This window comes from Nocardia sp. NBC_01499 (assembly GCF_045040275.1).
Taxonomy (GTDB): domain Bacteria; phylum Actinomycetota; class Actinomycetes; order Mycobacteriales; family Mycobacteriaceae; genus Nocardia.
The window spans coordinates 8,732,926-8,847,108 of the sequence record NZ_CP109426.1 but is presented as its reverse complement, the minus strand read 5'-3'; the positions used below and the strand labels follow the sequence as shown (position 1 = coordinate 8,847,108).

Annotated in this window: 110 protein-coding genes, 1 tRNA gene and 1 riboswitch (2 of these 112 cut by a window edge); of the genes, 34 read left to right on the top strand and 77 right to left on the bottom strand. The window is 66.7% G+C overall.

The window, feature by feature from the left end:
* Together OG203_RS40305 and OG203_RS40300 are read right to left on the bottom strand one after the other, a co-directional pair.
* Positions 1-1,567: the 5' portion of a glycogen debranching N-terminal domain-containing protein gene (locus OG203_RS40305; RefSeq protein WP_405162441.1), read on the bottom strand. 539 nt of this gene lie to the left of the window's left edge; 1,567 of the gene's 2,106 nt are visible here — the first part of the coding sequence; it begins with the start codon at positions 1,565-1,567; its stop codon lies off the left edge, out of view.
* Positions 1,568-1,586: 19 nt separating this feature from the next.
* On the bottom strand, positions 1,587-2,636 hold the full coding sequence (locus OG203_RS40300; RefSeq protein WP_405162440.1) for a glycosyltransferase: 1,050 nt from the start codon (positions 2,634-2,636) through the stop codon (positions 1,587-1,589).
* A 329-nt stretch (positions 2,637-2,965) separates the two neighbouring features.
* Between OG203_RS40300 and OG203_RS40295 the strand changes: the two genes are divergently transcribed.
* Both OG203_RS40295 and OG203_RS40290 read left to right on the top strand, forming a co-directional pair.
* The gene (locus OG203_RS40295) at positions 2,966-3,601 is read left to right on the top strand and encodes a response regulator (protein ID WP_405162439.1); all 636 of its coding nucleotides are present in this window, start codon (positions 2,966-2,968) and stop codon (positions 3,599-3,601) included.
* A gap of 8 nt (positions 3,602-3,609) precedes the next feature.
* Entirely contained in the window at positions 3,610-4,809 is a 1,200-nt protein-coding gene (locus OG203_RS40290; protein WP_405162438.1) for a sensor histidine kinase, read from the top strand.
* A gap of 5 nt (positions 4,810-4,814) precedes the next feature.
* Here the strand turns inward: OG203_RS40290 and OG203_RS40285 are convergent, their stop codons facing one another.
* Entirely contained in the window at positions 4,815-5,588 is a 774-nt protein-coding gene (locus OG203_RS40285; RefSeq protein WP_405162437.1) for a sigma 54 modulation/S30EA ribosomal C-terminal domain-containing protein, read from the bottom strand.
* Between the two features lie 144 nt (positions 5,589-5,732).
* Here OG203_RS40285 and OG203_RS40280 point away from each other — a divergent pair, with 144 nt between their 5' ends.
* Complete coding sequence (locus OG203_RS40280; RefSeq protein WP_405168155.1) at positions 5,733-7,469, top strand: GAF domain-containing protein; 1,737 nt, start codon at positions 5,733-5,735, stop codon at positions 7,467-7,469.
* Between the two features lie 41 nt (positions 7,470-7,510).
* Here the strand turns inward: OG203_RS40280 and OG203_RS40275 are convergent, their stop codons facing one another.
* The gene (locus tag OG203_RS40275) at positions 7,511-8,656 is read right to left on the bottom strand and encodes a beta-ketoacyl synthase N-terminal-like domain-containing protein (protein WP_405162436.1); all 1,146 of its coding nucleotides are present in this window, start codon (positions 8,654-8,656) and stop codon (positions 7,511-7,513) included.
* A gap of 256 nt (positions 8,657-8,912) precedes the next feature.
* On the opposite strand from OG203_RS40275, the gene OG203_RS40270 reads away from it, so the two are divergent.
* Positions 8,913-10,259, top strand: a complete 1,347-nt coding sequence (locus tag OG203_RS40270) for a diguanylate cyclase domain-containing protein (protein ID WP_405162435.1) — start codon at positions 8,913-8,915, stop codon at positions 10,257-10,259.
* A gap of 288 nt (positions 10,260-10,547) precedes the next feature.
* Positions 10,548-12,836: a HelD family protein gene (locus OG203_RS40265; protein ID WP_405162434.1), complete on the top strand. Its 2,289-nt coding sequence runs from the start codon at positions 10,548-10,550 to the stop codon at positions 12,834-12,836.
* A 133-nt stretch (positions 12,837-12,969) separates the two neighbouring features.
* Here the strand turns inward: OG203_RS40265 and OG203_RS40260 are convergent, their stop codons facing one another.
* The 3 genes from OG203_RS40260 to OG203_RS40250 form a co-directional block, all read right to left on the bottom strand.
* On the bottom strand, positions 12,970-13,422 hold the full coding sequence (locus tag OG203_RS40260; protein ID WP_405162433.1) for a universal stress protein: 453 nt from the start codon (positions 13,420-13,422) through the stop codon (positions 12,970-12,972).
* A 481-nt stretch (positions 13,423-13,903) separates the two neighbouring features.
* A complete protein-coding gene (locus OG203_RS40255; RefSeq protein ID WP_405162432.1) occupies positions 13,904-14,317 on the bottom strand; it encodes a DoxX family membrane protein in 414 nt (137 codons plus the stop codon).
* Between the two features lie 109 nt (positions 14,318-14,426).
* Positions 14,427-15,317: a DUF6597 domain-containing transcriptional factor gene (locus tag OG203_RS40250; RefSeq protein WP_405162431.1), complete on the bottom strand. Its 891-nt coding sequence runs from the start codon at positions 15,315-15,317 to the stop codon at positions 14,427-14,429.
* Positions 15,318-15,390: 73 nt separating this feature from the next.
* Between OG203_RS40250 and OG203_RS40245 the strand changes: the two genes are divergently transcribed.
* Entirely contained in the window at positions 15,391-15,861 is a 471-nt protein-coding gene (locus OG203_RS40245; RefSeq protein ID WP_405162430.1) for a VOC family protein, read from the top strand.
* Between the two features lie 17 nt (positions 15,862-15,878).
* Here the strand turns inward: OG203_RS40245 and uvrB are convergent, their stop codons facing one another.
* A complete protein-coding gene (uvrB, locus tag OG203_RS40240) occupies positions 15,879-18,071 on the bottom strand; it encodes an excinuclease ABC subunit UvrB (RefSeq protein WP_405162429.1) in 2,193 nt (730 codons plus the stop codon).
* A 370-nt stretch (positions 18,072-18,441) separates the two neighbouring features.
* Between uvrB and OG203_RS40235 the strand changes: the two genes are divergently transcribed.
* Together OG203_RS40235 and OG203_RS40230 are read left to right on the top strand one after the other, a co-directional pair.
* Positions 18,442-19,092, top strand: coding sequence for a DUF402 domain-containing protein (locus OG203_RS40235; protein ID WP_405162428.1), 651 nt, complete (start codon positions 18,442-18,444; stop codon positions 19,090-19,092).
* A 47-nt stretch (positions 19,093-19,139) separates the two neighbouring features.
* Positions 19,140-19,664 (top strand): DUF402 domain-containing protein, encoded by a 525-nt coding sequence (locus OG203_RS40230; protein WP_405162427.1) that lies wholly within the window; start codon positions 19,140-19,142, stop codon positions 19,662-19,664.
* Between the two features lie 17 nt (positions 19,665-19,681).
* On the opposite strand, the gene coaE is transcribed toward OG203_RS40230, so the two are convergent.
* On the bottom strand, positions 19,682-20,887 hold the full coding sequence (gene coaE / locus OG203_RS40225; RefSeq protein ID WP_405162426.1) for a dephospho-CoA kinase: 1,206 nt from the start codon (positions 20,885-20,887) through the stop codon (positions 19,682-19,684).
* A 287-nt stretch (positions 20,888-21,174) separates the two neighbouring features.
* On the opposite strand from coaE, the gene OG203_RS40220 reads away from it, so the two are divergent.
* Entirely contained in the window at positions 21,175-21,387 is a 213-nt protein-coding gene (locus tag OG203_RS40220; RefSeq protein ID WP_405168209.1) for a hypothetical protein, read from the top strand.
* A 47-nt stretch (positions 21,388-21,434) separates the two neighbouring features.
* On the opposite strand, the gene OG203_RS40215 is transcribed toward OG203_RS40220, so the two are convergent.
* Both OG203_RS40215 and OG203_RS40210 read right to left on the bottom strand, forming a co-directional pair.
* Entirely contained in the window at positions 21,435-23,003 is a 1,569-nt protein-coding gene (locus tag OG203_RS40215) for a phospholipase C (RefSeq protein ID WP_405162425.1), read from the bottom strand.
* 239 nt (positions 23,004-23,242) lie between these two features.
* Positions 23,243-24,193: an AEC family transporter gene (locus tag OG203_RS40210; RefSeq protein WP_405162424.1), complete on the bottom strand. Its 951-nt coding sequence runs from the start codon at positions 24,191-24,193 to the stop codon at positions 23,243-23,245.
* 272 nt (positions 24,194-24,465) lie between these two features.
* Here OG203_RS40210 and OG203_RS40205 point away from each other — a divergent pair, with 272 nt between their 5' ends.
* The gene (locus tag OG203_RS40205; protein WP_405162423.1) at positions 24,466-25,035 is read left to right on the top strand and encodes a hypothetical protein; all 570 of its coding nucleotides are present in this window, start codon (positions 24,466-24,468) and stop codon (positions 25,033-25,035) included.
* An 87-nt stretch (positions 25,036-25,122) separates the two neighbouring features.
* Positions 25,123-27,348 carry an MMPL family transporter gene (locus OG203_RS40200; RefSeq protein WP_405162422.1) on the top strand — a complete coding sequence of 742 codons (2,226 nt, stop codon included), beginning with the start codon at positions 25,123-25,125 and terminating at the stop codon, positions 27,346-27,348.
* Here OG203_RS40200 and OG203_RS40195 read toward each other — a convergent pair.
* Positions 27,335-27,967, bottom strand: coding sequence for a TetR/AcrR family transcriptional regulator (locus OG203_RS40195; RefSeq protein ID WP_405162421.1), 633 nt, complete (start codon positions 27,965-27,967; stop codon positions 27,335-27,337). The genes OG203_RS40200 and OG203_RS40195 overlap by 14 nt on opposite strands.
* A 103-nt stretch (positions 27,968-28,070) precedes the next feature.
* On the bottom strand, positions 28,071-29,555 hold the full coding sequence (gene rpsA / locus OG203_RS40190; RefSeq protein ID WP_405162420.1) for a 30S ribosomal protein S1: 1,485 nt from the start codon (positions 29,553-29,555) through the stop codon (positions 28,071-28,073).
* Positions 29,556-29,799: 244 nt separating this feature from the next.
* Between rpsA and OG203_RS40185 the strand changes: the two genes are divergently transcribed.
* Complete coding sequence (locus tag OG203_RS40185) at positions 29,800-30,648, top strand: class I SAM-dependent methyltransferase (protein WP_405162419.1); 849 nt, start codon at positions 29,800-29,802, stop codon at positions 30,646-30,648.
* Positions 30,649-30,748: 100 nt separating this feature from the next.
* Here the strand turns inward: OG203_RS40185 and OG203_RS40180 are convergent, their stop codons facing one another.
* The 4 genes from OG203_RS40180 to OG203_RS40165 form a co-directional block, all read right to left on the bottom strand.
* On the bottom strand, positions 30,749-31,348 hold the full coding sequence (locus OG203_RS40180) for a hypothetical protein (RefSeq protein WP_405162418.1): 600 nt from the start codon (positions 31,346-31,348) through the stop codon (positions 30,749-30,751).
* A gap of 217 nt (positions 31,349-31,565) precedes the next feature.
* Complete coding sequence (locus tag OG203_RS40175; RefSeq protein WP_405162417.1) at positions 31,566-31,718, bottom strand: toxin-antitoxin system HicB family antitoxin; 153 nt, start codon at positions 31,716-31,718, stop codon at positions 31,566-31,568.
* Between the two features lie 3 nt (positions 31,719-31,721).
* The gene (locus OG203_RS40170; protein ID WP_405162416.1) at positions 31,722-32,606 is read right to left on the bottom strand and encodes an SPFH domain-containing protein; all 885 of its coding nucleotides are present in this window, start codon (positions 32,604-32,606) and stop codon (positions 31,722-31,724) included.
* A gap of 143 nt (positions 32,607-32,749) precedes the next feature.
* Positions 32,750-34,111, bottom strand: a complete 1,362-nt coding sequence (locus OG203_RS40165; RefSeq protein WP_405162415.1) for an FAD-binding oxidoreductase — start codon at positions 34,109-34,111, stop codon at positions 32,750-32,752.
* Between the two features lie 71 nt (positions 34,112-34,182).
* Between OG203_RS40165 and OG203_RS40160 the strand changes: the two genes are divergently transcribed.
* Positions 34,183-35,124, top strand: a complete 942-nt coding sequence (locus OG203_RS40160) for a LysR family transcriptional regulator (protein WP_405162414.1) — start codon at positions 34,183-34,185, stop codon at positions 35,122-35,124.
* 231 nt (positions 35,125-35,355) lie between these two features.
* On the opposite strand, the gene OG203_RS40155 is transcribed toward OG203_RS40160, so the two are convergent.
* The 4 genes from OG203_RS40155 to OG203_RS40140 all read right to left on the bottom strand — a co-directional run bounded on the left by OG203_RS40155 (position 35,356) and on the right by OG203_RS40140 (position 39,229).
* A complete protein-coding gene (locus tag OG203_RS40155) occupies positions 35,356-36,108 on the bottom strand; it encodes an amino acid ABC transporter ATP-binding protein (RefSeq protein ID WP_405168154.1) in 753 nt (250 codons plus the stop codon).
* Between the two features lie 29 nt (positions 36,109-36,137).
* Positions 36,138-37,097 (bottom strand): amino acid ABC transporter permease, encoded by a 960-nt coding sequence (locus tag OG203_RS40150; RefSeq protein WP_405162413.1) that lies wholly within the window; start codon positions 37,095-37,097, stop codon positions 36,138-36,140.
* A gap of 3 nt (positions 37,098-37,100) precedes the next feature.
* Complete coding sequence (locus OG203_RS40145) at positions 37,101-37,964, bottom strand: ABC transporter substrate-binding protein (protein WP_405168153.1); 864 nt, start codon at positions 37,962-37,964, stop codon at positions 37,101-37,103.
* Positions 37,965-38,146: 182 nt separating this feature from the next.
* Positions 38,147-39,229, bottom strand: coding sequence for an isocitrate/isopropylmalate dehydrogenase family protein (locus tag OG203_RS40140; protein ID WP_405162412.1), 1,083 nt, complete (start codon positions 39,227-39,229; stop codon positions 38,147-38,149).
* 284 nt (positions 39,230-39,513) lie between these two features.
* Between OG203_RS40140 and trxA the strand changes: the two genes are divergently transcribed.
* The gene (trxA, locus tag OG203_RS40135; protein ID WP_357391371.1) at positions 39,514-39,888 is read left to right on the top strand and encodes a thioredoxin; all 375 of its coding nucleotides are present in this window, start codon (positions 39,514-39,516) and stop codon (positions 39,886-39,888) included.
* Between the two features lie 61 nt (positions 39,889-39,949).
* On the opposite strand, the gene OG203_RS40130 is transcribed toward trxA, so the two are convergent.
* The 3 genes from OG203_RS40130 to OG203_RS40120 form a co-directional block, all read right to left on the bottom strand.
* The gene (locus OG203_RS40130) at positions 39,950-40,384 is read right to left on the bottom strand and encodes a 2-keto-3-deoxygluconate kinase (protein ID WP_405162411.1); all 435 of its coding nucleotides are present in this window, start codon (positions 40,382-40,384) and stop codon (positions 39,950-39,952) included.
* 489 nt (positions 40,385-40,873) lie between these two features.
* Positions 40,874-41,368, bottom strand: coding sequence for a beta-class carbonic anhydrase (locus tag OG203_RS40125; RefSeq protein ID WP_405162410.1), 495 nt, complete (start codon positions 41,366-41,368; stop codon positions 40,874-40,876).
* Between the two features lie 337 nt (positions 41,369-41,705).
* The gene (locus tag OG203_RS40120) at positions 41,706-42,422 is read right to left on the bottom strand and encodes a PP2C family protein-serine/threonine phosphatase (protein WP_405162409.1); all 717 of its coding nucleotides are present in this window, start codon (positions 42,420-42,422) and stop codon (positions 41,706-41,708) included.
* 223 nt (positions 42,423-42,645) lie between these two features.
* Between OG203_RS40120 and OG203_RS40115 the strand changes: the two genes are divergently transcribed.
* Positions 42,646-43,053, top strand: coding sequence for a hypothetical protein (locus OG203_RS40115; protein WP_405162408.1), 408 nt, complete (start codon positions 42,646-42,648; stop codon positions 43,051-43,053).
* A 47-nt stretch (positions 43,054-43,100) separates the two neighbouring features.
* On the opposite strand, the gene OG203_RS40110 is transcribed toward OG203_RS40115, so the two are convergent.
* The 9 genes from OG203_RS40110 to OG203_RS40070 form a co-directional block, all read right to left on the bottom strand.
* On the bottom strand, positions 43,101-43,520 hold the full coding sequence (locus OG203_RS40110; RefSeq protein ID WP_405162407.1) for a VOC family protein: 420 nt from the start codon (positions 43,518-43,520) through the stop codon (positions 43,101-43,103).
* 778 nt (positions 43,521-44,298) lie between these two features.
* A complete protein-coding gene (polA, locus tag OG203_RS40105; protein ID WP_405162406.1) occupies positions 44,299-47,043 on the bottom strand; it encodes a DNA polymerase I in 2,745 nt (914 codons plus the stop codon).
* A gap of 128 nt (positions 47,044-47,171) precedes the next feature.
* Entirely contained in the window at positions 47,172-48,851 is a 1,680-nt protein-coding gene (locus OG203_RS40100; protein ID WP_405162405.1) for a DUF885 domain-containing protein, read from the bottom strand.
* A 55-nt stretch (positions 48,852-48,906) separates the two neighbouring features.
* Positions 48,907-49,683 carry an ABC transporter ATP-binding protein gene (locus OG203_RS40095; RefSeq protein WP_405162404.1) on the bottom strand — a complete coding sequence of 259 codons (777 nt, stop codon included), beginning with the start codon at positions 49,681-49,683 and terminating at the stop codon, positions 48,907-48,909.
* Positions 49,684-49,691: 8 nt separating this feature from the next.
* A complete protein-coding gene (locus OG203_RS40090) occupies positions 49,692-50,687 on the bottom strand; it encodes an ABC transporter ATP-binding protein (protein WP_405162403.1) in 996 nt (331 codons plus the stop codon).
* Positions 50,684-52,108, bottom strand: a complete 1,425-nt coding sequence (locus OG203_RS40085; protein WP_405162402.1) for a branched-chain amino acid ABC transporter permease — start codon at positions 52,106-52,108, stop codon at positions 50,684-50,686. The genes OG203_RS40090 and OG203_RS40085 overlap by 4 nt, the downstream gene beginning before the upstream one ends.
* The gene (locus OG203_RS40080) at positions 52,105-53,142 is read right to left on the bottom strand and encodes a branched-chain amino acid ABC transporter permease (protein ID WP_405162401.1); all 1,038 of its coding nucleotides are present in this window, start codon (positions 53,140-53,142) and stop codon (positions 52,105-52,107) included. The genes OG203_RS40085 and OG203_RS40080 overlap by 4 nt, the downstream gene beginning before the upstream one ends.
* A 99-nt stretch (positions 53,143-53,241) precedes the next feature.
* Positions 53,242-54,441 (bottom strand): branched-chain amino acid ABC transporter substrate-binding protein, encoded by a 1,200-nt coding sequence (locus OG203_RS40075; RefSeq protein WP_405162400.1) that lies wholly within the window; start codon positions 54,439-54,441, stop codon positions 53,242-53,244.
* Positions 54,442-54,738: 297 nt separating this feature from the next.
* On the bottom strand, positions 54,739-55,356 hold the full coding sequence (locus OG203_RS40070; protein WP_150406672.1) for an ANTAR domain-containing response regulator: 618 nt from the start codon (positions 55,354-55,356) through the stop codon (positions 54,739-54,741).
* Positions 55,357-55,580: 224 nt separating this feature from the next.
* Between OG203_RS40070 and OG203_RS40065 the strand changes: the two genes are divergently transcribed.
* The 4 genes from OG203_RS40065 (at position 55,581) to OG203_RS40050 (ending at position 59,209) form a co-directional block, all read left to right on the top strand.
* Positions 55,581-55,664 (top strand) — tRNA-Leu (locus OG203_RS40065).
* Positions 55,665-56,042: 378 nt separating this feature from the next.
* Complete coding sequence (locus OG203_RS40060) at positions 56,043-56,246, top strand: hypothetical protein (RefSeq protein WP_405162399.1); 204 nt, start codon at positions 56,043-56,045, stop codon at positions 56,244-56,246.
* A 281-nt stretch (positions 56,247-56,527) separates the two neighbouring features.
* Positions 56,528-57,160 carry a hypothetical protein gene (locus OG203_RS40055; RefSeq protein ID WP_405162398.1) on the top strand — a complete coding sequence of 211 codons (633 nt, stop codon included), beginning with the start codon at positions 56,528-56,530 and terminating at the stop codon, positions 57,158-57,160.
* A gap of 783 nt (positions 57,161-57,943) precedes the next feature.
* Complete coding sequence (locus tag OG203_RS40050; protein ID WP_405162397.1) at positions 57,944-59,209, top strand: IS256 family transposase; 1,266 nt, start codon at positions 57,944-57,946, stop codon at positions 59,207-59,209.
* Positions 59,210-59,303: 94 nt separating this feature from the next.
* On the opposite strand, the gene OG203_RS40045 is transcribed toward OG203_RS40050, so the two are convergent.
* Positions 59,304-60,011, bottom strand: coding sequence for a Clp protease N-terminal domain-containing protein (locus OG203_RS40045; RefSeq protein ID WP_405162396.1), 708 nt, complete (start codon positions 60,009-60,011; stop codon positions 59,304-59,306).
* Between the two features lie 908 nt (positions 60,012-60,919).
* Here OG203_RS40045 and OG203_RS40040 point away from each other — a divergent pair.
* From OG203_RS40040 to OG203_RS40030, 3 genes are all read left to right on the top strand, one after another.
* A complete protein-coding gene (locus OG203_RS40040) occupies positions 60,920-61,432 on the top strand; it encodes a monooxygenase family protein (RefSeq protein WP_405162395.1) in 513 nt (170 codons plus the stop codon).
* Between the two features lie 251 nt (positions 61,433-61,683).
* Positions 61,684-62,304, top strand: a complete 621-nt coding sequence (locus tag OG203_RS40035) for a low molecular weight phosphatase family protein (RefSeq protein WP_405162394.1) — start codon at positions 61,684-61,686, stop codon at positions 62,302-62,304.
* A gap of 135 nt (positions 62,305-62,439) precedes the next feature.
* Positions 62,440-62,859 carry a hypothetical protein gene (locus tag OG203_RS40030; protein WP_405162393.1) on the top strand — a complete coding sequence of 140 codons (420 nt, stop codon included), beginning with the start codon at positions 62,440-62,442 and terminating at the stop codon, positions 62,857-62,859.
* A gap of 78 nt (positions 62,860-62,937) precedes the next feature.
* Here OG203_RS40030 and OG203_RS40025 read toward each other — a convergent pair whose 3' ends face one another.
* The 12 genes from OG203_RS40025 to OG203_RS39970 all read right to left on the bottom strand — a co-directional run bounded on the left by OG203_RS40025 (position 62,938) and on the right by OG203_RS39970 (position 75,267).
* Positions 62,938-63,759 carry an acyl-CoA thioesterase gene (locus tag OG203_RS40025; protein ID WP_405168152.1) on the bottom strand — a complete coding sequence of 274 codons (822 nt, stop codon included), beginning with the start codon at positions 63,757-63,759 and terminating at the stop codon, positions 62,938-62,940.
* A gap of 95 nt (positions 63,760-63,854) precedes the next feature.
* Positions 63,855-65,273 (bottom strand): pyruvate kinase, encoded by a 1,419-nt coding sequence (pyk, locus tag OG203_RS40020; protein WP_186818892.1) that lies wholly within the window; start codon positions 65,271-65,273, stop codon positions 63,855-63,857.
* Between the two features lie 330 nt (positions 65,274-65,603).
* Entirely contained in the window at positions 65,604-66,272 is a 669-nt protein-coding gene (locus OG203_RS40015) for an amino acid ABC transporter permease (protein WP_405162392.1), read from the bottom strand.
* A 12-nt stretch (positions 66,273-66,284) separates the two neighbouring features.
* Positions 66,285-67,013, bottom strand: a complete 729-nt coding sequence (locus OG203_RS40010) for a transporter substrate-binding domain-containing protein (RefSeq protein WP_405168151.1) — start codon at positions 67,011-67,013, stop codon at positions 66,285-66,287.
* 152 nt (positions 67,014-67,165) lie between these two features.
* Positions 67,166-67,675 carry a hypothetical protein gene (locus OG203_RS40005; RefSeq protein ID WP_405162391.1) on the bottom strand — a complete coding sequence of 170 codons (510 nt, stop codon included), beginning with the start codon at positions 67,673-67,675 and terminating at the stop codon, positions 67,166-67,168.
* 198 nt (positions 67,676-67,873) lie between these two features.
* A complete protein-coding gene (locus OG203_RS40000; protein ID WP_405162390.1) occupies positions 67,874-68,383 on the bottom strand; it encodes a TM2 domain-containing protein in 510 nt (169 codons plus the stop codon).
* Between the two features lie 248 nt (positions 68,384-68,631).
* Positions 68,632-69,768: a prolipoprotein diacylglyceryl transferase gene (lgt, locus tag OG203_RS39995; RefSeq protein ID WP_405162389.1), complete on the bottom strand. Its 1,137-nt coding sequence runs from the start codon at positions 69,766-69,768 to the stop codon at positions 68,632-68,634.
* A 75-nt stretch (positions 69,769-69,843) separates the two neighbouring features.
* Complete coding sequence (gene trpA / locus OG203_RS39990; protein WP_405162388.1) at positions 69,844-70,644, bottom strand: tryptophan synthase subunit alpha; 801 nt, start codon at positions 70,642-70,644, stop codon at positions 69,844-69,846.
* Entirely contained in the window at positions 70,641-71,903 is a 1,263-nt protein-coding gene (trpB, locus tag OG203_RS39985; RefSeq protein ID WP_405162387.1) for a tryptophan synthase subunit beta, read from the bottom strand. Before trpB ends, trpA begins: the two co-directional genes overlap by 4 nt.
* Positions 71,900-72,718: an indole-3-glycerol phosphate synthase TrpC gene (trpC, locus tag OG203_RS39980; RefSeq protein WP_405162386.1), complete on the bottom strand. Its 819-nt coding sequence runs from the start codon at positions 72,716-72,718 to the stop codon at positions 71,900-71,902. Before trpC ends, trpB begins: the two co-directional genes overlap by 4 nt.
* A 183-nt stretch (positions 72,719-72,901) precedes the next feature.
* Positions 72,902-73,723, bottom strand: coding sequence for a TIGR02234 family membrane protein (locus OG203_RS39975; protein ID WP_405162385.1), 822 nt, complete (start codon positions 73,721-73,723; stop codon positions 72,902-72,904).
* Positions 73,720-75,267 (bottom strand): anthranilate synthase component I, encoded by a 1,548-nt coding sequence (locus OG203_RS39970; RefSeq protein WP_405162384.1) that lies wholly within the window; start codon positions 75,265-75,267, stop codon positions 73,720-73,722. Before OG203_RS39970 ends, OG203_RS39975 begins: the two co-directional genes overlap by 4 nt.
* 184 nt (positions 75,268-75,451) lie before the next feature.
* Between OG203_RS39970 and OG203_RS39965 the strand changes: the two genes are divergently transcribed.
* The 4 genes from OG203_RS39965 to OG203_RS39950 all read left to right on the top strand — a co-directional run bounded on the left by OG203_RS39965 (position 75,452) and on the right by OG203_RS39950 (position 77,656).
* Entirely contained in the window at positions 75,452-75,745 is a 294-nt protein-coding gene (locus OG203_RS39965) for a hypothetical protein (RefSeq protein ID WP_405162383.1), read from the top strand.
* 117 nt (positions 75,746-75,862) lie between these two features.
* Positions 75,863-76,324, top strand: coding sequence for a peroxiredoxin (locus tag OG203_RS39960; protein ID WP_405162382.1), 462 nt, complete (start codon positions 75,863-75,865; stop codon positions 76,322-76,324).
* A 108-nt stretch (positions 76,325-76,432) separates the two neighbouring features.
* Positions 76,433-77,014: a permease gene (locus OG203_RS39955; RefSeq protein ID WP_405162381.1), complete on the top strand. Its 582-nt coding sequence runs from the start codon at positions 76,433-76,435 to the stop codon at positions 77,012-77,014.
* 222 nt (positions 77,015-77,236) lie between these two features.
* The gene (locus OG203_RS39950; protein WP_405162380.1) at positions 77,237-77,656 is read left to right on the top strand and encodes a MarR family winged helix-turn-helix transcriptional regulator; all 420 of its coding nucleotides are present in this window, start codon (positions 77,237-77,239) and stop codon (positions 77,654-77,656) included.
* Here the strand turns inward: OG203_RS39950 and hisI are convergent.
* The 7 genes from hisI to OG203_RS39915 all read right to left on the bottom strand — a co-directional run bounded on the left by hisI (position 77,653) and on the right by OG203_RS39915 (position 82,726).
* Positions 77,653-78,009 carry a phosphoribosyl-AMP cyclohydrolase gene (gene hisI, locus OG203_RS39945; RefSeq protein WP_405162379.1) on the bottom strand — a complete coding sequence of 119 codons (357 nt, stop codon included), beginning with the start codon at positions 78,007-78,009 and terminating at the stop codon, positions 77,653-77,655. The two genes, OG203_RS39950 and hisI, sit on opposite strands and share 4 nt — an antisense overlap.
* A 7-nt stretch (positions 78,010-78,016) precedes the next feature.
* Entirely contained in the window at positions 78,017-78,442 is a 426-nt protein-coding gene (locus OG203_RS39940; protein ID WP_405162378.1) for a MarR family winged helix-turn-helix transcriptional regulator, read from the bottom strand.
* Between the two features lie 209 nt (positions 78,443-78,651).
* Positions 78,652-79,590 carry a TIGR03564 family F420-dependent LLM class oxidoreductase gene (locus OG203_RS39935; protein WP_405162377.1) on the bottom strand — a complete coding sequence of 313 codons (939 nt, stop codon included), beginning with the start codon at positions 79,588-79,590 and terminating at the stop codon, positions 78,652-78,654.
* Positions 79,591-79,900: 310 nt separating this feature from the next.
* On the bottom strand, positions 79,901-80,674 hold the full coding sequence (hisF, locus tag OG203_RS39930) for an imidazole glycerol phosphate synthase subunit HisF (protein WP_405162376.1): 774 nt from the start codon (positions 80,672-80,674) through the stop codon (positions 79,901-79,903).
* Positions 80,675-80,678: 4 nt separating this feature from the next.
* Positions 80,679-81,494 (bottom strand): inositol monophosphatase family protein, encoded by an 816-nt coding sequence (locus OG203_RS39925; protein WP_405162375.1) that lies wholly within the window; start codon positions 81,492-81,494, stop codon positions 80,679-80,681.
* The gene (gene priA / locus OG203_RS39920; protein ID WP_405162374.1) at positions 81,491-82,222 is read right to left on the bottom strand and encodes a bifunctional 1-(5-phosphoribosyl)-5-((5-phosphoribosylamino)methylideneamino)imidazole-4-carboxamide isomerase/phosphoribosylanthranilate isomerase PriA; all 732 of its coding nucleotides are present in this window, start codon (positions 82,220-82,222) and stop codon (positions 81,491-81,493) included. Before priA ends, OG203_RS39925 begins: the two co-directional genes overlap by 4 nt.
* A gap of 63 nt (positions 82,223-82,285) precedes the next feature.
* Entirely contained in the window at positions 82,286-82,726 is a 441-nt protein-coding gene (locus OG203_RS39915) for a MarR family winged helix-turn-helix transcriptional regulator (RefSeq protein WP_405162373.1), read from the bottom strand.
* Positions 82,727-82,912: 186 nt separating this feature from the next.
* On the opposite strand from OG203_RS39915, the gene OG203_RS39910 reads away from it, so the two are divergent.
* Positions 82,913-83,374, top strand: a complete 462-nt coding sequence (locus OG203_RS39910; protein ID WP_405162372.1) for a hypothetical protein — start codon at positions 82,913-82,915, stop codon at positions 83,372-83,374.
* A gap of 11 nt (positions 83,375-83,385) precedes the next feature.
* On the opposite strand, the gene hisH is transcribed toward OG203_RS39910, so the two are convergent.
* The 8 genes from hisH to OG203_RS39870 all read right to left on the bottom strand — a co-directional run bounded on the left by hisH (position 83,386) and on the right by OG203_RS39870 (position 93,797).
* A complete protein-coding gene (gene hisH / locus OG203_RS39905; protein WP_405162371.1) occupies positions 83,386-84,021 on the bottom strand; it encodes an imidazole glycerol phosphate synthase subunit HisH in 636 nt (211 codons plus the stop codon).
* A 76-nt stretch (positions 84,022-84,097) separates the two neighbouring features.
* Positions 84,098-84,715, bottom strand: a complete 618-nt coding sequence (hisB, locus tag OG203_RS39900) for an imidazoleglycerol-phosphate dehydratase HisB (RefSeq protein ID WP_405168150.1) — start codon at positions 84,713-84,715, stop codon at positions 84,098-84,100.
* A 20-nt stretch (positions 84,716-84,735) separates the two neighbouring features.
* The gene (locus tag OG203_RS39895; protein WP_405162370.1) at positions 84,736-85,869 is read right to left on the bottom strand and encodes a histidinol-phosphate transaminase; all 1,134 of its coding nucleotides are present in this window, start codon (positions 85,867-85,869) and stop codon (positions 84,736-84,738) included.
* A complete protein-coding gene (hisD, locus tag OG203_RS39890; protein WP_405162369.1) occupies positions 85,866-87,203 on the bottom strand; it encodes a histidinol dehydrogenase in 1,338 nt (445 codons plus the stop codon). Before hisD ends, OG203_RS39895 begins: the two co-directional genes overlap by 4 nt.
* Before the next feature lie 150 nt (positions 87,204-87,353).
* Entirely contained in the window at positions 87,354-88,931 is a 1,578-nt protein-coding gene (locus tag OG203_RS39885; protein WP_405162368.1) for a protein kinase domain-containing protein, read from the bottom strand.
* A gap of 156 nt (positions 88,932-89,087) precedes the next feature.
* Complete coding sequence (locus OG203_RS39880) at positions 89,088-90,839, bottom strand: penicillin-binding transpeptidase domain-containing protein (RefSeq protein ID WP_405162367.1); 1,752 nt, start codon at positions 90,837-90,839, stop codon at positions 89,088-89,090.
* A 73-nt stretch (positions 90,840-90,912) separates the two neighbouring features.
* Positions 90,913-91,767, bottom strand: a complete 855-nt coding sequence (locus tag OG203_RS39875; protein ID WP_405162366.1) for an arylamine N-acetyltransferase — start codon at positions 91,765-91,767, stop codon at positions 90,913-90,915.
* Positions 91,768-92,582: 815 nt separating this feature from the next.
* Positions 92,583-93,797, bottom strand: a complete 1,215-nt coding sequence (locus OG203_RS39870) for an MFS transporter (RefSeq protein WP_405162365.1) — start codon at positions 93,795-93,797, stop codon at positions 92,583-92,585.
* Between the two features lie 107 nt (positions 93,798-93,904).
* Here OG203_RS39870 and OG203_RS39865 point away from each other — a divergent pair, with 107 nt between their 5' ends.
* The 3 genes from OG203_RS39865 to OG203_RS39855 are packed head-to-tail and all read left to right on the top strand — an operon-like array spanning position 93,905 to position 95,720.
* Positions 93,905-94,246, top strand: a complete 342-nt coding sequence (locus OG203_RS39865; RefSeq protein WP_405162364.1) for an ArsR/SmtB family transcription factor — start codon at positions 93,905-93,907, stop codon at positions 94,244-94,246.
* Positions 94,247-94,258: 12 nt separating this feature from the next.
* Positions 94,259-94,513 carry a TerB family tellurite resistance protein gene (locus tag OG203_RS39860; protein WP_405162363.1) on the top strand — a complete coding sequence of 85 codons (255 nt, stop codon included), beginning with the start codon at positions 94,259-94,261 and terminating at the stop codon, positions 94,511-94,513.
* Between the two features lie 28 nt (positions 94,514-94,541).
* Entirely contained in the window at positions 94,542-95,720 is a 1,179-nt protein-coding gene (locus OG203_RS39855) for a winged helix DNA-binding domain-containing protein (RefSeq protein WP_405162362.1), read from the top strand.
* Here the strand turns inward: OG203_RS39855 and OG203_RS39850 are convergent, their stop codons facing one another.
* From OG203_RS39850 to nadA, 4 genes are all read right to left on the bottom strand, one after another.
* Entirely contained in the window at positions 95,721-96,722 is a 1,002-nt protein-coding gene (locus OG203_RS39850; protein ID WP_405162361.1) for an alpha/beta hydrolase family protein, read from the bottom strand. It lies immediately after the preceding gene.
* A gap of 212 nt (positions 96,723-96,934) precedes the next feature.
* The gene (gene nadC / locus OG203_RS39845; RefSeq protein ID WP_405162360.1) at positions 96,935-97,795 is read right to left on the bottom strand and encodes a carboxylating nicotinate-nucleotide diphosphorylase; all 861 of its coding nucleotides are present in this window, start codon (positions 97,793-97,795) and stop codon (positions 96,935-96,937) included.
* Positions 97,796-97,893: 98 nt separating this feature from the next.
* Positions 97,894-99,528 carry an L-aspartate oxidase gene (locus OG203_RS39840; RefSeq protein WP_405162359.1) on the bottom strand — a complete coding sequence of 545 codons (1,635 nt, stop codon included), beginning with the start codon at positions 99,526-99,528 and terminating at the stop codon, positions 97,894-97,896.
* Positions 99,529-99,667: 139 nt separating this feature from the next.
* Positions 99,668-100,726 (bottom strand): quinolinate synthase NadA, encoded by a 1,059-nt coding sequence (gene nadA / locus OG203_RS39835; RefSeq protein ID WP_405162358.1) that lies wholly within the window; start codon positions 100,724-100,726, stop codon positions 99,668-99,670.
* A 76-nt stretch (positions 100,727-100,802) separates the two neighbouring features.
* On the opposite strand from nadA, the gene OG203_RS39830 reads away from it, so the two are divergent.
* Positions 100,803-101,561, top strand: coding sequence for an NUDIX domain-containing protein (locus tag OG203_RS39830; RefSeq protein ID WP_405162357.1), 759 nt, complete (start codon positions 100,803-100,805; stop codon positions 101,559-101,561).
* 20 nt (positions 101,562-101,581) lie between these two features.
* Here OG203_RS39830 and OG203_RS39825 read toward each other — a convergent pair whose 3' ends face one another.
* The 7 genes from OG203_RS39825 to bioB form a co-directional block, all read right to left on the bottom strand.
* Positions 101,582-101,764: a hypothetical protein gene (locus OG203_RS39825; RefSeq protein WP_405162356.1), complete on the bottom strand. Its 183-nt coding sequence runs from the start codon at positions 101,762-101,764 to the stop codon at positions 101,582-101,584.
* A gap of 87 nt (positions 101,765-101,851) precedes the next feature.
* On the bottom strand, positions 101,852-102,994 hold the full coding sequence (locus tag OG203_RS39820; RefSeq protein ID WP_405162355.1) for an MAB_1171c family putative transporter: 1,143 nt from the start codon (positions 102,992-102,994) through the stop codon (positions 101,852-101,854).
* A 10-nt stretch (positions 102,995-103,004) separates the two neighbouring features.
* The gene (locus OG203_RS39815; RefSeq protein ID WP_405162354.1) at positions 103,005-103,505 is read right to left on the bottom strand and encodes a hypothetical protein; all 501 of its coding nucleotides are present in this window, start codon (positions 103,503-103,505) and stop codon (positions 103,005-103,007) included.
* A gap of 100 nt (positions 103,506-103,605) precedes the next feature.
* Positions 103,606-104,139, bottom strand: coding sequence for a DUF1353 domain-containing protein (locus OG203_RS39810; RefSeq protein WP_405162353.1), 534 nt, complete (start codon positions 104,137-104,139; stop codon positions 103,606-103,608).
* 94 nt (positions 104,140-104,233) lie between these two features.
* Positions 104,234-104,902 carry a DUF2567 domain-containing protein gene (locus OG203_RS39805; RefSeq protein ID WP_405162352.1) on the bottom strand — a complete coding sequence of 223 codons (669 nt, stop codon included), beginning with the start codon at positions 104,900-104,902 and terminating at the stop codon, positions 104,234-104,236.
* The gene (locus OG203_RS39800; RefSeq protein WP_357391300.1) at positions 104,902-105,129 is read right to left on the bottom strand and encodes a hypothetical protein; all 228 of its coding nucleotides are present in this window, start codon (positions 105,127-105,129) and stop codon (positions 104,902-104,904) included. Before OG203_RS39800 ends, OG203_RS39805 begins: the two co-directional genes overlap by 1 nt.
* Before the next feature lie 8 nt (positions 105,130-105,137).
* A complete protein-coding gene (gene bioB, locus OG203_RS39795; RefSeq protein WP_405162351.1) occupies positions 105,138-106,190 on the bottom strand; it encodes a biotin synthase BioB in 1,053 nt (350 codons plus the stop codon).
* A 194-nt stretch (positions 106,191-106,384) separates the two neighbouring features.
* On the opposite strand from bioB, the gene OG203_RS39790 reads away from it, so the two are divergent.
* Positions 106,385-106,969, top strand: coding sequence for a TetR/AcrR family transcriptional regulator C-terminal domain-containing protein (locus tag OG203_RS39790; protein WP_405162350.1), 585 nt, complete (start codon positions 106,385-106,387; stop codon positions 106,967-106,969).
* Positions 106,970-107,578: 609 nt separating this feature from the next.
* Here OG203_RS39790 and OG203_RS39785 read toward each other — a convergent pair.
* From OG203_RS39785 to OG203_RS39765, 5 genes are all read right to left on the bottom strand, one after another.
* On the bottom strand, positions 107,579-108,898 hold the full coding sequence (locus OG203_RS39785; RefSeq protein WP_405162349.1) for an LLM class flavin-dependent oxidoreductase: 1,320 nt from the start codon (positions 108,896-108,898) through the stop codon (positions 107,579-107,581).
* Positions 108,895-109,656: an ABC transporter ATP-binding protein gene (locus OG203_RS39780; protein WP_405162348.1), complete on the bottom strand. Its 762-nt coding sequence runs from the start codon at positions 109,654-109,656 to the stop codon at positions 108,895-108,897. The genes OG203_RS39785 and OG203_RS39780 overlap by 4 nt, the downstream gene beginning before the upstream one ends.
* The gene (locus OG203_RS39775) at positions 109,632-110,492 is read right to left on the bottom strand and encodes an ABC transporter permease (RefSeq protein ID WP_405162347.1); all 861 of its coding nucleotides are present in this window, start codon (positions 110,490-110,492) and stop codon (positions 109,632-109,634) included. Before OG203_RS39775 ends, OG203_RS39780 begins: the two co-directional genes overlap by 25 nt.
* The gene (locus tag OG203_RS39770; protein WP_405162346.1) at positions 110,492-111,586 is read right to left on the bottom strand and encodes an ABC transporter substrate-binding protein; all 1,095 of its coding nucleotides are present in this window, start codon (positions 111,584-111,586) and stop codon (positions 110,492-110,494) included. Before OG203_RS39770 ends, OG203_RS39775 begins: the two co-directional genes overlap by 1 nt.
* A gap of 109 nt (positions 111,587-111,695) precedes the next feature.
* Positions 111,696-112,865 carry an alpha/beta fold hydrolase gene (locus OG203_RS39765; RefSeq protein ID WP_405162345.1) on the bottom strand — a complete coding sequence of 390 codons (1,170 nt, stop codon included), beginning with the start codon at positions 112,863-112,865 and terminating at the stop codon, positions 111,696-111,698.
* A 114-nt stretch (positions 112,866-112,979) separates the two neighbouring features.
* Positions 112,980-113,038: riboswitch (cobalamin riboswitch) on the top strand.
* A gap of 55 nt (positions 113,039-113,093) precedes the next feature.
* Here OG203_RS39765 and OG203_RS39760 point away from each other — a divergent pair.
* Positions 113,094-114,125 carry a FecCD family ABC transporter permease gene (locus OG203_RS39760; RefSeq protein ID WP_405162344.1) on the top strand — a complete coding sequence of 344 codons (1,032 nt, stop codon included), beginning with the start codon at positions 113,094-113,096 and terminating at the stop codon, positions 114,123-114,125.
* Positions 114,122-114,183, top strand: the 5' end (the start) of a protein-coding gene (locus tag OG203_RS39755) for an ABC transporter ATP-binding protein (RefSeq protein ID WP_405162343.1). 790 nt of this gene lie beyond the right edge of the window; only the first 62 of its 852 coding nucleotides appear in the window; the start codon lies at positions 114,122-114,124; its stop codon lies beyond the right edge, outside the window. Before OG203_RS39760 ends, OG203_RS39755 begins: the two co-directional genes overlap by 4 nt.

The window sequence follows — 114,183 nt, the reverse complement described above, 5'->3', positions numbered from 1 at the left end:
CGATGATCCCGGTCCACAGGCAGTGCCCGATATTGGAGGTGAGCGCGTCGATCGGCTGCTTGTCCCGGTCGAGCCCGATCGCGTACCAGCCGCGGTCAGGCAGCCAGAATGCCTCGTTGAAGGCGGTTTTCAACTGTGCGGCCTTGGTCCGCCAGCGTTCGGCGGCCGGGTGGTCGCCGGTGCCTGCGGCGAGCGTGGCGCGGGCGAGATACGCGGCGTACACGTAGCCCTGCACCTCGGCCAAGGCGATCGGTGCCTCGGGCAGCGTGCCGTCGGCGAAGTTGACGCCGTCCCAGGAGTCTTTCCAACCCTGGTTCGCGAGGCCGTGTTCGGCGGCGCATTGGTATTCGACGAAACCGTCGCCGTCCGCGTCGCCGTAGCGCTCGATCCATTCCAGTGCGCGATCCGCGTGTGGCAGCAGCTCGTCGCGGATCCGCGCGTCCAGTCCCCACCGGTACAGCTCGCCGAGCAGCATCACGAAAAGCGGGGTGGCATCGGCGGTGCCGTAATACGCGGTGCCACCGCCGAGAAGTTTCGTCGCCGCCCGGCCGAACCGCACCTCGTGCGGTATCCGGCCCGGCTGCTCCTCGGTCGCCGCGTGCACTCGCGCCCCTTGCAGGTCGGCCAGGCTCTGCAGCGTGCCGACGGCGAGCCTGCGGTCGAGCGGCAACACCATCCAGGAGGTGAGCAGCGAGTCACGGCCGAACAGCGCCATGAACCAGGGCGCGCCCGCGGCGACCACCGCGCGTTCCGGGTGGTTGGGGTCGAAGATGCGCAGCGCGCCGAGATCGGTGAGGGTGCGTTGCAGCACCGAGGCGAGGGTTTCGTCTTCGGTCTGCACGGTCGGCGAGTTCGCGTACCACTCGCGCAGTCGTTGCGCGGGGGCGCTGCGGTTCACCGGGGTGCCGCATGGGTAGCGCGGCGGCGCGGGGTCGGTGCCGAGAGCGGGCAGGTACTCGATGCAGGCCGACCATTCGCCGCGCCCGGGAAGGGTTGTCTCCCAGCATAATTCGCGATCCGTCGCGGTGGCTCCGCGGCCGCTGACGGTCACCGCGACGCCCAGCTCGGCACGGCTGATCTGGATCGCACCGTCCATCGCGCGCGCCGCGGTGACCACCTCGTGGTCGTGGCCGATGCGGCCCTCCTTGACCTCGAAGAGGTCGGCGAAATCGGCGTCGAGTTCCAGCCGGATCGTGCACTCGAGAGGTGCGCCGGAGAGGTTGCGCACCACGAGATCTTCGCGCATACCGTCGCCGACATGCCTGCCGATGATCACCAGCGCGGTGCTGTCGGCGGTACCCGCCCGTGGCGCGGTGCGGGCGAGCAGCGTCGCGCTGTACGGCTCGTCGTAGCGAACCGTGAGCGGTTGTGGTTCCATCCCGTCGACGGTCAGTCGCCAGTGCGACAGCACCCTGGTGTCGCGAACGAACAAGCCCGCCGGGCGATTCGGACTGATCGCCCCGCTGACGTCACTGATGCAGAAGGTCGAGCCTTCTACGAGGGTGACCCCGGCATTGATCGCCGTCGGCGCCTCCGTATCCGAGCCGTCGCCCCATGGATGGGTCACGACATTGCCCAGGGCAAACTCACGCCACCGTGGTGGGCGCCATGACCCGGGTCGACCGTTGCGCCAAGATACGGCGATACAGCCGCTCGTGATCGCGTGCCATCCGCAACCTGCCGAACCGCCGCTCGGCGACCGCGCGGCAAGCCCTGCGATCGATGGTGTGCACCTGATCGAGGGCGTCCACCATCTCATCGACGTCGCGGCACAGGAATCCGGTCGTGCCGTGGTCAACGATTTCCGGGGCCGCGCCGTTGGGGAACGCGAGAACCGGTGTACCGCAGGCCAATGCCTCGGCCATCACGAGGCCGAAGGGTTCTGGCCATTCGATCGGATTGATCAACGCGTCGGCGTGGCGCACCAATTCGACCCGGCGCGCGGTCGGTTCCTCGCGCGGTTCGGGGTCGTCGGGGCCCATCAGTGGACGCACCCGCTCAGTGTAGTAGCGGCGCTCCTCGGGTTCGCGCATCTTGGTGATCATGAGCAGCTTGCGTCGGGCGAGCCTGGCGATCTGCACCGCGCGGTGCACGCCCTTCGTTTCGTTCATCCGGCCGACGAAAACCACGTAACCGCCACCGCCAGGGCCGTATCGGTGCGCGTTCAGGTCGATGCCGTGATGGATCACCTCGGCGATCGGCACGCTGCCCGCCAGCCGGCGTTGCGCCTCCGAGATCGCGACGATGCTGGCGTGGCGCGCCATCGAACGGAACAGTTCCTGGCGCATCTCCGAGAAGGGACCGTGGTTGGTGGCAACCACCGGCGGACCGTTCTGGATGGCGCCGACGAACGGGCCGAGCGAGGTGTGGTCGTGGATGATGTCGACGTCGGCCAGCGTCTCGTAGGCCGCGAGCACGTGCATCAGCTCGGCCTCACCGACGCCGATCTGCGCGGTCGGATGGTCGTAGAGGGAGTATCGGCGCACCGGGCAGGTGGATTCGCCCACCGTGAACAGGTGCACGTCGTGGCCTAGCGTGGCGAGACCGACCGAGAGATTGCCGACCACCGCTTCGGTGCCGCCGTAGGCGGGCGGTGGTACCGGGACCCATGGCGGGACTATCTGCCCGATCCTCATGGGAGCCTGCGTTCTTCGACGCCGGGCCCTTCCTCGGTCGGGCCCCAGTGCGCGCCGCAGCCGCCGCAGCGCATCAGGACATCGGGTAGTTCGTCGAAGCTGTCCGCTCCGCAGGCCGGACAGGCACGCGGCGATCCGAAAACCGCGCTGAAATCTAGTGTCGCTGAATATGTCATCGCTCGAGTTCCCACGTACATATGAGCCTTATGGCTCCGCTGCCCAGGGCCCCTCTGGTTGACTTCATTGCAAGCTTACCCGGAACCTCGTTATCTACCCGTGGTATTCGTGGGGCTGCTTTCGTCCGGTTAGACGGCGACAGGGAGGCCGACGTGCTCGAGGTGTTTCTGGTCGATGATCATGAAATCGTCCGGCGCGGTCTGATCGATCTGCTGGAGGGCGACCCCGAGCTGACGGTGATCGGCGAGGCGGGTGATGTCGCGCAGGCGATGGCCCGAATTCCCGTGCTACGCCCCGATGTCGCGGTGCTCGACGTCCGGCTGCCCGACGGCAACGGCATCGAGCTGTGCCGCGACCTGCTCGCCGAGGTCGAGGGGCTGCGCTGCCTGATTCTCACCTCGTATACCGACGAGCAGGCGATGCTCGACGCGATCCTGGCCGGGGCCAGCGGGTACGTCGTGAAGAACATCAAGGGCATGGAGCTGGCCGCCGCGATCAAGACGGTCGGCGCCGGCCGTTCGCTGCTGGACAACCGGGCCGCCGCCGCGCTGCGGGCCCGGCTGCGCGACGGCGCACCGGACGACGACGGACCGCTGGCCGGGCTCACCGAGCAGGAACGCAGGCTGCTCGCGCTGCTCGGCGAGGGACTCACCAACCGGCAGATCGCGGCACGAATGTTCTTGGCGGAGAAGACGGTGAAGAACTACGTGTCGAGGCTGCTTGCCAAGCTCGGCATGGAGCGGCGTACGCAGGCGGCGGTGCTGGCCAGCAAACTCGGCGAGCGCTGACCAGCGACATGGCCGACGCCGTGCCGCACCCCGTGTTCGACACGCTGCGCACCGTCGTCGACACCGCGACCCGCATCGCGATCGACAACGCCAGGCTCTACGAGTGGGCCCGCACCAGACAGGCGTGGATCGAGGCGACCAGGGACATCGCCACCGAGTTCCTGGCCGGCACCGAACCGGATCGGGTGCTCGCGCAGGTGGTCGAGCACGCGCGCACGCTGACCAGGTCCGAGCAGGCGATCCTCGCGGTGGTCGAATCCGGCATCCCACCCGAGGAGGCCACGGAACTCGTTGTGGCGCAATGGTCGCGGGCGAGCGCGCCGGACGAGGGGCAGACCGTGCGGCTCACCGACACCGCCGCGGGCAAGGCCTTCGCCGAGCGCGCGGCCGTGCAGCTGACCGACGCGCGCGGCATGGATCTCGGGGCGCCGGTCGACGCGGCCGGGCCTGCGCTGATCCTGCCGTTGCAGACCGCGGGGGTGGTGCTCGGCGTGCTGATCGTCGTGCGCGCGCCCGACTCCGCGCCGTACTCCGACGAACTCGTCGCGCTCGCCGCTGCCTTCACCGATCAGGCCGCGCTGGCCATGCAGCTCGCCGAGGCGCAGCGCAGGGCGCGCGAACTCGATGTGCTCGCCGACCGCGACCGGATCGCGCGCGATCTGCACGACCACGTCATCCAGCGGGTCTTCGCGGTCGGCCTCGGCCTGCAGGGCATGGCGGCGCGGGTCGACGATCCGCAAGTCCGGCAACGACTTTCGGACGAGATCGACCGGCTGCAGGAGGTCGTGCACGAGATACGGACGACGATCTTCGACCTGCACGGCGGCGCGGGGGCCTCGCTGCGACTGCGGCTGGAGGACGCGATCCGGCAGCAGACCGAGGCGACCCCGATCCGGGCGCGGCTGCGCGTCGACGGGCCGCTGTCGGTGGTCGGTCCCGCACTGGCCGATCACGCGGAAGCCGTTGTGCGCGAATCGGTCAGCAATGCGGTGCGGCACTCCGGCGGTGACACGGTGACGATCGAGATCACCGTCGCCGACGAGTTGACCATCCTGGTACAGGACAACGGCTCCGGCGTGCCGGACGACGTAATCTCCAGCGGCCTGGCCAATCTCGCGCAGCGAGCGACCGAATCGGAGGGCCGGTGCAGCATCGAGCGCGCCACGTCCGGCGGGACGCGGGTGCACTGGTCGGCACCGCTGACCTGAGCCGATTACGCCGGTTCGACGAGGCTCAGATCACCGTCGTAGCGGCGGTATAGCAGGCGGCCGCGGCCGCTCGCCTGGTCGGTGAAGAACAGGAACGGCAGGCCGTGATGGCACAGGACGTGCGCGGCCCGTTCTTCGTCGAGGATGGGCGCCGGTTCCGAATCCACGGTGAGCGGTAGCAAATTCACCGCCGGCGGGCCGACAACCGTCGCGTCCTGACGGAAGAGCCGGACGCCGAGCGGGTCCTGCCAGGCCACCGCGGCCTCGGTGCCCGACGCGCTGTCGATGAACAGGTACGCGTCGTAGTCCATCGCGTCCATCACCGCCGTTGCCTCGGCGGGGGTGCCGGTGAGCAGCTCGCACTGCTTGCGGCGCACGATCGGGCGCGGCTCGGTGACCTTGGCCAGCGGCGGACGGGCTGGATCGGGCCAATCACGCGACTGGGTGGTCGCGAGGCGGGCCAGCTGCCGGTCCAGCCGTTCGGCGGCGAAGGTGACCGCGAACCCACCCGGCCCGGTCACCTGTACGCGGGTGGCGACGGTGCGGCAGCGAATGTTGGCCTGCACCACGGTCGCCTCGCCCGCCGTCGCCGGCGCGGTGACGCGCACCCTGGTCGCCGCGTCGAGGTGGTGTCGTCGCAGCACCCGGCCGATCGCCCGGACGGCCCGCGTCACGTCCACGTCCGGCACCGCGCCGAAAGTGGTCACGGCTAGATCGAGATCGCTTGCGGTGAACCAGTGTTGTGGTGACGACATATGCAACAGCCCCGACGACTTCATCCGACACGCCCTGCCTTCGATATTCGATCCCGTCGCCCCATGTCATCATCGCAATGCGGTGGCGAACAGGGCCGAAAGTCCCCGAACGGCGAACTAGACTGGGACAAGGCGCAGTTCGCGCGCTCGCTACCAGGGGAAGCCGATATGACCGACGATCGCGGCAACGATCCCTATTCGTTGCGCGACACCCTGTCGCAACTGCGGCTGCGCGAATTGCTCAGCGAGGTCAAGGAACGCGTCGAGCTCATCATCGATTCGCGCGACCGAATGGACGGTTTGGTCGAGGCGATGCTGGCCGTCACCTCGGGCCTCGACCTGGACGAGACGCTGCGCACCATCGTGCGCACCGCGATCAGCCTGGTCGACGCCCGCTACGGCGCGCTCGCGGTGCGCGGCCACGACCAGCAGGTGGTGCAGTTCATCGATGAGGGCTTCGACGACGAAACCCGCAGGGCCATCGGACGATTGCCGGAAGGGCACGGTGTGCTCGGCGTCGTGTTCAACCAGTCGAAACCGCTCCGGCTCGACGAGCTCGCGAATCATCCTGCCTCCGTTGGCCTTCCGAAACACCACCCGCCGATGCACACCTTTCTCGGTGTGCCGGTGCGGATTCGCGGCGAGGTGTTCGGCAGCCTGTACCTGACCGAGAAGGCGGGCGGGCAGCCGTTCACCGACGATGACGACGTGCTGGTGCAGGCGCTCGCGGCCGCAGCGGGTATCGCGGTGGACAACGCGCGGCTCTATGAATCGGCGCGCACCAGGCAGGCGTGGATCGCGGCGACCCGCGATATCGCCACCGAGTTCCTGGCTGGTACCGAGTCCGATCGCGTGCTCGCGCACGTGGTCGAGCACGCGCGCACGCTGACCGGTTCGCATCAGTCCTTCCTCGCGGGACCGGTCGACGAGCCCACCGAGCTCTGCGTCACCCAATGGTGCGGTCCCGGTGCGGGATTCGAGGGCACGACCGTGCCCACCGAGGGGACCGCGCTCGGCAAGGCGTTCACTCGCCGCACCCCGCTGCGCTTCGACGACGCGGACGCGGTCAGCCTCGGCCTGGCGCTGCCCGACGCGGGACCGCTGCTGATCCTGCCGCTGTGCACCCCCGACACCACGCTCGGCGTCTTGACCACGGTGCGTCCGGTCGGCGCGGCACCGTACTCCGACGAGCTGGTCGAGCTGACCGCCGCGTTCACCGACCAGGCGGCGCTGGCCATGCAGCTGGCCGACGCGCAGCAGCGGATGCGCGATATCGACATCCTGGCCGATCGCGATCGGATCGCGCGCGATCTGCACGACCACGTCATCCAGCGACTGTTCGCGGTCGGCATAACGCTGCAGGGCGCGGTCGCACGGGCTACTGTTCCCGAAGTGCGCCAACGCCTTTCGACCGTGGTCAACGACCTGCAAGAGGTGGTGCAGGAGATCAGGACCTCGATCTTCGACCTGCACGGCGGCAACGGCAACCCGCTGCAGCAGCGGCTGGAGCACGCGATCCGCCAGCAAACCGCCGAAACCCCGTTGCGGTCCACCTTTTCGGTATCGGGCCCGCTGTCGGTTTTAGAGGCCGAGCTGGCCGATCACGCCGAAGCGGTGGTGCGCGAGGCGGTCAGCAATGCGGTCCGGCACTCGGGGGCGGATACTGTCGCGGTGGAGATCAGCGTCGACGACGATCTGACGATTGTGGTGACCGATAACGGCTGGGGCATTCCGAATCACGTGGTGCGCAGCGGACTACGGAACTTGGAGCAGCGGGCGGAGAAGTCCGATGGGCAGTTCGTCATCGGTGCCGCCGGTAGCGCGGTCGGTGCCGCCGAGAACGCGACGGACGACGGCGCGGCGATGCCGGGTACCCGGCTGTGCTGGTCGGTGCCGCTGCCGTGAACGAGCGCAAGCGGGTGAACCGAAGCGATGTGACCGCTGAGTCAGTCGACCGGCCCGAGTACGACGACGGAATTGTTGCCGCCCATGCCCAACGACAGTTTCGCGGTGATGCCGCCCTCGAATGGCTGCGGCCCGTCGAGCAGGCGCGGATGCGCGGGCGCGACGATGGGCGCGGCGGGCACGATGCCGCGGTCGTAACCGAGCGCGGCGGCGGCCACCTCGACCCCGGCTGCCGCGCCCTGGCAGTGGCCTGCCAGCGGTTTGAGCGCGTAGACGTGCGGCTGGTCGCCGAACATATTGGTCAGCAGGTCCCGTTCCGCCTCGTCGCATTGGCGGGTGCCGGTGCCGTGCGCGTTGAAATAGCGCACGTCGTCGGCGGTCACACCGGCGTTGTCGAGGGCGCGCCTGGTGCATTCGAAGATCTGCTCGTGGGTGGGATCGATCGACACCACGTGATAGGCGTCATTGGTCATGCCGCCGCCGAGCACCGCCGCGTATGGCCGTTGCACCGAGCGGCTCAGCACGAACGCCACCGACGCCTCGCCGATGCAGAAACCGCGGCTGCCCTGCTGGAACGGACGACAGGCATCGAGCGGTTCGGTGTCGGCCACCGAGGCGCCGAGGCGGACGAAGTGGTCGACCATGTCGGGCGTGCCGGACATGTCGGTGGCGATGCAGACCACGTCGTCGGCGATGCCGGCGTCCAACCACAGCTGCGCGGTGATCAGCGCGACATTGGCCGAACTGCACGCCGCGGACACGTTCATGGCGGGGCCGTGGAAGCCGAACTCCTGCATGAGCACCGAGATCGGGGTGGACGGGATCAACCGCATGTAGTCGCGGGGTCTGCGGTGGCCGTGATCGACGAGGTAGAAATCGCGCCAGTTGACCACGTCGCCGAGCACGATCGCGTGCAACAAACCGACCGTCCTGCCCGGTTGCCAGCCGCGCGCCAGCGCATCCGTGATCGCCTCTCTGGCCGACTCGTGCATGGCCCGCCCGTACCGGCTCGTGCTGACCGCGTTATCGCCACCATCGGGCACCAGCGACACCCAGGCATCCTCGTCGCGACCCGGCCCGTACCCCGATTGCACGGAGGCGGCCGACTTCCCGCTGAGCAGTCCCTGCCACAGCGCGTCCCGTCCCCAGCCATACGCGGTGACGGCACCGATCCCGGCGAACGTCATATGATCTTGATGCTGTTGTCGGTTGTTCGGGTTGGCGCCCGGCATAGCATCGCTCCTTCACCGATTCCTTGGTCGAACTGCGATCGACCAGTTAATCCTTAGAAAACCGGTTCTGTAATGATCACCAGACAGTGCCCGATTAAGTGCCCGAACTGTGATCGAAGCAATAGCGTCGACGCTGTGATGTTCTGCACGTCGATACCAGAATAATCCCATGTCCCAATGGCCATAATCGGGTCGACGATCGGGGGTTCGAGTGGGTGAGGACAAGGTAGCCGCAGCGGTCGACGCCGCCGAGCAGCTAGCTGAGCGCTACCGTTCTCTGGTCGAGCACACGCCCGACGGCATCTGTGTGCACGAGCGCGGCATCGTGGTCTACGTCAATCCCGCAACTGTGCGTTTGCTGGCTGCCGAGAGCGCCGACGAATTGATCGGCAGACCGCTTACCCAGTTCGTCCATCCCAGCTCCGTTCCCGGGATGCTGGAGCGAATCAGCCACCTCACCACCAAGGGCGCCGCCTCCGACCCGACCGAAATGGTGCTGATCCGGATGGACGGCGTCCCGATACCCGTGGCGACCGTGTCGGTGCTCACCGCCTGGCACGACCACCTCGCCTACCAGGTGGTCATCCACGACCTCACCGCCCAGCGCCACGCCGAGGCCGCCCAGCACCTGGCCGAACAGCACTTCACCACGGTCGTCTCGCAATTGGAGGAGGGCGTGGTGGTGATCGATCCGGAGGGCCGCATCGAGTCGGCCAACCCGGCGGCCATGCGCATCTTCGGCAACGAGGGCTCCGACGACGAACTCATCGGCAAGACGATCCAGTCGCTGCCACTGACGCTGCTCGACGCGAACGCGCAGCCGCTGTCGCCGACCCGCCATCCGATCGCGCGCACGCTGGCCACCGGCGAGACCATCACCGGCTACGTGTTCGGCGTCGACCGTGCCGACGGGCAGCGGCGCTGGCTATCGGGCAGTAGCCGCCTGCTCAATCCCGGCGACCGTCGCTCGTCCGCGGTCTCCTCGTTCGCCGACATCACCGAATTCCGGGCCAGCAGGCGGCAATTGGAGTATCAGGCGACGCACGACTCGCTGACCGGACTGGCGAACCGCTCACTGATCCTTTCCCAGCTGGCAGGCGCGCTGGCCACCAGCGAGGACCTGCCGGTGTCCACCGTGCTGTTCATCGACCTCGACGGGTTCAAGGCGATCAACGACACGCTCGGGCACGCCATCGGCGACACGGTGCTGCAGATCGTCGCGCAGCGGCTGCAGCGCGCGCTGCGCAGCGACGATATCGTCGGCAGGCTCGGCGGCGACGAGTTCCTTGTGCTGCTCTCCGGTGGCACCCGGCGGGTGGATATCGACGCGCTGGTTGCCCGGCTGCGTTCGACGATGGCCGAGCCGATCATCGCGCGCGGACATCGGATCGAGGTGAACGCCTCGATCGGCGTCACCCCGCTCGCCGTCGGCGACCGCCGCACCCCGGAGGCCGTGCTGCACGATGCGGACCTGGCGATGTATCGGGCCAAGCCGTCCGGGCATCGCGAGGGCTCGGCCAGCTTGAGCCGCAGACCGAACAGCACCCACGCTTCCTGACGGTTCGATCCATGATTGTTCAAGTTTTTCGCGCAGCGCCGGAATACCCGCGGTGCACGCGACTGTTGCACCACTTCTATGACCAGTTCCCGGTGGTCGAGCACAGCACACCAGTAACCGTTGCGCACAACGGTGCCTGGCGGGCGGCACGACACCGGGTACACCTGCGGATACGGCGACCCCGCCGCAATCGCAGTAGACTCGACAACCTTGTTTTCCGAACGTTCGCGCGCGTATTGCCCTGCGTGTGTACCGTTCGCTCGGCTCATCGCGGTGAAGGAGTTCAGTTTGCCCGACCTCACTCAGGACCGTGCCACCCGTGACGGCGCGCCCGAGCTGACCCGCGAGACCGAACAGGAACAGGCGTACCTGTCGGTGCTGTACGACCGGCTCGACGAGATGCGCGACTACGCGCGCAACCGGTTGCGCACCGTGCTGCTGGAATCCGGCGGCACCCCGCAGGCTCGCAGCGAACGCGAGTCGTTCAGCCAGCTCTATAACGAGGATCTCGCGAAATACGATGCGGCAGAACACGGTCTGTGTTTCGGCCGGATCGATCTCGACGACGAATACCGCTACATCGGCAGGCTCGGCATCCTCGACGAGAAGGACGACTACGAGACGCTGCTGCTCGACTGGCGCGCCCCGCTTGCCCGCCCGTTCTACCTGGCCACCACCGCGGCACCGGACGGCGTGACCAGGCGCAGGCATATCCGCTCGCGCAACCGCACCGTCACCGCGATCAACGACGAATACCTCGATCTGGATGCGGCCAGGCAGGCGGGCGCGGCCGACGGCGACGCGGGAGTCGGTGCCGAGAGCGCGCTGCTCGCCGCGTTGAACGCCGCGCGCACCGGGCACATGAACGACATCGTCGAGACCATCCAGCACGAGCAGGACGCGATCATCCGCTCGGAGCACAAGAGCGTGCTTGTGGTGCAGGGTGGGCCGGGCACCGGCAAGACGGCCGTCGCGCTGCACCGCGCCGCCTACCTGCTCTACACCTACCGTCAGCAGCTGGCCAAGAGCGGCGTGCTGATCATCGGACCGAACGCCACCTTCCTCGACTACATCGGCCAGGTACTCCCCTCGCTCGGCGAGACCGGTGTGTTGTTATCAACCATCGGCGACCTGTACCCGGGCGTGAAGGCCACCCGTGAGGATTCGTTGCGGGCGGGCGAGATAAAGGGCTCCCTAAACATTCTGGAGGTGCTCAAGCAGGCCGTGCGCGACCGGCAGGAGGTGCCGACCGCACCGGTCCGGCTCAGCTTCGACGGCTACCAGGTCACCCTCGATCGCAAGATCGCCACCCGGGCGCGTGGCCGGGCCCGTTCCTCGCGGCGTCCGCACAACCTGGCCAAGCCGATCTTCACCAGCGCCGTGATCGACGCGCTCACCGAACAGCTGGCCGAGACCATGGGCTCGGATCTGTCCGGTGGGCCGAGCTTGCTGAGCCGTACCGATATCGCTGAGATCCGCGATGAGATGCGGGCCGACCAGGAGATCCAGCAGGCCATCGGCAAGCTGTGGCCGCTGCTGTCCCCGCAGGACGTACTCGCCGATCTGCTGGCCGACCCCAAACGCCTCGACCGCGTCGCGAGCAGTCTCCCGGCCGAGGATCGGGCCGAGCTGGCGCGACCGGACAACGGCGAATTCAGCGCCGCCGACGCACCGCTGCTCGACGAGCTGGCCGAGCTGCTCGGCGTGGACGACACCGAGGAACGCGAACGCTCCCGGCGCCGCTGGCGCGCTCAGCTGGCCGAGGCGCAGGACGCGCTCGACATCCTGACCGGTTCGGCGCCACAGGATCTCGAAGACGAACTCGATCCGGAAATCCTGATGGCCTACGACCTGATCGACGCGAGCCAGCTCGCCGAACGCCAGAACGTGCGCACCAGCCAGACCACCGCCGAGCGCGCCGCGGGCGACCGCACCTGGACCTACGGGCACGTCATCGTGGACGAGGCGCAGGAGCTGTCGGAGATGGCCTGGCGAATGGTGATGCGGCGCATCCCGAATCGCTGGATCACCGTGGTCGGCGATGTCGCGCAGACCGGCGACCCGGCGGGCGCCTCGTCCTGGCAGCGGGTGCTGGAACCGTATGTGGCCAAACGGTGGAAGCTCACCGAGCTGACCGTGAACTACCGGACGCCCGCCGAGATCATGGACGTGGCCGCAGACGTGCTCGCCGCGATCGATCCGTCCGCGTCCGCGCCGCGCTCGGTCCGCGACAGCGGCAACCCGCCGCGCGGATACCTGGTCACCGCGAACGAGGTGCGCGACCAAGTCGCGAAGCTGGTCGCCGAGGAAACCGGGCCCGGCACCACCGCGGTGATCGCGCCGCACCCGCTGATCGAGGAGCTGTCCGAGCTTGCCGATGAATCGGTGCGGGTGCTGACCGTGCACGACGTGAAGGGCCTGGAGTTCGACGCGGTGTATCTTGTTGAGCCGCAAGCGATCCTGGATGAATCACCACGCGGCCTCAATGACCTGTACGTCGCGCTGACCCGCGCGACACAGCGACTCGGCGTAGTACACAGCGCGGACCTGCCCGAGGTGCTGAGCGCGCTGACCTAACCACCCACCCGTCCGAGGGCCCCTTTAGGCGGCCACACCGACAAAAGGCGCCCTTCAGTCGAGTGAACGGTCTCGACTGAAGGGCGCCTTTGTGGTCGGTCTGCTGTGTCGAAGGGGGCCTTCGGGAGGACAGCTAGCGCGTTGTGTGCACGATCAGGACGTCCGAGCGGGACTTGCGGGCGACGTCGGACGGGACGGAGCCGAGCAGGCGGCCGGTGAGGGTGTTCAGGCCGCGGTTACCGACGACGAGCAGGTCGGCGTCCACGTCCTTGAGCAGGGTGAGCAGGGACTCGACCGGCTCGCCGACCACGGCGCGCTCGACGATGTCCTTCGCGCCGGCTGCGACGGCCTTGTCCCGCGCGGTGCGCAGGATCTCGCTGGTGGGGGCGGACCCGCGCACCTGGTAGGCCTCGTCCTTGAGCACGTCCGCGGCGGCGGCCACGTCGCGATCGTCGGTCGGGTAGTAAGCACACGCGATGACCAGGGTCGCGGCGGACACTCCAGCCAGCGCGGCGGCCTTCTCGACGGCGACGTACGACGAGTCCGAGCCATCAGTACCGACAACAATGGTCCGGTAGGCGGTCATTCTCTCCTCCAACTGTGCGTGGTCAGATGCCTGACGCCCGGTACACATCAGAACGTGCCCCGGCGCAGCGACTTGGGTCGACCCTAGCGGCAAACAGACCGGAAATATCAGAAATCGCAGCAGATCACATCGGGGGTGTCCTTGCATTGGCGCCACATGTTCGCCAGGAAATGCGGTAGGGCATGAGCAACCAGGGCCGACACAATTGTCAGGTGCCGAAACTGTGATCAAGCACAACGCCGATGAACGGTCTTGTCTCCCTGGGATATTCGTCACATACCAGCGGGGATCGAACAGACATCGGCCCGCCTCGGCGCGGAAATCGCGCACCGGGACGGGCCGAGGCGAGCCTGGGACTAGCGTGCCATTACGGCCACTGCTGGTAGTTCGCCCAGAATAAGCCCAGAATCGCTCCGATGATGTCCATGCCTTCCTCTCCCTGCAGTAAAAAGGACGCGCAATATTAGCGCGGGAAGCACGCTCAGAGGTTGAAAAGCGGTCCGGTGATGGTCAATCCGAGGCAGCTGTCATGGGCGAAGAACGCGAACAGCATCAACGAGGCACCGGCGAGCGCCAGATTCTTGTTGAAGTTGATCATGTCCGCCTGTTTGGCCTGCGGATCCGACACCTTCCAGAACTGATGCATCATCACCGCGGTCAGCAGGAGCAGCACCAACAGCACCAGCGAGCCGAGATCGGCCCATACGCCGAGCAGCACGCTCAGCCCGCCGAGACCGAAGAGCGCGCCCGAACCGAGCACCGACAGCTTCGCCATCGGCACGCCCTTGCTCGCCGTGTAGCCCGCCATCTGTTCGGTCTGCGTGAAGTGCCCGAGCGCGGAGCTCAGGAACAACACCGAGAACAACACCCGTCCGATCAACACCACAACATCCATGTCCAGCTCCTCATTTGGCTGACGGTAGGTAGTGCAACATTCAACTAGGGAGCTGGGAGTTACCCTTGTGCCCCGCAGTCGAATGGTCGAATACGGTCGGCCCCAGCAACTATGTCCCGGTCGGAATGACCTTTGCAGTGACCTCGTTGCGCGAGCGTAGCGAATTCTTGGCGTATTCCAGTGGAGCCATTCCGACTTCCGCGGTGAACTCCCGCGAGAAGTGCGCCTGATCGAAGTATCCCAGTTCCGCGGCCAATGTGGCGAGATCTTCGGTACGACCGCGCGCGAGTAGTTCGGCGCCGTCCTGCAGGCGATACCGGCGCAGCACCCATTTGGGGCCGGCGCCGACGTAGCGCCGGAACATGCGCTGCAACGTACGCGTCGGTATGTCGAACCGATCGGTGATCTGATCGACCCTGGTCAGGTCCTGGTCCTGTGCCATTGAGTCGATGATGCGCAGCACCAGGTGGTAGGTCGGATCGTCGGCGGCGGGGCGGGCGGCGAAGAAGTCCTCGAGGATGGCGCGGCGCTGCTCGTCGGTGGGTGCGTCGAGGACGCGTTCGGTCAGGCCGTGCGCGTCGGGCATGACCTCGGTGAGTTCGACGACGGTGTCGCGGAACGAGCCGACGTCGAGCCCGGTGCAGGCGCCGAAGCCGCCCGCGCGGAAGCGCACGCCGAACGTCTCCCCCGCGCCGCTGAGCTCCCTGACGAATTTGGTGGTGCACACGCCGTTGACGAAACCGCCTGTGCGGGTTGCGGATCGCTCGAAGGTGACGTTCACGCTCGGGTAGGACAGCACCTCGGCCTGGTACGGCGGCCTGCCGCGCAGGCCCCAGCGCACCGACCAGTACCACTCGACGAATCGGTCGACGGCGGGCCCGGCGGGTAGTCGAGCGAGCGAGCGGAACTTGGCCTGTTCGTCCGGGTGCAGGATGCCGGTGGTGTCCGCGGGAGCCACCGGATTCCGGGGTGGCGGCGCGAAATCAGTGCCGCCGGACATGATTTCGCTCCCGCTCGGCGCCGTGTCGCGTTCTTACAAGACCAGAAGCACCCACCCGACCAGGATTGATGTCATGACAGACACCGTGAATCCCATTGCCGAGGGCTACCACTCCATCACCTGTTTCCTCGCGGTCGGCGACGGCAACAAGGCCATCGATTTCTACTCCGCCGTCTTCGGCGCGGAGGTGATCAGCCGCAACGACATGCCCGACGGTCAGCCCGCACACGCCGAACTCAAGATCGGCGACTCCACCCTGCAACTGGGCATGCCCATCCCCGATAACAACGTGCTCGCCCCGAACGGCGAGTGGGTACACACCTCGATCGTGCACTACTGCCCCGACGTCGACGCCGTCATCAAGCGCGCCATCGAGAATGGTGCCCGCAGTGCCGAAGAACCCCAAACCTTCGTCACCGGAGACCGTTTCGGCGTGGTACTCGACCCCTTCGGTCACCGCTGGGCTGTGCTGACCAAGGTCGAGAACGTCTCCCGCGAGGAAGCCGAGCGCCGTGTCAACGAGTGGATGGCCACCCAGAGCTGACGCCGCACCTCCGGTACTCAACTCAATCCGGCGGCGTCCATGCCGCGCAGTTCCTTCTTGAGATCGGCGATCTCGTCGCGCAGTCGGCCTGCGAGCTCGAACTGGAGCTCGCGGGCCGCGTTCATCATCTGCGCGGTGAGTTCCTTGACCAGGTCCGCGAGTTCGGCGCGCGGCATCGACTTGATGTCGCGGTCCTCGTAGACTCCGGCGCTGACCGCACGGCCCGGCTCGCCCTGGGCGCGGCGGCCGCGGCTGGAGTTGCGGCCGGAGCCGCCGACCGCGACCTCGGTGTCGTCGGCCTCCAGATACACCTGGTCGAGGATGTCGGCGATCTTCTTGCGCAACGGTTGTGGGTCGATGCCCTTCTCCGTGTTGTAGGCGACCTGCTTGGCCCGGCGGCGATCGGTCTCGTCGATGGCGTGCCGCATCGAGTCGGTGATCTTGTCGGCATACATGTGCACCTCGCCGGACACGTTGCGCGCCGCGCGGCCGATGGTCTGGATCAGGCTGGTGCTGCTGCGCAGGAAGCCTTCCTTGTCCGCGTCGAGGATCGCGACCAGCGACACCTCGGGCAGGTCGAGGCCCTCGCGCAGCAGGTTGATGCCGACCAGCACGTCGTACTCGCCGAGCCGCAACTGACGTAGCAGTTCGACGCGGCGCAGGGTATCGATCTCCGAGTGCAGGTAGCGCACTCGCACACCGAGTCCGAGTAGATAGTCGGTGAGATCCTCGGACATCTTCTTGGTCAGCGTGGTGACAAGCACCCGCTCGTCCTTCTCGGTGCGCTGCCTGATCTCGTGCACCAGGTCGTCGATCTGCCCCTTGGTCGGCTTGACCACGACCTGCGGATCGACCAGGCCGGTCGGGCGGATGACCTGCTCGACCACCTCGCCACCGACCTGGCCGAGTTCGTACGGACCGGGGGTGGCGGACAGGTACACCGCCTGACCGATCCGTTCGGCGAACTCCTCCCAGGTGAGTGGGCGGTTGTCCACCGCGGACGGCAGCCGGAACCCGAATTCGACCAGGTTGCGCTTGCGCGACATATCGCCCTCGTACATGCCGCCGATCTGCGGCACCGTCACGTGCGACTCGTCGATGACGAGCAGGAAGTCGTCGGGGAAGTAGTCGAGCAGCGTCGCGGGCGCCGACCCGGCCGGGCGGCCGTCGATATGCCGCGAGTAGTTCTCGATACCGGAGCAGAACCCGACCTGCCGGATCATCTCCAGGTCGTATTGAGTCCGCATGCGCAGCCGCTGAGCCTCGAGCAGTTTGCCCTGCCGTTCCAACTCGGCCAGCCGCACCTCCAGCTCGGCCTCGATGTCACGCACCGCGCGCTCCATCCGCTCCGGACCCGCCACGTAGTGGGTGGCCGGGAAGATGCGCAGCATGTCGACCTGGCGGACCACGTCGCCGGTGAGCGGGTGCAGGTAATACAGCGCCTCGATCTCGTCACCGAAGAACTCGATGCGGACCGCGAGTTCCTCGTAGGACGGGATGATCTCGACGGTGTCGCCGCGCACCCGGAACGAGCCGCGGGTGAACGCCATGTCGTTGCGGGTGTACTGCACGTCGACAAGCAGCCGGAGCAGCGCGTCGCGATCGACCTCGCCGCCGACCTCGAGCTCCACCGACCGATCGAGATAGGACTGCGGGGTGCCGAGGCCGTAGATGCACGACACCGACGCGACGACCACCACGTCGCGGCGCGACAGCAGGCTCGACGTCGCCGAGTGCCGTAGCCGCTCGACATCGTCGTTGATCGAGCTGTCCTTCTCGATGTAGGTGTCGGTCTGCGCGATGTACGCCTCGGGTTGGTAGTAGTCGTAGTACGAGACGAAGTACTCGACGGCGTTGTTCGGCAGCATCTCGCGCAGCTCGTTGGCCAGCTGCGCGGCGAGGGTCTTGTTCGGGGCCATCACCAGCGTCGGGCGCTGCAGCCGCTCGATGAGCCAGGCGGTGGTCGCTGACTTGCCGGTGCCGGTGGCGCCGAGCAGCACGACGTCGCGCTCCCCCGCCTTGATCCGGCGTTCGAGCTCCTCGATGGCGGCGGGCTGGTCACCGGCGGGCACGTGCTCACTGACCACCTGGAAGCGCGCGTCGCTGCGCTCGATATCCCCGACCGGACGGTGCTCGGAGTGGGCGAGCGGTGTCTCGCCCGCGACCCTCTCCTCGTAGCCTTCCGTCGGAATCTCGGTTGCGAATGCCATGCTCACCAGCCTAAGCCCAGCCACCGACAAGTTTGGATGGTCGCCGGGGCGGTGGCCATCGCCGACCCGGGCGAGCGGGTTTCGGCCCGCATAGTACGCCCAATCCCCGATGATTAAACCTCGGTCGGCCCTCCCCCATTCCCGAGGCCGATAAACCTACTGCGGCAAGTTTTACCGGACCAATACCATGCTTTACCGGGACAATACCGTTTCACTCTCAGGCGCCGTTATGTGTCCGAAATGTCCCTTGCCGCAACACATTTCGTGGCCAAAAACATATCGCGTCAATCCGCCCGATCACCATTTCCCGGGTGTACTCTGGCTTGGTTGTTCGGACAACAAAGTTCGGATGTGGCGAAGGACTAGAGCCATGAGAGGTCTGATTCCATTGCTCAATACCGTGCCGACCACCGGCTTCGCAGGAAGTATCGCTCGACACATCCGTGCCGCGGTACCTGGCCTCAATCACAACGTCAACGCCGCCGCCCCGCCGAACACCGCGTTACCGCCCGGCCATCCGCCGCACCGGCCGCACGTCGAGTTCTTCAACCTCGCCGAACACACCAGCACCGACAGCAAGGGCTTCGTCCGCCAGGTCGAGCGCTACCACCACGAACCGTGGGGCGTATATATGGCGCGCATCGTCCCGGTGCCGCACCACCACTACCTGGAGTCCTGGCTGCTGCCCGCGCTCTCGCTGCGCGTGACGGTCACCCGACGGAATCCGGCGCACCACGTCGACCATGACTTCCATCTCGATATCGGCGAGTTCACCCAGGTCGCGCCGAAGCGTTGGAAGGCCGTCGACCACTACCTCGACATCGAGGTACATCGCGGCCGCCACGTCGAACTGCTCGGCGTCGACGACCTACTCGCCGCCCACGCGGCCGGATTGGTGGACACAGCGCAGGCGCACCGTGCCTTCGAGTGCGCGACCGCCGCGCTGGACGGACTCGCCGCCAACGACCACTGCGTCGAGGACTGGCTCGCCACCCAGGGCATCACGCTCACCTGGATGTAACCGCCACGCCACTCGACTACGCCCGCGCGGCGGTAGATTCTGAATGCATGACGCAGGCACCTTCCGTTGACGTACATCGGCCCAAGGTCGAGTACTTCGACCTCGCGGACCTGACGAACACGGATCCGAAGGGATTCGTGCGGCCGGTCGAGCAGTACCACGTGGAGCCGTGGGGCCTGTACATGGCGCGTACCTCCGACCATGAACAGTTCCACTACATCGAATCGTGGCTACTGCCCGACCTGGCGCTGCGTGCCACCGTCTTCCACTACCATCCCGAGCACAAACGGGACCAGGACTTCTACCTCGACCTCGGTCAGTTCAGTCAGGTAGCGCCCGAACGGTGGAAGTCGGTGGACCACTACCTCGACATCATCGTGCGCTCCGGCCGCGACACCGAGCTGCTCGACGTCGACGAGCTGCTCGCCGCGCACGCGGCCGGACTGCTCACCGCCGCCGAGGCCCAGGCCGCCATCGAGACCGCGACCAGCGCCATCGACGGCATCGCCGCCAACGGCTACCGACTGGACCGCTGGCTAGAGCCGCAAGGCGTCACGCTCACCTGGAAGTAGCGGAAGCTGTTGCGCTGCTAGCTATCCCGCCAGGCGAGCATGCGGGGATAGACAGCGGTGAACCACGGTTCCTTGACATCGAGGTACGCGATCGTCGCCGCCGCGCCGGTCAGCCCGGCCGCCTTCGCCTCCGCCGCGCGCTTCACCTCGACGTACTCGGCGCGGGCGTCGGCGTCCGCGCGCAGCCAGTCACGGAACAGCAGCGCGAACTCCTGCCCCGGCGAACCGTCCACGCGCACATGCACATTGGCGAGGCGGCCGGGGTCGGCGTTGTTATGGAAACGCTTGGTCCACAGCGACACATCGATGCCTGCCGGATCCTGCGGCGTCGGCCTCGGGTTGTCCTGGGTGATCTCCGGCCGAACCGGAAAACCCGCCGCCCCCAACGCATCTCGCAGTCCGTCCGCGGCAGCCAGATCGGCGACGGTGATCTGCAGATCGATCACATCCTTGGCGGGCAGGTCCGGCACCGAGGTCGACCCGATGTGGTCGATCCGCGACGCGCCCGCACCGCACGCCACCCACAGCCTGGCGATGAGCCGCTGCGCCTGCGCGGCCCAATCCGGGTTCGCGGGCTCTACCCGTATCTCCGTCGTGCGCCGCGCGGGCGTCCTAGTGCGTAGGTTGTGCTCGAACGGCACCAGCCGCTCCCGCCACAGCTGCCGCACCGTGCCCTCGATCGCCGCCGGCGCCCCGCTGTTGTCGAGCAACACATCGGCGACCGCGCGCCGCTGCTCATCGGTGGCCTGCGCGGCAATACGCGCCCGCGCATCGGATTCGGCGACGCCGCGGAATTCGACAAGTCGGCGCAGCCGAGTTTCCGCATCGACATCGACGACAATTACCAAATTCATCAATGGCGCGAGACCATTTTCGACCAGCAATGGAATATCTTGCACGACAATGGCGTCGCTCGGCGCCGCCGAAATGAGTTCGGTCGTTCGCTTGCCGACAAGCGGGTGCGTAATCGAATTCAAGGTCGCGCGCGATTCGTCGTCCGCGAATGCCTTGGCCGCCAACGCCGGCCGATCCAGGCTCCCGTCGGCGGCGAGGATCTCGGCGCCGAACGCGTCGACGAGTGCGGCGAGGCCCTCGGTACCTGGCGCGACGACCTCCCTGGCGATCAGGTCGGAATCGACGATCACCGCACCGAGGTCGGCGAGAATCCGCGCCACCGTCGACTTGCCCGCTCCCATGCCTCCGGTGAGGCCGATCCGCAACATTCGACCAGTCTCGCATCCCGCGCCGACGGCGAGTTCGCCACCCGACGACACAATCGGCTCGATTACCCATCAGGGCCGCGCTTTCCACCTGCCGCCGCCGTAATTGCCCGATCCGTGACGAGGCCGAGACCGATTCGCAACAATTCCGGCGGGACCGGGTAGTCCGGCGACAACTTTCCGACACGCCGAGGCAATTACTTGCGCAAAATACTCTGCGCGGCACTTTCGTTCGGCTAATCTTCGCCCTGGCGATCGGAGCGCCAGCACCAGCAAGCAAAGGAACACCATTGGGCACCAGAATCAACCAGACGGCTCGCCACCGCCTGGGTATGGCGGGCGGCGTGCACTGCATCCACATCCCCGCCGTCGCGGCCGCGTTGGCCGAACACCGTCGCACCTGGTTCACCGCGTTGCTCAGCCCCGCCAGGCACAGCTTCGCGGCCATGCGAAAACGCTCCGTCGTCCCGTCCGTCCGGTGGGTGCCCGCCACCGCAAGCTGACCCATCCGTCGAGAAGTGGCCCAGCCCCCGCCAGGGCTGGGCCACTCTCATGCCCGAATCAACCCGCTCGGCTTGCGCCGGGTCCCGGGTTGCTGTGTCGGCATCGAATTCGGCGGCACCGGATAGGGAATCCCGGTCGTCGCCGTACCCAACGCGATATTCGGGCCGCATTGGGCGACCGCGGCATCCATTTTCGGTTTCGGATCGGGCAGCACCGGTTTCGCGATATTCGGTGCAGAGCCGAAATCGAACGTGGAGGTCATATCGCCGGTGACGCCGCGTCGCCACGCGGTCACATTCGGCACCTCCACTCCGAACCTGGTTTCCAGCAGTCGCAGCTGTGAGGTGTGGTCGAAGGTCTCCGAGGCGACGAGCCCGCCCCTGGTGTACGGCGAAATCACCAGCGCGGGAACGCGATAGCCCAAACCTATCGGACCGGCGATACCCTTCGCGGCGGACACGCGGTCCAGCGGCACGGTGAGGAACTCGCCCGGTGTGCCCGGCGGCGGGGTCGGCGGGGTGACGTGGTCGAAGAAGCCGCCGTTCTCGTCGTAGCTGATGATCAGCGCGGTCTTCTCCCACACCTTCGGGTTCGAGGTGAGGATATCGAGCAGCTGTACGATGCCGAACGCGCCGAAAGCCGCTGGCAGCGCGGGATGTTCGCAGTTCAGCAGCGATGGGATCACCCAGGAGACGGCGGGCAGGGTGTCATTGGCGACATCGGCTTGAAAGTCGTTGGGGTACACCGGCGCCATGCCGCGACGCGCCAATTCCGAATTGGGGTCGGCGGATTGGGTGAAGCAGCCGAGCATGCCGTCGAGGATCACCGAGGACAGCGGGCCGACATCGCGGTTGTTGTAGACCTTCCAGCTGACCCCGGCGTCGGACAGGTTCTCCGGGTAGGTGCGCCAGCTGTAGACGTGCTGCGGGATCAGCTTGGGCGTTTCCACCAGCGGGCCGCCCGCGAGGCCGTCCGGGTCGATGGTTCCGCTGATCCAGTACAGCCGGTTCGGGTCCGTAGGGCCGAGCACCGAGCAGTGGTAGTTGTCGCACAGCGTGAAGGCGTCGGCGAGCGCGGTGTGGATCGGAATGTCTTCGGGCAGGTAGTAACCCATCGCCGCGGGCGCGTTGGCCGCGCCGACGCTGGCCACCGACATCGGCATCCACTGGTCGTTGCGGCCGCCGTTCCACGCCCGGTGCATGCCCTCCCAGGAATGGTCTGGGTCGTTGATGCATTCGCCGTCGAGCGAGGCGCCGCGGGTGGTGTCGAGGCGGAACGGATTCACGAAGCCGTCGGGGCCGGGGCCGGCACCCGGCGTCCAGCCGTACTGCTGCCACGTCGTCGACGGTTCGTTGAACCCGCGGACGCCGGACAGGGTGCCGAAGTAATGGTCGAACGAGCGGTTCTCCTGCATCAGCAGCACGAAGTGCTCGATATCGCCGAGTCCACCCATACCAGCGGGGTCGGCGGCGTAGGCCCGCTCGATGATCGGGTTGGCCCACGAGGCCAACGCGCCCACCGCACCGGCCGCAGCCGCCTTCGCTAGGAATTGTCTGCGATTGAGCCCACTGAACGGCCCCGCTGCGCACATGTCTTCGGCCGACCTTTCCGCCATGGCTGTAAAGCAGAGTTTCGCGATCCGCGCCGACCATACCCGACGTGCTGCGACACCGCAGACAAAGATCGTTTAGCCGCGTCAGGAAGTGACCGGAACCACGGTGCGAGACGGCGATTCCTGCATGTTTGCCCAGCAGCTGGCTGAAATGTCGTACCGTTCTGAGTGTTTCACCCGTTTTGCCCGCTTTCGTCCTTGCCGAAAGCACGGATTCCCGCGTGGGCGTGGCGATGTCGGCGTCACCGCGCGACCAGCAACCACGCAGGCAACAGCAGCAGCGCTACCAGCGAGGTCTTGGCGACGACCGACGCGGCGAGGTCGACGTCGGTGTCGTAGCGCTGGGCGAAGATGAACAGGTTCTGCGGCGCGGGCATGGCGGCGATCAGCACCAGGTAGGTCAGCCAGACACCGTGAATACCGAAGAGGTACTTGCAGATCAGCAGTGCCAGTAGCGGGAAGGCCAGGCATTTGAACGCGATCAGCGCGTATTCGTCGCGCGCGGCACCGCGCAACCGCAGACCCGTTCCGCCGAGGTGCAGGCCGAGCGCGAACAGGGCCACCGGCGCGGCCGCGTTACCGGCGAACGACAACGCGTCGAGCAGCCAGCGCGGCACCGGCACCTTGGCTACGTTCGCGGCGATCCCGAGGTAGCAGGCAACGACGATCGGCGTCGCCAACGCCGCGAGCACGCCGCGCAGCACGGCAACCCGCACGGGCTTATCCGGATCATCTTGTCCGGCACCGAATTCCATCACGGCGATGACGACAACGGTGAGCACACAGACCTGCAGCAGAATGATCGGGAAGATCGGTGAGACATCGCCGAACAGCAGCACGAACACCGGAATCGCGAAGTAGGTCGTATTGACCTGCACGCCGGCCATGATCCGCAGCGCGACGCCCCTGGCATCGGCCCCGGTCACCCGCCGCGACCAGACCCCGACGGCCACCATGCCGAGCAGCGCGGTAACAAGGTACGCGGCGATGGCCCGCAGATCGAACAGCCGCCCCAGGTCACTCGAGTAGAGCGAGCCGACCAGATAGCACGGGATCGCGAACAGGAAAGCGAACTCGGAGAACGCCTTCGACACCTCGGCCCCGATGATCTTGCGCCGCGCGAAAACCACCCCGGCACCGAACACCAGCGCCACCGGGGCCAGTTTCCCCGCGGTAGTGACCAGATCACTCACCGGCTACCACCCGCGTGAATGGACCAGGGCGAACATCTCGGTATGAAAGAACTCTGCGGAGTCTCTGTATTGCGGCACCAGCTGACCGTAGACCGCGAGCGCGATCGGGCCGTGTGTGCTGCCGCACACGCGCGGCGCGAGCGGTGCCGCGGGCGGTGGCTCGGAAAAGTCCCCGACGAAACCTGTCGTACCCCCCTGCCACAATAGAAACCAGGTCGGACGTCGATCGAGTTGTTGCCCAACGTAACTGGCAACTCGACCGAGGAGGCGCAATGCCTGACGTTCCAGCATCGATGCCCGACCCGCGTGACCCGATGTTCCTCGACGTCGACCAGCTGGTTGAGCTGGCGGCTGAGATCGAACGGCATCGGCATCTGCTGCGCTCCGCCGCCGAGGGATATCGGTGGCGGATCGCGCGGCGGGTGGAATACCTGGACCCGCCGGATCGGGACATGCGGATCGCGCATGCGGAGCGCTTGATCGAAACGTTGATGATCGACCCGATTCGGCACAACGCTCTGGATCTCGACGCCTACCGGGCGGTGCGCGACGGTGCGCCGATCGAGTTCGACGCCGAACGCAGGACCTATGTGTTGCGCAGGCCAGGACGAGAGCCGCTGCCGATTCGGCCTGGCATGCCGGAACATCGCCTCGGCGTGATCGCCCGGCTCGCCGGACTCGGCCTGCGGTTGGAGCAAATCCAGGTGGTCGCCCTCACCTCGGCGCAGGGCGCCGCTCGGGCGGTGCCACCGAAGACCACGCCGCAGGTGAAGCGTGGGACGACCAAGCCCTCGCGGCGCATCTATCAGGCCGACCGGGAGAAACAGGAGCTGGATATCTGACAGTCCCTTGCTAACTTTCCCTCGATGTTCGTATGCTTGCCGACAGCACCTGATAGTGACTGTCAGATAGCAACCCTGGGAGGGGCGATGGCACAATCCACCATCCTCGATCGGCCGGAACCGCCCCACCCGCAACCGCGGTGGGGTGCGGCCGGGCGGTGGGGCGTCGCGGTGGCCAGGCATCGCAAGATCGTGCTCGGGGTGTGGCTGCTGCTCGTGGTGGTGTGCGGCGCGGCCTACCCCGCGCTGCACGGACGGCTCGGGTCACCCGACTACTCCGTGCCGGGCTCCGACTCGGCGGCCGTCGATCGCCTTGTCGCGCAACACTTCTCCCAGTTCGGCACCGAACAGGACGTGATCGTCTTCCATTCGGCGCAGAGCACCGTCGACACACCGGAGTATCGCGCGACGATCGATCGGGCCGTCGGTATCGCCCGGCGGACGAACGGCGTGGCCGGGGCGGTCGGACCGTTCGAGGGCAATGCCACGGCCCAGATATCCGCCGACCGGTACACCGCCTTCGGCATCGTCGGCGTCAACGGCGATATCTCCGAACGCGTCCGGGTCGTGCGGGAATTGCGGACCGCCCTCGCCGCCGCGCCGAGCGACGGCACCCAGGTCGCCCTCACCGGCTATGCGCCGATCCAGGCCGACCTGATGGACAACGAGACGGCCGATCTGCAACGCGCCGAGGCCTTCGGCCTGCCGGTGGCGACGGTGCTGCTGGTGCTGGCGTTGGGCGCGCTGACCGCCGCGCTGCTGCCCATCACGGTCACCGCGGCGGGGATCGCGATCGCCGTCGGCGCGTTGTTCGGCCTGACGACCTTCCTCGCGTTCGACTCACTGGTGCTTTCGGTGGCGACCATGATCGCCACGGGTACCGCGATCGACTACGCGATGTTCATCGTGAGCCGCTTCAACGAGGAACTGACCCGCCGCGGCGTGCGAAACCGCCGGGACCACAACGCCATTCAGCAGGCGGTCGGCGCGGCGATGGACACCACCGGCCGGACCGTGCTCGCGTCCGGACTCATCGTGATGATCTCGCTGTGCTCACTGGCCGTGGTGGGGCTGCCGATGTTGAACGGTATCGCCGTCGGGGTGGTCACCGCGGTGCTCTCGACGATGGCCGGAGCATTCACCCTGCTGCCCGCGCTGCTCGCGACGCTGGGCCCGGCGATCAATCGCGGCGCCCTGCCCGCGCGCATGCGCCCTGCGGAGGTGCGCTCGGCGCAGGCGTCCAGCGCCTGGGCCCGCTGGGCGCACGCCGTGATGGCGCGGCCCGTGCTGTTCGGCACGGTCGGCGTCGCGCTCCTGGTGCTGGCCGCGGCCCCGCTCACCGGCCTGCGCTATGGCGTCGATGTCGGGACCGAGTCGCTCGCGAACCATCCGTCCGGGCGGGCCATCGCCCTGGTCGAACAGAACTTCCCGCCTGGCCTGCTCGCCCCGATCGAGGTGGTCGCGACCGGCGCGGACGATTCGCCGTTGACCGGCGACGCACGCGACGACACCGATCGGTTCATCAACGGCCTCTCGCACGATCCCCGGATCGCGACCGTGCTACCGCAGTACGCGCAAGGCCGGGTCTTCGCGGCCGTGATCCCCAAGGCAGCGTTCGGGTCCACCGCGGCCACCGACCTGGTTTCCGATATCCGTTCCCGCGCATCGACTCTCGGCGACGCCGAGGTTCGCGTCGGTGGTACGACGGCGTTGTTCGTCGATGTGTCCCAACGGATTACCGGTCGATTCCCCTGGGTGATCGCCCTCGTGCTGGCCGTCTCGTTCGGCTTCCTCGTCGCCACGTTCCGCAGCATCGTGCTCGCGGCCAAGGCGATCCTGTTGAATCTGCTGGCCACCGGTGCGGCACTTGGCATTACGGTCGCGGTCTTCCAGCACGGCATCGGCGAATCCGCGCTCGGATTCCATAGCACCGGGTTCCTGCAGATCTATCTGCCGATGCTGGTGTTCGCGGTACTGTTCGGCCTGTCAATGGATTACGAGGTATTCCTCATCCGCCGGATGAAGGAACACTGGGACGCCCATCACGACAACGCGGCGGCCGTCGCCGATGGTCTGCAACGCACGGCAAGGCCGATCACCGCCGCCGCCGCGATCATGGTCGCCGTCTTCGCCGCGTTCGTCACCGCGGATGTGTTGGAGCTCGAGCAGATCGGCTTCGCGCTCGCTGTCGCCATCGCGATCGACGCGGTGCTGGTGCGGCTGGTGTTGGTGCCCGCGTTCATGCGGCTGTTCGGCCGCTGGAACTGGTGGCTACCGAGGTTGCGGACGGATAAGGCGACTATCGGAACATGATCTCGATCTGCTCGATGATCGATCCGATGGCCTCGGTGTAGACGTCCTTCAATCGTCCGGCGAAACCCGTTCCTGCCCAATGGTCGAGGGCGGCCACGCAACCCCAGACCGCGGTGGCCGCGGCCATCCGCACCCGTAAATCGTTGGGGTCGAAGCCGGTTCGTTCGGCGAACAAGGTCCGGAACTGATCCTCCAGGTCGCGCATCTGCTTGGACTGGCCGACCTTGATCTCGGGGATCGCCGCCGTGTATTGCAGCCGCTGACGGATCCGGCGCTCGGATTCCTCGGTCAGCAGCGATTCGGTCAGCAGCGGCAGCAGCATCCGGGCGACGGCGATCAGGTCCGCGGGTTCGACGGTGGTGTCCCCGCCCGCGGTGCGCACCGCTTCGAGGACCTTCGGGTCCGCCTCGTCGTACAGGACGAGCATTTCCTTGGTACCGAAGTATCGGTAGACCGAGCTCGGCGAAACTCCCGCCTCGGTCGCGACCCGTTCGATCGTCACGTTCCGGTATCCGTGCGCGTCGAAGAGATCCAGCGCGACCCGCTGAATCCGGCTCATCGCCTCGATCTTCCTGCGCTCCCAGGAAGTGGACGGAAGCTCAACTGCGGCATCGGACATCACTGTTCAGAATACCGGGAGCCCACTCCGGAAATAGCCAACCCGGCCCCGAAACGGGCGAAGGCCCCGGTCCAGTGGACCGGGGCCTTCGTCACAGGTGCTATCAGGCGTTGCCGGAGAGCTTCTCCCGCAGAGCCGCCAGCTGCGCGTCGCTGGCCAGCGAACCGCCGGCCGACTCGGACGAGCTGGAGGAGGAGGAAGACGACGACGATGCCTGCGAACCGCTCTCGGAAGAGTAGTTCGACGAGCCGCCACCGTTCGCGGCCTCGGCCGCGGCGTCGGCCGCCATCTTCTCCATCTGAGCGGTGTGCATCTTGTGGCGACGCTCCGCCTCGGCGTAACGGCCTTCCCACTCTTCGCGCTGCTTGTCGAAGCCCTCGAGCCACTCGTTGGTGTCGGGATCGAAGCCCTCGGGGAAGATGTAGTTGCCCTGGTCGTCGTAGCTGTCGGCCATGCCGTACTTCGACGGGTCGAACTCGGCGTGGTAGTCCTCGTTCGCCTGCTTCAGCGACAGCGAGATCCGGCGACGCTCGAGGTCGATGTCGATGACCTTGACCATCGCGTCGTCGCCGACGGCGACAACCTGGTCCGGGACCTCCACGTGGCGCTCGGCCAGCTCGGAGATGTGCACCAGGCCCTCGATGCCCTCTTCGACGCGCACGAACGCACCGAACGGAACCAGCTTGGTGACCTTTCCTGGCACGATCTGGCCGATCGCGTGGGTCCGGGCGAACTGACGCCACGGGTCTTCCTGAGTTGCCTTGAGCGACAGCGAAACCCGCTCGCGGTCCAGGTCGACGTCGAGGACCTCGACGGTGACCTCGGTGCCGACCTCGACGACCTCGGAGGGGTGGTCGATGTGCTTCCAGGACAGCTCGGAGACGTGCACCAGGCCGTCGACGCCGCCAAGGTCCACGAAGGCACCGAAGTTGACGATCGAGGAGACCACACCCTTGCGGACCTGGCCCTTCTGCAGCTGGTGCAGGAACTCGCTGCGGACCTCGGACTGGGTCTGCTCGAGCCATGCGCGGCGGGAAAGAACCACGTTGTTGCGGTTCTTGTCCAGCTCGATGATCTTGGCCTCGATCTCCTTGCCGACGTACGGCTGGAGGTCGCGGACACGACGCATCTCGACGAGCGAGGCAGGCAGGAAGCCACGGAGGCCGATGTCGAGGATCAGGCCGCCCTTGACGACCTCGATGACGGTGCCCTTGACGGCCTCGTCCTTCTCCTTGAGCTCCTCGATCGTGCCCCACGCGCGCTCGTACTGAGCCCGCTTCTTCGACAGGATCAGGCGGCCTTCCTTGTCCTCCTTGGTGAGAACAAGAGCCTCGACCTCATCACCCACGGAAACGACCTCATTCGGGTCGACATCGTGCTTGATGGAGAGTTCGCGGGAAGGGATGACGCCTTCGGTTTTGTAACCGATGTCGAGCAGAACCTCGTCGCGGTCGACCTTGACGATGGTTCCTTCGACGATGTCGCCGTCATTGAAGTACTTGATCGTGGCGTCGATGGCGGCGAGGAAATCCTCGGCGGAGCCGATGTCATTGACGGCTACCTGCGGCGAGGTGACGGTGGTGGGCATATGTCGGTTTGCTCCGGACGGATTGTGGTCGGTTGCGGACATTGGAACTTTCGGTACGCTGGCGAATTCACCGCGCTGGGTGTGAAGACGGACACTAGGAACGTACCGCACGTAACGCACATGAAACTCAGCGGGTGATTGACTCCGGTACGGCTGTACAGAAGGCACTCGCGCGTTCAGCGTACGCGACCTTGGTCCGGCCGGGCAAACCGGTCCGGCCGCCACGCCGGGATACCCTGACGGCGTGTCGGAAGATCGCCATGCAGAGGCAAACTCACTGCTCGGAACCGCCGGGACCGCGCGCACCCGGATCGGCTCGGCAGCCAGTCAGCGGGCCAGTCGCCGCTGGTGGGACGCGGACGCCGGTCAGTATCACGAGACGCACGCGGATTTCCTCGGCGTGGATTCCCCAGACGGCGAATTCGTGTGGTGCCCGGAGGGGCTGCACGAGGGCGATATGCGATTCCTCGGCGACGTCGCGGGCAAGCGGATCCTGGAGATCGGCTGCGGCTCGGCGCCGTGCGCACGCTGGCTGGCCGGGCAGGGTGCGCATCCGGTCGGACTTGATCTGTCGATGGGCATGCTGGAGCGGGGCCGGGCCGCGATGGAACGCGGCGGGCCGCAGGTGCCGCTGATCCAGGCGGGCGCCGAGATCCTCCCCTTCGCCGACGCGTCCTTCGACCTGGCCTGTTCGGCGTTCGGCGCGATCCCGTTCGTCGCCGATTCCGCCGAGGTGATGTGCGAGGTCGCCCGCGTGCTCAAGCCCGGTGGGCGCTGGGTGTTCTCGGTGAACCACCCGATGCGCTGGATCTTCCCCGACGATCCCGGCCCGGCCGGCCTCACCGCGGCCATCCCCTACTTCGACCGCACCCCGTATGTCGAGGTCGACAGCGATGGCGAGCCGACCTACGTCGAACACCACCGCACCATCGGCGACCGCGTCCGCGAAATCGTCTCCGCCGGGCTACTGCTGGTGGACATCGTCGAACCGGACTGGCCCGAATGGCTCGACCGCGAATGGGGTCAGTGGAGCCCGTTGCGCGGCGAAATCTTCCCCGGCACAGCCATTTTCATCACCGAGAAGCCCGCCTAGCTGGGCAGACGCACGCCTCTCGATTTCCGGCACCGAGATTCGCATGCGATTCGCCGTGCGGGAAATCAGCAGGCGTGCGGCGGTCTGCAACGGGCGTGAGTCAGGCCCGCAGTGGGCCGGTGAACGGGGGTAGGGCGGCGAAGCCGGGGGCCAGGCGGGCGGTGGGGACGGTGCGGGCGACCCAGTTGCGGGCTCGGGTGAGCGGGTGGTCGGGGAATTGGGGGTCCCAGCGGATGTCGTCGGCGGCGTTGTAGGGCAGGCGGCCGCCGAGACCGGGAGCGTAAGGGTGTGGGGGGAACATGTTTTCGTGGCCGATTTGGGTCATCAGGACGGCCTCGCGAATACCGGTGGTGCCGGTTTCCGGGCAGAGGATCTGGAATGCCGCGCTGCACCGGTCTTTCGGCACAACGATCGAGGCGACGAACGCCAGCCCGCTCGGCTGATTCGGCAGTGGAAACTTCTCCATGCGCAGCAGGGCGGGAACTCGGTCGACCCAGATGATGAAAGCTTCGATCAGACAACCTGTTTCGGCCCGACCCTCGGCGAGCGCGCGGCGAAGCAGGTCCACCTCTTCGAGAGGTGCGGGCAGGTCGGGAACCAGGTCGAAGTAGGACTGCGTGACGACATCCCCAGTACCCGGATCCCCCCACGAGTTGCTGTCGAGCTGTTGAAGCCCGCCGGTATCGAACGAGATTGGCACCCACCCACGCTAACCGCCCTCCCCTGCCCCCAACCGAGGCACCTCTCGCTGAATCCGCACTCTGACTCGGGATCCGCACTCGGAATTGGGGCCCTGAAGCCGGTGCGGCTCCCGAGTCAGGGTGCGGATTTCGCTGTCGTGGGCCGTGGGGCTGCGCACAAGATGATGGGGAACTGGTGTCGATGGCGACATCAGTTCCCCCGTGATCTTGGCAGGGTTACTTGGGTTTGCGGCCTGCGTGTTCGAGGGCCAGGCGTAGGGCGTATTCGATTTGGGCGTTGATGCTGCGTAGGTCGTCGGCGGCCCATTTGGCGATGGCCTCGTGGATGGCCGGGTCGAGGCGTAGGAGGAGCTTTTTGCGCTCAGCCATGGCTCAGTTGTAGAGGGAGCCGGTGTTGACGACGGGCTGGATTGCTCGGTCACCGCAGAGGACCACCAGGAGGTTGGAGACCATGGTGGCGCGGCGTTCCTCGTCCAGTTCCACCACGCCCTGCTCGGTGAGCCGGTCCAGGGCGAGGCTGACCATTCCGACGGCGCCCTCGACGATCTGGGTGCGGGCGGCGACCACCTGGGAGGCCTGCTGACGGACCAGCATGGCCTGGGCGATCTCCGGGGCGTAGGCGAGGTGGGTGATGCGGGCCTCGAGCACCTCGATGCCGGCGAGCAGGGTGCGGTCGCGCAGCTCGACGGTCAGTTCCTCGGCCACCTCGGCGCCGTCACGCAGGCTGGTGCGGGTGGCGTCGTGCGAGTCGTAGGGGTGTGTGGTGGCCAGGTGCCGGACCGCGGCCTCGGACTGGGTCTGCACGTACTCCTCGTAGTCGTCGACGGCGAAGGCGGCCTTGAAGCTGTCGATCACGCGGTAGACCACGACGGCGGCGATCTCGACGGGGTTGCCGTCGGCGTCGTTGACCTTCAGCTTCTGCGTCTCGAAGTTACGCACGCGCAACGAGATTCGCTTGCGGTCGGTCAGCGGCAGCACGGAGAAGAAGCCGGGCTCACTCACCGATCCGATGTAGCGGCCGAAGAACTGAACGACCTGGGCCTCGTTCGGGTTGACCACGATGAGGCCGGTCGCCGCGAGCAGCAGCACGAACACGAGCAAGCTCGCGACGATCGCCCCGACCAGCGCGGGCACATTGTGGTGCTGGGCCATCGCGATGTAGCCGAGCGCGGCGGCGCCGCCGAACAAGAGCGTGAGCACCAGCCACGACAGCAGCACCAAGAAGCCGTTGACGTGTAATGCGGGCCGAAGCTTCATGACATCCTCCAGGTATCAAAGTGATATCACGAAGATAGCAGACGATGGCCGGGGATGGCACTACCGAAAAGCCCCGGGAATCTCTGGGCCAGAGGTTCCCGGGGCAGCGGATCAGTTCGCGGCGGGATCAGTTCGCGGCGGGATCAGTTCGTGGCGGGGCGGATGTTGCGGTTGAAGCGGAACATGTTGTGCGGGTCGTACTTTGCCTTCAGGTTCGCGAGGTTGGCGTAGGTGTCGGCGGTGTATCCGGCCCGGGTTTGCGCCTCGTCGGCGTCGGCGCCCGCACCGTAGAGGAAGTTGAGGCTGTGGCCGATGGTCCACGGGGCGAGTGCGGTGCGGATCTTGTCCTTGGCCGCGGTGTCGTCGTCCGGATCGGTGATGACGCGCACGATGTAGGCGGCGTCGCGATGATCGACGACGGTGCCGGTCTTGCTCGGGCCGCTCAGCGCGCCGCCGAGGTGGCGGATGTCGACGACGGCGTCGGTGCCGGAATCCGGGCCCGCGGCGGATCGCAAGGCGGACAACGTTTCTCCGGTGAGGTCGCTGAGCAGCGCGTTGGTCGCGGCGTAGGCGTGCGGGTGGTCGGGGTCGCTGTGGATGGTGTGCGATTCGGTGTAGGGCATCGTGCGCAGGTCATCCTTCAGGCGGTCGCCGACCGCGCGCAGCGGGGCGACCAGCCGCTCGCCTTCCTCGGCGGACCCGTTGAAGGCGATGCGGAACGACGCCACGTACCGACCGCGCAGCGGCGCGGGCAGCTGCGGGATGTCGGGGTAGGTCAGCGTGACGACGGTGGAGGTCAGTTCGTCGGGAACCGTTGCGGTCCACTGCTTCCAGGCTTCGAGGGCCTGCTCGACCAGCGGGGTGTCGAACACGAGCTGACCGCCGTACACCTCGGTGACGGGCAGCAGGTCCAGTTCGATCGCGGTGACCACGCCGAAGTTGCCGCCGCTGCCGAGGACCGCGCCGAACAGCTCGTCGGCGGGGAGCAGCCTGCGCACCCTGCCGTCGGCGGTGACCAGTTCGATGGCGCGCACCTGGTCGGCCGCGTAGCCGAATTCCCTTGCCAGCAGCCCGATTCCGCCGCCGAGGAGGTAGCCGACGACGCCGACCGACGGCGAGGAACCGTTCAACGGCGCCAGCCCGTGCGCCGCGGCGGCCTCGACCAGGGCACCGGCGCGCACTCCCGCGCCGACGCGTGCGGTGCGGGCCGCCGGATCGATATCGAGGGTGGTCATCCGGCGGGTGCTGATCAGCACGCCCCCGTCGGCCGCGACCGACAGGCCGTGTCCGGTCGCCTGCACCGCGACGGGAAGACCTTGGCGCGCGGCGTATTCCACCGCGGCGCGGACATCCTCGGCGTGCACCGCGCCGACGACGAGCGCGGGCCGGTGCGTGTAGGCGGTCTGGAAGCCGGAGATCTCCTCGTCGTATCCGGCGTCACCCGGACGGAAGACCGGGCCGGTGAAGGTGTCGAGGTCGATGGTGTGTGCTGCGGTGTTTTCCATGCGTTCGACGATGCTCGCCCCCGAACCAGAAGTACAACAGATAGCTCTTCTAGTAGCTAGAATCAACAGTTATGGAACTGCGCCAGCTCCGCTACTTCGTCACCGTGGTGGAGGAAGCCAACTTCACCCGCGCCGCCGCCCGCCTGCACCTGGCGCAACCCGGGTTGAGTGCGCAGATCCGTCAGCTGGAACGCGAGCTCGGCCAGCAATTGCTCGACCGCGGCGGCCGCACAGTGACCCCGACCGAGATCGGCACGGCGGTGCTTCGACACGCCCGCGCCGCGCTCGCCGCGACCGAACGGATCACCGAGACGGTGGACGAATTCGCCGGTCTCCTGCGCGGCAACGTCCGTATCGGCCTGATCTCCGGCGCCGCCACCGAGGAGCTCGACGTCGCCGCCGTGCTTGCGGACTTCCATGACGATCACCCGCAGGTCGGCATCAGCCTCACCGAGGACACCTCGGAGGGCATGCTCGCCGCGCTGAGCCGCGGCGACCTCGACGTCGCACTGATCGGATTGACCGGCGCGCCAATGGATTCCGGCGTCGGCCTGGACGTGGTGCTGGAAACCGCGATCGTCGCCGCGGTGGCCGCCGACGACCGGACCCACGGTGACGACATCCCACTCACCGGCCTGCGCGATCATCCGCTGATCTGTCTGCCACCCGGCACCGGCATCCGCGGCGTCTTCGAACGCTCCTGCGCGGCAGCGGGATTCGAGCCGAACATCGCCTTCGAAGCCGCCGCTCCCCCGCTGCTGCTTCGACTGGCCGCCCGCGGTTTGGGTATCGCGGTCGTCCCGGGGTTAACCTCCAAGGAGGCAACAGCTTTCGGCGTCCGCACCGTCCGGATCATCGAGCCCGAACTGCGCGGTCGACTGGCCCTGGTCTGGAGAACCGACCGGCCCACAAACCCCGCCGCCAAAGTACTGCTGGGCCAACTACGTATCGCGCTGGGCGGCAAGGCCGCGCAACGAAGCGCGACGCACCAATCGCCGCACACCGCCACCTAGTTCGCCCGCGTGGTCGGCCCCACGGTTCTCGCAATTCGCACACTCGCGATTCGCACACGTGCGGACGACCGGACGCGTATCCCGAGAAGGTGCGGAACTCGCACAGCGCCAACCGCTCCCAGCACGCCTGAGACGCACAGAGCGCCCACACGCTTCACAGGGGGTTAAGGGGATGCCCTGCGAACCGTATGAGCGCTCTGTGGGATACGTGAGACGCCCGGAAGGGGCGGCCTAGAGCAGCCGGGACAGGAACGCTTGAGTGCGTTCGTGTTTCGGGTTGGCCAGCAGTTCGCGCGGAGCGCCTGATTCGACGATGACGCCGCCGTCCATAAAGACCAGCTTGTCGGCTACCTCACGGGCGAAACCCATTTCGTGGGTAACCACGACCATGGTCATGCCGGACTGGGCCAGCTCGCGCATGACGGCGAGCACCTCACCGACCAGTTCGGGGTCGAGGGCGGAGGTCGGCTCGTCGAACAGCATCAGCTTCGGGTCCATGGCCAGTGCGCGGGCGATGGCAACGCGCTGCTGCTGGCCACCGGACAGCTGCGCGGGGTAGGCATTCGCCTTCTCCGCCAAGCCGACTCGGTCGAGCAGCTCCTGCGCCTTGGCCACCGCTTCGGCCTTGGCGACCTTCTTGACCTGGGTCGGCGCCTCGATCACGTTCTCCAGCGCCGTGCGGTGCGGGAACAGATTGAAATGCTGGAACACCATGCCGATCTCGCGCCGCTGCCGCGCCGCTTCGCGCGGATGCAGTTCGTAGAGCTTGCCGTTCTTCTCCTCGTAGCCGACGAGCTCGCCGTCCACGTAGAGCCGACCCGCGTTCACCTGCTCGAGGTGGTTGATGCAGCGCAGGAAGGTGGACTTGCCCGAGCCCGACGGCCCGATCACGCACAGCACTTCGCCGTGGCCGATCTCCAGCGAGACGCCCTTGAGCACCTGCAGCGCACCGAAGTTCTTGCAGACCTGCTCGGCGACGATCATCGGCCGCGCGTCCTTCGCGACGTTCACACTCATTTCGCCTTCACAATCTGCTGGGCGTCGGCGAGATCCTGTAGCTGCTTACCGGTCAACTGCCGGGACAGGCCACGCGAGTAGTAGCGCTCCAGGTAGAACTGCCCGACCATCAGCACGCTGGTGACCGCGAGGTACCAGGTCGCGGCGACAAGCAGCAGCGGGACCGGCTGGAAGTTGACGCTGTAGATGTCGCGGGCTTTGCCGAAGAGGTCGGTGGTCATCGGTAGCGCGGTGACCAGCGAGGTGGTTTTCAACATGCCGATGAGCTCGTTGCCGGTCGGCGGGATGATCACCCGCATGGCCTGGGGTAGCACGGTCCTGCGCATGGTCATGCTCCAGGTCATGCCGAGCGCGGTCGACGCCTCACGCTGCCCTTCACCGACGGAATTGATTCCGGCACGGACGATTTCGGCCATGTAGGCGGCCTCGTTCAGGCCGAGGCCGATCACCGCGAACAGGAACGGCATCTGCAGGTTCTGCACGTCCAGCTTCAGCAGCTGCGGTCCGAACGGGACGCCGAGCACGATCACCTTGTACAGCGACGGGAACAGTCCCCAGAACACCAACTGCACGAAAATCGGTGTGCCACGGAAGATCCAGAGATACACCCAGGATGCCGAGCGCAACACCGGGTTCGGCGACAGTCGCATCACGGCGAGGATGGCGCCGAGCGAGACCGCGAGCGCCATGGACAGCACGGTCAGCTCGAGGGTGACCACCGCGCCGGCGACAATCCGGCTGTCGAACAGGTACTTCCCGAAGGTCGACCACTTATAGGCGTCGTTCGTCGCGGCACCGTAGACGAACAGCCCGAGGAGAACCAGGATGACCGCGGCGGCGATCCACCGGCCGGGCCTGCGCAACGGAACCGCTTTGATCGGTTCCGGCTCCTTGGATAAGTCTGCCGCGCCGGGCCCGGGGTCACCGGGCACCGACGTGTTTTCGTTCGACGTCATCGATCAGCTCACGGCACCGTTGACGACCGACTTGGTGATCGCGCCTTCCTCGACGCCCCAGTTCTTCGCGATCTCCAGGTACTTGCCGTTGTCGATCAGGTTCTGCACGGCCTTCTGCAGCACGCCGGCCAGCGGCGAGCCCTTCGGGACGGCCCAACCGTACGGCGCGGAATCGAAAGGCGAACCGGCCTTTTCGAGCTTGCCGTCGCTCTGCTTGATCGCGTACGCGGTCACCGGCGAGTCGGCCGAGACGGCGTCGACCTGGCCGAGCACGAGGGCGTTGGTCGCGGCGCTCTGCTCATCGAAGGGCTTGATGTCGATGGCGGGCTTGCCGTCGGCGACGCACTTGGCGCTCTTGGCCGGCACCTCGTCGGTGTGCTCAACGGTGGTGGCCTGCACGGCGACCCGCTTGCCGCAGGCGTTGTTCGGGTCGACCGGCTTGCCCTTCTGCTGCGCCCACTGGATACCGGCGCTGAAGTAGGTGGTGAAGTCGACCTGCTGCTCGCGTTCCTTGGAGTCGGTGATCGAGGACATGCCGACGTCGTAGGTACCGGCCTGCAGCGTCGGAATGATCTTCTCGAACGCGGACTCGAGGTACTCGGCCTTGACGCCGAGGGTCGCGGCGACGGCGTCCATCAGGTCGACATCGAAGCCGACGATCTTGCCGCTCGCGTCCTTGTACTCGTTGGGCTGGTAGGGGATGTTCACGGCGACAACCAGCTTGCCGGACTGCTTGATCTTGTCGGGGAGCTGCGCGGCGATCGAATCGACCTTCTCGATTCCCCCTACCTTCTGCACCGCGGGCCCGGAGTCTTCGGAATTACTACAGCCCGTCAGCACAAGTGCGCCACCAGCGAGCACGCACATCGCTTGCAGGGCGCGCCTGCCAAGAACCGATCGAACAGACACAGCAGCCCTCCACATTTCGGATTCAAGAAACCCGGGTGTCACCACCCGTTGGCAATCTAAGCGACCGAGACGCTTCGTGCTGGACAGTAACGGAAGTTTCATCCGTTCCTTGCTGAACACTCCGAGCTACCACACTCTGACTACCGGCGGTGGACCCTAGCACAAACTTGTTCGGTGAACTCGCTGGTCGACGCCAGTCCGCCCAGGTCCGCCGTGGCGATGCCCGCTTCGAAGGTCGCCGCGACACCCCGTTCGACGCGCTCGGCGGCGTGCCGGAGGTCGCTACGGCCGTCGCGAGTTCCCAACCAACGCAACAGCATTGCCGACGACAGTTGCAACGCGACCGGGTTCGCGCGGTTGTGCCCCGCGATGGTGGGGGCCGCGCCGTGCACGGCCTGCGCCATGGCCCGGGTGGCCGAACAGTTGAGCGAGGCGGCCAGACCGAGCGAGCCGCTCAGCTCGCCGGCGAGATCGGAGAGGATGTCGCCGAAGAGGTTTTCGGTGACGAGCACGTCATAATCGGCGGCGGAACGGACCAGATGCGCGGCCGTCGCGTCGACGTGTTCGTCGGTGACCTCGACGCCGGGATAGGCGTGGGCAATTTCATAGCAGACGTCGCGGAACAGGCCCATCGTCATCGGCAGCACGTTGGCCTTGTGCACGATAGTCAGTCGCTTGCGGCGCGTCGTGGCGAGCCGGAACGCCTCGTGCGCGATCCGTTCGCAGGCCTGCCTGGTCACCACGCCGACCATCATGGCGACGTCCTCGGTCGGCCGGAACTCCCCCGACCCGGCGAACATATTGCGGTCGGCGTAGAAGCCCTCGCTGTTCTCCCGGACGATCACCAGGTCGATCTGCGGCGCCGTGGCCCGCACACCGGCGAACGCGCGGGCCGGGCGGATGTTGGCGTACAGCCCGAAGCGTTTGCGAATGACACCGCCCGGCGCGCCCGGGGTGCGGTGTTCGGCCGGGTAGGAGGCGTTATCGTGCGGGCCGAGGATCCAGGCGTCGACGCTGTCCAGCGCGGTCAGGGTCTGTTCCGGCAGTGGATCGCCGTGTTCCTCGATGGCTCGATGGCCCATGAGCAGCGGCACCCATTCGATCGGCGCGGCGCCCGCGGCCGACACCGCCTCGTCGACGACCTGCCGCGCGGCACGCACCACTTCCGGTCCGATGCCGTCGCCCTCGATCAGCCCGAGCCGCAGAGGTAATTCGCCGCTCACGACAGTTCCCCACTGACGCTCGCCGCTGTTCGAATAGGTCGCTCGCCACACTCGGTCACGGCATCATCCTCGCGCCGCACTCCGTCTGTCCGCGAACCGACCCACCGTCTGTTCGGCAACCGCTATTTTCCGGAGATCATGCGGTGGGGGTGTCAGGGCGTGTCTGCCGGGGAAGAACCGTACTGAGGACAAACAGCACAGCTCAGCTCCATGGGCCATTTGTCCGTGGAAGATATAGGCAACTGTCGGCGTTGTAGCTGGCACACCGAATACGAGAGGACGTCATGGCCACCCAGACGCTGACCCAGCAGAACTTTGATGAGGTAGTCACCGGAAACGACGTGGTACTCGTCGATTTCTGGGCTGAGTGGTGCGGCCCGTGCAAGAGCTTCGCGCCCACCTTCGAGGCCTCTTCGGAGAAGCACGCCGATGTCGTGCACGCCAAGGTCGACACCGAGTCCGAGCAGGGGCTCGCGGCCGCCGCCAACATCCGCTCCATCCCGACCATCATGGCGTTCCGTGAGGGTGTGCTGGTGTTCGCGCAGCCAGGCGCGCTGCCGCCCGCCGCGCTGGAGGACCTGGTCACCCAGGTGAAGGAGCTGGATATGGACGAGGTGCGCAAGCAGCTCGCCGAGCAGCAGGCCGGCGCCGAGCAGTAACCACGCCGAAACGCCAAGGGCCGTCCCGCTCATCGGAGCGGGACGGCCCTTGTTTTGTCTGTCAGCTGCCGAGCAGGTTGACGCCCGCAATCATCGCGCGAACGGTCGATTCGGAGCTGTCGTCGGCCAGTGCGGCGCCCCAGCCGCGCCTGCCGTTGCATTCGCACTGCACGAAGGTCGCGGTGCCTTCGGCGGTGCGACGCTGGTGGAACTGCAGGATTTCGACGTGATAGCCCTCCTCGTAGAGGGCCGAGGTCATTGCCGCCACCAGGCTGCCGGAGGCGACGACCGTGCGCAGATGGTCGGCGAACTCCAGCGTCACCGCGAAGTCCGCGCTGCGGCTACCCGCTGGCGACCAGTCACCGAGCCGGATCGGCCCGGTGTTCTCGCAGTAGCGGTCGTGGAATTGGGTGGGAGTGAGATCGGCGCTTTCGTGACGCAGGCCCTTGGGCGCGGCGGCATGGAACGCGTGGGTATCGAGAGTGAGGATTGTCATTGAAAGTAGGTCTTCCCGAGGAATGTCGTGGCTCAGTTGACAGAGGGGACCAGCACTAACAAGTCGTTCAGCCCGCAGCGAGGGGGCCGGTCCGAATCAGACCCCGCTACGGCGGGTTACTACGAGGAGAAGTCGCCGCTGCGCCACCATCGCGGTAAGCGGAATTAGCCCAGCGCTGTCGCGGTCTGCGACATTGAGCGCTGCGCTGAGGCGGGCGGCGGGAATCGACACGCGCTTGAGGATAGGGACATCTCAGCGCAATAGCAACCATATTCGATGCCCGATTTGTCTACTGGCCGGTAGCGTTCGCGCAGCTCAGGCCGGTTCGGCGGGCTGGGCGGCCGATCGTGGCCGTGCCGCGCGGCACATGTTCAGGTCCGCGTCACGCACTCGACATTTTGGCTGGGCGTGTCGGGCGAGCGTGTCAACTCCCCCTGACATGACGAGATCCGGGCCCGTGGACCCGGATCCCGTGACGAGTGCGGCGCGTCAGTCGCTGAGGACCTCGTTCAGCTTGCCGGTGGCCACGTCGAAGATGAAGCCGCGGATGGAGTCCTTGTGCGGCACGAACGGGCTGGCGACGATGCGGGCAATGGATTGGCGCACATCGGTTTCCAGGTCGGTGAACGCCTCCGCCGCCCACTCCGGCTTGATGCCGACCTCCTGTTGAATCGACGACTTGAAGTCGTCGTCGGTGAAAGTGAGCATGCCGCAATCGGTGTGGTGGATGAGGATGATCTCGCGGGTACCGAGCAGGCGCTGACTGATCGCGAGCGACCGGATCTCGTCCGCGGTGATCACGCCACCCGCATTGCGAATGACGTGCGACTCCCCCTCGTTGATGCCGAGCGCGCCATAGACATTCAGCCTCGCGTCCATGCACGCGACCACCGCGACGTGCTTGGCGGGCGGCAACGGCAGCGGGCCGGTGAAGGTGCTCGCGTAAGCCGCGTTGTTCTGCAGGTACTCATCAGTCACGGTCATGGGTCGTCCCCTGCGATCGGTATGCGTGGATACGTATGCGCTTATATGTGGCGTGGCTCACCATAGGCGCGCCCAACCGCGCGGGGACCTGTCCCACTCACCGTGATTCGTTTACTGGCGTGCCGAGAGCGACACAGGCTCACCTCACATTGCCGGTGTCGCAACACCTCTCGCACAAGCTGTCGCTGCGCAGCGGACCGCCCGCCACCGGTACCCGAATCGCGACCAGGGGGAACTCGGCGCCTGGATACGTTGCTGGACAAGCGATCACGGGGAACTGGTGGCGTTGGTCTCTCGGGCGATGCCGCCATCAGTTCCCCATGATCGACTGACCAGATCAGTCGACGTGGATGACGATGGCGGTGGCGTTGTCGTTTCCGCCTGCAGTGTCGCAGGCGGTCAGCAAGGCGGTGATGGCTGATTGTGGCTGGGGGCCGCGGCCGAGGAAGGTGCGTAGGTTGTCGTAGTCGACCTGTTCGGAGACGCCGTCGGAGCACAACAGGTATCGGTCGCCCGGTCGCATTGTCACGCTGAGTACATCCGGTTCCGGTGCGCCGCGCAGGCCGATGTATCGGGTCAGGTGGTATCGCGCCGACGCGGCCTGCGCCGAGTCGAAGGGATACCAACCGTGCACGGCCCCGAGCCACGCCATCGTGTGGTCGGTCGTCAACAGTTCGAGCAGCCCACCCCGCAACCGGTACACCCGCGAGTCACCGATCTGCACGATCCAATAGCCCTGCGGTGTCGCGACCATGGCGGTCAACGTGCACCCGGCCAGAGTCCGCAATTCGTCGCCGATTCGCCCTACCCGGGCCTGCGCCGCGGCCACCGCATCCCGCAACGCGTCCGGTCCAGGTTCCGGCGCGCGCGTGACGTGGTCGACGAAGACATCGACAGCGGTCCGTCCCGCGGCCGCACTGCCCGGCCCATCTCCCATACCGTCCGCAATCACCGCAAGCAGTGGTTGTTCGCGCAGGTAAGTGACATCGAAGTTCGCCGAATAACGTCTGCCTATATCGCTGCCCACAGCGACATGGATCACGGGACTGCGCACGCACGAATTCTGGCACAGCAAGCCCACCTCAGGCTCTTGTCGAAACAACTGCTTGCATGCGGCATTTTGTCACCCGTGACACCGCCGCTACGCGCTATTTCGAGCGGTTCCCCACGGCGGCGGGCAAAGGATTGGACGATGAATGCTGCGGTGCGACGCGCACCGCATCTCTTCCCGTTGTGTCCCGCGATCTATGTCCGCCACACAGGAGGAACGAAGCCCAATGATGACTACCTCGAACTTTCGCCGCCCCGCCCGCATCGTGGCCGTCTTCGCCGCGATAGCCGCGGCCTCGGTGGCGACCGCCGCCCCCGCGCTCGCCGACACGACCCTCGACATCCTCGATGTCGGATCGAACATGGTCAACGTCAACTACAGCTGCGACGCCTCCTCCGGAGTGGTGAGCATCCAGGCAATGCTGGGCGGCACCGACGCCGACCGCCCCACCGCCCAGGGCGCCCAAAACTCCGTCGACTGCGACGGCTCCTCGAAACAAACCACCGTCCGCCTGACATCGGACCCCAGCCAGCCACAACTGACCTCCGACACCGAAGCACAGGTGCGAGTCGCGCTCGTCAACGACAACGGCACCGTGGTCTCCGGCCAGGCAAAGAAGTTCACCGTGCAATAACCGATTCCGCACTGGCGCAACCGGCTTCACTCCTGCGGACGATGCGACTACGCGGGCAAGGTTGATTCCGGGTAGACCGCGATCTCGATGAGATTCCCATCCGGGTCGTTGCAGTAGTGCGAGATCATGTCGCCGAGCGCCCCGGTTTTGCCGACCGGACCACTCACCACCTCGACACCGCAGGCGGCGAGGTGATCACGCACCTCCGCCACCGAAGCATTCGCCACAAAGCACAGATCTTCGGAACCCGCACTCTCGACCGCGGCCGTCGACCAGGTCGGATCGGTAGCCAACGCACCGACCGGACGCAGATTCAGCTTCTGGTTGCCGAATCTCAACGCGGTTCGACCGCTCGGCCCAAACGTCTCCACCCGCATCCCCAAAACCTCGACATACCACCGCGCGGTCTCGGCGACATCGCGACAGTTGAGCACAACGTGGTCGATTCGATCAACACTGAACCCCATGATCAGAACTGTAGCCCTCTCCGCCAGAACAACATTCAGCATGTGCGTAGCCCAACACCGACATGGGTGCGCGGAGAGCTGACCGGTACGCTCGGGCAGAACCGTTCCACCCAACTGTCCGTCGAGCAGTGGCCGACCGGTGCGTCAGCCCACCACGGGTCGGTCCGCCACGGGCCGACCCGCGACGGGCCGCCGACCATTTGCTGGAATCCACTGCGTTTCAACGAGTTCGGCCGATAAGGTTGCCTCACCTCCACCCGAGGGGCGATGGACATGGTCCACACATCGCGCCCAGGGAGGAGGTGGTGGGGAATGGCGAAACATCGCCGGGCAAAGAGCAAAGCCCCGGTCGACTACGGCATCATGCTGGCAACAGCTGCCGTGGTCGCCGGGGCGCTCGTGCTGGTCCGCTGGATGAGGGGCTAGCTAAACCCACCAGGTGGGGCGTCGCTCACAACGGCGTCCCACCGCCCAGCATCACTTGCGTGATGTCGACAGTCTAGCGCGCTAGACGGTTCGCAGGCTAGCTTCTTGCACGGATGCGAGGAGTATCGCTTGCTAGTTGCGGTTGGCTGTCCTGAGCAGGATGCCGGGCCACTTCATCTGCATGACGAGATTCGGTGGAACCTTGCATCGTGCGAGTTTAGAGCTGGTCGCGGTGCGGAGGTCTGCGCAATTCAGTTCTGCGCGAATGCAGTTCAGGGCATTCGAGTACGAAACGTAACTAAGTTCTGCTGATGCCGCGCGTCGAATAGGCCGGCGCGCGGCATCGGTGCGGTCAGTGGGCGGCGTTGTCCCAGCTGCGGCCGGTGCCAACCGAGACGTCGAGAGGGACCGAGAGGTGGATGGCGGCGGCCATTTGTTTCTTGGCGAGGGCTTCGAGGGTTTCTTTCTCGCCCTCGGCTACCTCGAAGAGCAATTCGTCGTGGATTTGCAGGAGCATCCTGGAGCGCAGGCCTGCTTCCTGGATTGCCTTGTGCACGTTGATCATCGCGACCTTGATGATGTCGGCGGCGGTGCCCTGGATGGGGGCGTTGAGAGCCATGCGTTCGGCGGCTTCGCGGCGTTGGCGGTTGCTGGAGTCCAGGTCGGGGAGGTAGCGGCGGCGGCCGAAGAGGGTGGAGGTGTAGCCGACCTTGCGGGCCTGCTCGACCACCTCGTAGAGGTAGTCGCGGATGCCGCCGAAGCGGTCGAAGTAGACGTCCATCTGTTCTTTGGCCTCGGTGGTGCTGATCTTCAGCTGCGCGGCGAGGCCGTAGGAGCTGAGACCGTAGGCAAGGCCGTAGGACATCGCCTTGATGCGGCGGCGCAGCTCCGGGGTCACCTCGGCGATCGGGATGTCGAATGCCTTGGACGCGACGAAGGTGTGCAGGTCCTCGCCGGAATTGAACGCCTCGATCAGCGCCTCGTCCTCGGAAAGGTGCGCCATGATGCGCATCTCGATCTGGCTGTAGTCGGCGGTCATCAGCGACTGGTAGCCGGAGCCGACGACGAAGGTGTCGCGGATCTGCCTGCCGGTGTCGGTGCGGATCGGGATGTTCTGCAGGTTCGGCTCGGTGGATGACAGGCGGCCGGTGGCGGCGATGGTCTGGTTGAACGTGGTGTGGATGCGGCCGTCGTCGGCGACGCACTTCAACAAACCGTCGACGGTGACCTTCAGCCTGGTCGCGTCGCGGTGCTCCAGCAGATGCTGTAGGAACGGGTGCTCCGTCTTCTCGAACAGCGATTCCAACGCGTCGGCGTCGGTGGTGTAGCCGGTCTTGGTGCGCTTGGTCTTCGGCATGTCGAGCTCGTCGAACAGCACCACCTGCAGCTGCTTGGGCGAGCCGAGGTTGATCTGCTTGCCGATCACCTCGTAGGCCGCGTTGGCCGCCTCGGTCACCTTGTCGGCGAACTGACGCTGCAGCGTCTCCAGCTGGTCGGTGTCGACCGCGATGCCCGCGTCCTCCAGGTTGGCGAGCACGCTGAGCAGCGGCAGCTCCATATCCTCCAGCAGCGGAACGGATTCGATCTGCTGGAGTTCGGTGTCGAGCGCGTCGGCGAGGTCGGCGACCGCCCTGGCGCGCAGCATTTCGGTCTGCGCGAGCTCGGCGTCGACGGTGTCCTCGTCGTCGAGCAGCGACAGCTGCGGGGTCTCGTCGGTCTCGGCGCGCAGCTCGCGGCGCAGGTAGCGCAGCGAGAGGTCGTCGAGGTTGAAGCTGCGCTGGCCGGGACGGACCAGGTAGGCGGCGAGCGCGGTGTCGCTGGTGAGCCCGCCGAGGGTCCAGCCGCGGCCACGCAGCGCGTGCATGGCGGACTTCGCCTCGTGCAGCGCCTTCGGCACGGCCGGGTCGGCGAGCCAAGCGCCAAGTGCCGCTTCGTCTTCCGGGGTCAGGATGGCGACGTCGATGTAGCCGCTCTCGCCGTCGCCCGCCGCGATGGCGAGCGCGCGCACGTCACCGCCGCCGGGGGTGCCGCTGCCGACAACCGAGACACCCTGCCGGACACCGGCTTTCGCGTGCTCGACGAGCCAGCCCGCGACCGCGCCGACCTCGAGCGCGCCGCCGCTGATCTCGAAGCCGGCCTCGGCCTCTGGCTCCTTCGGGGCCAGCGTCTCGAACAGCCGGTCCCGCAGCACGCGGAACTCCAGGTCGTCGAAGAGCTGATGGATCTTGTTGCGGTCCCACGGCGCCTGCGCCAGCTGATCCGGCGTGTAGGGCAGCGGCACGTCGCGGATCATCTCGGTGAGCTGACGGTTGAGCACCACGCTGCTCAGGTTGGCGCGCAGCGAGTCGCCGACCTTGCCCTTCACCTCGTCCACCTTGTCGACGAGGCTGTTCAGGTCGCCGTATTCGCGGATCCACTTGGCCGCGGTCTTCTCCCCTACACCGGGGATGCCGGGCAGGTTGTCGCTCGGGTCACCGCGCAGCGCCGCGTAATCCGGGTACTGGGACGGGGTGAGGCCATACTTGGCGAACACCTCGTCGGGGGTGAACCTGGTGAGATCGGAGACACCCTTCTTCGGGTACAGCAGCGTCACATTGTCGTTGACCAGCTGGATGGCGTCGCGGTCGCCGGAGACGATCAACACCCGGAAGCCCTGCGCCACCGCCTGCGTTGTCAAGGTGGCGATGAGATCGTCGGCCTCGAAGCCCTCGATCGCCATCACGGGGATGCCCATCGCGCCGAGCACGTCCTTGGTGAGTTCGACCTGCCCGCGGAACTCGTCCGGCGTCTGCGAACGGTTCGCCTTGTACTCCGGGTACGCCTCGGTGCGGAAGGTCTTCCTCGACACGTCGAACGCCGTCGCGATATGCGTCGGTTTCTCGTCGCGCAGCAGGTTGATCAGCATCGCGGTGAACCCGTACACCGCGTTGGTGGTCTGCCCCGTCACCGTCTTGAAGTTCTCCGCCGGTAGCGCGAAGAACGCGCGATAGGCAATCGAATGCCCGTCCAACAACAGCAGAGTCGGCCGGTCACCCGACACGGAATCGCCGGAGCCGGACGCGGTGGCAGGACGCTGAGCAGTCGTGGGTGAACTCACGCCACAGAGTCTAGGGACCAGCACCGACAAGGTGATACGCCGACACCCGGCCAGCCGTTAACCATCCGTTTTCCCAGCGGAGACCGAGACCGAGTCGGACGCCGAAGCCCCGACCCGGTCCCGGAACCTCACACCAGAGACGTGACGAGTTCCCGCAGCACAGGCAAGCTGACCGAGCCCGAGCCGAGGACCTTGTCGTGGAAGACCTTGATGTCGAACGCGCTGCCGAGGCGCTCGGTGGCGAGCAGGCGTTGACGGCGGATCTCCAGCTGGCCGACCTTGTAGCCGACGGCCTGACCAGGCATACCGATGTAGCGGTCCACCTCGGTGGTGATCTCGGCGATGCCGGCGGGCGAGTTGGCCACCATGAAGTCGATGGCCTGTTGCCTGCTCCAGCCTTTCGCGTGCAGGCCGGTGTCGACGACCAGTCGGCAGGACCGCAACGAGTCGCCGGCGAGCATGCCGAGGCGGCCCAAATCGTCCTCGTACAAGCCCATTTCGTCGGCGAGCCGCTCGGTGTACAGCGCCCAGCCCTCGACGAACGCGGTGTTCGCGTAGGACTGGCGCTGGAAGCGGGGCAGGTGGTCGAGCTCGTTGGCGATGGTGAGCTGCAGGTGGTGGCCGGGGATGGCCTCATGGAAGGCCACCGAGGCGGTCTCGAATCGGCCGCGGCCGGTGGGATGGGAGGTGTTGACGAAGTAGGTGCCTGGCCGGGAACCGTCCGCGGCGGGCGAGAAGTAATACGCGGGCGGCGCGTCCGCGGCGAGGAAATCCGGCACCGGGACGATGTCGCACGTTTCCTTGGGCAGCCTGCCGAACCAGTTACCCATCTCGGCGTTCGCCGCGGTCACCGCGTGGCGTGCGTCGAACATGATCTGCTCACCATCGACGTAACACAGCGCCGGATCGTCGCGCAGCCTGGCGAAGATCTCGCCGAGCTCGGCGGTACCGAACAAACGCTCGCCGATCGTCGTGTACTCCTCGCGCAGCGCCGCCAGCTCGGTCAGGCCGAGCTCATGGATCTCGTCAGCACCGAGATCGGGCAGGTTGGTGTGATACCGCAGCTGACGGCGGTAGATGTCCTCGCCATCCGCGCCGAGCCAGCACAGGCCCGGCTTGTCGTCGGGACGGCTCGCGGGCAGCAGCTCGTTGAACAGCACCTCGCGATAACTCTGAAACGCCGGGCGAATGATGTCCCTTGCCACGTCGGTCAATTCGGCCCGCCAGAACGCTTCGCCGTCCCACTCCGGTGGACCGGCGATAGTGACGAACGGATCCGCCGACAGCTCCGAGGCCAGGTATCCGTCGAGCTGGTTCAGCGACCGTTCGAGGGTGATCCTGGCCGGCGTGCGACCTGCGGCGAGGCCGTCGCGGAACCGTTCGACCGCCTGACCCAGCATGTCGCCGTACTGCCGAAACCGCAGGACGAGCGCCCGCGCACTGCCCGGCGTCGGCGCGTTGGTCTGCGGCGCCAACGTCAACGCGTAGGCGTGCACGCCCTCCATCTGATCGGAGGCCAGCTCCAGCGGCCGCCACTCCAGCCGGTCGATCACACCGGTCAATTCGGTGCGCAAGAGACTGCGGGTGATTCGATCGGTCTCGTCGAGTTGCTCAGCGTCGAGCGCGTCGACCTTCCCAAGCAACTCGCGCCAGGTCGCGAGCAAACGCTCGTCGGCAGCCGCGGACAGATCCTCGATGCGGTCATCGAACCGCCGGTCGCCGAGCAGTGTCGCGTCGCTGGGTTTGGCCTCGAGGAAGGTGTCCCAGTACCGCTCGGCCAGACCTGTCAGCTCATCATGACCACTCATGGTCACGATCATGCCTCGAGGACGGCCTTGCGGCACTGGGGTTTTACACCGGGGACTATCCGACGCCCAAGTACGCCGACTTCACCGACGGGTCGGTGAGCAGCTCGCGGCCGGAGCCGGTCTTGGTGACCTCGCCGGTCTCCATGATGTAGGCGCGGTCGCTGCGCGAGAGCGCCTGCTGGGCGTTCTGCTCGACAAGCAGCACCGTGGTGCCCTGCTGGTTGATCTCCGTGATGATCCGGAAGATCTGCTGAATGATCATGGGCGCCAAGCCCATCGACGGCTCATCCAGCAACAGCAGCCGCGGCCGCGCCATCAGCGCACGACCGATGGCGAGCATCTGCTGCTCGCCGCCGGACAGGGTGCCGCCGATCTGCTTGCGCCGTTCCGACATGCGCGGGAACAGCTCGAACACCCACTCGAGCGTCTGGTTGTATTCTGCCTTCTGCTTGAACGGCCTTCCGTAGCAACCCATATCGAGGTTTTCCTGCACCGTCATACCGGGGAAAACACCCCGGCCCTCCGGTGCCTGGATCAGGCCCTCACCCACCCGCTCGTGCGCCTTCATATGGGTGATGTCGCGGCCCTGGAACATGATTCGGCCACGGGTCAGCGGCAGCAGGCCAGACAGCGCCCGCATGGTCGTGGTCTTGCCCGCGCCGTTCGCGCCGAGCAGTGTGACCAGCTCGCCCGCCGCCACCTGCAGCGAAATCCCGTGCAGCGCCTGGATTCTGCCGTAGTTGACGACCATGTCGGTGACCTCGAGCAGCGCGTCAGAACTGCCCTTGGTCGCCTCGACGGTCTGCTGATCCGGTTCTCTGTGCGATGCCATCGCTGCTCCTACCCGTCCGTCCCGTGCGCGCTTGCCGTCCCCGACTCGGTGCCGTCGTCGGGCACACCGAGGTAGGCGGCGATCACCGCGGGGTCCTCCCGGATATCGGCGGGCAGCCCGTCCGCGATCTTGCGGCCGAACTCGAGCACCACGATCCGGTCGGTCACGCCCATTACCAGGCGCATGTCGTGCTCGATCAGCAACACGGTGAACCCGTCGTCGCGGATCTTGCGGATCAGATCCATCAGCGCCGACTTCTCGCTCGGATTGAATCCGGCCGCCGGCTCGTCGAGGCAGAGCAACTTCGGCTCGGTGGCCAGCGCCCTGGCGATCTCCAGCCTGCGCTGATCGCCGTAGGACAGGTTGCGTGCCTTCTCCACCGCTTTCGGTGCGATGCCGACGAATTCGAGCAGCGCCATGCCCCGCTCGATCGCGTCGTGTTCCTCGCGGCGATGCCGGTTGGTGCGGAAGATGGCGCCTGGCACCGAGGTTTTGTGCCTGGCGTCGGTGCCGACCACCACGTTCTCCAGCGCGGTCATCTCGCCGAAGAGCCGGATGTTCTGGAAGGTACGCGCGATGCCGAGCCGGGTGATGGCGTTGCGCTTGGTCTTCGTCAGCGGCGCGCCGTCGAAGTACACCGTGCCCGACGCGGGCCGGTACACACCGGTGATCGCGTTGAAGCAGGTGGTTTTCCCGGCACCGTTGGGCCCGATGAGCCCGAGGATCTCGCCGCGGCGGATCTCGAAGCTCACCGCGTCCAACGCGGTGAGACCGCCGAACTTGACGGTCAGCTCCTCGGTGCGCAAAAGCGGTGCACCAACGGCCGTTTCGATCTCCCGGCTGGAGGCGACGACCTCCGCGACCGTCTCGGCATCGGCCAGATCCGGAATCACCGCGGTCAGATCGACCACACCGGCACTGGGCGCCGCCTCGGGTTCGGCCACGTAACCCGCGGCCATGTCCTCGTTGTCGAACAGTGCGCCACCGGCGCCGGGCCCGGTCATCGGGTCGCTCCGAACGCCTGGTCGCCGAACGGTTTACGCACAGCCTGGTACACCTGACGCCCGTAGGCGAGCAGCTTCTGCCGGACCGGGAACAGGCCCTGCGGTTTGAAGATCATGACCACCATCAGCGTGATACCGAAGAACAGATACTTGTAGTCGCCGAGCGACTGAGCGCCCGCCTCATGGAATTTCAGCACATTGCCGAGCACGACGAGCAGCACAACGACCGCGACGATCGACCCTGCCAGATAACCGAGCCGGATCGGCCGTTCCTGATCACGAGCCCACCTGCGCCACACCATGATCAACGCGATCAGGACCGCGACGGAGAACACGAGCACCACCCATCCGGTCGCGGTCTGCCCGACGGCCTGCACGGAAAGCAGCCGGTTCGGCAGATACACGATGATGAACGCGCCGACGATCACGCCGAGCTTATTGCCCTGCCCGCCGATGACGACCGCGCACAGGAACAGCATCGAGTTGATGATGTTGAACCCGGTCGGATTGATGAACTGCACCTGACCCGCGTACAGCGCGCCGGAGAGTCCGCCGACCGCGGCACCGATCATGAACGCCCACAGCTTGAACTTGAACGTCGGCACGCCCATGATCTCGGCCGCGTCCTCGTCCTCGCGGATCGCCACCCAGGCCCGGCCGACCCGGCTGCGCTCCAGGTTGCCGACGATCAGCAGGACGATGATCACCAGGATCATGCCCACCCAGAACCACCAGGTGCCCGCGTTGGCCTTGTCGAAGATGTTGGAGGTGTCCGAGTTTCCGACATTGCCGGAGGAGAACACGCCGTTCTGCTTGTGCGCGGACTCGCCGAGGTGCGGGTAGGCGATGCCGGACAGGCCGAGGCTGCCGTTGGTCACATCACCGAGGTTGTCGGCGAGCAGCCGGACGATCTCACCGAAGCCGAGCGTGACGATCGCCAGGTAGTCGCCGCGCAACCGCAGCGTCGGAGTGCCGAGGATCAGACCGGATACCGCGGTGACCGCCGCCGCCAGTGGCAGGCAGGCCAGCCAGGCCCAGTCCTCGCTCAGCCAGCCGCCGTCCGTCTGATTCCACGGACTGTTGGGACTGGTGAGCAGGCCGACGGTGTACGCACCGACGGCATAGAAGCCGACATAGCCGAGGTCTAGCAGACCCGCCTGTCCGACAACGACATTCAGGCCGACGGCGAGCAGCGCGTACATGGCGAACTGCGCCATCACGCCGCCGAAGCTGGTGCCAGGAGTATCGAGGAACGGTGGCGGGAACAGTGGAAGCAACGCCAACAGGATGATGGCGGGAACGCCGACGGCCCACTGGGCCGGTCGGGACAGACCGCTCCACCAGGAACGCAGGCTGTCGCCGACGCCGTGCATCGGCCGTTCCGGCTTGATCGGCGGGGTAGCGGTTTTGGTGTCCGTCATGCTCGCGCCTTCCCGAGGCTCTCACCCAGAATGCCGGTCGGCCGGATCATCAGCACCAGCACAAGCACCACGAACGCGACAACGTCGCGCCATTCGGTGCCGAACAGGATCTGGCCGTAATTCTCTGCCAGCCCGAGCAGCAGGCCGCCGAGCAGCGCGCCACGCAGGTTGCCGATACCGCCGAGCACCGCGGCACTGAATGCCTTGATGCCGAGGATGAATCCGCCCGAGTAGATGATCCCGTTCGGAATCTTGAGGGCGTACAGCAGCGCCGCCGCACCGGCGAGCACGCCGCCGATGAGGAAGGTGAGCATGATGATTCGTTCCCGCGAGACGCCCATCAGCGTCGCGGTATCGGGATCCTGCGCGACGGCCCGGATGCCGCGGCCGAACTTGGTCTGATTGATCAGCAATTCGGTGGCGATCGCCAAAATCACTGCGGCGCCGATGATCACGAGCGTCACGTTGGTGATGTCCGCGCCGCCGAGGCTGAACTGCTTGGTCGGCTCCACCAGCATGATCGGCTTCTGCGCGTTGGTGCCGCCGACGCTCGGCCAGATCTTCGGCAACACGAAGTGCACGATCTCCTGGATCACGAACGAGGCGCCGATAGCGGTGATGAGAAAGATCAATGGTTTGGCGCCGCGCCTGCGCAACGGCCGATAGGCCACGCGCTCCAACCCGACCGCGGCGGCGCCGGACACCGCCATGCCGAAGATCATCGCCAACGCCAGATAGGTAATCGTGAGAATGATGCCCTGCGAGTAGACATCACCGCTCGGTGAGAAGCCGAGCAACATCAAACCGATGTACTGGCCGAACAAGCCGAGCATGAATATCTCGGAATGGGCAAAATTGATCAGCCGCAAAACGCCGTAGACCAGGGTGTAGCCCACCGCGACCAGTGCGTAGATCGCACCGTAGGACAATCCGTCGACGGTCAGTCGCCAGAAATCGTGGATCACTCCCTCATAGTTGAAGTCGATTGATCCGCCAGCGAGTTGTACAACGCCGGCCAATGCCGTTGAAGTCATTCGTTAATTCGCCCTCATTCATTCACCCGTGACGACACAGCAGCACGTACTGGGATTCGCGCGAACCCCGGTACGTGCTGCGCGATCTCGTGCTGTGGGTTACTTGACCGTGTAGATCCAGATGAGCGCGTTGCTCAGTTCCCCGTTGGGGTTCCACTTGTACTGGCGCGCGAGACCGGCACCGTCATAGGACTTCACGAACTCGAGCAGGTCGGGGCGGGTGAGCTTGCCACCGTCGATGCCCTTGGCCAGGATCGTGGACAGGTCGTAGGCCTCCACCGAGTACACACCCGACGGCTGGCCGTTGAAAGCCTGGTAATCCTTGGCGAACTTATCCGGCGCGGGACCACAGGGGCAGGTCAGCGTCGCGCCCTTGGCCGCGCTGCCCGCCTGGGACAGGAACTGCGGGTCGTTGACACCGTCGGGGCCGACGAAGACACCCTTGAAACCACCGGACTTCAGCTGCTGGGCCAGCGGCGCGCCCTCGGCGTAGTAACCGGAGTAGAAGACCGCGTCGGCGTTGGCCGAGACGACCTTGGTGACCGTCGCGGAGAAGTCCTTGTCACCGGTCTTGATGCTGGACGAGCACGCCGAGTCGGCCGCGGCACCGAGACCGTCGGTGATGCTCTTGGCCAGGCCGGTGCCGTAGTCGCTGTTGTCCTGGATGACGCAGACCTTCTTGTAGCCCGCGGTGCCGGTCAGGTACTTCGCGACCGACGGACCCTGCACGTCATCGTTGGCGAGGCCGCGGAAGAAAGTGGTCCAGCCGTTCTGGGTGAGGGTGGCGTTCGTGGCCGAGGAGGTCACCGAGACCAGGCCCGCGTCGCTCAGGATCTTGCCGGTCGCCTTGGTCTCACCCGAGAACGCCGGGCCGACCAGGCCGATGATCGACTTGTCGTTGACGACCTGCGGGATCACCTGGGTTGCCTTCTGCGGGTCACCCTCGGTGTCGAACGACTTCAGTTGGATCTGGCAGCCAGGGTTGGCCTTGTTGTGCTGGTCGAGCGCCAGCTTGGCACCCATGTTGATGTTGATCCCGAGTGCCGCGTTCGGGCCCGTCAACGCGCCCGCGAAGGCGATGGTCGTACCGGCCGGGCAGGTCGCCTTGCCGTCACCGGCGGGATCGGCGGCCTTCGCCGGATCCGTCTTCGGGACCGCCTTGCCGTTGATGTCCACCTGCTCCACCGGCACGATCGACAACCCGGCCGCGCCGCTGGTGCCGGACGAATCCGTACCGGTGCTGGTCGATTTGTCACTGCATCCGGTCAGCACCAGCGCGGCGGCAGCGCCGATAGCCAAAACACCTCGCGTCGTACGACTGTGCCATGTCGAACTAAGCACGTTTCACCTCTAAGTCCTGTGCTCCCCCGGCATCACCGAGGAGGCCGACCACGTCAGCCCGATCAGAACCTAGCGTTCATACGTTAGTTCCGCATCACATTCGGATCATGAACGCAACATCGCATCGAATTTTTGTTCACGATTGCGTTTCGCGCGCGTAAAATCCACGACTAATCAGCCCACACGGGCACAGTCCTTCGTCGCGCCGTGCCCCGCCGGATCGACCGCGGCGGTCCGCTCAGCGGACCCTGCCCGTCACTTGGGCGCGAGGTTCTCCAACACGACCTCGGCAACCGCCTTCATCGTAGTCCGGCGATCCATCGCAGTCCGCTGAATCCACTTGAATGCCTGCGGCTCGGAAAGACCCTGCGTCTGCATCAGCACACCCTTGGCTCGTTCCACCAGCTTGCGCGTCTCCAGCCGGTCCGACAGGTTCGCCACCTCGCCCTCCAGCGCGGTGATCTCATGGAAACGGCTGGCCGCCAGCTCGATCGCGGGCACCAGATCCGACTTGGTGAACGGCTTCACCAGATAGGCCATCGCACCAGCGTCACGGGCCCGCTCGACCAGATCACGCTGACTGAACGCGGTCAGAATCACCACCGGCGCAACACGTTTCGACGCGATCTCGGCGGCCGCATCAATACCATCACGGCGCGGCATCTTCACATCCATGATGACCAGATCCGGCCGATGCTCCACCGCCAAATCCACCGCCTGCTGGCCGTCACCGGCCTCACCGACCACCAGGTAACCCTCTTCGGTCAGCATCTCGACCAGGTCCATGCGGATGAGCGCTTCATCCTCTGCGACGACAACCCGCTTCGCCCCCGCGTCGCGCTTAGTGCTTGCGCCCCCTGCTGCTGTGCTCATAGGTAGACCCCTCTGGTTCAGATGCCTGTCCCGACACACGGCAGAGTGGACGTTGGTCCAACTAGCCGACCATCGACCCCACCACCGCGCTATCGAGTGATGTAAAGAGTACCTTTCACTTCGGCATAGAACGCATATACCCAGGGCAAACCGCCCGCGCGCGCCCCCAAACCCAACCAGTTAGGTCCAACCCCACCCCACCCGCTATCATTTCCTCCCGGTGCGCCGGGTTGGCGGAACTGGCAGACGCGACGGTCTCAAAAACCGTTGTCCGAAAGGACGTGTGGGTTCGAGTCCCACACTCGGCACTCGACAATGGGTCAACCCTGTCCGCGGAATGCGCGGACGGGGTTGTCTCGTCATTACACCGGGGGTGCAACCCCCGGACCCCGCTCGGCGGGGCTTCGCCCCCCGAACCCCCCTTGCAGTGGTTGCGTCCGTGGGGAAGTCCCGATCCACCGCCCCCCTTGCAGTGGTTGCTTACGTGGGCAAGTCCCGATCCACCACTCCCCTTGCAGTGGTTGCTTACGTGGGCAAGTCCCGATCCACCACTCCCCTTGCAGTGGTTGCTTGCGTGGGCAGGTCGTGATCGATCGCATGCCGCGTCGTCGCGGTTTCGTGGCCGAGCGTCCGCTGGACGACTTTGATATTGGCCCCCTGCACTGATCCGCCAACGAAGCCGCTGTATGCCGAAGAGCATGCGGCACAACCCCCTTCAATCCCACCGCGGCTCACGCTGCTCATCGCTGGCCCACGGCTGCGAGGCGCGTGAAACCTCGAACGGGTTGTCGCCGACTTGCCAATCGAAGCCGTCAAGCAGAAATTCGATCTACCTCGCCGACCTCGCGGCGGCCACCATCCTGAAGAAGAACCCGGAGCAGGAGAACTGACGCCGAACGGGACATGACGGCGCCGTCACTCGCACGTTCCCGCCATAATGTCCCGTTCGCTGCACGAGTTATCGCCGCAAGCACCACGAACACCTCCGAACGACCGCGGGCGTCCTCGGCACAAATGACGCCGAACTCAAGTAGTAAGTGCCCCAACGGAAACCGATGCGAATCCGCAACGAAAGTCGCACCGGTCGTCTGTTTCACCGATCACGGAACATCCTGCCACCACAGTTCGAAACCAACCCGATGACGCGGTCGGGCTGGGTTACCGTGGCCCCATGCAAGAATCGGCATTCAGCGGTTGGCGTCATGCACTTCAGGAGCTTGCCGCAACCAAAGAGGCCGCGGAGTCGTGGCGGCACACGAGATACCAGTTCGCGCACAAACTGGGACAAGCGCTTACAGGCAGCGGCGATAGCGGCGAACCAACCATATCTGGGCACGTGGTGTACGGGGTGTGGCTGGAGTGGGGACTGCTGTACGTCGGGCAAACCAGCAAGGCCGAGCGGCGGCTGCGCGACCTGCCGGTCGGTGAGAGCCACCACCTAGCCAACACCTTCCCACCTGAGATCTGGAGCCGCATCGTCGTGATCTCGTGGCCCCGACTTCCGGAGGCCGAAGTACCACTACAAACACTCGGAGTGCAAGAGGTCGGCCTCGGGTTGGAGCATCGCCTGCAGGCATCACTGCACCCCCTCGTCAACGCGACACGCAGAACATCCGAAGGCACATGGCGGAATGTGGACTGGAGTAAAAGTCGATCGCGGGGCGCAGTCGCCAGCGGACAACTCGATGAGCTGTTTGCAGCCGTCATGAACATCTGGGGTGAGACATCGAACTCCCTCACATGTCGGGTTGTGCATCCCGCCGACCTCCTCCAGCTGACCACGGAACCGGATGCCACACACTGATTCCGCTCGCCACCTCGATTCTGGACATCTTCAAAGGCGCGCCCAGCGGGTAACAGCTTCAGCGACACGTGAGCGACACAACTGCCGTGCACACACCCGACAGACGAATACTGAACGCGAAGTGAGACGCCCGCCCCGACTAATCGAGGACACCGGAAACCTGCTCAAGTCTGCCTCCGGATCAGAAGCTCCCCGACCGGACTCGGTCCGCAAGGAGTCCGCGGCTGCGCACGACGCGATCGAATCCCAACCAAGGACACCAACCCGCTAGTCAGTCGTGCGCCACTACTGCGCCCGAGATCCTTTGGACCACCTTGAGATTGGCCCGGCGCTGATTGTCAACGAAGCCGCATGATGCCGAAGATCATGCGGCACAACCCCTTCAACCGATCGAGCTTCTTACCGTCCCACCTTGTGGACAGCTCAAACCGATTACGTTGTCGGTTCAGCAGATAAGTGGCCACATACGTCGCCGATGCTCCGACGAGTACAGCCCCAACGGCTATGAGTTGGCTGATCACGTGTCCCCCGAATGATGCAATTCCCGCCCTATACGGCATCGTCAGACCACAAACCTAATAGGCACGACGGCAGCGGTCAGCCAGGTTCTCCCTTAGATACGACCTCCCTCAGCTCCCGAATGGCCAGTAGGAGAAAGCAGAGATGGAAGTGCCCAGACATCCAGGCGTGGCGAACGGGGCGACCGGGAGTGTCGGGATAACGGCGGATCTTGATCTCGGTCCGATTGGCCGAACCTGATGGTTCGGCAGGAAGGACCGACGAATGTCGGAGACACTCGATGCCGTGACCAACGATGCGGTGGACACCAAGAAGCTGGCCCAGCAGCTGCTCGCTCAGGCCAAGGAACAAGGAATCGATCTGGTCGGGCCGGGCGGGCTGCTCAACCAACTGACCAAGACCGTGCTCGAAACCGCGCTGGAAGCGGAGATGACCGAGCACGTCGGCTATGAGAAGCACGACCCGGCTGGGCGTGGAAGTGGCAACTCCCGCAACGGAACTCGATCCAAGACCGTGGTCACCGAGATCGGTCCGGTCGACATCGATGTCCCGCGCGATACGAGTTCCTCGTTCGAACCCAAGATCGTCCGCAAGCGTCAGCGGCGACTGTCGGGGGTGGACGAGATCGTGTTGTCGTTGACCGCGAAAGGACTGACGACCGGCGAGATCTCGGCGCATTTCGCCGAGATCTATGGAACCTCGGTGTCGAAGGACACGATCTCGACGATCACCGACAAGGTTGTCGCGGAGATGGTCGATTGGTGCAACCGGCCCCTGGATCGCGTCTATCCGGTCCTGTTCATCGATGCCATCCACGTCAAGATCAGAGATGGTCAGGTGGCCAACCGCCCGATCTATGTGGTCATCGGCGTCACCACCGCCGGGGAACGCGACATCTTGGGTTTGTGGGCCGGCGAGGGCGGTGAAGGCGCCAAATTCTGGCTGCAAGTGCTCACAGAGCTCAAGAACCGCGGCGTCGCCGACGTCTGCATCGCCGTCTGTGACGGACTCAAGGGGCTGCCCGAGGCGATCAACACCGTCTGGGAACGCACGATCGTGCAAACCTGCGTAATCCACTTGCTGCGCAACAGTTTCCGCTACGCGGGCCGTCAGCACTGGGCCGAGATGAGCCGCGACCTCAAACCGGTCTACACCGCGGCGACCGAGGCCGCGGCCCGCGAACGGTTCGGCGAGTTCACCACGAAATGGGGTGGCCGCTACCCGGCGATCGTCAAACTCTGGAACAACGCCTGGACCGAGTTCACACCGTTCCTCGACTACGACGTCGAGATCCGGCGAATCATCTGCTCCACCAACGCGATTGAATCATTGAACGCCCGCTACCGGCGCGCGATCCGCGCCCGCGGGCACTTCCCCAGCGAGCAATCGGCGTTGAAATGCCTGTATCTGGTGACCCGTTCCCTGGACCCCACCGGTCATGGCCGGGCACGATGGGCGATGCGGTGGAAACCGGCCCTCAACGCTTTCGCCATCACCTTCGAAGGCCGGATCCACCCGACCGGGAACTAACCCACACCGAGACCGGATCCACCGTTAAACCGAAACTCCCGGGCGACCAACTTCCGGGCTGAGATGTTTGTCAAGACTTGTGGATTGAGCAGCGTCAGCCCTTGGCGGAATTGCGCAGGGTGTCGCGTAGCGGCTCGTAGCCGATGCCTAGTGCCACAAGCACGTCGTGGGCGAGGCCCGCACCGACGGTGATGAGCCCGAGGAGCAGATGGCCGGTGTCGACGGTGGCGGAGTCGGCGCGAAGTGCCTCGCGTGATGCGTGTTGCAGGGCGGTCATTGCGAGCCGGGTGAATGGCGTGTCGTCGGGCAGAGGCTCGCCGGTAGGGATCCCGATACGGCCGTCGACGGCGGCGCGGACAGTTTCGGCTGAGGGGCCACAGGTTGCCAGCGCTAGTGTCGCCGGGTCATCGGGCCGGGCGAGTATGGCCAGGAGCAAGTGTTCGGTGCCGAGGTAGGTTTTGCGTCGTCGCTGGGCCTCCTCGTGGGCGGCGGAGACGACCTCCTGCAGGCCGGGGGCAGCTCGGCCTTGGAGGTCGAGCCGGGAGTCGTCGTCGGGGAGGAAACGTTTCTGCACCGCCTGGCGGCTGACGCCGAGCTGTTGGCCGATTTGTGCCCAGGTCGCGCCTTCTCGACGCGATTCGTCGACGAAGTGGCCGACCAGCGCGTCGCCAAGTTCGCCAAGATGCGCGGATACATCTACGGATCGGGTCAGCCGGTCCAATGCCGGAGACTTCTGCAGTCCGGATCGAACATGGTCGATGAGTGTGTCCAGGGAGATGGGAGCATTCGAAGATGCGGTCATGATGCAACTCTAGGTTGCCTACGTCAGATGTGGCAACTACAAGTTGCATATAGAGCCTGATGCAATTACACGTTGCCTCGACTTCGACCGTTGCGCGGTCCAGGCGACCTCCGAAGAACGGTGCTCGTTGTCAGCGACCTCCACGCCGCCACCATCGTGGTTGCTGAGGTCTAGTTTGTCCCGATCAGGCAGATCGTCCGCGCGACAGCGTGGGGTCACCGGCCCAACGGCAATCGAACTACCCGCCAGCAAATCCCCACCAAGTCGCCCCGTCATGACCCCGTTCGGCGCCCCGAACCCCTTGTTGTGGTTGCGGCCGTGGGCAGGTCGCCGTCGAGCGCATGCCGCGTAGAAGTGGTTGCGCTCGGGCCGCGCTCCCGCTTACACAACTGCAGACATGTCCCGCTGCGGACCGTACGGGTATGCGCACCATAGGAATACAACTCGGCGGCGGTGCGGCGGCGACCTCGCGCTGCCGCGCGCCCGTGCATTAAGTGCGCAGCCTTTCTGCGACCCGCACACCCTCCACACCCTTCGTCGCGCGACGAATGCACCATGCGCGCACTTCTTGTGGTGCCGCGTACGAAAGTGCTGGCGGTTTCGTGTGCGGGGCGAGAAGCAGTGTGCGGCATCCACATTGAGCGGCTTCATCGCCAATCATGCTCGAGTCCGCAATCACGGCCCGTTGACCCCGCTGGAACTGGTCGACGCGTGACCGAAGCTGTGGGAGATAAAGGTGGGTACGGCATATGACGTGCTCAGCGCTGTCGGGTTGCGTCGGTACTCGGCCCGTTCAGCATCGGATCAACTGGGCCGCACCGCAGGCGAGGTGTATCGAACTGATTGTTCATACGGCCCGTATTCACGCGTAGGGTGGGCGATAGACGCCCAAATCAGCGGAGGTTGCGATGCGGGTGAACCGGAACACGGTGGATCTGGGTGGGTATCCGGATCTTGTTGTTATTTATCTCGGGATGCGGGTGCGCAAGGCGCGCGGCATGCTGCGGCTGCTTGGGCTTGGGCCGAAACTGTATAGCTCACACCAGGATCGGCCGGAGGGGCTGCTGTCGCACGAGGATGTGATCTGGTCGCTGTTTCCGCCACACTGGGGGGCGCGGCAGTACTGGCGGGACCTGGACAGTCTGGAACGGTGGACTCGGTCGGCGCCGCACCGGGATTGGTGGCAGAAGTTCCTGCAGGACTCGGGCGGGACCGGGTTCTGGCACGAGGCGTACTTCATGCAGGGTGGCATCGACGCGATGTATGACGACATGGACGCCAAGACGGGGCTGACGCGGTTCGCTCCGGTGATCGCCTCACGCGGGCGGATGTTCTCCACCAGGGGTCGGGTGCAGGACAAGCCGGCCAAGGTAGCGCCGGTGGTTGACGAAAAGACTTACTACAGTAGCGAACTCGATTAGTTACCCAATCGAACGAGTACTAGTTACGCTGGCGTATCACGACGCAATCACAACGCGACGTTTCGGTGATCCCGTCATGGGGTAAGTGCACAGGGACACAGTCGAACATGATCGTTTATAAATGCGACGCACACCTCATGTGCGCCGCGTCCCGTGTACGGCATCTGACCTGTAGATGAATATTGCTCCAGACCGCGCGTTTCGGAGGTTTTCGGACATCAGCAGCGTTATCGAGCGATTACCGTATTCCTATGCACGTCCTGTTCGTCTGCAACGGCAATGTTTGCCGTTCTGTGATTGCCGAGCGCCTCACCCGCGCGCTCGCGGTCGAACACGGCTTGCCGAACCTGACCGCGGAGAGCGCGGGAACCCGTGCGCTGGTCGGTTTTCCGGCCGAACCATTGGCCGCGCAAGCCATCGAAGGCCTCGGTGCGGACGCGAGCGGCTTCAAGGCGAGGCGGCTGAAGGACGAGATGGTCGACAACGCCGATCTGGTGCTGACCATGACCCAGCAGCTGCGCGACACGGTGAGCGAGATGGGCTTCGGCGTCGCCTCGCGCACCTTCACGCTGCTGGAGGCGCACCGGATCGCGCACGTCACCGGCGCACGCTCGATCGCCGAACTGCACCGGGCCCGCAACGACCTGTCGATCGTCGGCCGGGAGAACATCACCGACCCGGTCGGGCTGTCCGAGCAGGCGTACTGCGAGGTCGGCGACCGGATCGCGGAGTCATTGGTGCCGCTGTTGCTCGCGCTGGCCCCGCACGAGCAGACCAGGCCGGTCGCGGATGAGCGTCCCGGCCTGGTTATCGAGCCGGGCCAGGCGGCCCCACCGCTGGCTTCTTTCCTGGCCGCGCACCGCATCAGGTAGTCTTTCGACCCACCCAAATAACACTCTCCGACACAGCAATGCAGAGCTGCTATGTCCATTTCCCTGCCGGACGTATTACACTCCCGCGGACACCAACTTCCACCGTTGCTGGTTCGACACACGACAGGAATAGACATGCCGAAACGCATTTCGGATGTTTCGCTCCATGTGTATGTGACACCGGAAACCCTCGAACGAGTCGTCGAGACCGTGCGCGAGGTAGTGGACGACCACCTGCAGGACCGCGAGGTGTTCGCGTGGCGCTTCACGCTACCGGTGGACACCGACGATCCGACCCACGTGACGCTCGAAACCCAGTGGCGGATGGAGCATCCCGGCGACGAGCCGGGCGAGCGCGGCACCTACGAGATCGCGCTGAGCCTGGTCGGCTCACCCGCCGAACTCACCGACGCCGACATCGCCGGGCTGGAACAGCAACTGCTGCACGGGATCTACGGTGCCGCACGCACCGAGCCCGGCCAGAACATCCCGTTCTCGATCCGCGCCAGGCAGCGGGCCGACGTCGACCTCGATATCGAGCGCGAACGGATCTGACCCCGAAACGACTGCGCCGCACCGGCTTCCCGACATATCTACCGCCGGGAAGCGGATGCGGCGAAGTTCAGCGGGTGATTACAGCTCCGGCGACCGCGCCGGGAAGTGGCGGATCAGCCCCTCCTGCACGGTGGTGGCGAGCAGCTCCCCGTCGCGGGAGAAGAAGCGACCGGTGGCCAGGCCACGCGAGCCAGACGCGACCGGGGATTCGGTGGCGTAGAGCGCCCACTCGTCGAAACGGAACGGCCGGTGGAACCAGATCGAATGGTTCACCGTCGCCGCCACGATCCGGTCGAGTCCCCAGGAAAGTCCGTGCGTGGTGATGATCGAGTCCAGCACCGTGGTGTCGGACGAATAGCCAAGCGTCGCAACATGAAGCAGCGGATCGTCGGGCAGCCGACCGTCGGTGCGCATCCACACCCGATTGTGGTTGAGCCGCTCCCCCGTGCCCTTCATGATCCAGGCCGGGTCGTTGGTGTAGCGCATGTCGATCGGGTGCGGCGCCTTGATGAACATCGCCAGCTTGTCTTCCAGGCCGTGGAAGCTCTCCTCGACCCGGGGCAATGACTCCGGGTCGGGCACGTCGGGCAGCGGGTGGCCGTGCTCAAGGCCCTTGTTCCAGTCCTGGAACGCCGCGAGCATGACGAACAACTCCTGATCGTCCTGGAGAGCGGTGACGGTGCGGTTGGCGAACGCACGGCCGTCGCGGTGCCGGTCGACCCGGTACTCGATCGGCTTCTTGGTATCGCCGCCGCGCACGAAATGCGCGTTGATCGCGTGTACCGGCCGGTCACCGACCGTGCGGCCGGCCGCGATGATCGCCTGCGCGACGAGCTGGCCGCCGAACGTGCGGCTCCACACCTTCTCCGGATGCTGACCGACGAACACGTCCTCGTCCATCTGCTCCAGATCGAGCAGACCGAGCAAAACGTCGAGATCGGACTTCCCGGCCGCCGACGAATCGACCACCGACCCTCCAAGGGAGCTATTCACAACTAATGGTCCTCCTCACCGATTCGGTGCACGTGGATCAGGTTGGTAGAACCGACCGTACCCGGCGGGGAACCGGCAACGATTACCACGAGGTCACCCTTTTGGTATCGCTCCATCGACAGCAGTGCTACATCGACCTGGTGGATCATCGCGTCGGTGGTGTCGACCATCGGCACGATGAAGGTCTCCGTACCCCAGGTCAGCGCGAGCTGGCTGCGCACCTCCGGCAGCGGGGTGAACGCCAGCAGCGGCAGCGGGGTGTGCAGCCGGGCCAGGCGGCGCACGGTGTCACCGGACTGGGTGAACGCGACGAGCGCCTTGGCATTGAGCCGCTCGCCGATATCACGGGCGGCGTAGGAGATGACGCCGCGCTTGGTGCGCGGCACGTGGGTCAGCGGTGGCACCCTGGTCGATTCGGTTTCCACCGCGTGCACGATGCGCGCCATGGTGCGCACCGTCTCGATCGGCCACGCGCCGACCGAGGTCTCGCCGGAGAGCATCACCGCGTCGGCGCCGTCGAGCACCGCGTTCGCGACGTCGGAGGCCTCGGCCCTGGTCGGGCGCGAGTTCTCGATCATCGACTCGAGCATCTGGGTCGCCACGATCACCGGCTTGGCGTTCTCGCGCGCCATCTGGATGGCCCGCTTCTGCACGAGCGGCACCTGCTCCAGCGGCAGCTCGACGCCGAGGTCACCGCGCGCGACCATGACCGCGTCGAACGCGAGCACGATGGCTTCGAGGTTGTCGATCGCCTCTGGCTTCTCCAGCTTGGCGATCACCGGCACCCGGCGGCCGACCCGATCCATGATGTCGTGCACCAGCTCGACATCGGCCGGGGACCGCACGAACGACAGCGCGATGAAGTCGACACCGAGCTTCAGCGCGAATTCCAGGTCCTCGATGTCCTTTTCGGACAGCGCGGGCACCGAGACGTCCATGCCCGGCAGCGAAACACCCTTGTTGTTGGAGACCGGTCCACCCTCGGTCACCCGACAGACGACGTCGTTGCCGTCCACTCGGATAACGGTGAGACCGACCTTGCCGTCATCGACGAGCAGTCGGTCGCCCGCCTTCGCGTCCTGCGCGAGTTCCTTGTATGTGGTCGAAACACGGTCGTGGGTTCCGTCGACCTCGTCGACGGTGATCCTGACCTCTTCACCCGTCGCCCAGACGGTCTTGCCCTCGATGAATCGGCCGAGCCTGATCTTCGGTCCCTGGAGGTCGGCGAGGATGCCGACCGCTCTGCCGAGGTGATCGGAGGCCGCCCGCACCTTCTTGTAGTTCTCTGCGTGATCCGCGTGTTCGCCGTGACTGAAGTTCAGTCGAGCCACGTCCATGCCGCTCTCGACGAGTTCGCGGATACGGTCCTCGGTGGCAGTAGCCGGGCCGAGCGTGCACACAATCTTCGTCCGTCGCATCACGGGTAGAGCCTAGTCCCGACGGGTACCCGGGGCCGCCTGTGCCCCAGGTGAAAGCTGAGTGAAAAAATGAACCGCGACTTGGCGAAACCTACGAAACGTTACGCATTACGCAACGCGCCTGGCCAGCGTCGGGTATTCGAAACAACGGCACTCGAATGTTACTCGTTGGTAGTTATTCGCGGTGCCGAATCGGGTGAAATCGGGCGGTCTGAGCCGACGATGTTTCGGATGCGACGGCGGCGCGGATCGAGGGTGATTTCGCGATCGGGGTAGCCGGATTCGGGAGACCGCGGCACCCGGCCACCCGACGCGGGTGGCCGGGCTGGTCGGTCAGGTCGCGACGTGCCGGGCGAGGCGCGTCTCCAGCCTGGTCTGGCCGAAGCCGAGGATCAGGCAGATGATCCAGTAGTAGATGGCCGCGACGCCGTACAGCGCGAAGAAATCGAAGGTCGGCGCCGCCGCCAGCTGTGCGACGCGCAGCAGTTCGGTCACCAGGATCGTGGAGGCCAGCGACGTGTCCTTCACCAACGAGATCAAGGTGTTGGACAAGGGCGGGACCGCGATGCGGGAGGCCTGCGGCAGGATGATCAGCCGCATCATTTGCGGATACGTCAGGCCGAGGGCCTGCGAGGCCTCCCACTGCCCCTTCGCGACGCTGAGGATGGATGCGCGCACCACCTCGGCCGCGTAGCCACCGACATTGAGGCTGAACGCGATTACCGCCGCCGGGAACGGATCGATGACAAGACCGAACTGCGGCAGCGCGTAGAACACGATGAACAGCTGCACAAGCAGCGGCGTGCCCCGGATGATCGAGATGTAGAACCGGGCGGCCGCCGACACCGGCCACACCGGTGACATCCTGGCCAACGCGACGAACACCGCGATCGCCAGGCCGATGACGAAGCTGACCGCGGTGAGCGGCAGCGTCTGTTTGAGGGTCGCCTGCAGCATCGGCCACAGGTTGTGCCAGATCAGTTCCCTGGTAGCGGGGTCCATGGAGGGCGTCGGCTACTTGCTGACGTCGGTGCCGAAGTACTTGTCCGAGATCTTGGCAAGCGTGCCGTCGGCGCGCAGCTCGGTCAGCGCCTTGTCCACGTCCTTGATCACGGCGTCGTCCTTGCGCGCGGCGAAGGCCTGCTGGCTGGTCTCGCCGGTCTTGCCCGAGACCTTCACTCCGGTGTCGCCGGTCTTCTTGGTGTACTCGCCGACGGCGAGGGTGTCGTTGACGGTGGCGTCGACGCGGCCGTTCTTCAGCAGCTGGATGGCCTGCACGAAGCCCTCCACCGCCTCGACCTTCGCGCCCGCGTTGGTGGCGACCTTGCCCCAGTTGCTGGTCGCGGACTGGGCGCAGGTCTTGCCCTTCAGGTCGGCGAGGGTGGTGATGCCGTTGTTGTCGGCGCGGGTGACGATCACGCCGTCGGAGGTGGTGTACGGGGCGGACAGCGCGTACTTGCCCTTGCGCTCGTCGTTGATCGTCACCTGGTTGGCGACCAGGTCGAAGCGCTTGGACTCGAGCCCGGCGAAGATGGCGTCCCACGGGGTCTGCACGAATTCGACCTTCTTGCCGAGCTTGTCGCCGACGGCTTGGATCACCTCGATGTCGTAGCCGGTGATCTTGCCGTCGGAACCCTGGAAGCTGAACGGGGAGTAGGTGCCTTCGGTGCCGACCTTCAACACGTTCGGATCGCTGCTGCTACCGCAGGCGGTGAGCCCGGTGGCGGCGACGATGGCGAGCATGGCGGCGGCGAACAGCTTGCGACGCACGGGTTCCCTCTCTTCGGTACGCGGACATCCCACGCACAACACGCAAATCCGGCTCATGCTACGCCGGGACTTATCCGAAGGACCCTATATCGATCATGGTGCGCGAAAGGGTTGCACTCGCCGACTTACCTGCTGCTGAGTGTGCGTGCGTAGTTGACTTGGTGCAGCACCATGGGGAACGTCTGCTGGTTCTGCACAGGGATCATCGTGGAGTGATATCGGCCCTCGCTGGTGACCGTGACCTGCACATAGCCGGTTGTCTTCTGCTCACGGATCAGCAGGAAGAGCAGGCCGATGAAGCAGAACGGAAAGAAGAGTATCGCCAGCACGACCGCATAGCCCGGGGTTCGCTCCGCGGTCTGTGACATATCGGTCGCGGTCCACATCGCGCCACGCAACGGCAGGATTCCGGCGGGGGTGCTGACGAAACCTTCGGAGATCGCGATATCGCCGATGCCGAGCAAGAACGCCGGAGGCCCGGGGAAGCCGCTCATCTGGTGGGCTGCGGGCGGTTGCCCGTATTGGCCGAAACCGTTCATCCCCAACGGTTCTACCTGCCGGTCCGTCGGCTTACTCAGGTCGGGGCCCGTCGGGCCGTCCTGCGGCACAGGGTAATTCTGGTATGGGTCGGTCACCCGTACTCCTCATCGATTCGGGCGCCACCTCGCCGCCCCCCAGGTAGCCGCCACAGTGGCTGACTCGCCCGGCGACAGCAGGCATTCTCGTCCAGATGACCGCGTTTGTCCCCCGAATCGATACCAGGGCAACCGTTTACAGCAAAAGACAACTGCGGGCACCGCCATCTCGGTACCCGCAGCTTCCGTCCCCGTGACTCAGTCGCGCAGCGGGCGGCCGTCGCTGTCGGGCACCTTGCCGACGAGCATCAGGATGCCGTCGACGAAAGGCCAGATGCCGCCGATGCCACAGGTCAGCCAGGTGACCGCGATCTGGGCGATGGCGATGCCTGTGTAGCCGGTGTAGAAACGGCCGATGCCGAACGCGCCGAGGAAGATCTGCAGCAGACCGGCGATCAGCTTCTGCTTGTCGGAGAACGGAACACCGAACTGGTCACGGCCCCACGGTGCTTCCGGATCGTTCGGGTTGTAGCCCTGCGGGCCGTACCCGCCCGGCGGGTAGCCGCCCGGCTGCTGGCCGTAGGGATTCGGCTGGCCGTATTGCGGCTGACCGTACTGCGGCTGGGCGAACTGGTCGGCGGGCGGCTGCGCGTCGAACTGCGGCATCGCGGCGGTGTCCTGCGGCTTGTTCAGATCCGGCCCCGTACCGGGCGGACCGTACTGCGGTCCACCGAAACCTGGGTTGTTCTGCTGGTAGGGGTCGGTCACTAATGTCCTCCTCATTCGTGCAAGGCACCCTCTGCCTGGCATTGATCGATCTGCCGAGCGGGGAAGATGCTCGCGACGATCACGAGTCATTGTGGTCGGACCGGTGTGATTTGTCGCCCCGTATCCCTCGGCACTCCCCCGTGTTATCGCAGGTGAGACGTCGCCGTTATCCGCGGCGGGAAATTCGGAGCAACCTCGAGGGTGGATACGACGGTGCCGCCGCGTAATCGGCGGCGGCACCGTCGAATTCAGGACTTGTCGGAATCCGCGACACTCTTCGACGTGGTCGTCGCCGCAGTGGTGTCGGCGGTCTTTTCCGCGTCGGTGCTGGTTGTCGTCTCGGTGGACGGGTCGTCGACGGGTTCGCTCAACTTGTCCGGCTCGAGGACGTCCGTAGCCGTCGCGCCGTCGGTGGCCACGGCCGAATCCTTCTCCAGCTCAACCCGATCCGAGGCCATGGCCGCCGCGGACGCGGCACCCGCCGCGCGCAACGCACCGATCTGCCACGGCCATGGACGACGTTCCGTCGATGGTTGCAACTGTTCGGCGGCCTCGCGTCCCTTGGTCGCGAACACGAAATAGGCGATGGCCGCGAGGAATACTAGCGCGGAGGTGAACGAGTTGATGCGGATGCCCGCGATCTTGGTCGCCTCGTCGTCGCGCATCAGCTCGACGAAGAAGCGGCCGAAGCTGTAACCCGCGACGTACAGCGCGAACAGGCGGCCGTGGCCGATCCGGTAGCGCTTGTCCAGCTGCACGAGCAGCACCACGATCAGCACGTTCCAGACGAGCTCGTACAGGAACGTCGGGTGCACGACCTTGTCGACGACGCCGTTGGAGATGCCGTTCATCGCGTCCGGCTTCAGGTTGTCGTCGTAGCGGAAGTAGATCTCGAGGCCCCAGGGCAGGTCGGTCTTGCGGCCGTACAGTTCCTGGTTGAAGTAGTTGCCGAGGCGGCCGATGGCCTGGGCGAGCAGGATCGGCGGCGCGATCGCATCGCCCAACGCGGGCAACGGGATTCGATACACCCGGCAACCGATCCAGGCGCCGACGGCACCGAGCGCCACCGCGCCCCAGATGCCGAGGCCGCCGTTCCAGATCTCCAGCGCCGCCTTGGGGTCACCGTCGGCGCCGAAGTACTTCTGCCAGTCGGTGGCGACGTGATAGAGCCTGCCGCCGACCAGACCGAACGGCACCGCGAACATCGCGACGTCAAGGATCGCGCCCTGCTGCCCGCCGCGGTCGCGCCAGCGCCGCTCGCCCCACCAGATGGCGACGACGATGCCGATGATGATGCACAGCGCGTAGGCCCGCAGCGGGAAAAAGCCGATGTGCCACACGCCCTGCGGGGGGCTTGGTATGTACGCCAGGACTCGTAAGGTCACGGGGCCACCGTAGCGGAGAACCTCAGCGACGCTGGAACCACCGCACCGTGGCGACCGCCGAGCGGTCGAACCGCCTTACGAAGCGACGGTCGCCGAACGCACGCCCTCGGCCAGTTCGGCGGTCAGCGCGCGCACCGCGTCGAGGCTCTCGCCCGCGGCGCTCACCAGTGCCGAACCCACGATGACTCCGTCTGCGTAGGAAGCGATTTCGGCCGCCTGCGCACCCGAGCGGACGCCGAGGCCGACGCCGATCGGGATGTCGGAATGCGTCCTGATCCGCGCGCACAGCGCGGGCGCTGCGGAGGACACGGCGTCACGGGCGCCGGTGACGCCCATGGTCGATGCCGCGTACACGAACCCGCGCGAGGCCTCCAGGGTCTTCACCAGACGCTCCTCGGTGGAGGACGGCGCGACCAGGAAGATGCGGTCCAGGTTGTGCGTGGACGAGGCGACGAACCAGTCGTCAGCCTCTTCCGGAATGAGGTTCGGGGTGATGATGCCCGCGCCGCCCGCACCGGCGAGGTCACGCGCGAAACGGTCGACGCCGTAAGCCAGCACCGGGTTCCAGTAGCTCATCACCACGGCCTGCCCGCCCGCCGAGGTGATCGCCTCGACGACGGAGAACACGTCGCGCACCCGCACACCGCCGCGCAGCGCCTGATCGGCGGCGGCCTGGATAGTCGGGCCGTCCATCACCGGATCGGAGTAGGCGATGCCGACTTCGATGATGTCGCAACCGGATTCGACCATGGCGCGGACGACCTCGATGGAACCGGCCAGGTCGGGGTAGCCCGCGGGCAGGTAGCCGATGAGCGCCGCACGCCCTTCACCACGAGTCGCGGCAAAGGTATTGGCAAGACGAGACTGTTGATTCACGACTGCACTGCCCCTTCATCGAACAGCCCGAACCAGCGCGCCGCAGTATCCATGTCCTTGTCACCGCGGCCGGACAGGTTCACCAGAATGATCGCGCCCGGGCCGAGTTCCTTGCCCAATTGCAGTGCGCCAGCGACCGCGTGCGCGGACTCGATCGCGGGGATGATGCCCTCGCGACGGCTCAGCAGCAGCAACGCGTCCATGGCCTCGGTATCGGTGATCGGCAGGTATTCCGCGCGGCCGATGTCCTTGAGCAGCGCGTGCTCGGGGCCGACGCCCGGGTAGTCGAGACCGGCCGAGATGGAGTGCGACTCGATGGTCTGGCCGTCCTCGTCCTGCAGCAGATACGAGTAGGCACCCTGGAACGCGCCCGGCGTGCCACCGGTGAAAGTGGCCGCGTGCCTGCCGGTTTCGACGCCGTCACCGGCCGCCTCGTAGCCGATGAGGCGGACGTCGGGGTCGTCGAGGAAGGCGTGGAAGATGCCGATGGCGTTGGAGCCGCCGCCGACGCAGGCGACGACCGCGTCGGGCAGCTTGCCGGTGGATTCCCGCACCTGCACTCGGGCTTCCAGCCCGATGACGCGCTGGAAGTCGCGCACCAGCATGGGGAACGGGTGCGGGCCCGCGGCGGTGCCGAAGCAGTAGTAGGTGTCGTCGGCGTTGCTGACCCAGTCGCGCAGCGCCTCGTTGATCGCGTCCTTGAGCGTCTGCGAGCCGGTGGTCACCGAGATGACCTCGGCCCCGAGCAGCCGCATCCGAGCCACGTTCAATGCCTGCCGCGCGGTGTCGACGGCACCCATGTAGATGACGCAGTCGAGGCCGAGCAGCGCGCACGCGGTGGCGGTGGCGACGCCGTGCTGGCCGGCACCGGTTTCGGCGATGACGCGGGTCTTGCCCATGCGCTTGGCGAGTAGCGCCTGGCCGAGCACGTTGTTGATCTTGTGAGAACCGGTGTGGTTCAAGTCTTCCCGCTTGAGCAGGATGCGCGCGCCGCCCGCGTGCTCGGCGAGCCTGGTGCATTCGAACACCGGCGACGGACGGCCGGTGTAGTCGCGTTGCAGCCGGTCGAGCTCGTTCAGGAAGTCCGGGTCCAGGCGTGACTTCTCGTAGGTCGCGGTGACCTCTTCGATCACGGCCATCAGCGCCTCGGGGACGTGCCTGCCGCCGTAGACGCCGAAGTGGCCGCCGTTGTCCGGCTCGTGGGTGCTGCGGTGTGCGACGCCGTCACTGGCCTTGGGTAGTTCGGTCACCTCGGTCACCGGCCCCGCCGCGCCGGCTTCGGGCAGGACGGGTGGGTACCCGCGGTCACCAGTTCGGAGACGGCCGCACGCGGATCGCCACTTGTCACTAAACCCTCGCCGACGAGAACGGCGTCCGCGCCGGCGCCGGCGTAGGCGAGCAGGTCGGCGGTGCCTCGGATGCCGGATTCGGCGATCCGGATGACCTCGGTGGGCAGGCCGGGCGCGATCCGGGCGAACACGTCCCGGTCGACCTCGAGGGTCTTGAGGTTGCGGGCGTTCACGCCGATCACCGAGGCGCCTGCCTCGAGCGCGCGGTCGGCCTCCTCCTCGGTGTGCACCTCGACGAGCGCGGTCATGCCGAGCGATTCGGTGCGGTCGATGAGCGAGGACAGCACGTCCTGCTCCAGCGCCGCGACGATCAGCAGGATCACGTCGGCGCCGTGCGCGCGGGCCTCGTGGATCTGGTACGGGCCGACGACGAAGTCCTTGCGCAGGATCGGGATGCTCACGGTGGCGCGGACCGCGTCCAGGTCTTCGAGCGACCCGTGGAAGCGGCGACCCTCGGTGAGCACGCTGATGATTCGCGCGCCGCCGTCCTCATAGGACTTGGCGAGGCTGGCCGGGTCGGGGATGTCGGCGAGTTCGCCCTTGGAGGGGCTGGCCCGCTTCACCTCGGCGATGACGCCGATGCCGTCTTCGAGGAGTGCCGCACGCGCGTCGAGCGGGCCGTTGGCCGCCGCGGCGGCCGCTTTGATCGCCTGGAAATCGAGGAGGGCTTCCCGAGCGGCCACATCCGCGCGGACCCCGTCGAGAATCGAGTCGAGTACCGTCATCTGGCTCGAATCCTTTCTGGGGAGACGGACTTGCTGCCTGAGAATCTCCCCAGGCGCTGTCTCACCGATGCTGACAAAGAATAAATGGGCGTACCGGCCTCGTTTGCGCCGGGTCGTGTTGTGGACCAGGCAACCAGTCCGTCCGCAAGGTGTGCACCGCCACAGTCGACGCGCGCGAATCGCTCAGTGCGCACGGCGGCCTGCCTCGTCGGCGGGCGGATCGTTGGGCCGCCCACCGGTGTTCACGGCGTCCTCGGTCGGGTCGGTGCCCGCGTCCAACGCGTCCCACAGCACGCGTTCGGAGAGTTGGCCGCGGCCGCGCGCATCCTCGGCTGCCGAGCCCGCACTGGAACCCGGCGCCGCGCCGTCGTCGCGCTGCTTGCTCACCTGCTCGGTGGCGGCCGCGCGGCGGAACGCCGGGTTCTCGTATTTGCCGGATAGCCGGGCGGTTTCCTGCGGCATCCGCGCGAGCAGCCCGCCCGCGGCGAACGCGGCCAGCGCGCCGAGCAGGGCGAGCACGGCAGGGAACAGCGACGTCGTCGCGTGCTCCACCTGCGCCCGTGCGGGTAGCTCGGCCAGCTTGGCGGCGCGTTCACTGATCTTGCCGGAGTTGGTGAGCAGGGCGAAGGCCGGTACCGCCGCCACGGCGGCGATCAGGGCGATGAGCACACCGAGGATCCGACGCAGCCAGCCTCGGGTGGCCAGCACGGCCGCGATGGACGCCAGCAATACCAGGGCCAGCGGCGTGAGCGCGCCGAACCAGACGCCGCCGTTGAGGTGGTCGGTGCGTGGTTCGGTGAGTCCGTCGGAGGAGGTGACCGTCACCCAGGTCATCCGCGAGGCGCCCCACAGCGCGGCGGCCGCGACGGCGAGCAGAACGAGCGCGCCGATCGGCGACTTGCGCCGCTTTCGCGCGGGTTCGACCGTCTCGGGCCCGGCGGTCTCCGGGGTGACGAGGTCGGGATCGGGGGTGTCGGCCTGGCCGCCGGACTCGGCTGCCGTCACGAGTCCTCGCCGTTCGTCGCGCCGTACGCGCGCACCGTCTTCGCGGCCGCGATCGCTTTGAGCACCGCCATCGCCTTGTTGCGGGCCTCGACGTCTTCGTACTCGGCGACCGAGTCGGCGACGATGCCCGCGCCCGCCTGAACGTAGGCGGTGCCGCCCTTCAGCAGTGCCGTGCGGATGGCGATCGCGGTGTCCGCGTCACCGGCGAAGTCGAGATAACCCACGACGCCGCCGTAGACGCCGCGACGGGTCGGCTCGAGCTCCTCGATGAGTTCCATCGCGCGCACCTTCGGCGCACCGGACAGCGTGCCGGCCGGGAAACAGGCGCGCACCGCGTCGAGGGCGATCTTGCCCGGCGCGAGCCGACCGGACACCGTCGAAACCAGGTGCATCACATGGCTGTAGCGCTCGATGTGCCGGTACTCGGTGACCCGCACGGTGCCCGGCTGGCAGACCCGCCCGATGTCGTTGCGGCCGAGGTCGACGAGCATCAGGTGCTCGGCGTTTTCCTTCTCGTCGGCAAGCAGGTCCTTCTCCAGCAGCAGGTCGTCCTCTTCGGTGGCCCCGCGCCAGCGCGTGCCCGCGATCGGATGTGTCGTCGCCACACCGTCTTTCACGGTGACCAGCGATTCCGGACTGGAGCCGACGATGGAGAACGCGGTGCCGCCGTCGCCGTCCGGGATGTGCAGCAGGTACATGTACGGGCTCGGATTCGACGCGCGCAACATCCGGTACAGATCGAGCGGCGCACCGTCGTAGTCCATTTCGAAGCGCTGCGAGAGCACCACCTGGAATGCCTCGCCCGCCTCGATCTCCTTGACCAGGCGGCGCACGCCAGCACCGAACTCCTCGGTGGTGCGCCGGCGCCGGAACTCCGGCTCGGGCCGATCGAAGACCGACACCGTCGACGGTGCCGGGGCGGCGAGCGCCTCGGTCATCCGGTCCAGCCTGGCGAGCGCGTCGTCGTACGCCTCGTCGACCCGGTCGGCGGTGCCGTTCCAGTTGACGGCGTTGGCGATCAGCGTGATCGCGCCCTCGTGGTGGTCGAACGCGGCGAGGTCGGTGGCGAGCAGCAGCACCATTTCCGGCAGTTGCAGATCATCAAGGGCCAGGTTCGGCAGCCGCTCGATCCGGCGCACCGCGTCGTAGCCGAGGTAGCCGACCATGCCGCCGGTGAGCGGTGGCAGGCCGGGCAGCGGCTCGGTCTTCAGCAGTTCCAGGGTTTCGCGCAGCGCGAGCAGCGGATCACCGCCAGAGGGCGCGTCCACCGGAGTGTTGCCCAACCAGGCCGCCTCGCCGTCGACCACGGTCAACGCCGACGGACTGCCCGCGCCGATGAACGACCAGCGCGACCACGATCGTCCGTTCTCGGCGGACTCGAACAGGAACGTTCCCGCTCGATCGTCGGCGAGCTTGCGGTAGGCCGAGAGCGGAGTTTCGGAGTCCGCCAACACCTTTCGGGTCACCGGAACAACTCGATGCTCCGCGGCGAGCTGATGGAACTGTTCACGGGTCGTTGTGGTTGGAGTCGACGCGCCTTGCATAACGACATCATCCCAGGTCTGTCCGACACCTCCCGAGGCGCACCCCGCGGGATTCTCGCGCGTTAACTCCAGTCACAAACACGACCGCCCGGTTCTCATGCCCTCGACGGGGCTGTGACGGGCGTCTCTACACTCGCTCCGTTCCATCTCGCACGCGGTATCCATGATCGAGAGGAGACAACTGATGTACCCCTCGCAACCGGAGGGCAGGCACGCCGCCCCGGGCGGTGCGCCGAGCCAGCCCCCACGGATGGTCGGACTGCAGTCGAAGGCGGGCCAACAGGGTGCCCCGAACGCACTAGCCACCTTCGTCACCTATGCGAAGGCGCTCGAATCCCTGGACAAGAACCACTTCCCGGACGAATACGCCACGCACGCCGACCGCATCAAGGAACTCAAGCCGTTCCTGCGCGCACACGGCATTCTCGACGTCATGCAGATCAAGAACCCCGAAGTCGCGGCACTGATCGGCATATAGGACGTAGCCGCGTCGTCCGTCCTCAGGCCGCGCCTGGCCGCAGTGAAGACGGAGGTGCGCATTGGAGGCAGAACGGACCGGTACCGGGTGCGACATGCGCCCGGTACTGTCCCTTTTATGCAGACAGGACAGCTCGCTCCACAGTTCGAGCTCCCCGATCAAACCGGCACGCCCCGTTCGCTCGACGCGTTGCTCGCGCACGGCCCACTGGTCCTCTTCTTCTATCCCGCCGCGAACACCCCGGTGTGCACGGCGGAGGCCTGCCACTTCCGTGACGTTGCCGCCGATTTCGCGGCGCTCGGCGCCTCGTGCGCCGGCATCAGCGCCGACGGCGTCGACACCCAGGCCGGTTTCGCCGACAAGCAGGGTCTCGGTTATCCGCTGCTCTCCGATACCGACGGCGCGGTCGCCGCGCAATTCGGCGTCAAGCGCGGGCTGCTCGGCAAGCTGGCGCCGGTCAAGCGGCAGACCTTCGTGATCGATCAGGACCGCACCGTCCGCAAGATCATCACCGGCGAGCTGCGCGCCAACGTGCACGCCGACGAGGCGCTGAAGTTCCTGCGCGAGCGCGCGAAGTAGTTTCCGACACGCCGATTCGGCCGCCAGGGCGACACCCCGGGACGGCCGTACCGGAAACGCCGGGGCGATCACCACGTTTCCGCCGCTCACCCGGCTTACGCTGGGTTCATGACTGCGACCGACGGACAGCTGGAGCAGAAATCGACCGGGCCCGCCTGGAAGACATGGGCCATCGGCGGATTGGCGGTTCTCGCCATCCTGTTCATCGCCTACTTCATCTTGTCCGCGTTCATCCCGCGCTGGTGGGCGCAGCGGATCGCGGAGATGGTCAACGGCAGCTTCGCCAAGGGCATCGGCTGGGGTCTGGTCTTCGGCGGCGTGTGCACGGTCATCCCGCTGTTCCTGCTGCTGTTCGCGCTGCGGGTGTGGCGGCGCAGGGCGGGCCGGTTCATGGCGGGTGCGGCCGCGGTCATCGCGGTGCTGGTCGCGATACCCAATCTGATGACGCTCACCATCGTGCTCGGCGGCAGCAATGCCGCCCATGCCGGACAGCGGATTCTCGATGTCGACGCGCCCGCCTTCCGCGGCGCAACCCTCGCCGGTGCGATCGCCGCCGCCGCGATCTTCCTCGCGGCGCTGGCGCTGATCGTCGTGCGCTGGTGGCAGCGCAGGCATCCGAAGCGGCAAGCCGCACAGACACCCCCGCCGACCACCACCGATGCGGCTATGACCCGCCCGGACGGTTTGTGAGTGAACTCACGCTAGTCAGCAACTGCATGACGGGCGAGCGAAGTCGTGGCAAACTCAAAGCCACGGGTGACTGTGAACATGCTTTTCAATAATCAGTAGGCTTACTAACAAAACCACGTCACTTGGCTTGAAAGAAGGCACACAGTGACGAAGTGGTTAGACCCCGTAGAACAACGAGCTTGGCGCGCCATTGTCGCGTTGATGACCCGCCTACCTGGCGCTTTGGATACCCAGCTGCAGCGCGAATCCGGGGTCACCCATTTCGAGTATTGGGTTTTGACTCTGCTGTCCGAGGAACCGGGCCATCGGTTGCAAATGAGTGACCTTGCCCACAAGGCAAATGCATCGCTATCACGGCTTTCGCACGTTGTGTCGAAGCTGGAGCGGATGGGTTGGGCGGAGCGCTCGGCAACCGCCGGGCGCCGCGGCGTGCAGGCGGTACTGACAGACGACGGCTACCACAAGGTCGTCGAGGCGGCCCCCGGTTATCTGGATGCGATGCGCCACTTGGTGTTCGACGGTTTGGAGCCGGAGCAGACGGCCCAACTGGCGGAGCTGAGCGAGCTGCTCGCCGACCATCTCACCGATGCGCTGAGTCAGCCCGGTGGGACGAGCCAGGAAGATCGACCCTCGGGCAGCTAGGAATTAACGGCCTCGTCGGTCAGCAGGACGTCGGCATCGAAACAGGTGTGCGTTCCGGTGTGGCACGCGGCGCCTTCTTGATCGACCACCAGCAGGATGGTGTCGCCATCGCAGTCGAGCCGGACCTCGTGCACGTACTGGGTGTGGCCGGAGGTCTCCCCCTTGACCCAGTACTGCTGGCGTGAACGCGAAAAGTAGGTCGCCTTGCGCGTTTCCAGCGTGCGGGCCAGTGCCTCGTCGTCCATCCACGCGACCATCAGCACGTCACCGGTGCCGCGTTCCTGCGCGACGGCGGCGACCAGACCGGCGTCGTTGCGCTTGAGCCGGGCGGCGATGGCGGGGTCGAGAGTCATAGCACCGTTATAACAGTCGGACATGGGCGCGACGCAGGGCGGCCACGGTGTCGTCGTCGGATTCGTCGAGCGCGACGGTGAGGGTGTCACGGTAGGTGTCGCTGGCCGAGCGGTGTCGTTCGCGGCCCTTGTCGGTGATCACCGTGTAGACGCCGCGCCGATCGTCGGGGCACAGATCCCGGTAGGCCAGCCCGGCGGCGTCGAGCCTGCCGACCAGCCTGGTCACCGAGCTCTGATTCAGACCGAGGCGCGCGGACAGGTCCTGCATCCGCAGCTCGCCGTCGGGCGCCTCGGCCAGGAAGCCGAGGGCCCGGAACTCGGAAAGCCCGAGGTCGTAGCCGCGCTGCACCGCCGCCGCCAATCGGCCCTCCACCTGGGCGTGCAGGGCGATCAACCGGTTCCACATCTGCTCGTCGCGCACACTGTTCGACACATTTTATTTGTACATGCAAGCTTCTATCGAGGCAATGTAGTTGCAACTGGCCCATGAGCCGCGATGACGTGGCGTCGGAAGATCCACCGCGCGGACGCATTCGCCTTCCGCACACACTCCCCGGACACGCACGAAATCGCTAGCGATTTCGTGCGCGGCGGGTAAAGACATGCGCGGCAGACGAACTCGCGACCGACGCGGTTCGGCAGTCAGCGGGCGCGGTTCAGTTCGCCGAGTAGTTGCCAGGTGCGCTGTTCGTCGGCGGGGGTTGTCAGGTCGGTTTGGGCGAAGACGACGTCGGTGGCGCCTGCTTCGAAGTACTCGGCGACGCGATCGGCGACGGTTTGCTCGTCGCCGATGACGACGAGGTCGGCGGCGCGAGAAGCGCCGGACAGCTCGATGATTCGACGATAGGAGGGGATGTCGTTGTAGAAGGCGGTGTCCCGCTCGGCCGCCGCGCGGGCGCCGTCGATATCGGCGGTGACAACGCCGGGGACCATCGCGACGATGCGCGGTGCCGGGCGGCCCGCGCGCGCAGCGGCTTTGGTGATGGGGGCGACGATGTGTTCGGCCAGCGCCTTCGGTCCGACCAGGTAAGGCAGTGTGCCGTCGGCGAATTCGCCGGTGACGCGCAGCGCCTGCGGGCCCATCGCGGCGACCAGGACCGGCACGGTCGGCTTCGCACCCGCCACCGCGGCAGGCAGCGGCGCGACCGCGGTGAGCGTCTCGCCGTGGAAATCGACTGTGCCGGTTTCCAGTACGTCGTGCAGCGCGATCAGGAATTCACGAAGTCGAGTGATCGGCCGGTCGAAGGAGACACCAAAGACCGGCTCGGTGAACGCCTCCGTGCCGAGGGCAAGGCCGAGCGTGAACCTGCCGTGCGTCGCCGCCTGCGCCGTCTGCGCCTGACTGGCGATCAACAGCGGATGTCGCGCCGAGATCGGCACCGCCGAGGTCCCCAACTCCAGCTCGGGCACCTCCCGCCCGACCACCGCGGACAACACGACACTGTCATGACTGAACGTATGCCCGAACCACAGCGAACTCAGCCCCGCCGCGGCAACTTGCCGACCAGCGGCAACCGCGGCATCCACCGCATTGTCGGTCGCGTCGAGAGTGAACGGAGTCACTGAAATACCGATGCTCATCTCCTACACAACACCGACCCGCGCGAAACGGATTCCGCCACGGCGAATTTCCGCCGAGTCCATCTGCCGCGCAGACGCAAGCGCGCCGCGCGCAGACCGCCTCGCCGCGCACAGCGCTGGCGAATCCGTGCGCATCGAGCCGAACTAGTGCGCGGGCCAGCCACTCCGTGCGCAGCATGCTCCCGCCGCAACCGCCGCTACGACAGAGCCGACGACGGCCAATCGTGCCGCGCACAGATCGTCCGAGCGCGCACGAAATCGCTGGAAAATCCGCGCGCGACTAGCGAACTCGCGCGCGTGGTGGGCGCGACTAGCGGACGACGATGTGCTCGGCGCGCATCGAGTCCTTGACCTGGCCGATGGTGAGGTCGCCGAAGTGGAAGACGCTGGCGGCCAGGACGGCGTCGGCGCCTGCTTGGACGGCGGGGGCGAAGTGTTCGACGGCGCCCGCGCCGCCGCTGGCGATGACCGGGACGGTGACCGCGGCGCGGACGGCGCGGATCATCGCGAGGTCGAAGCCCGCCTTGGTGCCGTCGGCGTCCATCGAGTTGAGCAGGATCTCGCCGACGCCCAATTCGGCTCCGCGCGTTGCCCATTCGACGGCGTCGATGCCGGTGCCGCGTTTGCCGCCGTGCGTGGTGACCTCCCAGCCGGAGGCGGTGGCCGGCTGTCCGGCTGGCACCGTGCGCGCGTCGACGGACAGCACGATGCACTGCGAGCCGAAGCGCTCCGACATCTCGCGCAGCACCTCGGGCCGCGCGATGGCGGCGGTGTTGACCGAGACCTTGTCGGCGCCGGCGCGCAGCAGCCGGTCGACGTCTTCGACGGTGCGTACCCCGCCGCCGACGGTGAGCGGGATGAAGATCTGCTCGGCGGTGCGGGTCACCACGTCGATCATGGTGCCGCGATCACCGGTGGACGCGGTGACGTCGAGGAAGGTCAGCTCGTCGGCGCCCTGCGCGTCGTAGGTCGCGGCCAGTTCGACGGGATCGCCAGCGTCACGCAGGTTTTCGAAGTTCACGCCCTTGACCACCCGGCCCGCGTCGACATCAAGACACGGAATAACGCGTACCGCCAACGTCATTGCCTCACCCTTCCTCCGCGGTCGCCGGATCGGCCACCGTGCAGATCATTTCGAGCAGCTCCTCGTGCACGCCGGGCGCGGCGGCGAGCACCGAGCCCGAGGTGATGGTCCACGGCGCACCGGCCAGGTCGGTGACCACCCCGCCCGCGGCGCGGATCAGCGCGACGCCCGCGGCGTTGTCCCACGGATGATGGCCGAACACGATGGCCCCGCCGAGCACACCGGACGCGGTGAACGCGAGGTCGATGCCGGTGGAGCCGTGCATCCGCACGCGGGAGGAGAGCCTGCTGAGCGGTCCGAGCAGATCGAATCGGAACTGCCCCGGAATCCGCCCTCGCGCATCGACATTGAACGCGCCGAACCCGATCATCGCCTCGGCCAGCTTCCCGTGCGGCAACGGCGGCAACGGTTGGCCGTTCAGCAGGACTGGTCCGCCCTCGATCGCGGCGTATCGCTGACCGAGCAGCGGAAGCCAGGTCAGGCCGAGCACCGGCTCGCCGTCGTGCACCAGCGCGAGCAGCATGCCCGAAAGTGGGTGTCCGGACGAGTAATTGAAGGTTCCGTCGATCGGATCGAGCACCCACGCGGTGCCCGAGACGAGCTGTGGGCCGCCGAATTCCTCACCGTGCACCTTGATTCCGGTGCGCTGCTCCAACTGGGCGGAGATGGTGCGCTCCAGCTCCAGGTCGAGTTCGGTGGCAAAGTCGTTGCGGCCCTTGGTGACCGCGCTCGGCGCGCCGACCCCCTCGATGAAACGGGAGGTGACCGAGTCCAGGATCTCGCGTGCGACAGCGAGCAGTGCCGATAGGTCCTGGCTCATCTCACCGCGGCCAGCGCCTCGGGCAGCGTGAACCGGCCCGCGTAGAGCGCCTTGCCAACGATCGAACCCTCGACGCCCTCGGGCACCAGTTCGGCGATCGCGACCAGGTCGTCGATGGTCGAGACGCCGCCGGAGGCGATGACCGGCGCATCGGTGGCGTTGCACACCTCGCGAAGCAGGTCCAAGTTCGGGCCGGTCAGCGTGCCGTCCTTGGTGACGTCGGTGACCACATAGCGCGAGCAGCCGTCGCGCTCCAGGCGCTCGAGCACCTCCCACAGGTCGCCGCCGTCGCTGACCCAGCCGCGCCCGCGCAGCCGGTAGTCACCGTCGATGATGCGCACGTCGAGGCCGACCGCGACGCGCTCGCCGTGCCTGGCGATGGCCTTGGCGCACCACACCGGATCCTCCAGCGCGGCGGTGCCGAGGTTCACTCGGGCGCAACCGGTGGCCAGTGCGGCCTCCAGGGTTTCGTCGTCGCGGATGCCGCCGGACAGCTCAACCTTGACGTCGAGTTCGCCGACAACACCGGCCAGCAGTTCGCGATTCGAGCCACGACCGAACGCCGCGTCGAGATCGACCAGATGCACCCACTCCGCGCCGGCACGCTGCCATTCCAGGGCCGCGTCGCGCGGCGAGCCGTAGCTGGTTTCGCTACCGGCCTCCCCCTGCACGAGGCGCACAGCCTCTCCATTGGCAACGTCGACAGCGGGTAGCAGCACAAGACTCACCCGAGTGAGCCTAGTGGTTCGCCCCACCCGGCCGGTCCCCGGCCTGCGCAGATAGGAGCTGGGTCACCGATCGAGGATGCGCGTGAGTAGTCGGACGAGTTCAGCACGCTCGGCCGGGTTCAGCCCGGCCAGCAGTTCGTCCTGGGCACCGGCCAGCCGCTCATCCAGCTCGGTGAGATGGGCCATGCCCGCCGCGGTGATGGTGACGATCTTGCGCCTGCGGTCGCCCGAGTCCGGGCTGCGCTCGACGAAGCCGCGGTCGGCCAGCTCGTTGACGGTGGCGACGATGTCGCTGCGGTCGATGCGCGTGCGTCGGCCCAGGTCGGCCTGGCTGATCGAACCGAATTCGCCAAGCGCGGCGAGCAGTGCGTAGTGGTAGCGCCGGGAGCCGGTGGCGCTCAGCGCCCGCTCGGTCGCCCGATTGGCGACGAGGGCAACTTGATTGACCAGCCGGGTGGGCAGCGCCCGCAGCCTGGCGGGAGCACCCTCGTGCGAGATCTCCATGGCAGCAATCTAACTCTTGTTGGTCACACCCACAATATGTGAACGTTGACCGGCACCCGCCCCTGTCCGTCATGGACCGCTGAGCCTGCTCCAGCGGACCGCCCCCGCTCCCAGGGAAACGCCGGTAGTGTCTCGCCTCGGCGATCACTCCGAACGCCTACTCCGTACTCTCCCTAGGGATCTCGTATGTCGCGCTCGACCCTCCCTGCCGTGCTTTTGATTTCGGCAGCCACCTGCACCGCGGTGCTCGCCACCGCGCAGACCGCCGCGGCCGCCCCGCCCGAGGAGGCGCGGCTGGCCGGGTGCGACTTCGGCAATATCGCGGGAACCTACGACTACGCGAACTTCGATGAGCACGCCGGCCGGATGCTCGGCATCACGACCGGGGCGTTCCGCGCGGAATTCGAGCAGGCCAGGCCGACCATTCAGGCGAACGCCACCGCGAGTCACACGCGCGCGACGGTCGATTCGGTGGACTGCCGGATCGTTTCCGGCGACGACACCCACGCGGACGTGACCGTCAGCGTGGTACGGACGACGACCAGCGACGCCACCGATGGCATGCCGAAGACCAACAAGATGTCGCTGCTGTGCACCGTCGAGAACGTGAACGGACGCTGGCTGGTCAACCGGGCCGAAACCGACTAGGCCCGTTCGGGTTACAGCGTCCGCACCCAATTGCGCAGTAGCTGAGCCCCGGCGTCGCCGGACTTCTCCGGGTGGAACTGGGTCGCCGAGAGCGCCCCGTTCTCCACCGCGGCGAGGAACGGCACGCCGTGCTCGGCCCAGGTCAGTTTCGGGGTGGCGAAGTGCTCGCCGGGCGGAAGATCCCAGGTTTGGGCGGCGTAGGAGTGCACGAAATAGAAGCGAGTGTCGTCGTCCATGCCCGCGAACAGCACGCTGTCGCGCGGCGCGGACACGGTGTTCCAGCCCATGTGCGGCAGCACCGGAGCGGACAGCCGTTCCACCACGCCTGGCCATTCCGCGCAGCCTTCGGTCCGCACGCCGAATTCCACGCCGCGCTCGAACAGGATCTGCATGCCGACACAGATGCCGAGCACCGGGCGGCCACCGGCCAGTCGCTGCCCGATCATGCGCTCGCCCCGCACCTTTCGCAGTCCAGCCATGCAGGCCGCGTAGGCGCCGACACCGGGCACGACCAGACCGTCGGCGGCAAGCACGATCTCCGGATCGGCGGTCACCTCGACCTTCGCGCCCGCCCGAACCAGCGCACGCTCGGCCGAGTGCAGATTGCCCGAGCCGTAATCGAGCAGCGCGACAGACTTCAGCGTCACGACTCCGCCTCGCTGACGCTCGGCTCCGTCGTGCCTCTGGGCAGGCTGTATCTCTGGTTCGCTCGCTGACGCTCGCTCACAAGGTCCCCTTCGTCGAGGGAACACCCTGCACCCGCGGGTCGAGTTCGACCGCGGCACGCAAAGCCCTTGCCACCGCCTTGAATTCGGCCTCGGTGACGTGGTGCTGGTCGCGGCCGTACAGCACGCGCACGTGCAGCGCGATGCGGGCGTTCAACGCGATCGACTCGAAGACGTGGCGGTTCAGCACGGTGGAATACGGTGCGCCAGGACCGGAGCCGGGGATCACGGCGTGCAGCAGGTGTTCGGGCTCACCGATGTGTACGCAGTAGGGACGTCCGGACACGTCGACCGCGGCGTGTGCCAAGGTCTCGTCCATCGGAATGTAGGCGTCACCGAACCGGCGGATACCCACCTTGTCGCCCAACGCCTTTCCCAGGGCCTGGCCGAATACGATCGCGGTGTCCTCCACCGTGTGGTGCGCCTCGATCTCGATATCGCCCTCGGCACGCACGGTCAGGTCGAAGCTGGCGTGCGCGCCGAGCGCGGTCAGCATGTGATCGTAAAACGGGACGCCCGTGGCGATCTCGGTCTTGCCGGTGCCGTCCAGGTCCAGCTCGACCACGATGCTGGACTCTTTGGTGACGCGCTCCACCCGCGCGGTTCTGTTCATGATTGCTTCCTCCACAGGCGGATTCATCGGGGCGTGAGGTCGGTGTGCACCAGGACGCGGCTGACCCGCAGGAGTTCGTCGTTCTCCGCGGCCAGCCCGATGGTGGTGCGCAAGTAGCCGGGAATGCCGACGTCGCGGATCAGCACACCGTGGTCCAGGTAGCGCTGCCAGCTCGCGGCCGCGTCGGTGAACCGGCCGAACAGCAGGAAGTTCGCGTCGCTCGGGATCACGTCGAAGCCGATCTCGGCCAGCGCCGCCGCGACCCGATCGCGTTGCGCGGCGAGTTCGGCGACGCTGCCGAGGGTTTCGTCGGCGTGCCGCAGCGCCGCCCGCGCGGCCGCCTGAGTGACCACCGACAGGTGGTACGGCAACCGCACCAGCAGCATCGCGTCGATCACCGCGGGCGCGGCGACCAGGTAGCCGAGGCGACCACCTGCGAAGGCGAACGCCTTGCTCATGGTCCTGGTCACCACCAGCTTCGCGGGGAACCGGTCGATCAGCGCGATCGCGCTCGGCCGCGCGGAGAACTCACCGTAGGCCTCGTCGACCACCACGATGCCCGGCGCGGCAGCCAGGATCCGCGCGAGATCATCCTGCGCAATGCTGTGTCCGGTCGGGTTATTGGGGCTGGTCACGAACACCACGTTCGGCGAACGCTCCGCGATGGCGGCCACCGCGTAGTCGATGTCGAGGGAGAAATCCGCGTTGCGCTTGGCCTCGACCCATTCGGTGTCGATGCCCTCGGAGATGATCGGGTGCATCGAGTACGACGGCACGAAACCCAGTGCGCTGCGGCCAGGTCCGCCGAACGCCTGCAGCAGCTGCTGCAGGATCTCGTTGGAACCGTTTGCCGCCCAGACGTTATCGGTGTCCACCGCGACATCCGTTTGCCTGCTGAGGTATTCGGCCAGGTCGGCGCGCAGTGCCACCGCGTCCCGGTCCGGGTAGCGGTGCAGGTCGGCGGCGGCGATCCGAATGGACTCGGCGACATCGTCGATCAGCGCCGTGCTCGGCGGGTGCGGGTTCTCGTTGGTGTTCAGCTGCACCGGTACCGTCAATTGTGGTGCGCCATAAGGCTTCTTGCCGCGCAGGTTGTCCCGCAGCGGTAGGTCGTCCAGGCTGATGTCCGCGCCGGGCACGGTGGCCTGCCGACTCATGACAGCGCCTCGAAACGTGCCTGCACGGCCTGACCGTGCGCGGGCAGGTCCTCGGCATTGGCCAGCGCGACAACGTGACCGGCGACATCCTTGAGCGCCGCCTCGGTGTAGTCGACGACGTGGATGCCGCGCAGGAACGTCTGCACGCTCAAACCCGAGGAGTGCCTGGCACATCCGGCCGTCGGCAGCACGTGATTGGAACCGGCGCAGTAGTCGCCGAGGCTCACCGGTGCGTACGCGCCGACGAAAATCGCTCCGGCACTGCGTACTCGGGCGGCCACCGCGGCGGCGTCGACGGTCTGGATCTCGAGGTGCTCGGCCGCGTAGGCGTTCACCACGCGCAGGCCCTGCTCGATGTCATCGACGAGCACCGTGCCGGACTGCTTGCCGCGCAACGCTTCCGTCACTCGGTCGGCGTGCTTCACTACGGTCATCTGCCTGCTGAGCGCCGCGTCCACCGCGTCGGCCAGTTCCGCGCTGTCGGTGACCAGCACGCTGGCCGCGAGCACATCGTGCTCGGCCTGACTGATCAGGTCTGCCGCCACGTGCACCGGGTCGGCGGTCGCGTCGGCCAGGATCGCGATCTCGGTCGGCCCCGCCTCGGCATCGATGCCGACCAGGCCGCGGCACAGCCGCTTGGCGGCGGTCACGTAGATGTTGCCTGGCCCGGTGATCAGGTCGACCGGCTCCAGCTGGGCGCCGTCGGTATCGACGCCGCCGTAGGACAGCAGCGCCACACCCTGCGCGCCGCCGACCGCCCACACCTCGTCCACGCCGAGCAACTGCGCGGCGGCCAGGATCGTCGGGTGCGGCAACCCACCGAACCGCGCCTGCGGCGGCGAGGCAACCACCAGCGACCCGACGCCAGCGGTCTGCGCGGGCACCACGTTCATCACCACGCTCGACGGGTAAACAGCATTGCCACCTGGCACGTACAGCCCGACCCGCTCAACGGGCACCCAGCGCTCGGTCACCGTGCCGCCGGGCACCACCTCGGTGGTCTTGTCGGTGCGCCGCTGATCCGCGTGCACCTTCCTGGCCCTGGCGATGGATTCCTCCAGCGCGGCACGCACGGCGGGATCCAGCTCGGTCAGCGCCTTTTCCAGCTCGGCCGCGGCGACCCGCACCGTCGCCGGGCGCACCCCATCGAACTGCTCGCTGTACTCCTGCGCCGCCGCGACGCCACGATCGCGGATCGCCTCGACCACCGGTCGCACCTGATGCAGCACCGAGTCCACGTCGACTCCCCCGCGCGGCAGCGCGGTGCGCAGCTCGGCAACAGTGGGAGTGCGACCGCGCAGATCAACGCGGGCGAGCTCGATGCGGGTAGTCATGTGGTGTCGATCCTTGTCCTCAGCCGAATCCGCAACAGGAAAGTTGCAGCTACCAGCCTAGTGTGCCGACGCCAGCGGTTATCCTCGCGGGCCGCTCAGCCGAGCCCGCGTCTAAGCCGCAGCTCAGCGACGCTCCTGGTCGCAGCCCTTTCAGGAAAGGTTGGGGAAGCGGGTGTCGCTGTCGAGGAGCAGCTTGCCACCGGAGCTGACCACTCGAAGGGTTATCGGCTTGTCTTGGCCGTCGACGATCAGGCTGGCCAGCTTGATGTCGAGCGAGCCGTCCGGGTTGTTGGGGCCTGCCGCGCGGATGCTGGCGAAGTTCTCGACGGTGTGCGCGTCCCAGTACGTACGGAACGCGGTCTCGGTGCCATAGACCTTCTGCGCCGCGGGCGTCAGGATGGACCACGATCCGCTCGCGTCGTCGTAGAACTGCTTCACCAGCGCTCCGGCGGGCATCTCGGTGACCGGGCCATCGCTGGTGGTCTTGCCGGGCGCGCCGGACGGCGGAGCGGAGGTCGTGCCACCGGCCGATGAACTCGTCGACGGCGGACCCGCCTGTACCGTCGGCGAATTCGAGCTCTTCTGGCTCAGCGCGCCGATGAGAATCGCCGCCACCGCCACGACGGCACCGATCACGGCGCCGATCATGATGGCCTTGCTCTTGCCACCGGACTTGCGCGGCACCGGTCGCGGCTGGGCCGCGGTGCGCGGATGGGTCGCCGTGTTCGACTGCGCGGCCCGTCGCGGCGCGTGCTGCGGCCGCTGTGCGTGCTGCTGCGGACGCGGCTGCCGTTCGGTCGGCTGATGCACCGGCGCGGACACCGCCGACGGACGCAGCGCGCGCGTCGCCGATTCCGGCGCCCCGTTGCGGCGACGCACGAAAGCCTCACTGGCGGGCACGAATCCGGCGGCCACCGGCGCGGGACCGGAGTCGGCGAACGCGGCGAGATGATCGAGCGCCGCGCGCATGGTCGGCCGATCCTGCGGTTCCGGGCTGAGCAGGTCGAGCAGGAAATCCGTTGCGGGACCGGCGTTTCGCGGTTCGCTGACCTGACCGTTGGCCGCGGCGTACAGCACCGCGAGCGGGTTGGCGTTCGCGCCGTATGGCGGTTCGCCCTCCAGCGCGTGGAAAAGCGTTGCGCCCAAGGCGAATACGTCCGAGGCCGGGGTCGGGTCCGCGCCACGCGCCATCTCGGGTGCGAGGTAGGCGGCGGTGCCGCAGATCAGGCCGGTTTCGGTGAGCGTGACGTCACCGGCGGCGCGGGAGATGCCGAAGTCGGTGATCTTCACGGTGCCGTGGTCGTCGAGCAGGATGTTGCCCGGCTTCACGTCGCGATGCACGATGCCCGCGTCATGCGCGGCGATCAGCGCCGAGGCGACCTGCTCACCGATCCGCGCGACCTGCGTCAACGGCAGCGGGCCCTGCGCGGAAAGCACGCCGGCCAGGCTGTTGGACTTCAGGTACTCCATCACCAGGCAGGGATCACCCTGATGCTCGGTGATGTCGAACACCACGATGGCGTTCGGATGCTGGAATCGGGCGGCGTTGCGCGCCTCCCGAATGGCGCGTTGGCGCACCACATCGCGCTCGGCCTCGGGCAGGCTCGGCTTGATGTGGATCTGCTTGACGGCCACCGAGCGTTGCAGACGCTCGTCGATGGCACGCCAAACTACACCTGTGCCGCCGCTACCAATCCGCTCGACCAGGCGGTAATGCTCCGCGATCAACTGACCGGTATCGATGGCGCCTACTCCGAACCTTCTCGAAATCGTGACATCCCGCTTATTGCTTACAGACGCGGTCCGGGGACGAGTGTAGCTGGCCGCGAGACTTCGGTCCGCGCCAGCACGGGCATATTCTCCGCCCACATCGGCGCGCCGTGGCTAGCGCGCCGCGCGAAGCATCCGTCCGGCCGCGTCGACGGCGGGCGTCGAGCTGTTCGCGTCGTTGATGAATACGGCAAACGCCAGGTCATCCCGGATGCCGACGAACCAGCCGTGCGCGTGCGTGTCGTCGATGAATTCCGCGGTGCCGGTCTTGCCGAGCAAGCCGGGGATATCGCGCAACTGGGACGCGGTTCCGGCGGTGACCGTCTCGCGCATCATGGCCTTGACCTGGTCGGCGATGTTCGCGGGCAGCGGGGCCGGTGTCTTGTCCGGCGTACCGGGCTGGCCCTTGACGATCGTCGGCGCCGGCACCGAACCGTGCGCGATGGACGCGGCGACCAGTGCCATGCCGAACGGTGTCGCGGTCACCTGCCCCTGCCCGATCGCGGATTCGACCCGCAGTGCCGGGGTGTCCGCGGACGGCACCTTGCCGGTCACGGTGGTCAGGCCGGGTGTGACGTAGTCGATGCCGAGACCCAGTTGTGCGGCCGCGTTCGTCAGCGCGTCGGCGGGCAGTTTCACCCCGAGCTCGCCCATCGTGGTATTGCACGACTTGGCGAACGCGGTGTGCAGCGGGACCTGGCCGAGGTCGAAGTTGTTGTCGTTGGGGATCTTGCGGCCCTCGATATCCGCGACGCCGGGGCAGGGCAGCACCGTGTCCGGGGTGACCGTGCCCGCTTGCAGCGCGGCCGAGACGGTGACCGTCTTGAAGGTCGAACCCGGCGGGTACAGGCCGGTGAGCGCGATCGGACCCTGCGCGTCGGCGGGGCTGTTCTGCGCGACCGCGACGACATTGCCGGTGGACGGTTGCAGCGCGACGATCGCCGCGGGCTGGGTGATCGGCGCGAGCGCCGCCTCGGCCGCCTGCTGCAGGTCGATATCGAGGGTGGACGTGATGTCGGCGGTCGGTTTGGGGTCCTGGCCGCCGACGCGCTGCGTGCCGTCACCGGTCTGCGCGCGCACCGCCCAGCCCGCGTTGTCGTCGGCGTTCTTCTGCCACAGCTCGGCCAGTCCCGACAGGGTCGGCGACGCGAGGGACTTGTCGGTGGTGAGCAGGCGGGTCTGCGGCGCGAGCGTGACGCCGGACATGGCGGCCAGCTGCGGCTGGATCGGCGCGAGGTCGGTGTCGCGCAGGCTGATCGCGGTGATCGGTTTCCCTTGCGCCCCAGCAAGATCCTGCTGCAGCGACTGCGCGGTGATATCGGGCGAGATCGGGCCGAGCAGCCCGGCGAGCGCGGCGGTGTCGGCGCCCTGGCTCACGTTCACCAGCGTGACCACCTGCTGGGTCATCAGATTGCCGCCGGTGGAATCCAGGATGCGGGCGGGCTGCGGATAGACCGGGCTGTAGCTCAGCGGGCCCGCCGAGAGACCCGGCGCGACCGTGTCCGGGTTCCACTTGACCTTCCAGCCGTTGCCGCCGTCGTCCGCGGTGCCGGTGGTCGTGTAGGTCCACTCGGACTTGCCGTCCTTGCCGAGCTTCCAGGTGGCGGCCAGCGTGAAGGTGTTCTTGTCGGTCGAGCGGACGTCGAAGTGCACCTGTTTGCCCAGGCCGTCGTATAGCTTGCCGAGGGCGTCGGAGGCCTTCGTCGGATCGTCGGTGAGCCCCGCCGCGGCCGCGACGTCGTCGCGGTTCAGCGCGTCGGCGAACTTGCCTGCAACGGTGTCGGGCTGGTTCGGGCCCGATGAGCAGGCGGCGAGCACGAGCGCGGGTGCGGCGAACAGGACGAGGTAATTCCGGCGGGTACGCACCCCGCCGACTGTAACGGTCGACCCCGACGCAGTGGGAGAGGCCGCACCGGGGTCGACCGCCGGCGTGCCTGCGTCAGGAGCCCGTGACCAGGGCGGATGCGTCGGCGTCGGTGAGGACGATATCGAATTCCTCGGCCAGGATCTTCGGCAGTTCGGTCGCCTCGATCAGGCGCGTCTCGCTGGTTCCGTCCGGGCGTTCGGCGGTCAGGGTGGTGCCGTCGACGGTGCGGTGGACATCGGGGGTGAAGCGCTGTGCGTAGGGGCGGGTGGTGAACGGCGAACGCGGCGATGTCGAGACGAAGTGGTTGCCGACGGCGAAGTCGATGCGGTACTGCGGGGTCATCGCGAAGGTGTAGCGGCTGATCCAGCCCTCCTTGCCGAACTGGTGCAGCACCCACAGGTCGCTGTCCAGCTCGCCCCGGGTCAGCTCCAGCCGGAACCGCCAATCACCCGCCGTGAATTCGCTTACTTCCGTGGACAATTCGAACGGTTCGAGCGGACCGGAGCCGAATCCCACGTCACACAACCACACTCGATCGTCGTCACCGGTGGCCACTCGCAGCAGAGCGTGGGTCGCCGGACGCACACCCTCGTCCGCCCCCATCGTGACCCGCGCACTCAGCGCGGTGACGCCGAACCCGAGCCGTTCCAGCGCGGCCGCGAACAAGCCGACCTGCTCATAGCAGTAGCCGCCACGACGATGCCGAATCATCTTGTCCTGCAACGACTCCAGGTCGAGCAGAATAGGGCGGCCGAGAATGATCTCCAGATTCTCGAACGGAATCGTAGTGGTATGCGCGTAGACCAACTTCCGCAATGTCTCAACCGTCGGCGCACGCTCCCCATCGAACCCGATACGCGCCAGATACCCGTCAAGATCCAGCTCCGCCCCATTCCAGCGGTAAGGCGGGTCAGTCGGCTTGCTCATGACCGCACCCCGCCCGTTATACGCAAAGCGCACTGCGACACCATCTCACCCTCACTTCATCATCGATCTTGTCAACGTCAACCGCAGCCAGTCACGATCCTGTTCCCATCGGCGACACTGCCACGTGTGGACTCCACCATGCCGACACGCACTGGCGAAATAGGGCACGCCACCACCGCACCCGCCCGGACCCCATCGAGGCGAGTCATATGGTCGCTAAACGATCTCCAACAGCGACCATATGACTCACCTCAACTCGCCAATGACCATTTGACTCGCCTCGATCCCGGAAGCTCAGTCAACGGGACCACAGCCAGTCCGCACGCTGGAACTCAGGCGTTGCCCATCCCAGGCTGCGGAAGAGAAAGCCGGGTACGGCACCCGACGCGCTCAGCACTACTCGGTCATTCCCTGGGACAGGTACACCTACCGGGTGAGTACAGCTAAGAACTCTCGACGCAACCAGCCCAGTGAGCTGAAGACCCACCCAGGTATTCCTGTAAGTAGTGTGGGCGCGTCGCCTGCCGTACCCGGCTTTAGGCGCACGTCAGGTGCGCGATGCCACGTTCCCGAGGTGGTCATCTGGCTGTGGTGGCGTTGTCGAGCATTCAAGATCAAGTGAGTCAAATGGTCGCTGCTCGAGATCTTTTAGCGACCGTATGACTCGCCTCGATCTCCTGTGGTGGCTGAGTGCCGATTCGCCGACCGATGGGCCGGGCAGCGCCTGACCGAGTGATCACCTGAATCGGTGGCCGACGGGGACGCACTCGGCGGCGTCGCCTTCGGTCGGCGGTGCCCAGATGCGAACGTCGGGCCTACCGCCTGGCGGTACTCGGCGCAGTCGATCGAAGACCGACCAGAACACCGCCCCCGATAGCGGCCGCGATTACTACGATCGCGAAAGCTGTTGCGCCGCTGGTCAAACCGATTGTGTCGCTGAGGAAGCCTGCGCTCAGTGGGAGTATGGCGGCGGGGAGGTAGCCGCCGACGTTTTGGGCGGCGTTGGCTTCGGCTAGGCGGTCGGCGGGGACGGTGGTGCTGATGGCGGTGAGGCCGCCGAATTGGCCTAAGCCCTGGCCGATTCCGGCGAGGATGGCGGCTGTACCGAACAGGGCGAGTGACGATAGTTGCAGGGACAGGATCAGTGTCAGCATGCTTGTTGTTGTGGCGACCGCGCCACCGAGCAGGATGGTGCGGACCCGTAGTCGTCGCGCGGCGAACTGAATGCCGGTGGCGCCGAGGAACATCACGAAGGCCAGCGCGCCCGCGATCACTCGATTGGTGGCGCCGAGCAGGTGCGCGAGCAGGGATGGACCCAGTGACAGCACGAACGAGGTGGACGTGATCCCCGGCGCGAACACCGCGATACCGAGCAGCATCGCCGTCCGCCCACCCGGCGCCACCGCGGGAATCCGAATCCACGGGCCGCGACCGCCCGCGCCCTTGGGCAGATCCAGCCGGGCCACCACCACGAAAGCCGAGGCGAGCAGCGCGATTTCGACAATAAAGATGGTGACCGTCGGCCCGGGCACAGTCTCCGACAGCACACCGGACAGCAGCGGCCCGAACCCGGCGCCCAACACCATCGCCGACGAAGCGGCCAGCGCCGCAAGCCGTTTGCGCGCGGACCCACCGACATCGGTCACCGCCGCCATCCCCGCGGACACCGCCGCACCCACCGCGATTCCGGTGAGCAACCGCGCGACAGCAAGCACCGCAACCGAACTCGCGGTGGCGAACAGCACGCACGCCACCATCGCCAGCGCTATCGCGGGCAGCAGCACCGGCTTACGCCCGACCCGATCCGACACCACACCGGCGACCAGCAGCGCGCCGAGCAGTCCGGCGATGTAGCTGGCGAAGATCGCCGTCAGCGTGCCGGAGGAGAAGCCGAGCTGGCGCTGCCACACCACATACAGCGGTGTCGCCGCGTTCGACAGCACGAACACCGCCATCACCGGCCATGCCGCCAGCCACACGATGCCGTTCCTCGACCGTTCCACCAACTCCCGGTCCACCGCGATCGTCATGCCAACCTCCACTAGTTCGACTTTTCTCGTACTTGTACGACCGGAGTCGAACTTAGCATCTAGTACGATAAAACACGTACAAGGCGCAGACGACCTCAGGAGACCCGATGCCAGCGGCCACCGCAGCCCCCGATACCCGGCTCCCCGAGCCCGACCGCGCCGACCTGCGCCTCGACCAGGTGCTCGCCGCGCTCAGCGATCCCCTGCGGCTGACCATGATTCAGAAGCTGCTGATCGAATCCCCCGACACCGACCGCTCCTGCGGCTGGTTCGACATCGACCGACCGAAATCCACACTCACCCACCACTTCCGGGTGCTGCGCGAGGCGGGCGTGACCAGGCAGCAGCGGTACGGACTCGAACGCCGCAGCAAGGTCAGGATCGACGACCTCGACGCCCGCTTCCCCGGCCTGCTCGACCTGGTCCGCGCCTGGGAACCGGCGGACTGACGCCGAATCTTTTTGCGGCCGAGACTGTTCGGCGAAGCCCGGTTCGAGGACAACTGCGACCGCCTGACCAGCGATCCCGCCTTCGGCCGCGCGCACGTCCTGCAGCAGATCGGCAAGGCGGCGAGCAAGCCGACCGAGGCCGACGCGGTGATCCGGATCGGCATCATGATCGGCAACGCGGACGGCAACTTCGACGAGTCCGAGATCGCCGCCGTCCGCGCGGCCTGCCAGACGCTGCGACTGAACCCGCAGGACTTTGGACTCTGACCGAACCGTCGAACGCTAAGATTCGCTTATGCGTTCGATTGATGTGGCCGAGCGACGGGCTCGGTTGTCCGTGCGGCACCGGCTCGCGGCGCCGACCCGGACCGATCAGGTCGCCGAGATCGTCCGGTCGCTGGTGGTGCTGCACGCGACCGATCCGGCGACGGTGTATCTGTCGGTCGGGGCACGCAGCAACACCGCCCGCCCGGCTGATGTGGAGCAGGCGCTCTACGACGACCGGACGTTGCTGCGCATGCTCGCGATGCGGCGCACCATGTACGTCGCACCGGTCGAGCTGGTCCCGGTGCTGCAGGCGTCGTGCGCGGATGCGTTGGCGCACAAGCAACGTCGCACCTACGGCAAGTACATCGAGCAGTCCGGCGCCGTCGAGGGCGACGTGTGGGGTTGGCTCGCGGAGGTCGAGGCGGAAACGCATGACGCGCTGCTCGCCAAGGGCGCGGCCACCGGCGTTCAGCTGAGCAAGCTCGTGCCCCGGCTGCGCACGCAAGTGAATACCGCTCCGGAGAAGGCGTATTCGAAGCCGACCAACATCACCACCTGGGTGCTGGTGACCCTCGGCTGCGAAGGCCGCATCGTCCGCGGCCGCCCGAACGGCAGCTGGACCAGCAGCCAATACACCTGGGAACCCATCGAATCCTGGCTGCCGGAAGGGGTTCCGGCGCTGCCCGCCGAACAGGCACGCGCCGAACTACTCCGGCAATGGCTGCACACCTTCGGCCCCGCCCCGATCACCGACCTCAAGTGGTGGACCGGCTGGGGCCTCGGTGAAACCCGCAAGGCGCTCGCCGATCTCGATGTGGTCGAGGTCGATTTGAATGGCACCACTGGACTTCTGCTTGCCGACGACGCGGAACCCGTTGCGGCACCTGAACCTTGGGCCGCATTGCTGCCCGCCCTCGATCCGACCCCGATGGGCTGGCAGTCCCGCGACTGGTACCTCGGCCCGCACGCACCGGCCCTGTTCGACACCAATGGCAATATCGGACCGACCATTTGGTGGGACGGGCGCATCGTCGGCGGTTGGGCGCAGCGCACGGACGGCGAAATCGTCTATCGCCTACTGGAAGACGTGGGCGCCGACGCCACGGCGATGATCGAGGCGGAAGCCGCGCGCACCACCGAATGGTTCGGTGACGTGCGCGCTATCCCCCGCTTCCGCACTCCGCTGCAACGCGAACTGACCGCTTGATCACGCCGCGCAGTTAGTGCCCGGCGGTGGCGGGGGCGCGGTGTCGACACCGGCGAGCACGTTGATGACGTAGTCGCGGGACGCGCCGTCCACCGGCTCCAGCCCCTCTGCGACCCGTTCGACCACGCAGATGCCCTGTTGCCACGTCGGACCGACGTCGTGCACGCCGGGTTGGATGCTCCCGTCGGGACCGCGATCGGTGACCACCGTGTACATCGAGTACGGCTTGCCCGCCGCCGCCAGCGCGTTCTTGAAGTCGACCGAATGCTGGTACGGCACATCCACGTCAAAAAGCCCGTGGATCAAGAAGATTCGATCCGCCTGCAACTTCGGCGCGACGGCGACCAGGGAGCGGTCGGCGTACGCCTGCGGACACTCCTGCGGCGTGCAACCACCCGCGTCACGCTCGATCTGCCCGTGCTGCACCGGAAAGAGCACGCTGGTCAGATTCCAGTAGTCGATGACATTCGTCGGCGCGAAGGCATCCACCACGTAGTCGAACAGCCCAGCGGGCCCGTACGCCGATGCCAACCCGGCCGTCAAGCCGCCCTGGCTCCACCCCCACAGCACCGTCTTGCCGATCGATGGGTGCTCGGCCTTGTACTGCTGCGTAAAGGCCACCGTGTCATGCCAACCGGCCCAGGGGCTGAACTCGCCTGGCTTCCACACGCTGTTTTCGGCACGCTGATCCAGCGTCAGCAGCGCGGCGCCGGTACGCCGGGCGATCCCTGCCATGACGTCGGGATAGGAGGCGGCCGTCTCGCTATAACCATGCACCGCGACGATGAGGCCGCGGGGACTGAGATCACCGGGATCGCACCGATACGGCTCATAGATCCGCCCGGTCGCCTGTTCGCCATCGACGACGGCGGCGATCGACCGCACGGCCACATCGCCAGCACAGTCGGGCTCGGCAGACGCCGACGGTGCGGCAAGCCACGACGCGGCCAGCACGGTCACGATCGACAACAACCACGCGAGTGAGCGACGGCCACCAGTCATCGCCGCAGGATACCCGGCCATGGCAAATACTCGGCTAACAGCTGGGGCCGCGACCGCCCAACCAGCGTCAGACACGCCACTCCCCCGCGAGAATCCCCGAGTTCAGCCGCCCACGGCTCCAGTTGGACGAATGATCATGGGGAACTGGTGGCGGCATCGGCCGAGAGCCCACTTACACCAGTTCCCCCTCGATCCATCACAAACGCCGTTCGCTACATGTCGAGCCCGAGGTCGAGCACCCGCACCGAGTGGGTGAGGGCGCCGACGGAGAGGTAGTCGACGCCGGTCCCCGCGTACTCGGCGGCGACGTCGAGGCTAAGTCCACCGGAGGATTCCAGTTTCGTCTTCGGCGCCGTCGCGTTGCGGCGCTGCACGGCGGCCTGGGTCTGCCAGAGCGGGAAGTTGTCGAGCAGCACCAGTTCCACGTTTTCGGCGAGGACGGCGTCGAGTTGTTCGAGGCTGTCCACCTCCACCTCGCAGGCGATATCGGGGGCCAACGCGCGGACGGCACGCAGCGCTTCGACCACCGAGCCGGCGGCGACGACGTGGTTGTCCTTGATCAAGGCGGCGTCGCCGAGACCCATTCGGTGGTTCACCCCGCCGCCGACCCGCACCGCGTACTTCTGCAGCGCGCGCAGGCCGGGCAGGGTCTTGCGGCTGTCCCGGACCTGGCAATCCGTGCCCGCGACCGCGTCCACCCAGGCGGCGGTGGCGGTGGCGATGCCGGAGAGGTGGCAGACCAGGTTGAGCATGGTGCGCTCGGCGGTGAGCAGGCCGCGGGTGGGTGCGACCACGGTGAGCACGGATTGTCCAGGGGTGACCCGGGTTCCGTCGGCGACACGTCCGGTGACCTCGTAGTTCCCCGCGCCGATCACCTCGTCCAACACCAGCAATCCGACATCGAGTCCGGCGACCGTCCCCGGCTGCCTCGGCACCACGGACGCCTTCACCACCGCGTCGGCGGGTACCGTCGCCGCGGTCGTGATGTCCGGCCCGTAGCGCAAGTCCTCGTCCAGGGCGTTCCGAATGAGGGCAACGACCTCATCCCGATCCAACCCACTATCCAGAGCCATCAACCACTCCTCTATCTCTTCGTCGTACGTACCAGGGGTGAGTGACACTCCATGGCAAGGCTTCTCGCTCTTTGCCGCGACACTCGCCGGTCGGGTGTTCATGGGTCGAGCCGGGGACGTCCGTCCTCATCCAGGACGACCGACATGCTGTGGCGGAGCCGGTCGTCGGGGTCGGGATGGTCGGAACGGGTGTGACAACCGCGACTTTCGGTGCGGGCAGAGGCGGCGAGCAGCAAAGTACGCGCCGCCAAGGTGAGTGCCGCGTCCTCGATTCCCGCGATACGCCGGGCGATCTCGGTGTCGGGTGTCGCATGCGACCCTGACAGTTCGGTTTCCCCGACACGACCGGCGAAGCTCGACTCGGCCCTAACGACCACAGTTTCGCGTTGCGTCACAGCATCTTTCATGCGCTTGATCGCCTCGTCCAGACCGGCGCGGTCACGCACGACCGACGCGTGGTCGGTCATCAGTTGCTGCAGCACACGACGATCCGCGCGTTCGGCGACACGGGTAGGTATATCGGTGACTCGACTTCGCTCGCCGAGCCGTTCGGCGGCCGCCGCGCCGACACGTTCGCCGACGACAAGACCTTCGAGCAAGCTGTTGGACGCCAACCGATTCGCGCCATGCAGACCGGTGCGGGCGACCTCCCCCGCCGCGTAGAGACCGGGCACCCTCGTGCGGCCGTGCGGGTCGGTCACCACACCACCGCATTGATAGTGCGCCGCCGGGGCAACCGGGATCAGGTCGGTGCGCGGATCGATTCCCGCAGCCTGACAGGAGGCGGTGATCGTCGGAAACCGTTGCGGGAAACCGTCGATGGCCCGCGCGTCGAGGTAGACGTGGTCGGTGCCGAGGGCGCGCATGCGGGCCGCGACGGCACGCGAGACCACGTCGCGCGGTGCAAGATCGCCGCGCGGATGCACCCCGGCCGTCACCGAATCTCCTTCGGAGTCAACCAGAATGCCACCTTCGCCGCGCACGGCCTCACTGATCAGCGGGCGCCGTCCGAGTCCACCCGGCGTGTACAGCACGGTCGGATGGAACTGCACGAACTCGAGATCGGCCACCGCGGCTCCGGCCCACAGCGCGAGCGCGACACCGTCGGCGGTCGCACCGGGCGGGTTGGTGCTGAGCGCGTAGAGCTGACCGAGACCACCGGTCGCGAGCAGCACCGCCGGCGCATGCACCACACCGAATCCCTTGTCGGACACCGCGAGAACACCCTGTACGCCGGTAGGCCCGGTGAGGATCTCGCAGGCGGCCGCGCCGAACAGCACCGGAAGCCCGGCCGCGTTCAGCGCGCGCTGCACCTCCGCGCCGGTGGCATCGCCGCCCGCGTGGATGATGCGCCGAGTGCTGTGCCCGCCCTCGCGGGTCCGCGAAATCTGACCGTCCCGGCCGAGATCGAAGACCGCGCCGAGATCGGTCAGCGCCGCGACCGCGGCCTGCCCGCCCTCGACGATGGATCGCACGGCGTCGACGTCGCACAGCCCCGCACCGGCCTCGACCGTGTCGTGCACATGCGATTCCACCGAATCACCATGCGGCGCAACAACAGCGATCCCGCCCTGGGCGTACTGGGTGGACGTATCGGCGGCGCCGCCTTTGCTGAGGGTGAGCACCCGCAGCCCACGCAGCGACGCGGTGCGCGCCGCGGTGAGCCCGGCGACGCCGCCGCCGATCACCACCAGATCGGCTTCGGTTTCCCAGTCGATCGACACTGGAGTCATTCGCCCGTGCCTCTCTGTGTGTTGCGCGGGTCACCCGCGACGAGAATGGGTGTCCGGCCGGTCGTCCCCGCTTTCGCCGAGACGACCGTGCTGTGCCGAAACCGCTGTCCGACCACCGCCGCAAGGGCAGGAGTCGGCGTCATTCACCACCGCCCGGAGTGCCGATCTCGATCATCCGCTGCACCGAATTACGGCCACGCGCAGCGGTTTCCAAATCGACGTGCACCTCGTCGCGGCCTTCGACCAGGCAGCGGAGCAGCGCCGCCGGGGTGATCATCTTCATGTACTTGCACGAGGCCCGGTCGTTCACGGCCTGGAAGTCGATGCCGGGGGCGGCCTTTCGCAGCTGATGCAACATGCCGATCTCGGTGGCGACCAGTACCTGGGTCGATTGGCCACGGTGCTGTTGCACCTGCTTGGCCGCGTCGATCATGCCGCCGGTGGACAGGATGTGCACCCGCTCGGCCGGGAACGCGCCCTCGCCCGCCAGGTACAACGCCGAAGTGGCGCAACCGCATTCGGGGTGCACGAACAGGTCCGCGTCCGGGTGGGTGCGCGCCTGTTCGGTCAGCTCGTCGCCGTTGATGCCGGCGTGCACGTGGCATTCGCCCGCCCAGATGTGCATGTTCTCGCGGCCGGTGACCCGCTTGACGTGCGCGCCGAGGAACTGGTCCGGCAGGAAGAGCACCTCACGGTCCGGGTCGATCGAGGCGACCACGTCGACCGCGTTGGACGAGGTGCAGCAGATGTCGGTGAGCGCCTTCACTTCCGCGGTGGTGTTCACGTACGACACCACCACCGCATTCGGGAATTCGGCCTTCCAGGAACGCAAGTCGGCCGCGGTAATGGAATCCGCGAGCGAGCAGCCTGCCCGCTGATCGGGAATCAGGACGGTCTTGGCGGGGCTGAGGATCTTCGCGGTCTCGGCCATGAAGTGCACGCCGCAGAACACGATCGTGTCCTCCGGTGCCTCGGCCGCGATCCGGGACAGCGCCAGCGAGTCGCCGACGTGATCGGCCACGTCCTGGATCTCCGGCAACTGATAGTTATGCGCGAGGATCGTCGCGTTTCGTTCGCGGGCAAGTCGCTTGATCTCCTGCGCCCACTCCGGGGTCGCTTCGACACCTGCGAACCCCGACGGCCCATCGAACACCTGCCCCATCAGCGGAGGCGCTAGTTTCGCACCCATCGTCGCCATGATGGCTCCCTTCGTCGCGCGATCAGCTACTCCGCCGATTCGCACTAAACCAGGTTTTCGACTTACAATCGAAAACGTGGCCCATAGTAGCACTATCCACGAATCACTCACCGCGGTGTTCCAGGTTCGCCGCTTTCCCGCGAACATCGCCGCAGGTCCCAGCCCTGCCGACGCCGGAGACGAGGTAAACGGTCGCCGCTCACCTGGACATCGGACCGAATTGGCGGTGCTGCTCTGGCAGCGCGCGCTCGACCCACAAAAGGGCACCTGGTCGCTTCCAGGCGGCCGGTTGCGCGACGACGAGGACCTCGACACCTCGGCTCGGCGCCAGCTCGCCGAGAAGGTCGATGTGCGCGAGCTGGCTCATCTCGAGCAGCTGTCGGTCTTCAGCGCCCCCGACCGCGTCCCGGCCCCGCGCCGCATCGCCTCGGCCTACCTCGGCCTGGTCCCGCTCACAGCAGACCCGCGGCTACCCGACGACACCGCCTGGCACCCGCTCTCCGCACTCCCCCTCATGTCCTTCGACCACGGCACTGTCGTCGACCATGCCCGCACCCGCCTCGCCGCCAAACTCTCCTACACCAACATCGCGTTCGCGCTCGCCCCCGCCGACTTCACCATGTCCACGCTGCGCGAAATCTACTGCGCGGCACTCGGTTACGACGTGGACACCACGAACCTGCAACGAGTCCTCACTCGCCGCAAGGTAATCACGCCCACCGGCAAAACCCGAGCCCCCGGCCGCGCGGGCGGCCGCCCCGCCGCCGTCTACCGCTACACCGACTCCGGCATCCGCGTCACCGACGAATTCGCCGCCCTGCGCCCACCGACCTGAGTAATCCCGAAACGGCGGACTCAAGATTCGGCGATCGCCTTCCGATGCTTACTCCCCCGCCGATACCGCCGCTTGTTCGCCACCGGCTGCGCGGCGCTACTGCGCCGCAACGCATCCCGCCGCCGCCACGCAACCAGATCGGCCCGCTCACGCACCTGCTCGGCAGGCAGATCCGCAGCAGCCGCCCTCGTGTTCTCGTGCACCGTCGGACCTCCCTTCCATAGCTGACCGATCCAACTGAGCTACGCTACGCCCGCCCCTGACATTCCCTCCACCCATTTTGCCGCTGATCAGCCGGGGTGCGCCGCACGCCGTGGGAGATTCACGACGGTGCGCGCGTGGTTCCAGTGCGCGGCAAGCGCGGTGAGTTCGGCGGTTTCGGCGCTCACGTCGCCCGCGGTGGAGGGTAGTGCGAGCACCTCGGCCGAGGCGGGTACGCCTGCGGACTTGGCGGCACAGGCGTGCGCGAGCTGGATCGCGTAGGCCCGGACGGCGTGCGTGTCGCCGGTGTCGGAGGCGGCGTCCGGGATATAGCGGGACAGGATGCGTAGGCAGTCCCGGATCTCGATCACCGTGCGGTGCAACAGGAATCGGCTGCCGAGATCGGGGGTTGGTTCGCGGTAGACGATCTCCGGGCAGGCGGCGGTCAGGTCGGACCAGAGTGGTAGCAACCGTTTTCGGCTGCGCGACGCACTGTCCAAGCCGAGTCGCGCGACGAGCCGGAACAGCATCGGCACGGTCATGCCGATGGCGAACAGCGCGGTCTGATACAGCAGGATGTCACGGTCGGCCAGGGTCAGCATCGCGGTGAAGACGTTGTGCTCACCGTGGATCAGGAAGATCGTCGCGACCGGCGCCGAGCTGAACCCGATCAGGTGGACCAGCGGAAACAGCGAAATCGCCGCGTAAACCAGCACCTCTCTCGGATCGGACCGCTTCCGCAATTCGGCGACACCGACCCGGATGACCAAGTAGTCGAGCCAGACGATCAACGGCAGCAGCGACAGCCAGAAACCCAGTGGCGCCCAACCGGTTTCCTCCTCGATCAACACACCGTGATCGCGCGCTCCGGTGCCGAAGTACAGCGCGGCCAACGCACCGGCCACGGCAATACCGTGCACTAGCACCGGCCGGTAGGCCCGTCCGGAGGCGGTGGCGACCATCAACACGTTGAACCCGACGACCCCGCCCATGAGGATCATCGCGAATTGGAACAGGAAGGCACCGGAAACGTGGCCACCGCACAGGTCGACGATCCAGCGCTGCGTGGTGGGTTCACGCATGGTCGACGCGACGGTCAGCGCGATGAGGGCCAGATTCGCGTGCCGATCGAGGGGCGAGGTACGAAAGGCGGTGAGGCGCACCACCACCAGGATCCAGACGTAACCGACCAGCGGCAGCGAGCACGCGGTCGGCCAGGATGAAGTCACCATGTGTCGCAGCTCAGTCCAAGAACATGAGCCTGCGCAACGGCGAACCCGCGGTGGCCGTTCGGGATTCGGACATGACCAGCGAGGCGAACAGTTCCGCTTGCCGTTCGGCGGCATCGTTGTAATCGCTGCGCTGCAGTACCCGCAGCACGCTGTCGGGATCCATACTGGGAAAAAGGATTTCGACCGTCGCCCTGGTGGTCCCGTCGGCCGTGCTGTCGGCGTGATCGAGCAACAGATGCCCGATCTCGTGCAGCACAATGTGATCGGCGTGATAGCCGGAGCTGTGCGCGTCGTAGGCGATCACGATGTCGGCGGCGCGTTCGAGCACGAAACCGCAGGGCAGGCCATGGACCGAGTCCACGGGCAGCGGGATGAGCCGAATCTTTTTGCCGAGCAATGCCGTTACCTGCTCCAGGAAGGTCGCGAGGTCCCACGGATCCGGCACCCGCAATGTCGAGATCAGTCCGCGCACCTGCTCGACCAGCCTGTCGCGGCCGCGCCGGCCCCTCACGGTTGATCCCCTGAGCCGAGCGTGATCCGCGCAGCACGGAACCGGCGAACTGCGTCTGGCCACCGCGTGCGCACCCTAGAAACGCTACCTCGAGACCAGCTCAGGCAGTCTTCATCTGTGGCTGCGGTGGGGGAACCGCGGTGCGGGTGAACACCCGGGTGATCCCCCAGAAGACCAGCTCCACCAACCAGAACAGCACTAAGAAGACCTGCACGACGATCGCCGGAATCGCCAGGAAGACAACGGATGGCACCGCGATCAGGACCCAGGCGGCCACGTCGCCGGGGCTCGCGCCACGCAGGCCGCTGGCCAATCGCACTGCGGCCCACATCATCCAGCGGCGCGGCACCGCGGTACCCAGTTCGCGCAGGCAGCGCCGGAAGATCCCGTCCGCGTCCGCGACGCTCACCGCGTGCGAGCTGCGCAGGTAGTCGTGCAGGATGGCGGCGCGGGTGTACACGCCGTAGCGGGGTACGAGCCACACCAGGGCTCGCGGCACCGAGGCGAAGTCCGTGCGGAACCCTGCGGGGATCACGAATTCCTCGGAGCTACCGTGATAGACGAGCGGTTCGACCACCCGCCAGAATTTGGCGTCGAGTTCCTCGACGATGGGCCCGCTACCGACGAACGCCACGACTCGTTCCTCTCTGAACGCACAGCGTGTCCCACGATTCTAGGCCGTTTTGGTACGCATGTGCCGTCCCGCGGGCAACGGTTCGGATAACGCCTCAGCGGTGGGGACGAGTCTCCGGCAACGAACCGGAACCGGCCTCCCTGGCCGGTTCGTAACTACCGTAAGGGAGTGGCCCGGCCGCCGCTGGGTACGACGCGGCGCCGTACGGTCCGAACGCGCCTGCCGGGCCGAGCGATCCGCTCGCGACGGGAGTACCGGCGCCGAGATCCTCCGACGGACTCAGCGCGGCGAAGAACAGCACGAGCAGCGACGCGATCAGCGGCTGCACGATCAGCGCGAGCCAGGTGCCGACCTCGACCGGCAGCTCGACGATCTGCCCGATCGGCGGATCGTGCGGACGCGGGTGGTACCACTGCGCGACCTGCTCGCCGAGCCGCGCCATCACCACGGCCCCGATCAGCGAGCCGACAAGCAGCCCGATCTGCAACAGCGGCCCGCGCGCGCCGCGCAAGCGCCACGCGGCGACCGCCGTCAACAGCCCGGTCACCGCGCCGAAGCACACGAACATCGCCACCGCGTCGAACTGATGCGCGCTCTCCCCGGTCAACACGGCACCGCGGCCGGGCTCGACCACGAACAGCTGCTCGGTCGGCGCGAGCAGACCCCACCCGACGCCGCCGAGCGCACTCACCACGATCACGGCCACCGCGACAATCACCGCGGCCCGCGCCTCACGCCGGAACCCGATCCGTGACGCCTGCACTAGCGCAGTTCCAGACTGGCCGCGTCGATCACACCGTGCCGGGAGCACTTGGCCCACCAGCCGTCGGGGCTCACCTGCACGATCATCCGGCGACCGCAGTGCTCGCAGAAGCGCGGCGGCTCCAGCCCGAGCGCGGCGGCCGCTGGCACGGCGTCATCGAGGCCGGGCACGATCCGTTTGCCGGTGAACGGGTTGTAGCGCTCGTCCATGCCCATGACATTACTCATGCGTGCGCTCAGAGGGTTTCGTTGAGCGCCTTGATCGGCATCTTCAACTCGCCGAGCAGATCGAGATCCGCCTCGGCGGGCCGGCCGAGGGTGGTCAGGTAGTTGCCGACGATGACGGCGTTGATGCCGCCGAGGATGCCCTGCTTGGCACCGAGGTCACCGAGGGTGATCTCGCGACCGCCCGCGAAGCGAAGGATGGTGCGCGGCAACGCGAGCCGGAACGCGGCGACGGCGCGCAGTGCGTCGGCGGCGGGCAGCACCTCGAGGTCGCCGAAGGGGGTGCCAGGGCGCGGGTTGAGGAAGTTCAGCGGCACCTCGTCGGGCTCGAGCTCGGCCAGGTTCGCCGCGAATTCCGCACGCTGCTCAAGGCTTTCGCCCATGCCGAGGATGCCGCCGCAGCAGACCTCCATGCCCGCCTCGCGGACCATCCGCAGCGTGTCCCAACGCTCTTCCCAGCTGTGCGTGGTGACCACGTTCGGGAAGTGCGACCGCGAGGTTTCCAGGTTGTGGTTGTAGCGGTGCACGCCCATGGCGGCGAGCTGGTCGACCTGTTCCTGGGTGAGCATGCCGAGCGAGCACGCGACCTGGATGTCGACCTCGTTGCGAATGGCTTCGACACCGGCCGCGACCTGCGCCATCAGCCGCTCGTCCGGTCCGCGCACGGCGGCGACGATGCAGAACTCGGTGGCACCGGTCTTCGCGGTCTGCTTGGCGGCCTCGACGAGGCTAGGGATGTCGAGCCAGGCCGCGCGCACCGGCGACTGGAACAAACCGGACTGCGAGCAGAAGTGGCAGTCCTCCGGGCAGCCGCCGGTCTTGAGGCTGATGATGCCCTCGACCTCGACCTCGGGGCCGCACCACTTCATCCGCACGTCGTGCGCCAGGGCGAGCAGCTCTTCGAGGTGGTCGTCGCCGAGGCGGAGCACCTCGAGGGTCTGCTCCTGAGTCAGTCCTTCGCCGCGCTCGAGCACTTGCTCGCGGGCGATGGCAAGGATCCTGGGGTTGGCAGCCGGCGGAGCCGGCGGGGCGGGTGAATCAGTATCGACAGGAGCCTGGGTCACTGCGCGAATCCCTTCGGTCGGCCGAGGTGGCCGGGCAACTTGAACGGTGTTCAGGCTAGGGTAGACGAGACAGTGAGTCAAAACACTGCGAGCCGGGTACGGGGGCTGCGCGGGCCGCCGACGCGCGAGCGACGGTAACCTGCGTAACCACGACGACGGCCGCGAGCGCCGCGATCGGACAGGGAGGAATTCGGGTGCAACTGCACAGAGCGGACGTGGTCGACGGCGCCATCGCGATTCTCGACCAGTACGGCCTCGCCGACCTCACCATGCGCAGGCTCGCCGGTTCGCTCCAGGTGCAGCCTGGCGCGCTGTACTGGCACTTCCCCAACAAACAGGCCCTGCTCGGCGCGGTCGCGGACAAGATACTGCTGCCGATGGACGATCCGATCGACGCCACCGAATGGTCCGGCCAGCTCAGCGAATTGGCGCACCGGCTGCGCGACTGCCTGCTCGCCTACCGCGACGGCGCCGAATTGGTCTCGGCCACTTACGCATCAAGGCTCACCACGAGCAAGGGCCGGGAACGCATGGTGAGCGCGACCATTCGCGCGGGCATGCCCCGTCCCGAAGCCGAACTCACCTCGTTCACGCTGCTCTACTACGTCCTCGGCCAAACCGTCGACGAACAGTCCAGGATGCAAATGGATTCCGCCGGAGCCCTCCCCGACGACGAAACCCCCCTCGACGAAACCCCCGACCCCACCGCCCGTTTCGACTTCGGCCTGCAACTGTTCATCGCAGGCGTCCGCCACCTCCTCGGTACCCGAGTCCGCTGAGCCGCACCCGCCGCGCACCCTCCAACGCCGCGCGCACCTCCCGACGCCGCGCGCACCTCCCAACGCCGCGCGCACCTCCCAACGCGGCGCGCACCTCCCAACGCCGCGCGCACCTCCCAACGCCGCGCGCACCTCCCAACGCGGCGCACACCTCCCAACGCGGCGCACACCTCCCAACGCGGCGCACACCTCCCAACGCGGCGCACACCTCCCAACGCGGCGCACACCTCCCAACGCGGCGCACACCTCCCGACGCGGCGCGCACCTCCCGACGCGGCGCGCACCTCCCGACGCGGCGCGCACCTCCCGACGCGGCGCACACAGAATCGCACGCGATTCCGTGCGCGGGAACCTAGAAGGTGCGCGGCGACGAGGACGCCCGGCCAGCCCCGCGGTCGAGTGTCCGCAGCGCGTGCATTGGTGCCCCGCACCGGATCGCATGGCGTAGACGGCCATCGGCGCGGCCACCGTCCAAGTGAGCGGCCGGAGCCGAACGGGTGTTCCGCGCCGACTCCCGCACTCACCCGGGCGCAGACCAGCGGTGAATCAGTGTGAGACAGTCACTTTCGGCGCAATCCGCACTGGGCCAGGACCGGATGGCGGGCCGCCCTACCCCTCCGGACGCGGCAGGCCGAAGTGGTCACGCAGCGTCGTGCCGGTGTATTCGGTGCGGAACAGGCCGCGCTCCTGCAGGATCGGCACGACGGTCTGAGCGAACACCTCCAGTCCGCCCGGGTAGTACGGCGGCATCACATTGAAACCGTCCGCGGCGCCATTGCGGAACCACTCCTCGATGGTGTCGGCAACCTGCTCGGGTGTTCCGGCGAACACCCGGTGCCCGCGCGCACCGGCCAGCTTGTGCAGCAGCCCGCGCACCGTCGGCCGCTCTCGCTGCACGATTCCGGCGACGACCTGCAGGCGGCTGCGCGCATTGTCGGTGACGTCACCCGCGTCGTCGAACAGATCGACCGGCACCGCCTCGTCGAGCGGCAGGTGACGCAGACTCTTGCCGACGATGTTCTCCAGTTGCGTCAGACCGTATTCCGGCACGGTGAGCTCGTTGAACTCGCGTTCCAGCCGCTTGGCCGCTTCCTCGGTGTCGCCGATGAACGGGCTGATACCTGGCAGGATCTTGACGTGCTCCGGGTTGCGGCCGAAACCCTGTGCCTGCGCTTTGATGTCGGCGTAGAACTTCTGCGCATCCTCGAGCCGCTGATGCGCGGTGAAGATCGCCTCGGCGTATTTGCCTGCGAACGAACGCCCTTCGTTGGACGCGCCAGCCTGCACGAGCACCGGATACCCCTGCGGCGTGCGCGGCGCGTTGAAAGGTCCACGCACCCTGAGGTGTTCGCCGACGAAGTCGATCGGATGGATCTTGTCCGGGTCGGCGTACAACCCGCCCGCCTGGTCGAGCAGGATGGCGTCGTCCTCCCAGCTGTTCCACAGCGCGACCACCGCGTCCACGAATTCCCTTGCTCGCGCGTACCGTTCGGCGTGGTCGGGGTGCTTGTCGAGCCCGAAGTTGGCGGCCGCCAGGTCGGTTCCGGTGGTGACAATGTTCCAGCCCGCCCGGCCACGGGAGATGTGGTCAAGCGTGGAGAACAACCGAGCCAGGTTGTAGGGCTCGTAGTAGGTGGTGGAGGCGGTGGCGATCAGCCCGAGATGCGTTGTCGCCGTGGCGATGGCGGTGAGCAGGGTGATCGGCTCGAGGCCGGAGCCCGCGTTGTACTTGACGTTGGTGCGCAACGCGGGCCCGTCGGCGAAGAACACCGCGTCGAGTTTCGCCGCCTCGGCGGTGCGGCCGATCTCCTGGTAGTAGTCGACGTCATAGATCCGGCCCGGCTGGCTGTCGGGATGCCGCCAGGCGGCCTCGTGGTGACCGGACGGGTAGATGAACGCGTTGAGGCTGAGCTGACGCGGAGTACTCATGAGGCTTGCTTCTCTTCTTCGTGGTGGCTCGGCAGGCCGGTGGAACCGACGCCGAGGCTGGCGAGCAACAGGGACCGATGGCGGATGAAGGCCGGATCGCTGTGCGTGCGTGGACGTTCCAGGTCGATGCGCTGGTCGACGGCGATGCGCCCCGCATCGAGCACGAGGACGCGGTCGGCGAGCAGCACTGCCTCGTCGACATCGTGGGTGACCAGCAGGACGGCGGGTCGATGCTTGGCGCACAGGTCTTGCAGCAGTGCGTGCATCTTGATCCGGGTGAGCGCGTCGAGCGCGCCGAACGGCTCGTCGGCAAGCAGCAGTTCCGGCTCACGCACCAGTGAACGCGCCAGTGCGACGCGCTGCTGTTCGCCGCCGGAAAGCTCTCTGGGCCACGCCTTTTCGCGACCAGCCAGGCCTACCTCGGCGAGGGCGGCACGACCGCGCTCGGCGGCGCCGTGCCCGCTCAATCCCAGGATCACATTGTCGAGCACCCGAACCCACGGCAGCAGCCGCGAATCCTGGAACACCACGGCACGTTCGGCGGGAACCGTCAGTTCGCCCGAGCCGGGCACGTCATAGTCCAGTTCCGCCAACGCCCGCAGCAGCGTGCTCTTGCCCGAGCCGCTACGACCCAGCAGGGCAACGAATTCCCCGCGCGCGATGTCGAGGTCTATGTCGCGCAACACGACTCGTTCGCCGAACCCGCGACGCAGTTCGCGCGTCCGGACGACATTCAGTCCCCCAATGTCTGTCGCCATGACAGCGCCCTCCTTTCCACCGCGCGCACGGCGAGATCGCCGAAAAGCCCGAGCAGGCCGTAGATCACGAGCCCGACCACGATCACGTCGATCTGCCCGTAGGTGCGGGCCTGCGTCATCAGGTAGCCGATGCCGCTGGTGGCGTTGACCTGTTCCACTACGACCAAGGCCAGCCAGGCGATGGTGACCGCGAGCCGAAGTCCGGTGAAGAACCCGGGCAGCGAACCGGGCAGCGCGATCCGGCGGATGAAACCCCAGCGCGAAAGGCCGACCGTCTGTGCGAGTTCCACGTACCTGGCGTCGACGCTGCGCAAATAGGCGTGGGTATTCAGATAGATCGGGATCGCCACGCTCGTGGTGATGACGAGCAGCTTCATCTGCTCGCCGATGCCGAACCACACGATGAACAGCGGGATCAACGCAAGCGTCGGAATCGCGCGCTTGATCTGAATCGGGCCGTCCACCAGCGCTTCACCGATCCGGCTCAAGCCAGCGACGAGCGCGAGGACCAGGCCGATCAGCACACCGATGGCCAGGCCGATACCGGCCCGCTGCACCGAGGTGAGCAGGTTGGATTGCAGCCTGCCGTCGGAAATCAGGTCACCGGCGGTCGCGGCCACCGTCCACGGCGCGGGCAGCGTCTCCGGGTCCAGTGTGCCGGAGGCGGAGCCGAGCACCCAGGCGGCGATCAACAGCATCGGCCCGATGGCGGCACCGAACGGAATCGGTCGTCCCGGTCCGAGCCTTGGCCGAGTTGGCTTGCGCTTGGCCAACTCTCGCGCCGGTGCGGTGCTGCGTCCGAGCCTGTTCCATACTCCGGCGTCCAGTGTGGCCATCAACGTTCCTTCGGTGCGAACGCGGCACCGCTTGCGGTGACCGCCTCGGTGATCGCGGCGTCGTAGCGCAGGTCGAATCCCTTGGCCGCCTGCACCTTCTTCGGCAGCTCACCCGCCTTGTCGATGGCGTCGATGGTGGCCTGCTGCCGGTCGATGAGCTGCTGATCCAGGTGCGGGAAAGTGAAGGTGCCGAGCGAGTCCACGATGCGCTTGGCGTCCTCGGGACTGACCTTCTGGTTGTCCACGTAGTACTTGCGCGCCCACTCCTCCTGATGGGTGTTGACCCACTGGTTCGACCGCACGAAGGCGGCGACCAGGGCGCGGGTCGCGGCTGCCTTGGCCGGATCCTGCACCACCGCGCGGCGGGCATACAGGTAGCCGAGACCACCGTAGATACCCTCGGTCTGCGAGTCCGGGATCACCGAGGCACCCGGAGTCCGCAGCAGCCGTGTGACATTCGGCTCGATCAGCGGGGCGACATCGACCTGACCGGTGCGCACCGCGTCGAGGAACTCCGCCAGCTGCAGCCGGACCAGTTGCACGTCACCGGGTTTCAGACCGGCCTTGTCCAACGCGCGCAACACCGCGGCCTGCTGCGCGGTGCCCTCCGCGTAGGCGATCTTCTTGCCCTTCAGATCGGCCAGCGTGGCAATCGATTTACCGGGTGCCACCGCGAGTTTCAGTGCGGTGGTGCTGGTTTGGTAGGCGGCCACGATCGGCACGTCCTGCCCGGCGATCAGCGCGTGGATCGGCGGGACATCGCCGACCTGCGCGACGTCGGCGGCTTGCGCGCGGAAGGCTTCGAGAATGGCCGGGCCGCCGGTGAAGTTGGCGAACTCGACCTTGAACGGCAGCTTGTCCAGCTCGCCGGAAATCCGGAGCCCCTGCTGCAGGCGCTCGGATTGATCGGCGACGACCAACTTGGTTCCAGCTGGAACTTCAACGGGCAGTGGCGTGTCCGCGGCGACGGGACCGACCGGCTTGTCGTTGTTCGCGCAGCCGGTGAGTCCGAGGGTCGCAACGGTCGCCACGGCGAGCAATGCGGCGGTAGTGCGGCCATGGCGGCCGAACAAAAACGTGCGTGGTCGATACATGTACGGATTCAAACAAGACAAAACTGGCCGGAACACCGTTTGTCTCAGGCTGGTTCCAACTGCTCAGCGCGGTGCCCGTCACCTCATCAACGCGGTGCCCGTCACCTCATCAGCGCGGTGCCGCCACGACCGGAGTCCCCCGGACCTGCGCCTGGTAGCGCTGAATGAACGGCACGATCTGCTGTTCGATGAACGTGTTGTATTCGACCGGCCGCTGCATCGGGTTGGCGTGCCCGGTGTTTCGCGCCAGCACCACCGACAGTGTGCCGTCCACGCCGCCGGACTGTTCGATCAGCACCCGATGCGAGTACTCGACGTCGACCACCTGATCGTTGTCCGGATTGCGCGGACGGATGAAAACGATGGCGGGACGCGGCTTTCCGTCCGCCGGGGCGGCCAGCGCCCGCAGATCGCCGGTCGCACCGCCCGCGACGATCGCGGTGAACTGCGCCTCGATCAGGCCGTTGCTCGCCGCGTCGCGCGAGAAGATCTTCTCCCGCAGCACCTCGTCGAGCACCTCGTGCAGCTGAGCGAAGCGGATACCGGGCGGCACGCCACCACCGCCGTCATACACGAAACGGTCTCGGCGCGCGTAGGTTTCGACCGCGAGCCGCAGCAGGCGGCTCTCGCGCGCGCCGGGCAGCCAGCGCATCCAGCGCACCATGTCCTCGCCCGCGCCGCGGCTCTCCGGGCGCACCGCGTTCAGGTCGACCGGGGTGCAGTCCAGGATCACACCGACCACGCGGCGGTCGCTGTCGAGGTGGATGTGCTTGGCGACCTCCAGCGCGATCACCCCGCCCATGCTGTGCCCGACCAGCACGATGTTCTTCAGCCCGGACAGCTCGGCGGCGCGCACGATCAGGTCGGCGATCACCTTGGTGTCGATACCTTCGTTGTCGTAGCGGATGGCCCACACCACGCCCATCCCGCGCAGCGCGGGCAGCGCGGCGGCGGTCGCGCTGGCATCGAGGCCGCCGAGACCGACCATGTCCACCACGACGGTGTCCCAGTTCTTGGGATCGGCCGGGGCGGCGACGGGCAGGATCGCGGGCTCGGTGCGGGCCAGTCGTGCTTGTTCGGGTTTTATGTCGTGGGTGAGGTACTGGGCGAAGACGACCAGTACGGCGGCGAACAGTACAAGCACTCGCAGGACTGCCGACCTGGTCCGGCGCAACGTCTTCCACTCGTGCCACAGGCTGGTGTCCCGTAGCCGGGCTTTGCGTCGCGCGTCGTCCCAGTCCGTGACAGTGGACGGGTGCCGGTCTTCGAACGGCGACATCTATCCCACTGTAGGTAAGGGTGTGGACTGCTGCCATTCCACTCGCAACCCGACGGCAAGTGTGAACCCGACCGACCGGTAGAGTTCTTCCGTCATCCCTGGCGGGTGCGAGAATCCGGTGCAATCCCGGAACGGTCGCGCCACTGTGATCGCCCTCACCGGCGAGAGTCAGACCTCCCCTGCCGGACAACTCTGGAGAGGCCGCGACTTGCCTGTGGAGCACCACCGATGAACCGTGCCCGCACGGCGATCATCTTCCCCGTCCTCGGGGCGCTGCTGATCTGCGCGATGATTCTCGCGACCGGCTTCGGCGCGGAAACCCTGCCGGTCTCCTCGGTGCTCGAGGTGCTTCGACACCGCGTCACCGGTCAGCCGCCCACCGACTTCGGCCTCGACACCATCGTGTGGCAGCTGCGGGTGCCGCGCACGGTGCTCGCCGCGATCGTCGGCGCGGGGCTGGCGTTGGCCGGGGCGGCCATGCAGACCCTGGTGCGCAATCCGCTCGCCGACCCGTACCTGCTCGGGGTGTCCTCGGGCGCGGGCGTCGGTGCGGCGGCGGTCATCACCTCCGGGTTGTTCGCCGGAGCCGGTGTGTGGGCGTTGTCCGGTGGGGCGTTGGTCGGCGCGTTCATCGCGGCGGGGCTGGTGTTCCTGATCGCGGTCGCGCAAGGTGGACTGACCCCGTTGCGGTTGGTACTCACCGGCACCGTGCTCGGCTCCGCGTTCGCCGCGCTGAGCAGCTATCTGATCTTCCGTCGCCCCGACCCCGCCGCAGCCCAGTCGGTGCTGTTCTGGCTACTCGGCAGCCTCGCGGGGGCCGACTGGACGCGAATCGCGTTGCCGCTGAGCGTGGTCGCGCTCGCCGGTATCGCGCTGCTCACCGCGAGCGGCTGGCTCGACGCGCTGACCGTCGGCGCCGATACCGCCGCCTCCCTCGGCGTTCCCGTCAAAGAACTCCGCATCGCCCTGTTCGCGCTTCTGGCGGTGCTGGTCGGGGTGCTCGTCGCGGTTTCCGGCGGCATCGGCTTCGTCGGGCTTGTCGTGCCGCACGCCGCGCGCCTGCTTGTCGGCCCTCGGCACCGCCGCCTGCTGCCCGCATGTGCCCTCTGCGGGGCGCTGTTTCTCGTCGTCGCGGACGCCGTCACCCGAATCGTGGTCCGCCCCACCGAAATTCCGGTCGGCGTGCTGACCGGTCTCATCGGCGCGCCCGCGTTCTTGATCCTGATGGGACGACGACGCTATCGGTTCGGTGAATCATGAACGGCAGGTCAGACCTCGACGGCCGTGCTGCCGACCAGCCCGCTAACTTGGCCGAAAA

Excerpts from the sequence above, each read along its gene's own strand:
- OG203_RS40300 (WP_405162440.1), bottom strand. The coding sequence starts at position 2,636 with ATGAGGATCGGGCAGATAGTCCCGCCATGGGTCCCGGTACCACCGCCC.
- OG203_RS40290 (WP_405162438.1), top strand. The coding sequence starts at position 3,610 with ATGGCCGACGCCGTGCCGCACCCCGTGTTCGACACGCTGCGCACCGTC.
- OG203_RS40285 (WP_405162437.1), bottom strand. The coding sequence starts at position 5,588 with ATGAAGTCGTCGGGGCTGTTGCATATGTCGTCACCACAACACTGGTTC.
- OG203_RS40280 (WP_405168155.1), top strand. The coding sequence starts at position 5,733 with ATGACCGACGATCGCGGCAACGATCCCTATTCGTTGCGCGACACCCTG.
- OG203_RS40275 (WP_405162436.1), bottom strand. The coding sequence starts at position 8,656 with ATGACGTTCGCCGGGATCGGTGCCGTCACCGCGTATGGCTGGGGACGG.
- OG203_RS40260 (WP_405162433.1), bottom strand. The coding sequence starts at position 13,422 with ATGACCGCCTACCGGACCATTGTTGTCGGTACTGATGGCTCGGACTCG.
- OG203_RS40255 (WP_405162432.1), bottom strand. The coding sequence starts at position 14,317 with ATGGATGTTGTGGTGTTGATCGGACGGGTGTTGTTCTCGGTGTTGTTC.
- OG203_RS40250 (WP_405162431.1), bottom strand. The coding sequence starts at position 15,317 with ATGTCCGGCGGCACTGATTTCGCGCCGCCACCCCGGAATCCGGTGGCT.
- OG203_RS40245 (WP_405162430.1), top strand. The coding sequence starts at position 15,391 with ATGACAGACACCGTGAATCCCATTGCCGAGGGCTACCACTCCATCACC.
- uvrB (WP_405162429.1), bottom strand. The coding sequence starts at position 18,071 with ATGGCATTCGCAACCGAGATTCCGACGGAAGGCTACGAGGAGAGGGTC.
- OG203_RS40235 (WP_405162428.1), top strand. The coding sequence starts at position 18,442 with ATGAGAGGTCTGATTCCATTGCTCAATACCGTGCCGACCACCGGCTTC.
- OG203_RS40230 (WP_405162427.1), top strand. The coding sequence starts at position 19,140 with ATGACGCAGGCACCTTCCGTTGACGTACATCGGCCCAAGGTCGAGTAC.
- coaE (WP_405162426.1), bottom strand. The coding sequence starts at position 20,887 with ATGTTGCGGATCGGCCTCACCGGAGGCATGGGAGCGGGCAAGTCGACG.
- OG203_RS40215 (WP_405162425.1), bottom strand. The coding sequence starts at position 23,003 with ATGGCGGAAAGGTCGGCCGAAGACATGTGCGCAGCGGGGCCGTTCAGT.
- OG203_RS40205 (WP_405162423.1), top strand. The coding sequence starts at position 24,466 with ATGCCTGACGTTCCAGCATCGATGCCCGACCCGCGTGACCCGATGTTC.
- OG203_RS40200 (WP_405162422.1), top strand. The coding sequence starts at position 25,123 with ATGGCACAATCCACCATCCTCGATCGGCCGGAACCGCCCCACCCGCAA.
- OG203_RS40195 (WP_405162421.1), bottom strand. The coding sequence starts at position 27,967 with ATGTCCGATGCCGCAGTTGAGCTTCCGTCCACTTCCTGGGAGCGCAGG.
- rpsA (WP_405162420.1), bottom strand. The coding sequence starts at position 29,555 with ATGCCCACCACCGTCACCTCGCCGCAGGTAGCCGTCAATGACATCGGC.
- OG203_RS40175 (WP_405162417.1), bottom strand. The coding sequence starts at position 31,718 with ATGGCTGAGCGCAAAAAGCTCCTCCTACGCCTCGACCCGGCCATCCAC.
- OG203_RS40170 (WP_405162416.1), bottom strand. The coding sequence starts at position 32,606 with ATGAAGCTTCGGCCCGCATTACACGTCAACGGCTTCTTGGTGCTGCTG.
- OG203_RS40165 (WP_405162415.1), bottom strand. The coding sequence starts at position 34,111 with ATGGAAAACACCGCAGCACACACCATCGACCTCGACACCTTCACCGGC.
- OG203_RS40160 (WP_405162414.1), top strand. The coding sequence starts at position 34,183 with ATGGAACTGCGCCAGCTCCGCTACTTCGTCACCGTGGTGGAGGAAGCC.
- OG203_RS40155 (WP_405168154.1), bottom strand. The coding sequence starts at position 36,108 with ATGATCGTCGCCGAGCAGGTCTGCAAGAACTTCGGTGCGCTGCAGGTG.
- OG203_RS40150 (WP_405162413.1), bottom strand. The coding sequence starts at position 37,097 with ATGACGTCGAACGAAAACACGTCGGTGCCCGGTGACCCCGGGCCCGGC.
- OG203_RS40145 (WP_405168153.1), bottom strand. The coding sequence starts at position 37,964 with ATGTGCGTGCTCGCTGGTGGCGCACTTGTGCTGACGGGCTGTAGTAAT.
- trxA (WP_357391371.1), top strand. The coding sequence starts at position 39,514 with ATGGCCACCCAGACGCTGACCCAGCAGAACTTTGATGAGGTAGTCACC.
- OG203_RS40130 (WP_405162411.1), bottom strand. The coding sequence starts at position 40,384 with ATGACAATCCTCACTCTCGATACCCACGCGTTCCATGCCGCCGCGCCC.
- OG203_RS40125 (WP_405162410.1), bottom strand. The coding sequence starts at position 41,368 with ATGACCGTGACTGATGAGTACCTGCAGAACAACGCGGCTTACGCGAGC.
- OG203_RS40115 (WP_405162408.1), top strand. The coding sequence starts at position 42,646 with ATGATGACTACCTCGAACTTTCGCCGCCCCGCCCGCATCGTGGCCGTC.
- OG203_RS40110 (WP_405162407.1), bottom strand. The coding sequence starts at position 43,520 with ATGGGGTTCAGTGTTGATCGAATCGACCACGTTGTGCTCAACTGTCGC.
- OG203_RS40100 (WP_405162405.1), bottom strand. The coding sequence starts at position 48,851 with ATGAGTGGTCATGATGAGCTGACAGGTCTGGCCGAGCGGTACTGGGAC.
- OG203_RS40095 (WP_405162404.1), bottom strand. The coding sequence starts at position 49,683 with ATGGCATCGCACAGAGAACCGGATCAGCAGACCGTCGAGGCGACCAAG.
- OG203_RS40090 (WP_405162403.1), bottom strand. The coding sequence starts at position 50,687 with ATGACCGGGCCCGGCGCCGGTGGCGCACTGTTCGACAACGAGGACATG.
- OG203_RS40085 (WP_405162402.1), bottom strand. The coding sequence starts at position 52,108 with ATGACGGACACCAAAACCGCTACCCCGCCGATCAAGCCGGAACGGCCG.
- OG203_RS40080 (WP_405162401.1), bottom strand. The coding sequence starts at position 53,142 with ATGACTTCAACGGCATTGGCCGGCGTTGTACAACTCGCTGGCGGATCA.
- OG203_RS40070 (WP_150406672.1), bottom strand. The coding sequence starts at position 55,356 with ATGAGCACAGCAGCAGGGGGCGCAAGCACTAAGCGCGACGCGGGGGCG.
- OG203_RS40060 (WP_405162399.1), top strand. The coding sequence starts at position 56,043 with ATGCCGAAGAGCATGCGGCACAACCCCCTTCAATCCCACCGCGGCTCA.
- OG203_RS40055 (WP_405162398.1), top strand. The coding sequence starts at position 56,528 with ATGCAAGAATCGGCATTCAGCGGTTGGCGTCATGCACTTCAGGAGCTT.
- OG203_RS40050 (WP_405162397.1), top strand. The coding sequence starts at position 57,944 with ATGTCGGAGACACTCGATGCCGTGACCAACGATGCGGTGGACACCAAG.
- OG203_RS40045 (WP_405162396.1), bottom strand. The coding sequence starts at position 60,011 with ATGACCGCATCTTCGAATGCTCCCATCTCCCTGGACACACTCATCGAC.
- OG203_RS40040 (WP_405162395.1), top strand. The coding sequence starts at position 60,920 with ATGCGGGTGAACCGGAACACGGTGGATCTGGGTGGGTATCCGGATCTT.
- OG203_RS40035 (WP_405162394.1), top strand. The coding sequence starts at position 61,684 with ATGCACGTCCTGTTCGTCTGCAACGGCAATGTTTGCCGTTCTGTGATT.
- OG203_RS40030 (WP_405162393.1), top strand. The coding sequence starts at position 62,440 with ATGCCGAAACGCATTTCGGATGTTTCGCTCCATGTGTATGTGACACCG.
- OG203_RS40025 (WP_405168152.1), bottom strand. The coding sequence starts at position 63,759 with ATGGACGAGGACGTGTTCGTCGGTCAGCATCCGGAGAAGGTGTGGAGC.
- OG203_RS40015 (WP_405162392.1), bottom strand. The coding sequence starts at position 66,272 with ATGGACCCCGCTACCAGGGAACTGATCTGGCACAACCTGTGGCCGATG.
- OG203_RS40010 (WP_405168151.1), bottom strand. The coding sequence starts at position 67,013 with ATGCTCGCCATCGTCGCCGCCACCGGGCTCACCGCCTGCGGTAGCAGC.
- trpC (WP_405162386.1), bottom strand. The coding sequence starts at position 72,718 with ATGACGGTACTCGACTCGATTCTCGACGGGGTCCGCGCGGATGTGGCC.
- OG203_RS39970 (WP_405162384.1), bottom strand. The coding sequence starts at position 75,267 with ATGCAAGGCGCGTCGACTCCAACCACAACGACCCGTGAACAGTTCCAT.
- OG203_RS39965 (WP_405162383.1), top strand. The coding sequence starts at position 75,452 with ATGTACCCCTCGCAACCGGAGGGCAGGCACGCCGCCCCGGGCGGTGCG.
- OG203_RS39960 (WP_405162382.1), top strand. The coding sequence starts at position 75,863 with ATGCAGACAGGACAGCTCGCTCCACAGTTCGAGCTCCCCGATCAAACC.
- OG203_RS39955 (WP_405162381.1), top strand. The coding sequence starts at position 76,433 with ATGACTGCGACCGACGGACAGCTGGAGCAGAAATCGACCGGGCCCGCC.
- hisI (WP_405162379.1), bottom strand. The coding sequence starts at position 78,009 with ATGACTCTCGACCCCGCCATCGCCGCCCGGCTCAAGCGCAACGACGCC.
- OG203_RS39935 (WP_405162377.1), bottom strand. The coding sequence starts at position 79,590 with ATGAGCATCGGTATTTCAGTGACTCCGTTCACTCTCGACGCGACCGAC.
- hisF (WP_405162376.1), bottom strand. The coding sequence starts at position 80,674 with ATGACGTTGGCGGTACGCGTTATTCCGTGTCTTGATGTCGACGCGGGC.
- OG203_RS39925 (WP_405162375.1), bottom strand. The coding sequence starts at position 81,494 with ATGAGCCAGGACCTATCGGCACTGCTCGCTGTCGCACGCGAGATCCTG.
- OG203_RS39915 (WP_405162373.1), bottom strand. The coding sequence starts at position 82,726 with ATGGAGATCTCGCACGAGGGTGCTCCCGCCAGGCTGCGGGCGCTGCCC.
- OG203_RS39910 (WP_405162372.1), top strand. The coding sequence starts at position 82,913 with ATGTCGCGCTCGACCCTCCCTGCCGTGCTTTTGATTTCGGCAGCCACC.
- OG203_RS39895 (WP_405162370.1), bottom strand. The coding sequence starts at position 85,869 with ATGAGTCGGCAGGCCACCGTGCCCGGCGCGGACATCAGCCTGGACGAC.
- hisD (WP_405162369.1), bottom strand. The coding sequence starts at position 87,203 with ATGACTACCCGCATCGAGCTCGCCCGCGTTGATCTGCGCGGTCGCACT.
- OG203_RS39875 (WP_405162366.1), bottom strand. The coding sequence starts at position 91,767 with ATGAGCAAGCCGACTGACCCGCCTTACCGCTGGAATGGGGCGGAGCTG.
- OG203_RS39870 (WP_405162365.1), bottom strand. The coding sequence starts at position 93,797 with ATGACGATCGCGGTGGACCGGGAGTTGGTGGAACGGTCGAGGAACGGC.
- OG203_RS39865 (WP_405162364.1), top strand. The coding sequence starts at position 93,905 with ATGCCAGCGGCCACCGCAGCCCCCGATACCCGGCTCCCCGAGCCCGAC.
- OG203_RS39855 (WP_405162362.1), top strand. The coding sequence starts at position 94,542 with ATGCGTTCGATTGATGTGGCCGAGCGACGGGCTCGGTTGTCCGTGCGG.
- OG203_RS39850 (WP_405162361.1), bottom strand. The coding sequence starts at position 96,722 with ATGACTGGTGGCCGTCGCTCACTCGCGTGGTTGTTGTCGATCGTGACC.
- nadC (WP_405162360.1), bottom strand. The coding sequence starts at position 97,795 with ATGGCTCTGGATAGTGGGTTGGATCGGGATGAGGTCGTTGCCCTCATT.
- OG203_RS39840 (WP_405162359.1), bottom strand. The coding sequence starts at position 99,528 with ATGACTCCAGTGTCGATCGACTGGGAAACCGAAGCCGATCTGGTGGTG.
- nadA (WP_405162358.1), bottom strand. The coding sequence starts at position 100,726 with ATGGCGACGATGGGTGCGAAACTAGCGCCTCCGCTGATGGGGCAGGTG.
- OG203_RS39820 (WP_405162355.1), bottom strand. The coding sequence starts at position 102,994 with ATGGTGACTTCATCCTGGCCGACCGCGTGCTCGCTGCCGCTGGTCGGT.
- OG203_RS39800 (WP_357391300.1), bottom strand. The coding sequence starts at position 105,129 with ATGAGTAATGTCATGGGCATGGACGAGCGCTACAACCCGTTCACCGGC.
- OG203_RS39785 (WP_405162349.1), bottom strand. The coding sequence starts at position 108,898 with ATGAGTACTCCGCGTCAGCTCAGCCTCAACGCGTTCATCTACCCGTCC.
- OG203_RS39780 (WP_405162348.1), bottom strand. The coding sequence starts at position 109,656 with ATGGCGACAGACATTGGGGGACTGAATGTCGTCCGGACGCGCGAACTG.
- OG203_RS39775 (WP_405162347.1), bottom strand. The coding sequence starts at position 110,492 with ATGGCCACACTGGACGCCGGAGTATGGAACAGGCTCGGACGCAGCACC.
- OG203_RS39770 (WP_405162346.1), bottom strand. The coding sequence starts at position 111,586 with ATGTATCGACCACGCACGTTTTTGTTCGGCCGCCATGGCCGCACTACC.
- OG203_RS39765 (WP_405162345.1), bottom strand. The coding sequence starts at position 112,865 with ATGTCGCCGTTCGAAGACCGGCACCCGTCCACTGTCACGGACTGGGAC.
- OG203_RS39760 (WP_405162344.1), top strand. The coding sequence starts at position 113,094 with ATGAACCGTGCCCGCACGGCGATCATCTTCCCCGTCCTCGGGGCGCTG.